Source organism: Streptomyces vulcanius (genome assembly GCF_042653945.1).
GTDB classification, from domain to species: Bacteria; Actinomycetota; Actinomycetes; order Streptomycetales; family Streptomycetaceae; genus Streptomyces; species Streptomyces mangrovi.
This window is the reverse complement of sequence record NZ_JBHSFK010000019.1, coordinates 1-114,360: the sequence shown is the minus strand read 5'-3', so window position 1 is coordinate 114,360 and position 114,360 is coordinate 1. Positions and strand designations below refer to the sequence as shown.

Genomic DNA, 114,360 nt, shown 5'->3' with positions numbered 1-114,360 from the left:
CACCCGTGAAGTTGTCGTTGTAGCCGCTCTTGGCAGTGGCCCGCCCGATCTGCAGCGGACCGTACGACTTCCAGACGGAGCGGCGGGCGGTGGACGCCTTCAGGTCCTTGTTGATGTAGAGCTGGAGCTGCGGGCCGCCGGTCTTCTGCGCGTCGTACACGCCGGTCAACAGCACCCACTGGTCCTTGACCACGGAGATTCCGGTGGAGACGGCCTTCCACTCGCCGAGCGAGTCCACGTCGTTGACCGGGACGGAGAACTTCCAGGTCTGCGCGGACGCGTCGTAGCCGAGGGTGAAGCCGGGCTCGCCGGTACCGTCCTGGCTGATCACCGTCATGTTCCTGTCGAGCGCGGTGGGGCGGACCCAGGCGCTGACGCTGAAGCTCTTGGCGGAGTCGAGCACGGTCTCGTTGGCGTCGAGGTAGGACTCGGCGGTGCCGTCGAAGTGGGCGGCCTTGTCGGCCTTCCCGCCGGGGCCGTCCACGCCGAAGGCAACGGCGCTGCCGGCGGTCGCCGAGTACTCGCCGCTCTCGTCGTGGGCTTCGCCGCCGGCCTCGTCGGCGAGGTTCCACTGGCCGACGACCGGCCGGCCCTCGGCCACCAGGAAGTCGTACGAGTTGCTGGCGGCGTGCGTCGCCTTGTCGATGGCGATCACCTCGAGCACATGCCGTCCGGCCCGGGTCGGTACCCACTGCGCGGAGACCGAGCCGCCTCCGGTGGTCGGGGTGAGGGTGGTCAGCGCGGCGCCGTCGAAGGAGTACTGGTACTTGACGACGTCGGTGTCCGGGATGGCGTCGTTCGGGTTGGGCGAGAAGGTGAAGGTGCCGTAGGTGCCCACGCCGTCGTGGTAGACGGTGTCGGACGGGTACTGCTTGGACAGCACGTTCGGCTTGCCCGGCCACGTCTTGTCGTAGATGAACTCGCAGCGCTGGGCTGGGTCCCCGTCCGAGCTCCACGGCCCGTTGCCATCACCGTCGTTGGCGCGTGCGCTCCAGTAGATGACGGTGTTCTGCGGGATGGACGACTTGACTGTGTGCTCGAACTTGGTGTTGGCGGTCGGGGAGAGCGCGTCCTTGGTCGTATAGGTGTACGAACCCGGGGTGGTCCCGCCCCACTCGATCTTGAACTCGACCTTCACCTTGTCGGTCTGGCCGTTGCCGTGGTCGGGGTCGCTCGCGACGGCCCGCAGCTTCGGCGGAGTATCGACGTAGGGACGACTCGTGCCCCACTTGCACACGCCACCGGGGTCGGTGGACATGTCGGACGTCTTGATCTGCCGGGGCAGGTTGTTGTACGAGACAGACAGATACGCGTTTCCGCAGATCCGCTTCCACTCGGCGAAGCGGGACTCGTCGGCCGCGCGCAGGCCCAGCGTCATCGAGTTCCAGCCGCCTGCGGCAGCCGTCTTGATCTCGCTGGTCAGCTCGCCGCTCGCACCGCTCTCGAAGTGCAGGTTGGCCTGGCTGGAGCAGGAGGTCGGGGAGATCGCCTTGTCGACGGTCTGGAGGTAGTCGGCCCAGTCGTCCTTGGTGTTGGACCAGTCACTGGACGAGGTGACGTTGTAGTTCTGGCCGCCGATCCGGTAGAGCTGGATGGGCTCAGCGGTCGGGGACGCGCTGTAGATGTGCTCGACCCGGGCGGAGAAGGTCGCGCCGAGGATCTGCTTCCCCTTGTAGAAGGAGAGCGGCATCGTGAACATCACGCGCCGGGTGCCGACGCCGTTGCAGGAGACCGGGTTGTAGTCGGTGGGGCACTTGCCGACGCCCGCGCTGCCCGAGTACTTCCAGTCCTGCTCGCTCGGCATGCCCGACATGACGCCGGTCCACGCGGTGCGCGAGGTGGTGCGCTGGATCGGGTCGATGACGACCGGGAAGACCGTGTCCGTGCCCTTGAGCAGCTTCTGGTCGGGGACCAGGCGCAGCTTGCCCTTGCGCAGTTCGACGCCCAGCGGGGCGACCTTGCCGCCGCCGCCCGGGCCTTCGAGGGCGGCCTTCGGGGTCTTGGGAGTGGCCGGCGCGGACTTCAGCGCCTTCGCGACCGCCTTGGGACCCTGCTGCCTGGTAGCGGTCTCCGCCACGGCCGCCGAGTCCCACATGGCGGGCTTGCCGGCCTCGAAGACGGTGCCGCCGACGACGGCGTCCTCCGCGAGGATCGCGCCGGAGGAGTCCTCCGTGACCTTCAGGCCGTCCGTGGCCATGCCGAGGTCGAGGGTGGCGAGCCTCGGGTCCGCCGCCGCCTCGGGCGTCTTGACGACGAGCAGGTGGCCGAAGCCGTCGGCCTCGGCGCGCACGGTCAGGTCGACGCCGGGCAGCGCGTCGGTGTAGGTGGCGGTGTCGCCCTCGACGCTGGGCGCGGGCAGCTTCCCGTACGGCCAGGTCAGGGCGAACTCACGGCCCGCCCGCTGCATCGTCACGAACGGCTCGCCCGCCTGCCCGGCGGAGAAGCTGAGGTCGACGGTGGCGGCCTTCGGGCCCCAGCTGCCGTCGGACCGCTTGACGAGGGTCGCGTCGACCGGGACCCACTTGCCGCCCTGGACCGTGCGCACCGGTTCGGTGTACTCGCGGGCGGTGAAGGTGCCGTCGGGTTCGGCGAAGATCTCCCGGCGCTCGGTGCGCGCCCCGACGACCTCGGTCTTCTTGCCGCTGTCCTTGGCCACCGCCAGGGCCTGCTGCTCGGTCACCGTCGGCTGGTCGGCGGCCACCGGGGCCGGGCCCGTCGGGGTGCCGCCGCCCGGCAGGACGGCCAGGGTGCCGGCCGTCACCGCGCCGGCGACGGCGGCCGCGACGGCGGCACGCACCAGCACGGCACGCGCAGTCGGTCTGTGTCTGTCTGCGGACACGCGTCCACTCTCCCGTTGCTTCATGTCAGTCTCGGGTCCGGTCATCGGACGGTCGCGCCGAAGGCGGCGCCGCCCGCGGGAATACCGCCCTCACCGGGCTTGAACGTCTGGGTCGGCGCACCGCCGGTGGTCACGTTCCAGGGGTAGCCGTGCACCGCCCGGCCCTCGGCGGGGCCGTAGGGGACGCCCACGTACAGCAGCGAGGGGCTGCCGCCCAGGCCGAGGCCCGCGTACGTCCGGGGTGCCGGTCCGGAGGGGATGCCGTTGCCCGGCTCGAGCCACGCGTCGGAGGCGCCGGGCGCTCCGATCAGCGGGAGGACCTGGACGCCGCCCGCCTCCGGGGCGTCCTCCGTCGACTCCTCGCCGGGCACGCCCACGGCTAGGCGCACCGTGGCCGCCGTACTCACCACGTTGGTGGTGGTGTTGACCGCCGTGAGCCGCTGGCCGAAGAAGTCACCGGCCTCGGCCTCGCCCTCGACCCCGTCGGTGTTCTGGTCGATCCAGTTGAGCAGGGTCACCGTGCCGTCGGCCTTGACGTGGTAGACGTGCACCGCGCCCGCGTCGACGGTCGTGCCGAGATCCTCGCCGGGTACACCCACGGCGAGCAGCGAGTCCGTGATGGTCGCCGCGCCCGACGGACGGTAGGGGGCCATCGCGAGGGCGGCGCCGTAGCGGTCGTCGGTCTGGGCGGCGGTGTCCGGTCCCGGAGTGTGGCCCTGGCCCATGCCGAAGAGGGGGTCGGGAATGCCGTCCGCGTTGAGAGACGGCCTGAGTACCTGGATGCCGCCGGCGAAGTCGACCGTGCCGAGGCTCTCGCCGGGTGCGCCGACCGCGATGTACCGGCCGGTCGCGACCACCGTGGACCCGAAGTGGTCGTACGCCTCCGCGTCCTCCCACACCCCGGGGCTGTTCTGGTGGAACGTGGCGACGGACGGGTTCACTCCGTAGGCGTACGCCGCGAAGCCCATGTCCGTGAGACCCGAACTGTCCTCGCCCGGAATCCCGATGACGAGGAAGGGCACGCCGGTCGTGGAGACGTCGGCGGCGACCGCGTAGCCGACCCAGTCGTCCTCCTCGGGGGTGTTGGACATGTTGGCGTCCGCACCCTGCCGGAATCCGAGACTGGGGGTGCCCTGACCGATGCCGGCCGGCGAACCGTAGATCAGGTGCACGAGACCGGCGTCCTGGACCGTGCCGACGTCCTCGTAGGGAATGCCGACGGCGATGTCACTGCAGCCGTCGAGGTTCGCGTCGTACACGGCGAGCGAGAAGCCGAACTGGTCGCCGGCCTCGGCGGAGTCGGAGACGTTCGGGGTGGCCTGCGACAGCGTGGTCACCCCCTTGCCGCCACCGAGCACGATCTGCACCGCGCCGGCCTTCTCCTTGCCCGACACCGTCGCCAGCGGGTCGGCGACGGCCGTGTCCCGGATTCCGTCCCCGTTGAAGTCGGACTGCGTACCGCCGGTGCAGACGACCGCCGCCGCGGCCGGTGTTCCTCCGGTCACCGTTCCCAGTGCCAGCAGCACCGCCGACAGGGTCCCGGTGGTACCGCGCCGCCAGGCCTTCCCCGTGGGCGGCACCTGTCTGCCGCCTGTTCCGGCGCAGGGCTGCGCCGCCGCATGTCCGTATGTGGACATGGGTTTCCTCCCCGTGTGTGTCTCTGGTGGTGTGTCGGCCCTGCCACCGGGCGTTCGAGACCCGGTGGCGGTCCGGCATCGTCAGCGGACGGCCGCTCCGAAGGCGACGTCCGTTGCGGGGAGCCCGTTCTCGCCGGGCTTGATCGTCTGGGTGGGCGCTCCGCCGGAGGTCACGTTCCAGGGGAAGCCGTAGACCGCGTGGCCGCCGGCCGGACCGTAGGGCATGCCCACATACAGGAGGGAGGGCGTGGCGGCCAGCGAGAGGCCCATGAGCATGCGCGGCGCGGGCGTGCCCGGGGTGCCGTAACCGGGGTCGATCCACTGGTCGGAGGCGCCGGGCGCGCCGACCATCGGGACGATCTGCACTCCGCCCTTCTCGGCGTGCTCCTCGGACGACTCCTCGCCGGGCACGCCGATCGCGAGCCGGGTCGTGGTGGCCGTCGAGGTGGCGTTCGGGGAGGTGTTGACGGCCGTGAGCTGCTTGCCGTAGAAGTCGCCGGGCTCGGCCTCCTGGTCCACGTCGGCCGTGTTCTGGTCGATCCAGGCGGTCTCGGTGAAGGTGCCGCTCGCCGTGAGCCGGAACACCTGTACGGCGCCGGCGTCGACGGTCGTCAGCAGGTCCTCGCCGGGGACACCGACCGCGAGCAGCGACTCGGTGGTCGTGGTGGCTCCGGACGCGCGGTACGGGACCATGGCGAGCGAGGCGCCGAACTGGTCGCCGGGCTCCTGGGCTCCGCTGATCACGTCCTGGTCCTGCCCGAGTGCGTTGACCGGCTTGGGGTAGCCGGAGGTGAGCGCGTGGCTGAACAGGCCCACGCCGCCGGCGAACGCGCCGTTGCCGAGGGACTCGCCGGGCGTGCCGACGGCGAAATGAGTGGGCGTCGCGGCGAGCGACGCGCCGAAGCGGTCGTCCTGCTCCGCCGCACCGAAGACGGCGCCGGCGGTCTCGGTGTCCTGGTGGGTGAAGGTGACCGTCTGGGCGGTGCCGCTGACGTAGTAGAAGCCGCCGGCGTCCTCGAGGGTGCCGATGGACTCGCCGGGCACGCCGATCAGCAGGAAGGGCTGGCCGGCGGAGGTCTTCCCGGCCGCGACGGAGTAACCGACCCAGTCCTCGGGCTCCGGTCCGCCGCCCAGCGGCTTGTCGCCGCCCTGGTAGAGCTCCTTGACGGCTTTGCCGGAGTTCAGTCCGGTCGTGGCGCCGTAGACGACGTGCACGAATCCGGCCTCGGGCACGGCGCCGAGGGACTCGTACGGCGTGCTGACCACCAGGTCGCTGCAGCCGTCGAGGTCCGCGTCGTAGACGGCCAGCGCGTGGCCGTACCGGTCGCCCGTCTCAGGGGCACCCGGAATGCTGTCCAGGGCCTGAGTGAGCGTCACGCTCCCCTTGCCGCCGCCGTACACCACATGGACGGCACCTGCCTTGGACACGCCGTCGACGGTCGCCTCGGGATCGGCCACCGCCGTGTCCCTGACCCCGTCCCCGTTGAAGTCCGACTCCACCCCCGAAGGGCAGGCCACGGCCGCTGCGGCGGGCGTGCCGCCGGCTCCGAGCCCGCAAGCCAGAAATGTCCCAGTTAACACAGCGGCAGCACCGCGCCGCCAAGTCTTTCCCACCCTTGGCTCACCCCGTGAATTAAAGAAACTCTAAAGCCCCTTGATGCTCTCTTTGCTTGAGGTGCGCATGCAATACCTGCCTCGTTCGCATTTCCCGCCCCAGGGCGTGACAAGAGTCACAGGATCCCCACGTGCAACCCATGAAAGCTTCATATGGTCCGCGCGCGGGGCCTGCGGAGGTCAGGCAGAGTGGGAGCTCTCGGCCGCCGCGCGCTTCCGGGACTCCTTCTCCAGGGCCTTGCGCAGCCAGTTCTGCGACGGCTTCTCCACGAGGCGGTGGACCAGCCACGACAGGACGAGCAGCGCGGCCGTGGTGGCGCCGAGCGTGGCCCATGCGCCCAGGTGCCCGTACAGCGTGCGGATCATCGCCCAGCCCAGCTCCTCGTGGAGGAGGTAGAGCGGGTAGACCAGCGCGCCCGCCGTGGACAGCCACTTCCAGTTCAGCCGGTCGAGCTTGTGCAGAGCGACGGCGAGAACCAGCAGGTAGAAGACGGTGACCAGGGCGAGGGCTACATACGGGTCGCGGTCCATGCCCTTGTCGTGGCGCAGATGGTCGGCGTGCTGGACGAGGTCGCTCTGCATCACCAGCCAGCTCGCCCCGAGCAGACCCCACAGCTTGAGATCCGGGCCGAACCGGTACATCAGGTACATGGCAATACCGGAGACGAAGAGTGCGGTGTTCAGCGGCTGGGCGAAGATCCCGAGGAGCGGGATGTCGTCCTTCTGCACCAGGATGCTCGCGAGCAGCCAGAGCCAGCAGAAGACGGAGACGCGCGCGTAGTCCAGCCCCTTCCAGAGCACGACCAGGAAGACCAGGTAGAAGGTGAGCTCCACCCACAGGGTCCAGTAGGCGCCGACGAGGTGCCGGGCGGAGAGCGGGACCTGGAACATCGTGAGGTTCGTCAGCGACTCACTGACACTCGGCGCCTTGCGCGTCCCGTCGGGCAGGCCGCGCCACACCAGGACGGCGACCACGACCGAGAACCAGTAGGCGGGGAAGAGACGCAGGAAACGCGCCTGCACGAACTGGCCCGGTGTGCGGTCCCAGGCGGACAGGCAGATCACGAAGCCGCTGATGATGAAGAACAGCTGCACTCCGTACGAGCCGTACGAGGTGACCGGGAAGAGCCAGGGGAACAGCTCCTTGGGGTTGGCCCCCCAGTTGGCCTTGGTCGCCGCGTCCACGCCGGTGAAGTGGAAGACCAGCACGGCGAGCGCGGCCAGCACCCGCAGCGCGTCCAGGGCGTAGAGCCGGGAGCCCCGGGCGGGCGCGGCCGGCGCCGGGCCGCCCGCGTCCGACTGGACCGGGACCGTGAGGTCGGTCTGGGACATGTGTCGTCGTCCTCGCTGTGTGTCCGTACGGATGGAGAACCGTCAGCTGCCCGGGTTCTCCGCCGTGGGCAGCTCCACCAGCTCGGTCGTGTCCCCCGTGGTGCGCTCCTCGTAGCGGGTCCCGGTCTGCGGGCACTCCCACCCGCCCGGCTCGCCCTCGCGCTCGACCAGCCGCACCCCGGCCCGGCCCACCCAGCCGATCCGGCGGGCCGGCACACCGGCCACCAGCGCGAAGTCGGGCACGTCCTTGGTGACGACGGCGCCCGCCGCCACCAGCGCCCAGCGGCCGACGCGCACCGGGGCGACACACACCGAACGGGCACCGAGCGAGGCGCCCTCGGCGACCTTGACGCCCACGGCCTCCCAGTCCCCGCCCCGCTTGAGCTTGCCCTCGGGGTCCACGGAGCGCGGGTACTGATCGTTGGTGAGGACGACGGCGGGGCCGACGAAGACACCGTCGCCGAGCTCGGCCGGCTCGTACACCAGGGCGTAGTTCTGCAGCTTGACGTTGTCGCCGATCCGCACGCCCGTCCCGACGTAGGCGCCCCGGCCGATGACGCAGCCCGTCCCGAGGCGGGCCTTCTCCCGGACCTGGGCGAGTTCCCACACGGTGGTCCCGTCCCCCAGCTCGGCGCTCTCGTCGACCTGGGCGGTGGGCTTGATGGTGTAACTCACGGTTGAACCTTCCTGTGGCCGCCGAGCAGCAGCCGGTCGAATCCGTCTCGTACGACGGTCCAGTCCCAGACGGAGAGTGCGTGTTCGGCGGCCGCCTGGCCCGCCTTCAGCCAGGCTTCCTCGCTCGCGGTGCACTCCAGCACCCGCCGCGCGGCCTCCTGCGGGGTACCGGTCACCCACTCCGCCGGGAAGAGGCTGCGGGCACTGTGCTCCCGGCCTGCGAAGAACGGCCAGTCGCGGGCGACCGGGACGGCACCGCTGGCGGCGCCCTCGACGAACCCGCAGTGGAAGCTCTCCCGGACCGAGGAACTGAGGATCACCCCGATCTCCTCCAGGACGCCGGGCACGTCGTCGGTCTGTCCGACCCGGCGCACCGCGCCCGAGGGCTCCAGCCGGGCGAGGTCGCGCTCGAGCCGGTCGTGGTAGGCCCGTACCGCGGGCCCCGCGTCGGGCTTGAGGCCCCCGCCGACGAGCAGCAGCCGGTACCGGTCGTCGTGCTCGCGCAGCAGCCGCAGCACCTCGATCGCCCAGCGGGGGTCCTTGGCGACCTGGCCCACGCCCACCAGGCCGAGCGTGAAGCGCGCGTCGGGCCGCTTGGGGCGGCGGTAGGCGGAGAGGTCCATCGCGTTGTGGATCACGTGCAGCCGCGGGGCGCCGTCGGCCGTCAGCCGCGGTACGGCCGCCGTGACCAGGTCGCGCAGATGGTCACCTACGAATATCAGGTCGTCGACCCGGGAGAAGTCCATGATCTGCGGCCAGTAGGTGAAGGCCTCGTAGCTGTGCAGACGGACGATCACCTGGGCGGTGCCCGGGTCGGCCAGGGTCATGAAGGCCGCGCCGACCGCGCACCAGTCGACGAAGACCGTGTCGGCCCAGTCGTAGTGGGGGCGCAGCGCCTCCTCGACCGCGCGGCCGTAGGCGGCCTGGCTTCCGGCGAAGCGTCCCACCATCCGCCGCAGTCCCTTGGCCAGCGGGGCCAGCTCCGGGTCGGTGGCCAGATCGAGGGTGCGGACCTCGACACCGGCATGCCCTTCGTAGCGCTCGGTGATGAGCGGCAGGAAGTTGGCGTTGGCCCGGTGGACGACGAGGAGCCTGAGAGGGCGCCCGTCCGGTGGCGGCGCGGCCGGCTCCTTGCGGCCTCGCGGCTTGGCCGCCGCGCGCATCACCCGGCTGCGGTGGAGCGGGGCGGTGAAGCCCTTGGGGTCGTCGGCGAGCGGTGAGGCCAGCCCGTCCAGGTGCGGGACCCGGTGGAAGGCGAGCAGCAGGGCCTTGGTCGCCGACCCGATCGCGGCGGCCTTCTGCCCCTCCTTGTGCAGCGCGTCGGCGCAGGCGAGTTCGGCCGCGTAGGCCGCCCTCAGACGACGCGGGGTGAGGCCGTGGGACAGCTCCAGTTCCGCGGCGTCCGTCAGCAGGTCGGCCTTGAGTCTGGCCTCCCCCGCGTACTTGGCCAGGACGTTCAGCAGACGGGCCGCCATGGACGGCGCCCCCGCCCCGGCCAGCCGGGAACTCACCCAACGGGCGGGGGTGACCAGCCGCTCAGCGGGAATCCGCGAAACCGGCACAGCGTAGCTCCAGCTCCCGCACCGGACGCGAGGTCCGGTGCCGATCGACGACGAGGGACAGCCCGGGCACGGCGGGCGTGACACACGGCCGGTCCGGGTTGGCCGGATCGTACGCCCGCCGGCTGTGTCAGCCGCCGATGACCACCCGGCGTACACCCTGCCAGGCCTCCGGGTCCGTCGTACGGCGTCCGTCGACGAGGACCGTGACGTCCGGCAGGTCCGCCGGGGTCAGCGCGCGGTACTCGGCGTGGTCGGCCTGGAGGATCGCCGCGGTGACCTTCTCCCCGGTGTGCGGGGGCAGGCCGTGCGCGGCCAGCTCCTCGGCCGTGTACAGCGGGTCGGAGACGAACGGCACCGCGCCGCGCGCCTTCAGCGCCTCGACGGTCGGGAAGACGCCGGAGAAGGCCGTCTCCTTCACCCCGCCGCGGTAGGCCGCGCCCAGCACCAGGACACCCACGCCGGTCAGGTCGCCGTAGGCGGCGGCGAGCAGGTCGACGGCGTACTCCGGCATCGCGGCGTTCGCCTCGCGCGCCGAGCGCACGACGGTCGCGGCCGGGTCGTTCCACAGGTACATCCGCGGGTAGATCGGGATGCAGTGGCCGCCGACGGCGATGCCCGGCTGGTGGATGTGGCTGTACGGCTGCGAGTTGCAGGCCTCGATGACCTTCTTGACGTCGATGCCGTTGCTGTCGGCGAACCGCGCGAACTGGTTCGCCAGACCGATGTTGACGTCCCGGTACGTCGTCTCGGCCAGCTTGGCCAGCTCGGAGGCCTCGGCGGTGCCCAGGTCCCAGACGCCGTTCGGCCGCGGCAGGTCGGCGCGCTCGTCGAAGTCGAGGACCTGCTCGTAGAACTCCACGCCCCGCGCGCTCGACGCCTCGTCGACGCCGCCGACCAGCTTGGGGTAGCGGCGCAGGTCGGCGAAGACCCGGCCGGTCAGCACGCGCTCCGGGGAGAACACCAGGTGGAAGTCCTCGCCCGCGGTCAGGCCGGAGCCCTCGGCGAGCATCGGCGCCCAGCGGGTGCGGGTGGTGCCGACCGGGAGCGTCGTCTCGTACGAGACCAGTGTGCCGGGCCTGAGGCCCTGCGCGATGGCCTTCGTCGCCGCGTCCATCCAGCCGAAGTCGGGGACGCCGTCGCCGTCGACGAACAGCGGGACGACCACGACGACGGCCTCGGACTCGGCGACCGCGGACGCCGTGTCCGTCGTCGCGCTCAGCAGCCCGGCGTCGACGGCCTGCTTCAGCTTGACGTCCAGGTCGTGCTCACCGGGGAACGGCTCGACGCCGGCGTTGACCAGCTCGACGACCTTCTCGTTGACGTCCGCGCCGATGACCCGGTGGCCCTTGGAGGCGAACTGCACGGCCAGCGGGAGCCCGATCTTGCCGAGCGCTACTACACAGATGTTCATGGAGGGTCGCTACTTCTTCCTTGTGGAACGTGACTTGGTACCGGGCTTGGTACGCGACTTCAGTTTCCGGACGAGGCCCCCCAGCGCCCGCCGGACCACAGTCGACTTCGGGGGAAACATCCGGGCCGTGTCGACCACCACGCGTCCCTTGGGGTTGACCAGTGCCGACGCCCGGTACGGGTCGTCGTCCCGGCCCCACCGGCGGGCGAGCGGCATCGGCAGCCCCTTGCCGCGCACGGGGATCTCGTACGTCGACCCGGCCACGTCCAGGTACACGCGCACGCCCCGCTTGGCGTCGGCGAGCTTCAGCGGAACCCGGGCGCGCAGCACGCTGGCGGCGCCGTCCTCGGCCGGCTCCACCGTCATCTCGCCCACGACGGGGGCGAGTGGGTGGTCGGCCTTCAACCGGCGCGCGCCGGCCTTGTCCGCCGACTTGGGCATCGCGCCCTTGACCAGCCGCAAGGCGGTGCCGTCGACATCTCCGAGGACGGGCACCCGTACGGTCGCCGTGTACGCGAGGTCCTCGCCCTGCTGCTCCCAGTCGGAGGCCAGCAGCTCGGTGCCCTTGGCGAGACGGCCGGGGACGGCCTCCCCGACCAGCTCGTAGGCCCGGTCGGGAACCCCGATGCGCGGGTCGCGGAAGCCGGGGTAGCGGGCGAAGGCGCGCTCGCCGTCGACGACGAACGGGGGCGCTCCGTGCTCCTTCTCCGACGAGATCGCCTCGGCCAGCTCGTCGATCGCGCCCGCGTGCGCCAGCGCGATCCGCACCCGGCGCTTGACGTCCATGGCGTCCCGGATGCCGTCGGTGAAGTAGGCGTCGGCGAGCCGGCCGATGCCCGCGCAGAGCTGCCGCTGCAACTCCCGGTCCAGGGACGGGAAGTCGTCCTGGACCAGCTTGGCCAGCTCCCAGGTGAAGTGCCGGCGCAGCAGGGCGTCCCGGCGCGGGCCCGCCTCGACGAGACCTGCCGTGAAGTCGACGATCTCCGCCGCCGCCCGCAGCCGCGCCAGATGGTCGGCGCGGTAGGTGATGTTGCTGGCGTCGCCGCGCTTGACCGCGTAGTAGCAGGTGTAGTCGGCCACCACCGAGATCTTCCGGGCGCGTACGCACGCCTCGATGGTGAACGGCTGGTCGCTGCCCACGGGCAGATGCTCGGGGAAGCGCAGCTTGTACTTCTCGACCATGTCCCGCCGGAACAGCTTGGTGTTGGCGAGGGTGAACGGCAGCGCCGAGTCGTACAGGCTGACGTCCGGGTCGTTCTTCTTGTACAGCGCCTGGTGCACATAGCGGCCGTTGGTGCCGACCATCTTGCCGACGACGACGTCCGAGTCGTTCTCGTCGGCGCACTTCACCATGCGCTCCAGGGCTTCCTCGCCGAGGTAGTCGTCGGAGCCGATGAAGTAGACGTAACGGCCGGTGGCCACGTCCAGGGCACGGTTGCTGGGCGCGGCCGGGCCGCCGGAGTTCGGCTGGTGGATCACCTTCACGGTGTCCGGGTGGAGGGCGGCGAAGCGGTCCAGTTCGGCGCCGCTGTCGTCGGTGGAGCCGTCGTCGACGGCGACGATCTCCAGCCGGTCACGGCCGATGCTCTGCCCCAGGATCGAGTTCAGGCACTCCGTGACGTACGGCATGGTGTTGTAGACGGCGGTGACGACGGTGACGTCGGGGGTTCTGGTCATGACGCCGCCTTCGGGCTTCTGGCGACCAGGCGGGTGTAGAGCTCGTCCAGGACCTCGGCCTGTGCCTCCCAGGTCCAGGTGTCGAGCAGACCCGGCTTGTCGTACGCGGCGCGGTACTTCTCGGGGTCGGCGAGCACGGTCTTGATCGCGCGCGCGAGGTCCTCGACGTCCTCGGCCCGGCAGATCTCGCCCTGGCCCGTGGCCCGGGTGGTCTCCGCCATGGTCTTCACATCGCTCACCACCAGCGGCAGCCGGGCGTGCGAGTACTCGAAGAACTTCGTGATCAGGGCGATCTCGTGGTTCGGCCAGTGGTGGATCGGGATGCAGCCGACGTTCGCCGCGGACAGGAAGCGCACCACCTGCCAGTGCTTGACGTACGGCACGGCGTGCAGCCGGTCGCCGACGCCGAGTTCCTGGGCGCGGGCGAGCAGACCCTGGATGTAGCCGGCGGCCGGGGAGGGCACCACGAACGCCATGTGGACGCCGTCCAGCTTCGGCAGGGCCTCCACCAGGTCGCCGAGGCCGCGCTGCGGGCCGGGCGAGCCGCTGTAGACGACCAGCGGGACGTCCGGTCCGATGCCGCACAGCTCGCGCAGGTCCGGCTCCGGCTCCGCGTCCTCGATCGCCGGGTCCCGCTCGACGGGCTTGTCGGGGGCGTTGAGGACCACGGTGGGCTGCTCGGTGAGGCCGTGGCGCTCACGCAGCAGGTCGGCCAGGCCCTCCGAGACGGTGACCACGGCGTCGGCGAACGGGGCGTACTCGCTCTCGTGCGCGGTGTTGCCGGGGATCCAGTGGGCGTTGTCCTCCCAGGGGCGGACGCCGGGCAGGAACTCGTGGGCGTCCCACACCAGTTTGACCTTGTGGCCCTTGGCACGGGCGCGGACGGCGGCGCGGGCGCCGACGCCGAGCATCCGGAAGTCGTTGGCGTGGATGAGATCGGGCTTGAGGGCATCGATCTCCTTGCCGTACGTCAACTCGTAGTCCCACAGCACCGGTTCGAGGCGGCGCCAGGCGCGCTTGCCCTTGGCCGCCTTCCAGAACGCGGTGAACGCGCGGTCGAGCGGTCCGCGCAGGGCGCGGCCGGCCTTCTGGGCCCGGCTGCTCTGGCCCGCGCGGAACTCGATCCACTTCTGCATGAACTTCGACACCGGGCCTGCCACCACCAGGCGGGCCTTCTCCGCGGTGCGGAACAGCGGCGAGCCGACCGCCGCGGGCGCCACCCTCAGCGCCGCCCGGCGGGTGGCCACATCCGCCCGCCAGGCCTTCGCCCACTGCCGGCGGTACGCGGCCAGCGGACCCGGCGGGTAGGCGAACGGGCGGCGCAGCGGCGAGCGGTGCCGCTCGGCGTGCCGCTTCGCCAGCGGGGTCTTCAGCGGCAGCAGCCGGACCTCGGCGTCACCGAGCTTCCAGGAGCGGCCGTTGCCGGAGCGGACGAGGCCGAGCAGCACCACGTCCCAGCCCGCGGCGGCGGCGGACTCGGCGGCCTTCTGCACCCGCGAGTCGCCGTCGACCTTGTTGTCGACCAGCATGACGACGCGGCCCTTGGTGGGGCGGGGCGCGTCGGCACTCTGCGCTTCCATGAACAGCCTTTCTGAACCGGTCACTTCAGGAAATCGCTCAGAACCTGCGCGGTCCAGGTTCCGTCGTGATAAATGCGGGCAAACTCGACGGACTGCCGACCGATCCGGGCCGTGCCCTCACGGTCGTCGACCAGGGACTCCACGACCTCGCGCAGGATGTCGGGGGTTGCGCCGACGATGGGCAGCGCGCCGTCCGTCGCCGCCTTCACGCCGTCGCTGATGTAGGCGACGACGGGCTTGCCCGCCGCCATCGCCTCGACGGCGAACGTACCGTAGCTGCCGGTGGTGAACTGGTCGAGTACCAGGTCGCAGCTCTGCACCAGTTCCCGCATCTCGGACCACGGGATGCCCTCGGCCAGCCGGAACTCGATGAGGCCCTTGTCGTGCAGCTCGGTCATCACCGGGACGATCCGGTCGGTGCCCTTGGTCCACCGCTTCGACGGCGCGTGCAGCACCAGCGGGCGCTTGCGCTCGAGGACCGGACGGTCGGTGGCCCACGCGGCCACGTCCACCACCAGCGGCGCCCACTTCGCGGACGGCAGGTCCTCCAGCAGGTCCGGGGTGGTGACGTACAGCGGCAGCCCGGCCTCCATCGCGATCCGCTTGTTCAGCTCGGCCTTGGCCTGCAGCTTCTCCTCGATGCCGTCGGGGGCGTCGTGGAACAGCGAGAACGGGTGGCGGGCCTTGTGGTTGCGGGGGTGGCGGATGTCGCTGCCGTGGGCGAGCAGCGCCACCTTGATCCGGGCCTGCTTCAGGGCGTCGAGGTCACCGGCGACGGACGAGCCGTTGAGGTTGCCGAAGACGGGCATGAAAGCGTCGACCAGCAGATGCGTATACCGTCCGACGATCCGCTCCACCTGCTGGAACTGGACGGGCAGCTCCCGCAGCCGGGTGGCGTCGACGTAGACGTCCGCCGGATAGTCGAAGGACTCCGGGCGCCGGTTCATCACGACCTCGGCGGACACGTCCGGGTTGATCCGCGTGATCGCCTGGGCGTACGCGGCGCCCTGGCCGGCGTAGTTGGCCGGGCCGAGGCCCAGCCGCACACGGGTCTCGCCGAGCTTCGTCCAGGTGGGCCTGCCCTCGCCGTCCGTGGCATCGGCGTCGGCCTCCACGGTCCGTACCGCGTCGGGGGTCTCCTGGACAGTCCAGGACACCTCGGGGCGCGGGCCGGGCGGCGTCTTCTTCGACAGCTCGCGGTACAGCGCCAGCAGCTTGCCGCTCTGCGCCTCCCACGACAGATCGGTGAGGACGTCCTCGGTGATGGCCTCGGCGAGCTTGCCGCGGTTCTCCATGGCGCGGGCGGCGGCGTCGGCGAACGTCCTCGGGTCGTCCCAGGTCCACACCTCGCCCAGGCCGTGCTCCTCGACGTACGCCTTGATCACCTTCACGTCGCTGGTGACCAGTGGCAGTCCGGCCTGGAGGTACTCGGCGACCTTCGTCGGCAGCGACACCTCGCAGTTGGGGACGCGCTTGAAGGGGGTGAGGCCGAGGTCGGCGGAGGAGAGGTAGTCGGCGACCTCGTGCTGCGCCACGTACGGCACGAGATGGACCCGGTCGCGCACCCCGAGGGTCTCGGCCTGGGCCAGGAGTTCCTCGAGGAGGGGCGTCATCCGGCCGTGGACCAGCGCGAGATGGAAGCCGGGCAGGTCCGGCAGGCCGTCGATGACGGCGTCCACGCCGCGCTCCCGGCCGATCCAGCCCGAGTAGACCATCAGCGGCACCTCGGGGCCGAGACCGCAGGCCTCCCGCACCGAAGAGGTGGACCTGCCGCCGCCGATCACCTCGCGGACCGGCGAGTTGCCCACCACCAGGGGCGCCTTCTTCAGCTTGTGGTCGTTCCTCAGCAGCTCCGCCATCTGCGGGGACACGGTGACGACCGCGTCGGCGCGACCGATGAACTCGGCCTCCACCGCGGGCAGCGCGTACCCCTGGCGGGCGTTGGGCCACTCCACGCCCTTGATGTACTCGTGCGCGTCGTACAGCCAGGCGCACTTGCGGCCCCGGGCGCGCAGCCGGGCGGCGCTCAGCGCGGCCGTGGCGATCATCGTCACGTCGTTGGCGTGGATGACGTCCGGCTCGATCTCCTCGATCACCGGTCCGAAGGCGAGGTCGAGATCGACCACCTGCGGCCAGTCGCGGCGCCAGTCCCCCACCGGGTCCGGGTCCTTGGGCCGCTGCCGCTGCTCCCACTTGAAGGCCTTGACGCGCAGCCGGTGCACGGACCGGCGGGCCCGCAGCGCCGCCTTGAGGGACATCCGGCGCGGGGTCCCCGCCCAGCTGCTCTCCGCGGACTTCTGCCGGACCCAGGCCCGGTAGGCCGCGGTGTAGCGGTTGAGGGCCGCCTGGTCCTGGAGGTGGAACTGGGTGGCGGTGGCGCGCAGCGGGCGGCTCGCACGGGTGTTCGCCCCGCGCAGGTAGTCCGTGCCCACCGGCACGCGGACGACCTCGATCGGCCCCATCCTCGAACGCTGGACGCGCTTGGTGTCGCTCCTGCCGATCAGGGTGACGTCCCAGCCGTCCCGCGCCGCCGCTACAGCGGTCTTCTGGACGCGAGAGTCGCCGGTGATGCCGTTGGCGACGATCACGGCGAGGCGCGGTCGGCGGGCAGGGGATTCCATGTGCGAGTTCCTCCGGGTGGAAGACAGGAGTTCGGCGTCCCCGGTTCCAGGGGTCGGCGTGGAACCGGGGACGGGCGGGGACGAGCGGGGACGGTGACCCTGGGGGCGGGTGTCAGACGGTCGCGCTGGGGATGTCGTCGAAGCGCAGGGTCCTGCCCTCGGCCGCCGATTCCAGCACGGCGGCCGCCACCACCACCGTACGCATGCCCTGCCGCAGCGTGCAGATGTCGGCTTCCTTGCCGAGGACGGCGTCCCGGAACAGTTCGTGCTCGACCAGGAGCGGCTCGCGCTTGGGGATGGCGTACCGGATCATGTCGCCCTCGGACACCCCGCGGAACGCCTGAAGCGCCTCCCACTCGGTGGTCACGGCGGCGTTGGAGTGGAACGTCAGGTCGGCGGTGAGGGTGTCGGCGATGAAGCAGCCGCGCTCACCGGTGACCGAGGTGAAACGCTCCTTGAGCGGGCTCAGCCAGTTCACCAGGTGGTTGACCATGGTGCCGTCGTCGAGGCGGCCGACCGCGGAGACCATGTCCTCGTGGACCCGGCCGCTCTTGGAGACGGTGTGCGCGGCGATGGACACGTACTCACGTCCGGTCACCCAGCCGGTGAGGTCGATGTCGTGGGTGGCGAGGTCCTTGACCACACCGACGTCCGCTATGCGGTGCGGGAAGGGGCCCTGACGGCGGGTGACGACCTGGTAGACGTCGCCGAGTTCGCCGGCCTCCAGGCGGGCGCGCAGCGAGCGCAGCGCCGGGTTGCAGCGCTCGATGTGGCCGACGCCGGCCATCAGACCGCGCGACTCGAACGCCTCGACCAGACGGCGGGCGCCGTCGACGGTCTCCGCGACCGGCTTCTCGATGAGCGCGCACACACCGGCCTCGGCGAGCTGCAGACCGACCTCCTCGTGGAGGTGGGTCGGGCAGGCCACGACCGCGTAGTCGATGCCGAGGGCGATGAGCTCCTCGACGGTGTCCAGGACCGGCTTGCCCTGGGCGGCGCCGAACTTGTCACCCATCGGGTCGACGACGCCGAGCAGGTCGACGCCCTCCAGGCCGGACAGGACCCGGGCGTGGTGGCGCCCCATGGAACCGAGGCCGACAAGTCCGGCCCGCAGCGGCTTCCCGGTGCTCACAGCTGCTCCCCCAGGGTGTTCACGGCGGCCACGATCCGCTCCAGATCCTGCGCCGACAGCGCCGGGTGGACCGGCAGCGACACGACCTCGGCCGCGGCGCGCTCCGTCTCGGGCAGGTCCCAGGTGCGGCCCGCCTTCTGGTCCGGCTCCCAGTACGGCTTCAGCCGGTGGATCGGGGTCGGGTAGTACACCGCGTTGCCGACGCCGGCCTCGGTGAGCCGGGCCATGGCGGCGTCGCGGTCGCCCAGGACCCGCACCGTGTACTGGTGGTAGATGTGCCGGGCGCCCTCGGCGACCTTCGGCGTGACCACGTTCGGCGCGGTGATGTGCTCGGTGAGGTACGCGGCGTTGGCGATGCGCTGCTCGGTCCAGCGGGGGAGCTTGCCGCGCTGCACACGGCCGATCGCGGCGGAGACGTCCGTCATCCGCACGTTGGCGCCGACGATCTCGTTGGCGTAGCGCTGCTCCATGCCCTGGTTGCGCAGCAGGCGCAGGGTGCGGGCGACCTCGGCGTCACCGGTGGAGATCATGCCGCCCTCGAGGCTGTGCATGTTCTTCGTCGGGTAGAAGCTGAACGTTCCCGCGGCACCGAAGGCGCCGACCGGGGTGCCGTTCAGGGCGGCTGCGTGGGCCTGGCAGGCGTCCTCGACGACGGCGAGGCCGTGCTTCCCGGCGATCGTCATGAGCTGGTCCATGGCGGCGGGGTGACCGTAGAGGTGGACCGGCATGATCGCGGCGGTGCGCGGCGAGATCGCCGCCTCGACCGCGGCCGGGTCCAGACAGAAGGTGTCGGCGTCGATGTCCGCGAACACGACGTCCGCGCCGACCAGCCGTACCGCGTTGGCGGAGGCGGCGAAGGAGAACGACGGTACGACGACCTCGTCGCCCGGCCCGATACCGAGGGCGAGCAGGGAGAGGTGCAGCGCGGAGGTGCCGGAGTTGACGGCGACACAGTGGCGCCCGTCGACCAGCTCCGCGAACTCCTCCTCGAAGGCGGCCACCTCGGGGCCCTGGACGACCCGGCCGCTGCGCAGAACGCGTACCGCGGCCTCGATCTCCTCCTCGTCGATGACGGGTCTCGCGGCCGGTATGAACTCCTGGGCGTCGGTCATCGACATCCCCTCCTCTACGGCGACCTTGTAGGCGCGCCACGTCATGCGGTCGAGAAGGGGCATACCGACGCTCGGCACGGCCGCTTCCCTGTTGTCCACCGACGCCTGTGGGCGGATGGACGGCTTGTACACAGGACCCGCCCCCCGAGGGTTCCTTGCGGGAAGTCAGCCGCGCCCGGTCCGGGGACCGGAGGTGCTCATCGGCTGTGGTCACGGCGTGCATGTCTCTGACGGCCGCGACCACACCTGCACGTTACCAGCAGGAGGCCAACGATTTTCCCCAGCGTTACCACAGAGAAACCCGGGGGTCGGGTGCGGTCGATCACAGGCAAGACACAGAGTATCCCCGCGGTGAACGCAACGCGACGCGGGGACGTGCGAGTACGCGGTTCCGGGCGCATACGACGGCGCGGGCACCCGGGGTTCCGGATGCCCGCGCCGTTGCTCCGCAGGGGGCCTGAGGGTGGGTCAGGCCGCAAGTCGGGCCGCGCCTCAGGCCGTGGGTCAGTCCTCCGTCGAAGCCGAGACCGCCGGCACGCTCTGCTGCGCGGCCGCCGTCTTCTTCGACGCGGTGGACTTCGCCGCCTTCTTGGCCGTCGTCTTCTTCGCGGCCGTCTTCTTCGCGGCCGTCGACTTGGTCGCCGCCGTCTTCTTGGTGGCGGCGGCCTTCTTCGCCGTGGCCTTCTTGGCCGTCTTACGAGCGGTCGCCTTCTTGGCCGGAGCGGCCTCCGCCGCCTCGGTGTCCGGCACCTCGGCCTCATCGGCGGCGGGCGCCTCGACGACTGGTGCCGCCTCGGCCGAAGGGACGACCACGACGGCCGTCTCCTCGGACGCGGTCGGCGCGGTGGCCTTGCGCACGGCACGGCGCCGCGGGCGGGCCGGACCCGCGCTCTCGGCGGCCTCGGCCACCGGCTCCGGCTCGGACTGCTCCGTCCGGGTGACGGGAGCCTCGTCGGCCGCCGGCTCGACGACGGTGACCGCGGCGGCCTCCGCCCCGGCGGGCGAACCGGCCGGCGCGGTGGCCTTGCGGGTGGCGCGACGACGGGTCCGGCCCTTGGGCGCGGCCTCGTCCACGGCAGCGTCCGGCGCCGGGGTCTCGTCCGCGGCGGCCGGGGCCTCGACGACCGGGTCCTCCACGGCGACCGGCTCGGCATGCGCGACAGCCGCCTCGACGACCGTCTCGACCGGCGCCTCCACCTCCGATGCTTCGGCGGGTGCCTCGACCGGCGCTTCGGCGGCCGGCTCCGAGCCGTTGCCCGAGCCCGACCTCCGCGAGCCCCTCGGCGCACCTGCCGGAGCGGACGCGCGACGCCCGGCCCTACGACGACCGCGCCCACGGGTGGCCGCGGCCTCCGCCTCGGCGACGCTGCTGTACAGCTCCTCGTCGAGCGCGAAGTCGGGGGCGGAGAGCGCGACCGGCTCGGCCACCTCGGCGGCGACCTCGGCCTCGGACTCCTCCTCGACGCCCACGAAGGACTCGGCCACCTCGGCGACCTCGACCTCGTGGTCATGGTCATGGTCGTGGCCTTGCCCGTCGCCGCCGCGCCCGCGCTTCTTGCGCTTGCTGCCGCCGCCTCCGGCGGACGTCGGCTGCTCCATGTGGACGATGACACCGCGCCCGTTGCAGTGGACGCAGGTCTCGGAGAACGACTCCAGCAGGCCCTGGCCCACCCGCTTGCGGGTCATCTGGACCAGCCCCAGCGAGGTCACTTCCGCGACCTGGTGCTTCGTACGGTCCCGGCCCAGGCACTCCAGCAGGCGCCGCAGCACCAGGTCCCGGTTGGACTCCAGCACCATGTCGATGAAGTCGATCACGATGATGCCGCCGAGGTCGCGCAGCCGCAGCTGGCGCACGATCTCCTCGGCCGCCTCCAGGTTGTTCCTGGTGACCGTCTCCTCCAGGTTGCCGCCCTGACCGGTGAACTTGCCGGTGTTGACGTCGACGACGACCATCGCCTCGGTCCGGTCGATCACCAGCGAGCCGCCGCTGGGCAGCCAGACCTTGCGGTCCAGCGCCTTGGCGAGCTGCTCGTCGATCCGGTAGGTGGCGAAGACGTCGACCTCGGAGGTCCACCTCGACAGCCGGTCGGCCAGGTCCGGGGCGACGTGCGCGACGTACCCGTGGATGGTCGACCAGGCCTCGTCACCGCTGACGACGACCTTGGTGAAGTCCTCGTTGAAGATGTCGCGGACGACCCGGACGGTCATGTCCGGCTCGCCGTACAGCAGCGTCGGGGCGTTGCCGCCCTTGGCCTTCTTCTGGATGTCGGCCCACTGCGCCTGGAGCCGCTCGACGTCACGGCGCAGCTCGTCCTCGCTGGCGCCCTCGGCGGCGGTGCGCACGATGACGCCCGCGTCCTCGGGGACGATCTTCTTCAGGATCGTCTTCAGCCGGGCCCGCTCGGTGTCGGGCAGCTTGCGGCTGATGCCGGTCATCGAGCCCTCGGGGACGTACACGAGGTAGCGGCCCGGGAGCGACACCTGGCTGGTCAGACGCGCGCCCTTGTGCCCGATCGGGTCCTTCGTCACCTGGACGAGCACCGACTGGCCGGACTTCAGCGCGCTCTCGATGCGCCGCGGCCCGTTGGCCATGCCGAGCGCCTCGAAGTTCACCTCACCGGCGTAGAGCACGGCGTTGCGGCCCTTGCCGATGTCGATGAAGGCGGCCTCCATCGAGGGCAGCACGTTCTGGACCTTGCCCAGGTACACGTTGCCGACGTACGAGGTCGACTGCTCCTTGTTGACGTAGTGCTCGACGAGCACGCCGTCCTCCAGGACGCCGATCTGTGTGCGCTCGCCGCTCTGCCGCACGACCATCACACGCTCGACGGCCTCGCGGCGGGCGAGGAACTCGGCCTCGGTGATGATCGGGACGCGCCGGCGCCCCTGCTCACGGCCTTCCCGACGCCGCTGCTTCTTCGCCTCCAGACGGGTCGAGCCCTTGATGGACTGCACCTCGTCGGACGGCTCGGAGGGCTTGCGGGGCTCACGGACCTTGACGACCGTGCGCTCCGGGTCGCCCTCGTCGGGCTCGGTGTCGACGGAGGTGTCACCGGCGCGACGCCGACGGCGCCGACGGCGGCGGCTGCCCGCGGTGGAGCCGGAGGCCGAGTCCTCGCCGTCCTCTTCGTCCGCGGCGTCGTCTTCGTACTGCTCGGCGGTGTTCTCGGCATCCTGCTCGGTCTGCTCGGTGGCGAACTCGTCGCCCTCGCCATCGGGGGCCTCGCCCCGGCGGCGGCGCCGGCCACCACGCCGACGGCGCCGGCGCGAACCGGTCTCCTCGGCCTCGTCGTCACCGTCGTCGGTGTCGACGGCGTCCTCGGCGGTCTCCTCCTCCGGCTCCGGCTCGTCCTCCACGACGGGCGCGACGGGCGCGCTCTCCTCGCCGGAAGGGGCGCCCCTGCGGCGACGGCGACGGCGCGAGCCGCCCGGCTCCTCCACCGGGACCTCCACGGCCTGCGCGACCTCGGTCTCGACCTCGGTCTCCTCGGCCTCGGCCGGCTCGTCGGCCTCGGCGGCGGCGGCCTCCGCGGCGGCGCGCTGCGGCGTCTGGAACTGCGGCTCGGCGAACACGGGCGCCTGGAACACGGCCACCGCGGGACGCGCGGGACGCTTCGGGGCGTCGTCCTCGTCGCCCTTCACCGGCTCCGGCGCGGAGAACCCACCGGCGGCCCGCCGTACGACGCGCCGACGCGGCCGTCGGCCACCGGACTCCTCGTCGACGGGGCCGGAGGCGGCGGGAACCCGGCCGACGGGGGCCTCGGGGGCCTCCTCGACGGAGACGGCCGCGGCGGGAAGGGCCTCGACCTCGGCACCGGCCGGCACACCGGCGGGCGCGGACACCCGACGGCTGGCCCGACGACGGCCACGCGGAGCGGCCTCGGGCTCGAGCTCAGGCTCAGGCTCAGTGGAAACGGTGACGGCGGCGGGCTCCTCGGCCTCGACGGCCACCGGAGTCTCGACAGCAGGCTCGACGGCCTCCGGCGCGGCGGCGACCTTGCGCGTGGCACGGCGACGCGTACGGGGCGCGGGCTCGGGCGCGGGCTCGGCGGGCGCCTCCTCGGCGACCGCGGGAGCCTCTTCGGCAGGGGCGGCCTCCGCCGCCACGGGCGCACCGGCAGGCGCCGACGCCCGACGAGTCGCCCTACGCCGGGCACGCGGAGCGGCCTCGGCCTCATCCTCGGCGACGACCGGCGCGCTCTCCGCTACGACGGCCGCGGCGGTCTCGGCGGTCTCTGCCGCAGGCACCACGGTCTCGGCGGCCTCCGCCGCCTCAGGCGCACCGGCAGGCGCCGACGCCCGGCGAGTCGCCCGACGCCGCGTACGCGGAGCAGCGGTCGGCTCGGCCTCGGCCTCTTCGGCGATGAGCTGTTCCACGGCATCGTCGACAGGCTTGGTGTCGTCGTCCTCGACGACCTCCGCCGCCAACGCCTCGGCACTCTCCACAGCCGGTATGGCCGGCGCGGTGATCTCCGCCGAGTTCTCGGCCGCGCCGGTCGGCGGGCCCGCCGGGCGGGAAGCGGCACGGCGCCGACGACGCGGCGGCAGGGTGTCGCTGGGACTGTTGTGTTCTTCGGAACCCTGGGTGGGTTCGGTCGGTTCGAGCATGCGGGTTGATCTCCCGTCAGGCTCCCGGGCGGCACGCTGGTCCGGCGCCGATCATGTGGGATCGGTCACCGTTGACGTCCGCGGCTCGCGCGTTGCGCGGTGCCGCCTCCGGGGCGCGGCCGCCGCACGGGAGCTCTCTGTGTCCTGTCTCGCCGGTTCCGTACACATGTTGCGTACGGCCTGGCGAAAGTCTTGTGGTCGGTGCGCTGCCCGACCCAGGTGGCTCCCGAGTACGAGGGCGACGCTACGACGTCCGTCCCTGTGCGGAACCTTCCTTACGCCGGCGCCTTCGCGGCGGCAGTCGGATCGGCCGTTGTCAGGGCCCCGGCTGCCTCGCGGTCGGGCGCGAGCGGGTCGGTCACCGCGCCGGTCTCTTCATCGAACAGCCCCTGCGCCAGCCTGGTCACCGCTGCGGGGACCGGCGGCGCCAGGTCGGCCACGGCGCGGAGACCGGACAGGACGTCGTCGGGTCGTACGGCAGGCGTCACGTGCCGAACAACCAGCCGCAGTATCGCACAGGGCTGGCCGGTCGGCCTATCAGCCGTTTCACTCTGTGTTTCAGGTCGCTGTGTTTCGGGTTGCCGTGCTTCCAGTTCCGCGACCGCCGGGCGGGCGTCGAAGGTGCGCAGGCCGTTCTTGGTCATGCGCTGGACCTCGACGGACTCGGCGGCCCGGAAGGCCCGGACGGCGCGTTCCGCTTCGGCCGGATCCACTCCGTCGAGCCGCAGCTCCCACTCGGAGGCCGTGAGCCGGTCGGCCAGACCCGAGGTACGGGCCTCGACCGCGTCGACGATGTCGAGCCCGGTGGGCAGCGACTCGTCGAGCAGAAGCCTCAGCTTCTCCGGGTCACACTCCGCCGTGAGCGCGATCTCCAGGTACTCCGCCTCGCTGCCCGTGCCGGTGGGTGCGGCATTGGCGTACGACACCTTCGGGTGCGGCGTGAACCCCGCCGAGTACGCCATCGGCACCTCGGCACGGCGCAACGCGCGCTCGAAGGCACGCTGGAAGTCACGGTGGCTGGTGAACCGGAGGCGGCCGCGCTTGGTGTAGCGCAGTCGGATGCGCTGCACCGCGGGTGCGGGCGGCGGGCCTTCGGGCTGTCGCTTGCCCAGTGTCGTCAGTCCTTCGTGATTTTCGTGAGAGCGGTGGTACTTCTCTCAAGAGTACGTGTGTCGAGCGGCATCGGTTCCCGTCCCGCCGCGCCGTCCCTCTCCCGTGGCACGCCGAGCACTCCGGCGAGCGTCCGCCGCACATCGGCACGTGCCTGCCGGACGGTCTCACGAGCCGCGGCGAGCGCCTGCCGGCTCACCCGCGCCACGGCCCGCGCGGCCTCGGCGACGGGCCGCAGCAGCACGTCCCGCACCACGTGCCCGACCGGTGTGAGCACCGTCCGGTACACCCAGCGCACCGGCTCCACGAACACCCACCGGAAGAGGCCGGCCAGGAACCGTCCGACCACGAGCGAGATCCGTCCGGCGATCCGCCAGGCGTGCCCGAGCGCCTCCCCCACCTCCCGCACGACGACGCCGAGCACCCGCCCGACCGGCACCAGCACCCAGCGCCACACGGCCAGCGCGGGCAGCACGAGCAGCACCCGCGCCACCCAGTACGCGACCACGCCCGCCCCGCTCAGAGCCCCCCGCACACACCAGGCGAAGGCCCTCCCCACCGGCGCGAGCACCCACTCGTACAGCCACCCGACGGGCACCACGACCGACCACCACACCAACCACCCCACCGCGCGCCCGACAGGCGTCAGCACGCGCGCGTACAGCCACGCCAGGCCATGCCCCGCCGGAGTGAGCACATACCGGTACAGCCACACCACGGGCACCACCAGCAACACCCGCCCGAGCCACCCGAGCAGCCGCGCGCCGGGCACGACGACGTACCGCCACAGCCCCACCAGCGGCCACCCGACCAGAACCTTCGCCAGCCACAGCAGTCCCCGCCCCACGGACCGCAGGACCACGTCGTTCAGAAACCGGCCGGAGACCACCACCGCGTCCCACACCATCCGCACCGGCACGACCACCACCAGCGCCACGATCCGCACGGGCAACCGGATCGCGACGACCAGGCACCCTTCCGACGTTGCGTGCGACTGATGCCGAGCCGGCGGCTTCTCAAGGTCCATGACCGTATAAACGCCTCAGTCGCCCGTCCGGATCCCGTTCCGCGCCGCTCCGCACCCGCCCGGGGGCCGGCCGGGGACAACACCCGGCCCGTGGCCTGGCGTTCGCATTGCGGGATGCGCCGACCGGGTGAACAGTGGATTCATGGGGGCCGGGTCGGCAAACGGATGATGCAGGGTCCACCGCACAGCGCACCTGGAACCATCATGGCCAAAACCACTCGGCAGTACGCCTTCCACAAGGTCAACGCATCTCTCCTGGCCACGGCGCTCGCGTTGCCGGCCGGTCTGACGAGTGCGGTGGCGGCGCCGCTGACACACAGCACGAGCAGACCCCACGCCGCCCCCTCCCCCGCCGGCCACGTCGACACCCATCGACCCTTCAACCACCGACACCACGTCGTCCACTGATCACCCGTCAAGTACCGCCACCCCGGGTGCTGAAAGATCTGACACCGTCGAGTTGGGACAACGCAGGGGTCAAGGACTTCTGGAAAGCCAGGGGTCCGTGGCCAGCGCGATGATCACCCCGAGCAGGACGACCGCCCCGGAGATCCCGAACTGCCGTCTCCCCCAGTAGTCGAACACCGTCACGGCGGCCACGCCCTGCACCAGACCGGACAGCACGAAGAGAACCCCGGTCATCCGCTGCGCGAACGTCAGCGCCCCGGAGGCGTCCGGCCAGCCGATCACCACGTTGAGCAGCGTGGAAGCCAGTAGCCCGGCCGCCATCAGCACGATGGTCGCGCGTCTTCGCCACCCGCGGTCGGGCCAGGTGCCGCTGTCTCCTCCGCGCCAGCAGACGAGTGCCGTGTCCTCCAGATCCATGTCCTCCGGACAACCGAGGCGGCTGAGCATCCTCCGCAGCTCACCCAGCGACCAGGCGCTGCCCACCACCTCGCCGCCCATGGCGACCCGGCGAAGGCCACGCCAGTCCGGTGGCTCGACAACGACCCAGGGGCGGATACCGCACCCGGGGCTACCCCGTTCGGCCTCCCCCCGGCCCGGCCCGGCGGAGAAGCCCCGCTTCACCCGGCCGGAGTCGGCTGCTTCACCGTCAACGGCAGAAGCTTCTTCCCCGTCGGCCCCACAGGTTGTGGTTCTGCGGTGTCCCGGGGCGAGGAGGAGTACTGGCCCGGCCAGGTGGGGAGCCACTGCTGTGGGGCCGACGCGTTCGGATCGCGCGGATCCGCCGCCGGCATGAGCGCGCTCTTGGCTGACGCGAGGCGTCCGACGCCATCAGAGATCGCTCTTGGCTGGTGTTGCCTATGTTCTCCGCGGTTTGCGTGGCCTGCCCCAGCTGCCGTACGGCCGGTTTCGTCCCTGGGCCAGCGTCGCGGCGTCGAACTGGGCCTTGCTGGTCATTGCTCGTGGTTCGGGTACGAGCGTGGTCGCAGTCGATCGCCACGGGACAGCCGAGGCCCAGCCAACCAGGGGCATGGTCTCGTCGTAGTGCGGAGCGAACCGCGCAACGGTGATGGTGGGCATCTGATAGTTCAGGCTGCGGACGTGTTCGATGAACGCGTCGGGCAGCGAGACATGGTGCGTTTCCACGTAGTGCGGGAAGTCCTGGCGCCACAGCCAGGAACCGTCGGTCACCAGGGAAGAGCATCCCGGAGAGTGCCGGTGGGCGCTCCCGGTGATGACGTCGCGTCCGCCCTCCGCGACGTCGATGAGGACGTGGCCGGCGTCCAGGTAGGCCACCAAATCCACCTCGTCCGGCTCGCCGACGGGCTGGACGGCATCGCGTATCGATCCGTTCGGCCGTCCGGAGCGGTCGTCCAGTTCGTCGTAGAAGCCCAGCAATCCCAGCACGACGTCTCCTTCGACGAGCCTTCCATCCCGCTGGCCAACGTAGACGCTACGAGGGCCTGATGGACCGCATCGGCCTGATCGTCACCACCGCCCTGCCGTCCATCCGCGAGGACATGCCTTCCTGGCCGTCATCCGCGCCGACGAGCATCGTTTCCGTCCCGGACCCGACGACCTGATACCGATGACCCGCAACGAATCCAGCGACTCTTCATAGCTCTCGTCACCCGACCCGTCCACGAGGCCGGCCACTGGCGTCGCTGGTCCCACCGGAGGCGTCGTCATCAAGCCCGCTCCCAGCTCAGCCACTACAAACGGCAAGTACTAGACGCATCCCTCACGCGCCGCTTCATCCTCCATGACCTCCGCCACAGCCTCAGCGCTCCGCCGCAGCGCCTCGCTCACCCCCGCTTCACCCGGCCGGAGTCGGCTGCTTCACCGTCAGCGGCAGAAGCTTCTTTCCCGTCGGCCCGACCTGAATTGTCGTGTCCATGGCCGGGCATACACCAACAGCCCCAAATCCAATACCGTACCGCGCATGGCAACTCGAACCAGGAAGCGCACCCCAGCCCACTTACAGCCGTTCGACGTCGAGACCGAGTGGACCAAGGCGGATCTCGCAGTCCTGAGGGACCTGAAGAAGGCCGAGGCACTGCTACCCGACAACGCCCCCAGGGCACTGCTCTCCATCCGCCTCTCGGTCCTCACCGACGAGACGACGTCCCCCGTCCGTCAGGAACTGGACCTCCGCAAGATGGCCCTGGAGCGAGGCCGGCGGGTGGTCGGAGTCGCCAGCGACCTGAACGTGTCGGCGACGAAGGTCCCACCGTGGAAGCGCAAGGAACTCGGGGACTGGCTCAACAACCGAGCACCGGAGTTCGACGAAATCCTGTTCTGGAAGCTGGACCGTTTCGTACGACGCCTCACAGACCTCAGCACCATGATCGATTGGTGCCTGAAGTACGGGAAGAACCTGGTCTCGAAGAACGACGCGATCGACCTGACCACGACGGCCGGGAAGATCATGGTCACGATCGTGGGCGGCATCGCCGAGATCGAGGCGGCCAACACGAGCACACGCGTCACGAGCCTGTGGGACTACGCCAGGACGCAGACGGATTGGGTCGTCGGCAAGCCGACGTACGGCTACGAGACGGTGGAGAACGAGGACGGCAGGGTCGTACTCGCGATCAATGAGGATGCGTACAGGGCGCTGCACTGGTGTCGCCGCGCCGCGCTGAGGCCGAAGCCCGCTTCCGCGAGTCGCATGGCCCGGGTACTCATCCGCTCCGGAATCTGCGGGTCGGGCCTGACGACGTCGACGATGCTCCGTCGGCTCAGGAACCCCGCGCTCATGGGGTATCGCGTACAGGAGGACAAGAACGGGGGCGTTCGCCGCTCGAAGGTCGTCCTGGGGAACGACGCGAAGCCCATCCGGGTGGCAGACCCCATCTTCACGGAAGAGGAGTTCGAGAGCCTTCAGGCCGCCCTGGATCGGCGGGGAAAGAACCAGCCCACCCGCACCCCCGGCGGAGCAACGAGGTTCCTCGGAGTCCTTCTCTGCTACGACTGCGGCACCAACATGACGGTCCAGAAGACCAACCACAAGGGCAGGGCGTACGAGTACCTGCGCTGCGGGCAATGCGGCAGCGGAGGACACGGCGCGCCGAACCCGAACCACATCTACAGCCAGTTCGTCGAAGACGTCCTGAAGGTTCTCGGCGACGACCCCGTCATGGTGCGCGAGTACCGCCAAGGCGCCGAAGCCCGTAAGGAGCAGACGCGCCTCGAAGAGTCCATCAGCTACTACATGACGGGCCTCGCACCCGAGGGACGCTTTACGAAGACCCGCTTCACGAAGGAGCAGGCCGAGAAGACCTTGGACGACCTGATCAAGCAGTTGGAGGCCATCGACCCCGAGTCGACCCAGGACCGTTGGGTTGCCGTGCACAACGGCAAGTCGTTCCGGGAGCGCTGGGAGGAGGGCGGCATGGAGGCCATGGGCGCCGATCTGCTCAGGGTGGGCGTAAAGTGCACGATCAAGCGGACCAAGGTGAAGGGTGTGCGCGCCCCGCACGTCCACATGAAGCTCATGATCCCCAAGGACGTGCGAGACCGCCTGATACTCAAGGAAGACGACTTCGCGGAAGCCTTCTGAGGGGCGACAGTCCGCGAACACGAACGGCCGCCTTCCCGGCAGGTACAGGGGAGGCGGCCACTTGTGTCACGAGAACCACGACGCGGGATCAAACGGTTCTTCCGTCCCATCGTCGTCCACGATCACGATCTCGCTTTCGATCATGGTGGCGGTACTGCTCGCGCCGTCCCCCGGCGAGGGCAAAGGACTGACGTGCTGCGAAGCGCGGTTGGGAAGAGCGGTCGTCAGCCCGATCCCTCCTCTCGCTGCGCCTCCGCACCAAGCCGCCGAGACTCCGCAAGGTCATCAGCGACTCCGGCCGCGATGAGCGCCGCGCCGGGGGTGTGCCCAGAGCCGACGTAGCGCCAGTAGCGTTCCGTGATCGCGTCGGGGGTGTCGTCGTGGCCCATGTGGTGGGCGCGTTCGGCACGGAGTGCTGCGTAGGTGGTGGAGTAGGCGCGGGATTTCGTGAGGATGTGGCCCCGGTAGCCGAGGGTGTGCGTCCAGGCCCGAAGGCGGAGCGGCTCGTACTCGGGGAGGCCGCCGAGGCGCCAGCACACGCGCATGAGGGTGCGGACGTGTGTGCTGACGGGTGCCACGGCGATGTCGGCCCAGGTGGTGAGCAAGTGGTCGAGGCCGGCGCCGGTCTCGCTTGCGCCTTTGGTGACGTACTTGGCGACGTACGCGGCTACGGCGTCGTCGTCCGGGCCGTCGCCGTCGGTGTGCAGCGTCCGGGCGTCGATCTGGTCGCCCCAACGCAGGACCAGCTCACCTACGGCAGGGCTGTGGGGTGTACGGACGTGGACCCGCCGGGCCGAGTCGCGGACCGCGTGGGAGAGGAGGTTGGTGGTGGCCCAGGCCGGGGGTTCGTCGTCGGATCCGTTCGGTCCGTCGAGGCGGACGACCGCATGGACGTGGACGGCAGCCCGTTTCTGGTACTCGGCGACGCGGGCGAAGGAGAGCCGGGCGTGCTGGGCGAAGCGGGACTGTACGAGGCCGGCGGAGGAGGCGAGGCGCCGCCGGACGTCGATGACGAACCGGTCCCACAACTTGGAGGCATGGGCGTGCCAGAGGACGTGAGCTGTGTAGTCGTAGCAGTCGGGGCACAGCGGTTGACCGACGACCAGGGCATCCGGGGCATGGGCCGTGGCGCAGCCGAGGGGACGCCCGTGTTCGCAAGTTCCGCCGTCGCGGCGGGGGCGGCATCGTTCCCCGGCACGGTGGACCGGTCCGAAGGACGGGGCGGTCAGGGTGACGAAGAGCCGAGGCCGGTTGCGAACGGTGGCCGGGACGTTCCTGCCGCCGAGGAGGCCCGCGCGGACCAGGTGGTAGGTGTCTCCGGCGTGGAGGCGGGAGCAGGCCGGGCAGATGGTTGCGCGGCGGTTGCGGCAGCGGACGAGGAGCCGTTCGCCGGGTTCGTTGCGGGTGTCGTAGTGGTGGAGGATCTCGCCGGTCGTGCCGTCCAGGGTGGTGGTGGAGCCGGAGAGGTGGACGGGGTGGGAGCATCCGCCGGTGGCGGTGATCTGCTCCAGCCAGCGGGCGAACTGTGGGTCTTGGGCGAGGCGGATGGCGTCGCGGTCGGTTTCGGGGAGGTGACGCAGGCGCGCCGCGCGGTCGAGGGCGGCGCGCCTGTCAGCCGGGGTGTACTGCGGGGTGATGGTGGTGACCTTCCGGGGTGAGCCGCCGAAGCGGCAGGGGTGAGGGCTGGTGGCGCAAGGTCGGTCATGGGGATCACTCCCTTGGCTGGTGGTCGGTGCGGGGGTTCAGCGGATGGTGCCGGTACCGCGGCAGACGCGGCAGCGCCGGATGCGTCCGGTCCAGGTCTTGCGGGCGCCGTCGCCCTTGCAGTGGGGGCACCTCACGCGAGGCATGGGCATGGTCGGGTGTCCTCTCTGCTCAGGTGTGGGAGAAGCCGCTGATGAACCAGGTCACGAGCCCGTGAATGGTGAAGACCACGGGGGTCTGGCCGAGGTAGACGCCGAAGAGGCCGACGCAGACCGCTTCCCAGGCGCGCACGTCGCGGGAGCGGACGAGGAGGACGGTGATGATCCCGAAGATCACCGCGAACGTGAACGCCGTACCTTCGCTGATCACTTGTTCTCTCCTTCCAGGGCCACGAGCGCGCGGGTGACGAGGGGCAGTTCCGGGGTCATCGCGGAGTACTTCCGGGCCGTGGCCACGGCCTCATCGGTGGGGGTGAGGTGGGAACGGGCACGGCTCCAGCCGCCGTCAGGCCCCGTGCACACCGCCACGCCCCGTTCCGCCGCAGTGATCGCCTGCGCTACGGCCACCGCGTCCTTGTTGAGGTCGCCAAGGGTCATCTCAGCCGTGCCGGGGTCGTTGACCCGGTGACAGATCCGGCCGCCGAGCTGGGCCCGCAGAGCGGTGACGCCGGGACCGAGGTCGGATCCGACGCGTTGGCCGGCGACGACCAGGTGAATGCCGAGGGCGGCACCGAGCTGGGCCAGCCGCAGCAGGAGCGTGGAGCACTGCTCGGCCTCCGCCTTGCTCTCCCGCGTGCCGTCGGACAGGTACAGCTCCGCGATCTCGTCGACCAGGACGACGACCGGGACCGGGCGGAGCTTGTCCGGGAGCTCCCAGATAGAGCGGACCCCGGCCGACCGGCACGCACTCATCCGGTCCTGCATGTCGACCACCAGCGCGGCAAGCACGGCCACCGCCTCACGCCGACACGTAGCGAGCGCGCTCAGTCGTGCGGTGAACAGGCCGAGTTCCATGCCGCCCTTGCAGTCGACGCCGACCAGGGCGACGCGCTGCGTGGCGAGTTGGGTGATGAGCCGGGCCAGCAGGGTGGACTTGCCCGAGCGAGTGGCCCCGACGATGAGCCAGTGCGGTACCAGGCGCAGGTTCATCACCCACGCCCCGCCCGTCTCCAGCGCCCCGATCAGCGCGGAGAGCAGCTCGGCCGGAGCCGTGGCTAAGCCCGGACGCTCCAGCGGGTCACTCGCCATCGCGGTCAGCAACACGAGCCCGCGCTCCGGCGAGGTCACCCGCACCGCGTGCACCTTCCACGCGTGCACGAACGCATCCGCCGCCTTCAGATACGTCGCCGGGGTCTGCCCCGCGTGCAGCCGCACCACCAGCGTCAGCCCCATCGGGGTGGCCCGCGGGAAGGAGCAGCGCGGAGCCACCGGCCGCACCGGATCCCCCTTGACCAGCAGATGCCCGACGAGGGTGCGCGCCGGGAGCCGGGACACCGCGAGGTCGTTGAGCACGGCGACGCGCCGCCAGGTGAACACCACCCGCCACGCGGCGACCGGGTAGCCGATGAGGTACCAGTGCCAGACCGGACGGTGCCGGCGCACCAGGTCCCCGACGACGAACATCCAGGCGAGCACGGCCAGGGCGAAGGCGAGCACGATCGGCCCCATCACGCGCCACCGCCCTTGACCTGCGCCGCCGGGGTGCCGTGCACGGGCGTGATGGCATCCGCGCGGAAGCTGACGCCGTGGCGGTCGCCCATCGACCACATGAACGCCACCAGCCCGGTGACCTTCACGATCTGGCCCTCGTCGATGCCCTTGGGCTCACCGCTGACGGCGATCTCGATGACGGAGATCCGCCGCCGGTCCTGCCGCACGGTCACCGCGACCGTGTAGACGGGGTTGCCGTCCCGGTCCTTCTTCACCTCCTGTGTCTCGGAGTTGCTGATCTTCACTTCCGGAGCGATGGCGCACCGCAGTACGCCCAGCCGCGCCGTGTCCACGGGAATGGACTGCATGATCTTCGGCCTCCCTGGCCAGTCAGAGCGTCAGTCTCATACTGACGTCACTTGTCCTTACGAGTGATGAGTGTGGGGTGCTGTACGGCGAGAGCGCAACTACTTATGCTGACGAGTGACGCCGCACGTGCGACGTACCTACAACCTCAACCCGTCGGAGATACCGAGATGTCGGAGATCCAGCGCCCCGGAGCCCTCTACCAGCAGGTGGCCGCCGCCATCCGCGAAGCGATCCTGTCCGGCGAGTACGAACCCGGCGCCCCGCTGCCCTCGGAGGCGCAGCTCATGGAGCGCTACAAGGTCTCGCGCCCGACCGTCCGCAACGCCGTCGCCGCCCTGCGCGCGGAAGGACTCATCGACGTCCACCACGGCAAGGGCAGTTTCGTACGCTCCGACAGCCGGCCCGTCGTCAGCATCCCCGGATACGTGGGCAAGACTTCCGGCGGGCATTTCGTGCTGCACGGCGTAGCCGCGTGGCAGCAGGCCGAGGAGCCGAGCACCTACCGCACGCACGCCACCGAAGCGACAGCACATGCGCTCGAACTCCGGTTGGAGGACGCGCTGTTCGGGTGTGACCGGCTGCTGGTCGATCCCGCCACGGGCACACGTGCAATGCACCGCATGCTGACTCCGTTCGCCACGGCCGAGGCCGTACCCGCTCTCGCCGAAACCCCGGACGCCGAACCCGCGGCCGTGTACGCGATGCTGACGAAGGCCGGACACAAACTGTGGTGGTCCGAGACCGTACGGGCCCGCATGCCGCTCCCCGACGAGCGCACCGCACTGCGACTGCCCGACGCGACCCCGGTCCTGCACCTGTCCCGCGTCACCTGCGGCACCGACGACGATGCCCTGATCCTCGAAGAACTCCGCATCCCAGCGGACCGCGCCGAACTCACCTACCGGCTCACCGCCGACAAAGAGCCCACCCGACGCCGCCCGGCATGATCGCCAACGGGCATCGGTCGAAACAGCCTTCACTTCCTCAAGGGCGCGCCTGCGGCGCGCCGGGACGCCCGGCCGCCCCGGCCGGGCATGCGGCGTGACCGCCGGTCCCGGCCGAGCGCCATGCGCCCCCACCCGCAGCACGCCCGAGGAGTCGAGGCGACGACCGGCCGCCGAGGGCCGAAACCCACGGGGCTGGGGGTCGCCAGCCTCCGAGATTTTAGGCAGCCACCATGGGGCGAGCCTCGAAGAACAGGGGGCCAATCGGACACAAACGCGAGCAGGTGCACCACCTGCCCGATTCGCCCGAGCAGCGTAAGGCCCCCTGTTCACTCGCCCCATGGCAGCTCCCGCCCAAAATCTCTCCGGCCGGCGACGTGCCCACGCGCGCCACTCACCAGCGGAAACACCCCTCACGGCGCACCACCGTCGCCATCACCGAGCGCCTCCAGAAGCCCGGCAAGCCGGTCCACCGCGCCCGGCCGGCCCGCCAGACGGACGACGCCGTGCCCGTTCTCGTCCGTCGAGGCGACCGCCCGCGCCTCCGAGAGTTCGAACCCCGCGCCGAGCAACGCCCGGTTCAGTCGGTCAGCGGATTCGCGCGCCACCCGCCAGCCCGACATGTAGTCGACGCCACGAACCCACAGACCGGACTCCACGCTTGTGATGTCGTCCAGCCCATCCCTGAGCCAGTCCTCACCGAAGCCAGACACCTTCGCTCACCTCAACCTAACTGGTCGTCAACTCCCTTGATTCCAGGGCCAGAAGCAGACGCAGCACTGCGACCCCGGTACCATTTGGCACCGGGGATCGCAGTGTCCCCAGCCGGGCCACCCTTCGCTTTCCAGGGCTGATGGGGTGGCCCGGTCTCGGTATGAGGTTGTGAAGCGCGGCCCCTCTACGGGAGGGGAGACAACGAGCCCTCGAAGGGCCGCGCTCCCCGGCCGAAGCGGTCAACTCCGGCCGGTGACCGGCGCATCGCCGACTCCCGATCGCGAGGGAGCACGAGGAGGCGACGCGCCGGCGTCAGTCAGGCCGAGTGCTCGGCCCACAGCTCTTCGAGGTCGAAACGGCACCAGACGGTCTTGCCTCCGTCGCGCTCCGGCGACCACCACACCGCTTCCGCCAGACGCTGAGCGATCAGCAGCCCACGCCCTCGGTCCGGCAGCAGCGCCTCAGCGAAGCCGCCCGCCAGCTCGGGCGATACGACCTCTCCGGCAGGAAGGTCGGGAGGAGTCGAGTCCTCATCCCGTACACCGAGTACGAGCAGCTCCGGCCAGGTCACCACCGACACGTCGATACGACGTCCGGCACCAGGGCGCGCAAGGACGTTGTCCGGGACCGCGTGATGCACGACGTTGCCGACCAGCTCCGACACGACGAGCCGCACCGCGTCGACCGCGTACGCCAACCCCCAGGTCTGGAGATACGAACCGAGCATGTCCCGCGCCGCTTTGGCACAGTCCGGCGATTCGGCGTACAGCGTCATGCTCCGGAAATGCCCCGCGCCGGGATCATGGACCGAACGACGAGGAAATCCCACGGCCAGGGTGTTCACTGCGCGTCTGCTCTGCTGTGCTTCCACCGCGTTCCCTCCCGGACACTGGCGAACTCCGCAGCCCGCCGATCTGTGCGACCAGTGAACGACGCAGGGGGTTCAGCCGGGAGTGTTCACCAGGGGGTTCACATGAACACCGGCAAATATGACGGGGGTTCGTTTTTGAACCCCCCGGGTTCAAACGGTGTGACACGATGGTGACTCATCGTCATTCTCGGGTTGGCAGGGGAGCATGAGCCGAGAGCCGAACGCACAGTTGATCTCCCTCATGGACGAGACCGGGTTCTCGAACAAGGGTCTCGCCAAGCGCATGCGAGATCTCGCGCAGCAGCGCGGCAGCACACTCGGAACGACCCACGTCGCCGTACAGCGCTGGCGGGACGGAGCGGGTATCCGGGCGCAGGCCGCCGCAATCATGGCGGACGTGTTCGGCTCCAAGTTGGGACGCCGCATCACTCCGGGAGATCTCGGCCTGTTCGGAGCCCCGGAACCGGCCATACCCCAGCCAGTTGCCTACGCCGCCGTTCTGCCCGACGCCCTGACCGCGCTGGAAGGTCTCTCCGAGGAGCGCCCCGAGCCGGAATCGGCCAGCCTTCTGATCATCCCCGACGGAGAGATAAACGCCGCAGTCCTGTCCTGGATGGTGGCCCGACCCGATGGAGTACAAGCCGACAGGCACAGTTCTCAGCGAGTCGGCATGCGCGACGTACGCGCGATCCAGACCGCTACCGAGATGTTCATGCGCCTGGACTTCCTGTACGGCGGAGGCCACGGCCACAAGGCATTAAGACACTACTTCCGGCACGAGGTATTACCCCTTCTCAATGCCAGCTACTCGGAAAAGGTCGGCCATGCCCTCTTCACGGTGGCAGCGGAGACAGCCGAAGTACTGGGATGGATGGCGTACGACATCGGGAATCACGGACTGGCGAACCGCTACCTCCTCCATGCCCTGCGGCTCACCCAGGTCACCGGAGACCGGATGTTCGGCGCATCCGTCCTGGCCAACCTCAGCCACCAGGCGAACTACCTGGGACAGACGTCACGCGCCTTGCAGTTGGCGCGATCCGCGGTCGAAGGCGCCAAGGGCAGCGCAACACCACGCGCCAAGGCCATGTACGCGATCCACGAGGCCCGCGCCCTGTCCAGCGCCGGAGACCTCACCGGAGCGTCCCGCGCGATGAACGAGGCAGAACGCCACTTCGAAGGAGCCACAGCCGACGGCCCCGAATGGCTTGCCTACTTCGACGAAGCAGAACTGATCGGCGAGTTCTCCCACTGCTTCCGCGACCTCAAGCGGCCGGCCGAGTCACTCCGATTCGCAGAAAAAGCCGTCGCCAAAACAGACCCGCAGTACGCGCGCACCCTGGGATTTTGCCGCATGGTACTCGCGGAGAGCCACATCCTGAACGGCGACCTGGACAGCGCGATCGTCGCAGCCACACAGGCAGTCGACGAAGGCGAATCCCTGCAATCGGCCCGATTCCTTCGCTACGTCACCGACTTTCAGCAAGGAATCAGCACCCACGCAGGAGTGCCGATCGTGACGCAATTCAACAACCGGGTCTCCGAAGCGCTGGCCAGCCTGGACGAGTAGACGCTACGACCCTCAGTACGGGAGCCACCGGCGCGGTGCACTCTCGTCTCGCAACGACGCCATCCGCCGAGCGAACTCCGCCGCAACCTCCTCCCCCTCAGCAACGTTCTGCATGAGCCAGGTAGTCATCTTGAACTCCTGGACAGCACACAGCGTCTCAAATCCGTGCCACTCCCTGAGGTCACGCCCGTAGGCGCCCACGAAGGCGGCATATTGCTCATCCGTCACCCAGTCCAGCCGGGCATACTCGTGCGCCGCTACCTCAAGATCCCATTCGGGGTGGTCGACGCAGAAGTTCTCGAAGTCGATCAGATACACGACGCCAGTCCGGTCCACCATCAGGTTGTCGGTGTGAGCATCCCCGTGCACCGGCCCCAACGACGACTCGAACCGCAACTCCTCCAACTTCTCCTTCAGTTCCTGCCCTCGCTTACGCAGGAAGTCGAGATCGTCATCCGCTACCCCGACACCCCGCTCAAGCCGCAAGTCCGAACGCCCGAAAGCGTCGTACCGAGGCAGCTCCAAGCCATCCGGCAGCGCCAGCGAGTGAAGATCCCGCAGGACCGCACCCAACTCCCCATAGGTAGCCGCTCGGCCGTCCTCAACGATCAGATGCCAGAAGGTCACCGGGTGCCCATCGACCACGACCGGCTGTTCAAGGTCGTCGACTACACGAGCCGCGGGAAACCCTTCACGCGCCAGCCACCGAGACACGGCAACCTCCCTACGCGCCGACGACAGGTACTCAATCGACCGGGCGATACGCACGATCACCGGCACCGAGGCCAGCCTGAAGAGAGCGTTCTCCCCTAACCTGATCAGCTCAGCGCCGGCGGCATCGAGCCCGACCACCCGGCAAGCGCCGCCCATCACACGCGTCGCCCCTGCCGACGTGAACGCTTCTTCCGATCCCCGAGCAGCGTCAACCGCCATGCCCGTACCAGCTCCCCTAGTCGCGCGCGATCAACCAGCGCACGCCCACGGGTGACCAACCCCGACGCACGCCAGACACGAGACTGACCGTACCGACTTGCCTGCGGACAGACGAGGGTGCCTCTCCTTGGAAGGTGAATGCTGCGGATGCAATGCGAGTGGAGCGGTGAGAAGCTGGTAGGTAAGCGCAAGCATTTGGCGCTCATGACGTATTCCGCTGAAGGGACCAATTCTCAGCGTTGAGACGCCCCTTAGAGAAACCCGACCTAGGCACTCCTTGACCCCACAACTATATTTTAGTTGACGCGCGAATTAAGGGCAGGGGTGCCGAGTCAGGGGAATCACTGGTGGCATGATCCAACATGCGGGGCCAGCATGGAACGTACATCAACGCATGTTTGGCGGTACAACCGGTGCATTCCGGTTGCGCTCCTAGCGGTCGCTGGAATGGTTATAGGAGGGCAAGTCGGTTGCGTCGGTAAGCCCGAGCAACCGGAGCAGAAGTTGGTTGTGATGGCAACAGGGACCGCGACAGAGCCAATGCCAACCCTCAGTGACGGCAGTCGGGAGACGCTTCGGGGGATCGCCGAGAGCGAATCTGGAGGAAAGGCAAATATACTTGAATCAGAATCATCGAATCGGACCGTTGTGGACCTAACTCCGCGCAGAGGAAATGGGCAGGTAGAGCACAACGAACTCAGAAAGAAAGAGTTGATTGAGGAGAATCTCGATGAAGCAACTGATGCCGTTAGTAGCCTGAAAGCAAGCGCCGCAGGAATGGATCTTCTAGAGGGCATCTCTTTGGCCGTTCACCCCTATGGTGATGCGACCAATACCCAGCGAACTCTAATGGTTATTAGCAGCGGACTGAGCACCCGAGGTGCATTGGATTTGCGTCAAGTTACCTGGCAGAAGGACGTGAAGGAACTGGTGAAGGAATTGAAGAGCCGCGACTTGCTGCCTCCATTGCCTGGGTGGCGCGTTATATTCAGCGGACTGGGTGAAACCGCAGGCGGACAGCCCACCTTGCCTCAGCCGATAAGGAACACACTGGAGCGCTACTGGCTGGGCATTTGCACTGCCTCGGGCGCGCAATCTTGCAGTGTTGATAACTCGTCGCGAGACGAGCAACCTCCCAGGGCAACGGTTTCACAGCCCATAATTCCGGTTGAGGAAGTGGTCTCTGTTCGGGGACCGCATGGAAAAAGAAAGCTGATTGTTTCTGATTCGCTGTTGGGTTTCGCTGGCGATTCTGCCGTTTTGCCGCCCAGCGCAAGTAGCACAGTCGAATCAGTAGCTGACAAGATGGTCACCCAATTTGGACAGGATCAACAGAAATCAGCTATTAAGGTCACCGGATATACAGCAGACCCTCCAGGCTCAACCATTGCCGGATGTAAACGTTTGTCCAAGCAGCGAGCCGACGCCGTAGCCGAAGCGCTTGACAAAGCGCTTCGCGAGCACGGGATCTCGGTAAGGATCACAGCCGATGGAGGCGGGATATTTAAGGAAACTTCCTCTATCCGCAACGGAAAGTTCGATGAGAATCAGGCCGCAAAAATGCGGCGCGTAGAGATTCTCTATTGATCATATTTTGAGAGTCGGGTAGTGCTATGACTGCTAGCGACACACCCTCCCCGCTTTCTTCACACGCAGCGGCTCACCTTGACCGGCTGGAAAGTGAAGCGGCACAGCACCAACGTCTTGCCGACGGAGTATTCGCCGTCGAGGTGCCGGGAGCCCGCGGCGGTGTAATGACTGTAGCGGAAGCCCAGCGTTGCAGTGAGGAAATCGCCAAGCAGATTGAGCGAGAAGAAGGCAATGGCAGTCGGCGTCACAGGCTGGTGGCACGGTGGGTCAAAGTACTCGTCTGGATTTTTACCGCAGTCATTGATTTTCCGATCATGCTCTGGTTCACAGTGTCGGTCTTCAATGTGGACCTGGCGAATCCCAGTGGGTTCACTTTTGCACTTGCTTTGGTCGTCGCATTGCTGCCCACTTATGGTTCGACTTTTGCATTGTACGAAATTGGTCACAATTTGCGCGACCATAAGACTCATGACCGCGACCTGAGGTGGACTGAGATTCCCACCGCTGCAAGGGTTGGTCTGATAGGGATCGGCCTACTGCTCATCTTCATATTCGTGTCCCTCTCCATCCGCATTTTTGTCGAAGGAACATATTCCGGTGACTATAGGCTGACACCGCTGCTGGCCGTCCTTGTGTCGCTTGTAATGCTAATTACAAATGCCCTAGTTTTCTGGACTGCATTCTGTGACGGTTCGCTTGAGCAGGACGATCTTCGATACTACACGAAGCTAGTTCTGAAGCATCTCAGGGGGAAGCGGGAGCATGAGCTCAAAGCGTTTCATTTGCGCTCCCAGATTGAGCGTGTACAAAAACAAGCTGTTCGAGATCATGCATATAGACTCCCACTCAAGTCGGAGGGGCCGGTGACGGTGGAATTCACAGCAAACTCTGCCGGTTTGCTCCCCAGCGCAAAGAAGGCGATCGACGAGACGGCGGGAGCTATTGCTAATGCCGTGAAAGATTCCTCGCTACAGAATTCTATTGCCCTCGTCGGATATACTGCCGATCCTCCAGACGTCACAATTACCAGGTGTCAGACCCTTGCGGAGCTGCGCGCCAAAGCCGTGGAGGAGCAGCTAAATGAGGCACTCCATGCGCGGGGGGTACACCCCTCTATGCACACCTATGGGGGAGGTATCGCCCCTGGCGGTTCTTCGATCATCGGTGGCGTTTTCGATGAGAGCCGGGCTGCACGCATGCGTCGAGTTGAAATTAAATATTAGCGAGACGAGTGAACTTGATGCCTTGATCAGGTGACGAGTTGCTTGGCCTACGAACCATCGCGCAGCAAGCAGTCACTGAGGTCGGCATGGCGCCCGCACCTCCTTGAAGTTCCCACGTTGCCGCCCACCCGAGCACTGAGCTCGCGGAGCACGGCGGCAGCCTCTTCTCACGCACGTCCGTTGTGGTTCTGCGGTGTACCGGGGCGCGGTGGAGTACTGGCCCGGCAGATGGAGCCACTGCTGTGGGGCCGACGCGTTCGGATCGCGTGGATCCGCCGCCGGCATGAGCGCGCTCTTGGCTGACAGGAGGCGTCCGACGCCATCAGACCCACTCCACCTCGCACAAGATCCCCGAGGAGCCCCCAGGCGGCGGCAGCGGCGTCCTGGGTGCATCCTGCACGCGCCGCTGCCGCACCCTCAGCGCCCCGACCGCACTCAGCGCCGAGGCCGCTTCCCATTCTGTGACCTCCGCCACAGCCTCAGCGATCCGTCGCAGCGCCTCACTCACCCCCGCTCCCCCGTTTCAGCTGGTCGGAGCGGTCTTCTTGACCTCTAGCGGGAGGAGTTTCTTGCCGCTGTTGCTCAGTTGTGGCCATGTGTCGTACTGGGGACAGACCCCGCAGTCGAAGCACGGTGTCCAGCGGCAGTCCTCGACCTCCGTCTCGTCGAGGGCGTCCTGCCAGTCCTCCCAGAGCCAGTCCTTGTCGAGGCCGGAGTCGAGGTGGTCCCAGGGCAGGACCTCCTCGTAGGTGCGCTCGCGGGTGGTGTACCAGTCGACGTCGACGCCGACGGCGGGCAGCGTCTTGTCGGCGCACCGCATCCAGCGGTCGTAGGAGAAGTGCTCGCGCCAGCCGTCGAACCGGCCGCCGTCCTCGTAGACCGCGCGGATCACGGCGCCGATGCGGCGGTCGCCGCGCGAGAGCAGGCCCTCGACGATGCCGGGCTTGCCGTCGTGGTAGCGGAAGCCGATCGAGCGGCCGTACTTCTTGTCGCCGCGGATCTTGTCACGGAGCTTCTCGAGGCGGGCGTCGGTCTCCTCGGCGGAGAGCTGCGGGGCCCACTGGAAGGGCGTGTGGGGCTTCGGGACGAAGCCGCCGATCGACACCGTGCAGCGGATGTCGTTGGAGCGGGAGACCTCGCGGCCCTTCTGGATGACGTTCATCGCCATGTCGGCGATCTGCATGACGTCCTCGTCGGTCTCCGTCGGCAGGCCGCACATGAAGTACAGCTTCACCTGGCGCCAGCCGTTGCCGTAGGCGGTGGCGACCGTGCGGATCAGGTCCTCCTCCGAGACCATCTTGTTGATGACCTTGCGCAGGCGCTCCGAGCCGCCCTCGGGGGCGAAGGTGAGGCCGGAGCGGCGGCCGTTGCGCGTCAGCTCGTTCGCCAGGTCGACGTTGAAGGCGTCCACGCGCGTGGAGGGCAGGGACAGGCCGACCTTGTCCTCCTCATAGCGGTCCGCCAGGCCCTTGGCGATGTCGCCGATCTCCGAGTGGTCCGCCGAGGACAGGGAGAGCAGGCCGACCTCCTCGAAGCCCGTTGCCTTCAGGCCCTTCTCCACCATCTCGCCGATGCCGGTGATGGAGCGCTCGCGCACAGGGCGGGTGATCATGCCGGCCTGGCAGAAGCGGCACCCGCGCGTGCAGCCGCGGAAGATCTCGACGGACATCCGCTCGTGGACCGTCTCCGCCAGCGGGACCAGGGGCTGCTTGGGGTACGGCCACTCGTCGAGGTCCATGACGGTGTGCTTGCTGACCCGCCACGGCACACCGCTCCGGTTGGGCACCACGCGCGCGATACGGCCGTCCGGGAGGTACTCGACGTCGTAGAACGCCGGGATGTAGACGTTGCCGGTCTTCGCGAGGCGCAGGAGGACCTCCTCGCGGCCACCGGGGCGGCCCTCCGCCTTCCACTCGCGGATGATCCTGGTCATGTCGAGGACGGCCTGCTCGCCGTCGCCGATGACGGCCGCGTCGATGAAGTCGGCGATCGGCTCGGGGTTGAAGGCCGCGTGGCCGCCCGCGAGGACGATCGGGTCGTCGACCGTGCGGTCCCTGGACTCCAGGGGGATCCCGGCCAGGTCCAGGGCGGTGAGCATGTTGGTGTAGCCCAACTCCGTGGAGAAGGACAGGCCGAACACGTCGAAGGCCTTCACCGGGCGGTGGCCGTCCACGGTGAACTGCGGGACGCCGTGCTCCCGCATCAGCGCCTCCAGGTCCGGCCAGACGCTGTAGGTGCGCTCGGCGAGGACGCCCTGCTGCTCGTTCAGCACCTCGTAGAGGATCATGACGCCCTGGTTGGGCAGCCCGACCTCGTACGCGTCCGGGTACATGAGCGCCCAGCGCACGTCGCAGGACTCCCAGGGTTTGACCGTGGAGTTGAGCTCGCCGCCGACGTACTGGATCGGCTTCTGCACGTGCGGGAGCAGAGCTTCGAGCTGTGGGAAGACCGACTCGACAGACATCGCGGCGTTACCTTCGTGAGCTGACAGGGTGGCCATCTAGCGTAACGCGCCGGAAAGCCCTCCCCGTCCGCGAAATTTCCCGCTCTAAACCCTCATCGAACCCTCGGTCGTCTCCCACTGGTCCGGCACCGCCAGCTCCACCAGCTCCGCGCGCCGCTCCTCGCGGCCGTACAGCAGCCCGTAGGTGAAGGCGCTCTCCCCCGCCGCGTGCGCCACCGCGGACAGCTCGCGCAGCGTCGTGCGGACCATGACGCTGTCCTGGTGGTCGCCGAGCAGGCTCTGCAACGACTTCATGGACTTGACCAGGGACCTGGCTTCGCTGCCGAGGGCGGGGGCGGACGCCTCGGCCGCGTAGCGGGTGCGCTTGGCCTTCTTGCGGGCCTCGTGCAGCGCGAGGTCGCGGTCGGCGCCGGGCGGCTGCGCGGCTGCCTCCTCGATCAGCTCGGACACCTTCGCGAAGTCCCTGCGTACGGCTTTGGCAAGCACCTTCTCCGGCTTCTTGGCGGCCGCCTTGCGCAGGGGCGGGTCGGCGACCAGGGAGTCCAGGGTGTCGAGGAGGGTGAGATAGCGCTGCGAGTCCAGTACGCCGAGCAGCCTGCTGCGGGCCCCGCCGTGTCCGGCGCCGGCCCAGGTGCGCAGCCGCTCGGCGATCGGTCCGGAGATCAGTGCGGTGGGCAGGGCGTCAAGGGCGGCGGTGAGGTGTTCGGCGAGCACCTCCTGGTCGCGGCCGACGCCGAGTTCCCCGGCGAGCCACTTCAGCTCGTCGGCGACCGGGTCGGTGGCCTCGCGGTCGAGGACCTTGCCGAAGGAGCGGAAGGTGCTGCGCAGCCGCCGGGTGGCGACCCGCATGTCGTGCACGGACTCCTCGGCGTCCTGGCGTACGGCGGGGTCGAGCTCGACCATCGCGTCCCGCTGGGCGCGGACGTAGGCCAGCACATGGTCGCCGGCGGTGACGGGCTCGACGGGTTCCCGGTCCTTCGGCCGTGGGTGTCCGCCCTTGGTCTCGGCCAGCGCCCGCGCCAGCTTCGAGGCGGCCTTCGCGGGCCGTACGCCTGCCTTGCGCAGCCGTTTCTCCACCTTGTCGAGGAGGGCCGGGTCCCCGTCGTCGGCCAGCTCCACCTCGATCTCGGTCCACTCGGCGTGGCCCTTGCCGCCGAACAGCCGCTCCGCCCGTACGGCGTCCACGCTGGCCTCGGCGAGCAGTTTGCCGTTGGCGTCGACCAGGTCGCGGACGTCCCGCGCGGTGCGCAGCCGGACGACCGGCACCAGCTGGCCCTCGCGGACCCGGGAGCGCACGAGGGCGGCGAGTTCGTCGGGGACCGTGTCGGAGAGCTCGGCCTGGATCTCGTCCCGGACACCCGGGCCGACGGGGAGTTTCAGGTGCCAGCCGGCGTCGGAGCCGCCGGTGCGGCGGCGCAGGGTGAGGGAGGCCGCGGCGAGGCGCAGGTCCGAGGTGTCGTAGTAGGTGGCGTCCAGTTCGGCGGTGCCCTTGTCCAGGATGTTCGCCACGCCCGCGACGCCGGTCAGGTCGGGCAGCCCACTGTCGTCGGATTCGTACTTGCGCTCGATCTCGCGTTTCGTCTCCGCCATGCAACGACACTAGTCGCACTCGGGCCCGGAGGGCAGTGCCCACCGGGCTCGAATGGCGGATTAATACCCAGGAAACTGAAGGTGTCCGTACATCTACGCCGACATCGGCCGCTGCACCCGAATGGACTGCAACAGCCCCACCGCCACCCACACCGCGAACATCGACGTGCCTCCGTACGACACGAAGGGCAGCGGCAGGCCCGTCACCGGCATGATGCCGAGGGTCATGCCGACGTTCTCGAAGGACTGGAAGGCGAACCACGCCACGATCCCGGCGGCCACGATCGTGCCGTACAGCTCGGTCGTCTCGCGGGCGATGCGGCAGGAGCGCCACAGGATCACGCCGAGAAGCAGGATGATCAGTCCCGCACCGAGGAAGCCCAGTTCCTCGCCCGCGACCGTGAAGACGAAGTCGGTCTGCTGCTCGGGGACGAACTGGCCGGTGGTCTGCGAGCCGTGGAACAGGCCCGCCCCGGTCAGTCCGCCGGAGCCGATCGCGATCCGCGCCTGGTTCGTGTTGTAGCCGACGCCGGCCGGGTCGAGGCTGGGGTTGGCGAAGGCGGCGAAGCGGGCGATCTGGTACTCGTCCAGGATGTGCAGCTGCCAGATGGTGATCGCGCCGGCCGCGCCCGCGCCGAGCAGCCCGAAGACCCAGCGGTTGGAGGCTCCGGAGGCCAGCAGCACACCCAGCACGATCATCACCATGACCATGACCGAGCCGAGGTCGGGCATCAGCATCACGATCAGCATGGGGACGGCGGCGAGGCCGAGGGCCTGGACGACCGTGCGGTGGTCCGGGTACGGCTTGTCGCCCGCGTCGACGCGCGCCGCCAGCAGCATCGCCATGCCCAGGATGATCGTGATCTTCACGAACTCGGAGGGCTGGATCGAGAAGCCGCCGCCGAGCACGATCCAGGAGTGCGCGCCGTTGACCGTCGAGCCCAGCGGGGTGAGCACCGCCAGGATGCCGAGCAGCGAGAGACCGTAGAGGACGGGCACGGCGTTGCGCAGGGTGCGGTGGCCCAGCCAGACCGTGCCCATCATCAGGGCGAGCCCGATGCCGGTGTTCATCAGGTGCCGGATGAGGAAGTAGTACGGGTCGCCCTGGTTGATCTCGGTGCGGTTGCGGGTGGCCGAGTAGACCAGCACCGAGCCGATCAGGGAGAGGGCGATCGCCGAGAGCAGTATCGGCCAGTCCATGCGGCGGGCCAGCGAGTCACGGGCGAAGACCCGGGTCCAGCCGGCCCGCGCGGGCCCGTATCCGGAGACGGAGAAGCCGTTCGCGCCGGTCATGCGAGCGACCTCCTGGCCCGCCTGCGCCGAGGCCGTCTGCGGGTGTTCTGGTTGGTGGTGTTCTGCTGGGTGGTTGCGGCCGGCTGCGACCCGTCGGGCTGGGGCGCGGACTTCTGGCTGGCGCGCTGGTCCTTGGCCGGGTCCTTGGCGACCTTCGGGGACTTGATGGTGCCGTCCGCCTGGACCTTCGGCAGGCCCTGCTGCGGGGTGGGCAGGAGGGCGTTCTTCTTGTCGATCGCGCCGGCCTCGGAGACGCCGTAGAGGGCGTTGTAGATGTGCCGCACGGCCTCACCGGAGGCGCCCGAACCGGTACCGGCCTGGGCGATGGTCATGATGACCGTGTAGTCCTTGCTGTAGGTGGCCAGCCAGGACGTGGTCTGCTTGCCGTAGACCTCCGCGGTGCCGGTCTTGGCGTGCAGCGGGATCTTGTCCTGCGGCCAGCCGCCGAACTTCCAGGCGGCGGTACCGCGGGTGACCACGCCCTCCAGGGCGGCGTCCATGCCCTTGATGGTCGCCTGGTTGATCGGCAGCTTGCCCTGCTTCCTGGGCTTGATCTCCTGGACGGTCCTGCCGTCGGCGCTGACGATCGCCTTGCCGATGGACGGCTCGTACATGGTGCCGCCGTTGGCGAGGGCACCGTAGATCACGGCCTCCTGGATCGGCGTGACGAGGGTGTCGCCCTGGCCGATGGAGTAGTTGATCGAGTCACCCTCGCGCATCTTGTTGCCCTCGAGGCAGTTCTCGTAGGCGATCTTCTCGACGTAGGTGCCGTCCTTCTTGCCGGACTTGCACCAGGCGGTCTTGTTGGCCTTCCAGTAGGACTGCTTCCACTGGCGGTCCGGGACGCGGCCGGTGACCTCGTTGGGGAGGTCGATGCCGGTCTCCTTGCCGAGGCCGAACTGGTGGGCGGCCTTGTAGAAGTAGTCCTTGGGCTCACCCTTCTTCGGGTTGATGCCGCCGTCCTTCTTCCACTCCCGGTCCGCGAGGCCGTAGAAGACGGTGTCGCAGGAGACCTCCAGGGCGCGGCCGAGGGAGATGGGGCCGAAGCTCTCGCCCTCGAAGTTCTTGAAGACCTGGCCGCCGACCGAGTAGGAGCTGGTGCACGGGTAGCCGCCGTCCCACTCGTAGCCGGCCTCGACCGCGGCGGCCGTCGAGACCACCTTGAAGGTCGAACCGGGCGCGGACTGACCCTGTATGGCCCTGTTGAGCAGCGGGTAGTCGGAGTTCTTGCCGGTGAGCTTCTTGTAGTCCTTGGCGGAGATGCCGCCGACCCACACGTTGGGGTCGTAGGTCGGGGCGGAGGCCATGGCGACGACCCTGCCGGTCTTGGCCTCCATCACCACGACCGCGCCCGAGTCGGCCTTGTAGTTCTCGCCGGTGATCTTGTCGAACTGCTGGCGGGCGACCTTCATCGCGTTGCTCAGCTCGTACTCGGCGACCCGCTGGACGCGGGAGTCGATGCTGGTGACGAGGTTGGAGCCGGGCTGGGCGGCGTCCGCCTCGGCCTGGCCGATGACCCGGCCCAGGTTGTCGACCTCGTAGCGGGTGACGCCCGCCTTGCCGCGCAGCACCTTGTCGTACTGGCGCTCCAGGCCGCTGCGGCCGACCTGGTCGGAGCGCAGATAGGGCGAGTCGGTGTCCTGGGCCTTGGTGATCTCGTCGTCGGTGACCGGGGAGAGGTAGCCGAGGACCTGCGCGGTGTTGGCGTTGCCCGGGGCGGCGTAGCGGCGCACGGCCTCGGGCTCGGCGGTGATGCCGGGGAAGTCCTCGGCGCGCTCACGGATCTGCAGGGCCTGCTTGGCGGTGGCCTCGTCGGTGATCGGGATCGGCTGGTACGGCGAGCCGTTCCAGCAGGGCTGGGGGGTCTTGGCGTCGCACAGCCGGACCTTCTGCATGACCTCGTCGGGGGCCATTCCGAGGACGCCCGCGAGCTTGGCCAGCACGGCCTTGCCGTCGTCGGGCTGCTTCAGCAGGTCGGTGCGTGAGGCGGAGACCACCAGGCGGGTCTCGTTGTCGGCGAGGGGCACTCCGCGCGCGTCCAGGATCGAGCCGCGTACGGCGGGCTGGACGACCTGCTGGACGTGGTTGCCGGAGGCCTCCTTCGCGTAGGCGGCGCCCTCCCGGATCTGGAGGTACCACAGGCGCCCGCCGAGGGTGCCGAGGAGGGAGAGCACCAGGATCTGGATCACGACGAGCCGGATCTGGACCCGTGGGGTCCGACCGGTCTCGGGAATATTGGTCACTGCGGCTGCCTCCCCCTCTCAGTGGTGTGCAAGTGTCATATCGGACGAACCTGTGAAGCCCGGTGACAGGTCCAACGGCAGTGCCCTCACAGCCGCTTGACCCCCTTGATGCGGCCCGCCCTGGTCGCCCTCGACTTCGCCGCCCTCAGCTTGAGGCCGCCGCGCTGGCCGCCGATCCTGAGGCCCGTCCCGGCGGACAGCCAGCCGGAGGAGATGTCCGAGGACTTGGACCCGGAACCGGTCTCCCCGAGCGGGTCGTTCTCGGCGCGCCGGGCCAGGAACATCACCCCGGGGACGACGAACGGCGCGAGCAGCAGGTCGTACAGGGCGGCCGAGAACAGCAGCCCGGTCAGGCCGACATGGCGGGCGGCGGTGTCGCCGACGAGGGCGCCCACGCCCGCGTACAGCAGGGTGGAGCCGATCGCGGCGCCGACCACGACGGTCATCGGCCCGGTGGCCGACTTGATCTGCCCGGTCTCGGGTTTGACCAGCCCGGCGAGGTAGCCGATCACGCACAGCACGAGGGCGTAGCGGCCGGCCGCGTGGTCGGCGGGCGGGGCGAGGTCGGCGAGCAGACCGGCGCCGAAGCCGATGAGGGCGCCGCCGACATGGCCGTAGACCATGGCGAGGCCCAGGACGGTGAGCAGGAGCAGGTCGGGGACGGCGCCCGGGAGATGGAGGCGGGCGAGGACGCTCACCTGGATCACCAGGGCGACCACGACCAGCGGGACGGAGAGCAGGATCCGGTTGACGCGCATGGGGGTTGTCAGCTCCTACTGCTGCTCTTGCTGCTGGCCGTCGGCGTTCGGGGTCACCGTGACGGTGACCGTCGGGGTCGGGACCGGCTTGGGCTTGGCCGGGAGCACGGTGTCGCGCGGGTCCTTCTTCGGGGCCTCGACGACCACCCCGACGATGTCGAGCTTGGTGAAGCTGACATACGGCGTGACGTAGAGGGTGCGGGTGAGGTCGCCGCCGGAGGGGTCGACGCGGGAGACCACACCGACCGGGACGCCCGGCACGAACGGCTTGTCGGCCTGCGAGCCGAAGGTGATCAGCCGGTCGCCCTTCTTCACGTCCGCCTTGCCGTTGAGGAGTTCGACGCGCAGCGGCTGGTCGCCCTGCCCGGAGGCGAAGCCGAGTTCGTCGTTGCCCTCCATCCGGGTGCCGACGGTGAAGTCGGGGTCGTTGGCGAGCAGCACGGTCGCGGTGTTCGGGCCGACCGTGGTCACCCGCCCGACCAGCCCGTCCCCGTTGAGGACGGTCATGTCGCGCTTCACGCCGTCGTTCGCGCCGACGTCGATCGTGATGGTCCAGGAGAAGCCCTGGGCCGCTCCTATCGCGATGACCTCCGCGCCCTTGATGCCGTACTGGCCCTCGCCGGCGATCCTCAGCATCTTGTCGAGCTGGGCGAGCCGGCTGCGGTTGCGGTCGTCACTGCCGAGCTTCGCCTTGAGGGCCGCGTTCTGCTTCTCCAGCGCGGCGAGCCGGTCGTGGCGCTCACCCGAGTCGCGTACGGCGGAGACGGCGTCGCCGACGGGATCCACCGCCGACGACAGCCCGTCCTCGATCGGACCGAAGACCGCGGCCGCGGCCTGCCGGGCACCGTCGACCGGGGAGTCCTCGCCGCCGCGGATGTCCACCGTGATCAGCGCGAACGCGACGGCGATCAGCAGCACCAGGAGCAGCCGGCTCTCTCGTGTGTCCCTCACGTGCGGCGGCCGTGCCCTTCCCTGAGAAAAAGAAATGGGGTAGCCCCGGGCCAGGAAGGCCAAGGGCGCTTTGTCGGAGCTTATGCCTGAATATCAACGATCCGCCGCACGAGAAGGGATCATCCCGTACGGCGGAATCGAAGCGTTACGTCATCTGCGGGGCGCGGCGTCCAGGACCTGCTGGAGCGCCTCGAACTCCTCGACACACTTGCCGGAGCCGAGCGCCACGCTGTCCAGCGGGTCCTCGGCGATGTGGATGGGCATACCGGTCTCCCGGCGCAGCCTCTCGTCCAGACCGCGCAGCAGCGCGCCGCCGCCGGTCAGAACGATTCCGCGGTCCATGATGTCGCCGGACAGCTCCGGCGGACACTTGTCGAGGGTGGTCTTCACGGCGTCGACGATCGCGTTGACCGGCTCCTCGATCGCCTTGCGAACCTCGGCGGCCGAGATGACAACGGTCTTGGGCAGCCCGGAGACGAGGTCCCGGCCACGGATTTCGGTGTGCTGGTCGTCGTCGAGGTCATACGCGGAACCGATCGTGATCTTGATCTGCTCGGCCGTCCGCTCACCCAGGAGGAGGCTGTACTCCTTCTTGATGTGCTGGATGATCGCGTTGTCCAGTTCGTCGCCCGCGACGCGGATGGACTGGGCGGTGACGATGCCGCCGAGCGAGATGACCGCGACCTCCGTCGTGCCGCCGCCGATGTCCACCACCATGTTGCCCGTGGCCTCGTGGACCGGCAGGCCGGAGCCGATGGCCGCGGCCATGGGCTCCTCGATGATGTGCACCTGACGGGCGCCGGCCTGGGTCGACGCCTCGATGACGGCGCGGCGCTCGACGCCCGTGATGCCCGAGGGCACACAGACGACGACCCGCGGACGAGCCAGATACCGCCGCTTGTGGATCTTCAGGATGAAGTAGCGGAGCATCCGCTCGGTGATCTCGAAGTCGGCGATCACGCCGTCCTTCAGCGGCCGGACGGCAACGATGTTGCCGGGGGTCCGCCCGATCATCTTCTTCGCTTCGGCGCCGACCGCGAGGATGCCACCGGTGTTGGTGTTGATCGCGACGACGGACGGCTCGTTGAGTACGATCCCGCGACCCCTGACGTACACCAGCGTGTTGGCGGTCCCGAGGTCGACAGCCATGTCACGGCCGATGAACGACATTGAGTTCCCCATCAGGATTCGACTGGCCTTCCCTTTGAGCTTATGACGGCTTCTCAGGTCGGCGCGGTGGGTGCTGTGACGTGAAGGCTTCCATCGTAGACGCGCCTTCTCGGACACTGCGGAAGGGTCCTGGCCATTGTCAGCAGATGCTGTGAGGGTTCGCTTCTGGAGACGGGCGTTCGGGGAATCACGTTCCCTCGAACGCCCGGTTGAGACAACTCGGGCCCATGGCCCGGGTGACTACGCGTGACCGGGGAAGAAGATCTTGATCTCGCGCTCGGCGGACTCCTCGGAGTCGGAGGCGTGGATCAGGTTCTCGCGGACGATCACACCGTAGTCGCCCCGGACGGAGCCGGGCGCGGCGGCGATCGGGTCGGTCGGGCCGGCCAGCGCGCGCACACCCTCGATCACCCGCTCGCCCTCGACGATCAGCGCGACCGCCGGGCCGGAGGCCATGAACTCCACCAACGGCTCGTAGAACGGCTTCCCCTTGTGCTCGCCGTAGTGCTGCTCCAGCGTGTCCTGGTCCAGGGTGCGCAGCTCCAGCGCGGTGATCCGCCAGCCCGCCTTGCGCTCGATACGGCTGATGATCTCGCCGGTCAGGCCGCGACGGACCGCGTCGGGCTTGAGCAGAACGAGGGTGCGCTGGCTCACGAAGGACTCCTATGGATCAGGGGTTGTGCGGGGAGTGTGCCGATAGTGCCCGAGATTACAGGGCGTGTCGCGGTCCCTGTTACGCAGCGTCAGGTGTAGAGGAGCCGGACTCCACGGCCTGCGCGGCGAATCTCGCCTTCGCCTCGTCGATCTTCTTTCCGTAGTGCACCGAGGCCCACCACAGGGCGGCGAAGAGCAGGCCCAGGAAGAACATCGACGGCACGACGAACCCGGAGGCGACCAGGGCGGCCTGGAGGGCCCAGCCCAGGGCGACTCCGCCCGGCCGGGTCACCACACCGCACAGCGCGAGACACAGGAACATCGCGATGCCGCTGACCGTCCACACCGTGGACATGGACAGATCGGGGTCCTTCATGGCGACCAGCCCGGCGAAGCCGATCACGAAGAACTCGCCGATCAGGGTCGAAGCACAGAGCGTACGCACGGGTGTCAGCGCCTCCCCAGAAGCAGTCGGGCCTCGCCGACGGTGATGACGGAACCGGTGACCAGCACACCGCCGCCCGCGAACTCGCCGTCCTCCTCGGCCAGCGTGATGGCCGCTTCCAGGGCGTCGGGAAGGCGCGGCTCGACCTGGACGCGGTCCTCACCGAACACCTCGACGGCGATCGCGGCCAGTTCGTCGGCGTCCATGGCGCGGTGGCTGGAATTCTGGGTGACGACGACCTCCATGAAGATCGGCTCGAAGGCCTCGAGCAGCCCGCGCACGTTCTTGTCGCCGCTCGCCCCGACCACCCCGATGAGCCGGCTGAAGTCGAACGCCTCGCCGACGGCCTCCGCGATCACCCGCGCGCCGGCCGGGTTGTGGGCGGCGTCGAGCACGACGGTCGGCGAGCGCCGTACGACCTCCAGGCGGCCCGGCGAGGACACGGCAGCGAACGCCTTGCGGACCGTGTCCATCGAGAGCGGCTGGGCCCGCTGCGCGCCGACGCCGAAGAACGCCTCGACGGCGGCGAGCGCGACGGCCGCGTTGTGCGCCTGGTGGGCGCCGTGCAGCGGGAGGTACACCTCGTCGTACTCGCCGCCGAGGCCGCGCAGGGTCACCTGCTGTCCGCCGACGGCCACCTGACGGGCGACGACCCCGAACTCCAGGCCCTCGCGGGCCACGGTGGCGTCCACCTCGACGGCCTTCTTCAGCAGCACCTGCGCCGCGTCGACCGGCTGCTGGGCGAGGATCACCGTCGCGTCCTGCTTGATGATCCCGCTCTTCTCCCCCGCGATCGCGCCCGGTGTCTCCCCCAGCCGGTCGGTGTGGTCGAGGTCGATGGGCGTGACGACGGCGACGTCACCGTCGATGACGTTGGTGGCGTCCCAGGTGCCGCCCATCCCCACTTCCACGACGGCGACGTCGACGGGCGCGTCCGCGAAGGCCGCGTACGCCATCCCCGTGAGCACCTCGAAGAAGGACAGCCGGAACTCCTGCTGTCCGTCGATCATCTCGACGTACGGCTTGATGTCCTGGTACGTCTCGATGAACCGCTCGGCGGAGATCGGTGCGCCGTCCAGGCTGATCCGCTCGGTGACCGACTGCACGTGGGGGGACGTGTAGCGGCCGGTGCGCAGGTCGAAGGCGCTGAGCAGGGCCTCGATCATGCGGGCCGTGGAGGTCTTGCCGTTCGTGCCCGTGATGTGGATCGAGGGGTACGTCCGCTGCGGCTCGCCCAGCACGTCCATCAGCGCGGCGATACGGCTGACGGACGGCTCCAGTTTGGTCTCGCCCCACCGGGTGGCCAGTTCCGCCTCGACCTCGCGCAGGGCCTTGTCGACCTCGGGGTCCTCGGGCCGGGCCGGCACGTCCGTGCTCGGCGCACCGCCCTGGGTGCGGAGGGTGCGGCTGCCTGCCTCGATCACGGCGAGATCGGGGTCGCGGTCGGTCTCGTTGGCGACGATCTCGTCGAAGGGGTCGATTTCGCTCACGGGGCCAGTCTACGGAGCGGGACCGACAGACGTAGGCGAAGGCCCCCGGTACTCGGAAGCACCGGGGGCCCTAGCCCGCGTTCGGACCCTTACGCCTCGGGCAGGCGGTCCAGCTGGGCCTGGATGCGGGCGGTGTCCTCGTCCGCCTTCGCCAGCCGCGCGCGGATCTTGTCGACCACCTGGTCCGGGGCCTTGGCCAGGAACGCCTCGTTGCCGAGCTTGGCCTCCGCCTGCTGGCGCTCCTTCTGCGCCGCCGCCAGGTCCTTCGCGAGGCGCTTGCGCTCCGCCGCCACGTCGATCGTGCCGGAGAGGTCGAGGGCGACCGTGGCGCCGGCGACCGGGAGGGTCGCCGTCGCGGAGAAGTCGTCGCCCTCCGGCTGGAGGCGCAGGAGCTGGCGGATGGCGGCCTCGTGGGGCGCCAGCGCCGTGCCGTCGAGGGTCAGCCGGGCCGGGACGCGCTGGCCGGGCTGGAGTCCCTGGTCGGCGCGGAAGCGGCGGACCTCGGTGATGACCGACTGGAGGGTTCCGATCTCACGCTCGGCGGCGGCGTCGTGGAAGCCCCCCGGGGCGTCAGCCCCAGGAACGGACACAGCCTTCGGCCAGTCGGCGACGACGACCGACTCGCCGCCGGTCAGCGTGGTCCAGAGGGTCTCGGTGACGAACGGGACCACCGGGTGCAGCAGCTTGAGGGTGACGTCGAGGACCTCGCCCAGGACGCGGCCGGAGACCTTCGCCGGTCCGCCGCCCGCCTGGAAGGTGGTCTTGGACAGTTCGACGTACCAGTCGAAGACCTCGTCCCACGCGAAGTGGTAGAGGGCGTCGGCGAGCTTGGCGAACTGGAAGTCGTCGTAGAAGGCGTCGACTTCGGCGACCGTCTCGTTGAGGCGGGAGAGGATCCAGCGGTCCGTCGCCGACATCTCGGACGGGTCCGGGAGCGGGCCCTCGACCGTCGCGCCGTTCATCAGCGCGAAGCGGGTGGCGTTCCAGATCTTGTTGGCGAAGTTCCGGGAGGCCTGGACCCAGTCCTCGCCGATCGGCACGTCCGTACCGGGGTTGGCGCCCTTGGCGAGGGTGAAGCGGACGGCGTCGGAGCCGTACCTGTCCATCCAGTCGAGCGGGTCGACGACGTTGCCGAAGGACTTCGACATCTTCTTGCCGCGCTCGTCGCGGACGAGACCGGTCAGCGTGATGGTCCGGAACGGGACCTCGCCGTCCATCGCGTAGAGGCCGAACATCATCATCCTGGCGACCCAGAAGAAGATGATGTCGTGGCCGGTCAGCAGGACGTCGGTCGGGTAGAACTTCCGCAGGTCCGCGGTCTGTTCGGGCCAGCCGAGGGTGGAGAACGGCCAGAGGCCGGAGGAGAACCAGGTGTCGAGGACGTCGGTGTCCTGACGCCATCCCTCGCCGGTGGGCGGCTCCTCGTCGGGGCCGACGCAGACGATCTCGCCGTCGGGGCCGTACCAGACGGGGATGCGGTGGCCCCACCACAACTGCCGTGAGATGCACCAGTCGTTGAGGTTGTCGACCCAGTCGAAGTACCGCTTCGACATGTCCTCGGGGTGGATCCTGACGCGCCCGTCGCGGACCGCGTCACCGGCGGCCTTGGCGAGCGGGCCGACCTTGACCCACCACTGCATGGACAGGCGCGGCTCGACCGTGGTGCTGCAGCGCGAGCAGTGGCCGACGGAGTGGGTGTACGGCCGCTTCTCGGCGACGATCCGGCCCTGCGAGCGCAGCGCCGCGACGATCGCGGAACGCGCCTCGAACCGGTCGAGTCCCTGGAAGGGGCCGTGGACCGTGATGACCGCCCGCTCGTCCATGACGGTGATCGACTCCAGGCCGTGGCGCTGGCCGATAGCGAAGTCGTTGGGGTCGTGGGCCGGGGTGACCTTGACGGCGCCGGTCCCGAACTCCGGGTCGACGTGGGTGTCCGCGACGACGGGGATGGTGCGGTCGGTCAGCGGCAGCTTGATCCGCTTGCCGACGAGGTGCCGGTAGCGCTCGTCGTCGGGGTGGACGGCGACGGCGGTGTCACCGAGCATCGTCTCGGCGCGGGTGGTGGCGACGACCAGCGTCTCCTCCCCCTCGCCGTACGTGATGGAGACGAGCTCGCCGTCGTCCTCCTGGTACTCGACCTCGATGTCCGAGATCGCCGTGAGGCAGCGCGGACACCAGTTGATGATGCGTTCGGCGCGGTAGATCAGCTCGTCGTCGTAGAGCCGCTTGAAGATGGTCTGGACGGCCTGGGAGAGGCCCTCGTCCATGGTGAACCGCTCGCGGCTCCAGTCGACGCCGTCGCCGAGGCGGCGCATCTGGCCGAGGATCCTGCCGCCGTACTCCTCCTTCCACTGCCAGACGCGCTGGACGAACTCCTCGCGGCCCAGGTCGTGGCGGGACTTGCCCTCCTCGGCGAGCTGCTGCTCGACCTTGTTCTGGGTGGCGATGCCGGCGTGGTCCATGCCGGGCAGCCACAGCGACTCGTAGCCCTGCATGCGCTTACGGCGGGTCAGCGCGTCCATGAGGGTGTGCTGGAAGGCGTGGCCCAGGTGCAGGGAGCCGGTGACGTTCGGCGGCGGGATGACGATGGTGTACGCGGGCTTGTCGCTCTTCGCGTCGGCGGCGAAGTAACCCCGTTCTACCCAGCGCTCGTACAGCGTCCCCTCTACCTCGGCCGGCGCGTACTGGGTCGGCAGTTCGGTGTGGGGCGCTGTGGGCTGCTGCTGAGCGTTCTCGGTCACGGGGCCAGTTTAGGGGTGTCACGGGGGCGTCCCGAAACGTGTTTCCTCTTTGACGTCTCCCCAGCCTAAAGGCCAGGGATTCCTGCCACGGCCCTCTGGCCGTCTCGGTGTGTTCCTGCTTCAACGCGCTGTGCCGGGACTTTCGTCCTGGTCTTACCGGCGCTCCACGAGGCGTTTAGCGTCTCCACCCGTCCGGCGGCGACGACACGTCGTCCTTCGAAGAGAACGTTACGGGCTGCGTTGTGGTCGCGGTCGTGCACGGTGCCGCACGCGCCGCACGTCCACTCCCGGACATGCAGGGGCTTGGGGCCGTCCCGGAATCCGCAGGCCGAGCAGATCTGGGAGGACGGGAAAGCACGGTCCACCTTGGCGAAGGTGCGGCCGTGCTTGACCGCCTTGTACTCCAGCATCGCGACGAACGCGGACCATCCCGCGTCGTGCACGGATTTGGCGAGCCGGGTGCGGCCCAGGCCGGACACCGCGAGGTCTTCCACGTACACCGCTTGGTTGTCGCGAATGATCTGTGTGGATGCCTTGTGGTGGAAGTCCCGGCGCCGGTCCGCCACCTTGGCGTGATGGCGTGCGACCTTGACGCGGGCCTTGGCCCGGTTCTTCGATCCCTTGGCCTTGCGGGACAGCTCCCGCTGAAGGCGCTTGAGTTTTTTCTCCGCCCGGCGCAGAAAGCGGGGGCTGTCGATCTTCCGGCCGTCGGACATGATCGCGAAGGCCGACAAGCCGAGGTCGATCCCGGACTCCGCCTCCACCTCCGGAAGGATGTCCGGCCTGGTGTCCACGACGAAGCTGAGGAAGTACCGGCCGGAGGAATCCTTGGTGACGGTGAGGGACGTGGGCGCGGCCGGAAGCCGGCGGGACCACTTCACCTTGAGGTTGCCGACCTTGGCCACGTACACCGTGCCATTCTCCTGGAGGGAGAACGCGTTGGTGTTGAAGCGGACCGACTGCCGGGTGTCTTTCTTCGACTTGTACCGGGGCGGCCCGACCTTCCGGCCCTGCCGCTTGCCCCTCGTCGAGTCGAAGAAATTCTTGTAGGCGGTGTCAAGGTCCCGGAGCGACTGTTGCAGGACGACTGCCGATACGTCGGCGAGCCAGGCGCGTTCTTCGGTGCACTTGGCCTGGGTGATGCGAAGCCGGGACAACTCCGCCGACTTCACATACGGCAGTCCCGCTGCGTGCGCTTCTCTACGGTCGCGCAGGCAGTCGTTCCACACCACGCGAGCGCACCCGAATGCCCGGGCCAGCGCCCGGCGCTGGGTGGCATCCGGGTATGCCCGGTAGTTGTAGCGGAGCTGCACAACCAAGATGCTACTACGATTGGTCTCATGGATGGACAGAACGACCATAGGCGAGGCAGACATGTTGTTTCCTCCATGCATGTGCACTTGGTCTTCGTGACCAAGCACCGGCGTGGAGTCTTCAACGACGAGATGCTGGCACGCTGCGAAGAGATCATGCGCAAGGTGTGCGAGGACTTCGAGGCAGAGCTGAAGGACTTCAACGGCGAACGCGATCACGTCCACCTACTGATCCACTACCCGCCCAAGGTCGCCGTCTCCAAACTGGTCAACAGCCTCAAAGGCGTCTCCGCCCGCCGGATACGCCAGGAATTCGCCGGCCACACCAACCATGCCATCCCGCAAAGGCCACTGTGGTCGCCCTCGTACTTCTCGGCATCCTGCGGCGGACCACCGTTGGCGATCGTCCGCCAGTACATCGAACAACAGAAAACGCCCGCTCTGAGCCTGTACGACAGCCGTTAGACGCTTCCGTCTCTGACGGCAACGCCGGGGCTTTCTGCAGGATCCCCGGTAACGGCCGGGTCTCCTCGGCTCGGGAATGCACTGCCCATCTACACGATCAACTCAATGGGCGTACAGGGCGAAATCGACAACGCCAAGGGGTTGTCAACGAGTAGAAGAGGCCAACAAACGCGCGATCATCGGAGACCCGAAGGCCTACATGTCGAGCGGTCTCGACGGTGCGGTGCTCAAGCGCCAGGAGATCAAGGCCAAGGAGAGCGACTCGTCCAGCATGTCGACCGGCCCCAGCGAGATTCACATGCTGGTGTGCAGCCGGGCCCCGCAGCATGCTGGGCGGCGTCGTCATCATGCACATCGGATGACCAACACGAACCATTGGCAAGAACGCGAAATCTCGGGCGTTGGCGAACTGACCACGCGGTTCCGCAAGGAAGTCCAAGTCCAGGCTTAGCACCTCCTGCAATCGGACTGAGGCCCAGCCGATCGGCGACCGGCACTTCACTGTTGCGGACCGGGGCAACTGCACTGGCAGGCAGGCACCGTGTCCGACACCAGCATCAATCCTCTCACCGAAGGCGCCCCCCTTGGCCCATGATATCGTCGACATGACCACGACAATCGAACATGTGGGGGATAAATATGCGTAAGCACGTGGCCGCATTCGTGGCGACCGCAGTCGCTGCGGCTGGCATGGTCAGCTTGACGGCATCACCGGCGGAGGCATCGGGGTGCGTACAAGGCAGGATTCTTGAGACCGTGAACGTACGAGTGGCACCGGACAGTGCGGCGCCGTCAGTCGGAACCCGTACGCAGGGCAGCATCGTCTGCATCTACGGCGGCACAGGGAGTGGAACCTCTTATACAGCTTGTGGCATCCGCTCTACCAACTGGATACGCATCTCGACCACATTGACGGTGCCCCCGAAGTGGGTGGTTGGGACGTGCGTTCGCTACCTGTGATTCAGTAGCTGACGATGTCATAGGCGAGCGACAGTCGAAGGGGGCACCCGGACTCACCGGGTGCCCCCTTCTTCATCCTCTCTGACCGCCTGCGCCTACGCCGTCTTCTGCTCACCCGGGCCGCGACCGCCCCGCGCCTCGCGGGGGATGAGGGTCGGGTTGACGTTGGAGTGGACGACGTCCGCGGTGATGACGACGCGGGCCACGTCCTTGCGGGACGGGACCTCGTACATCACCGACATCAGGACCTCCTCCATGATGGCGCGCAGGCCGCGCGCGCCGGTCTGGCGGAGGATGGCCTGGTCGGCGATGGCCTCCAGGGCCTCGCGCTCGAAGTCCAGCTCCACGCCGTCGAGTTCGAAGAGGCGCTGGTACTGCTTCACGAGCGCGTTGCGCGGCTCGACCAGGATCTGGAGGAGCGCTTCACGGTCCAGGTTGTGGACGCTCGTGATGACCGGGAGGCGGCCGATGAACTCCGGGATCATGCCGAACTTGACCAGGTCCTCGGGCATGACGTCCTCGAACTGGTCCTTGGTCTCCAGGTCCCGCTTGGAGCGGATCGTCGCGCCGAAGCCGATGCCCTTGGCGCCGGCCCGGGACTCGATCAGCTTCTCCAGACCCGCGAAGGCACCGCCCACGATGAACAGGACGTTCGTCGTGTCGATCTGGATGAACTCCTGGTGCGGGTGTTTGCGACCGCCCTGCGGCGGGACGGAGGCCGTGGTGCCTTCGAGGATCTTCAGCAGGGCCTGCTGGACACCCTCGCCCGACACGTCGCGCGTGATGGAGGGGTTTTCACTCTTCCTCGCGACCTTGTCGATCTCGTCGATGTAGATGATCCCGGTCTCGGCCTTCTTGACGTCGTAGTCGGCGGCCTGGATCAGCTTGAGGAGGATGTTCTCCACGTCCTCGCCCACATAGCCCGCCTCGGTGAGCGCCGTGGCGTCGGCGATGGCGAACGGGACGTTCAGCATGCGCGCGAGGGTCTGGGCGAGGAGCGTCTTGCCCGAGCCCGTGGGGCCGAGCAGGAGGATGTTGGACTTCGCCAACTCGATGGCGTCCTCGCGGCTTTGGCCGCCGCCGTTCTCACCCGCCTGGACGCGCTTGTAGTGGTTGTACACCGCGACGGAGAGCGCCTTCTTCGCGGCCTCCTGGCCGACGACGTACCCCTCCAGGAACTCGTAGATCTCGCGGGGCTTGGGCAGTTCCTCCCAGCGCACCTCGCTCGTCTCGGCGAGTTCCTCCTCGATGATCTCGTTGCAGAGGTCGATGCACTCGTCGCAGATGTACACACCGGGCCCTGCGATGAGCTTCTTGACCTGCTTCTGGCTCTTGCCGCAGAACGAGCACTTGAGCAGATCGCCGCCGTCACCGATGCGTGCCACGGTGTGCTTCCCCTTCGCCTGGGAGACGCCTGGACGCTTTCGAATCCAGCGGCTCCTGGTGCTGCCTTATGTCCGACGGTACCTTGCCGGGCCCCTCGTTCGGGCCCCCCTTGGCACGGTTCACTTCCACGTGGACCGTGCCACACCGTGCCAAGGGGTACGGACGAGAGTGCCCTGCGCGTCAACGCAGGGAGTTGTTGTTCAACTTCCGGGTGGAAATGATCTGGTCGATCAGGCCGTACGCCAGCGCGTCCTCGGCCGTGAGGATCTTGTCGCGCTCGATGTCCTCGCGGATCTTCTCGATCGGCGTGGTGGAGTGCTTGGCCAGCATGTCCTCCAGCTGCCCACGCATCCGGAGGATCTCGTTGGCCGCGATCTCCAGGTCGGAGACCTGGCCCCGGCCGGTCTCACTGTACGGCTGGTGGATCAGCACACGCGCGTTGGGCAGCGCCATGCGCTTGCCCGGCGTGCCGGCCGCCAGCAGGATCGCGGCGGCGGAGGCCGCCTGGCCCATGCAGACCGTCTGGACGTCGGGATTGACGAACTGCATGGTGTCGTAGATCGCCGTCAGCGCGGTGAAGCTGCCGCCGGGGCTGTTGATGTAGACCGAGATGTCCCGGTCGGGGTCCATCGACTCCAGGCACAGCAGCTGCGCCATGACGTCGTTGGCGGAGGCGTCGTCGATCTGCACGCCGAGGAAGATCACGCGCTCCTCGAAGAGCTTCGCGTACGGGTCGTACTCGCGGACGCCCTGGGAGGTGCGCTCGACGAAGCGGGGGATGACGTAGCGGGACTCGGCGCGGGGGCCGGTGTACTCGGCCTCCGTGCGGGCGTAGAGGCCGCTGCCGGGGAAGTCGTTCACGGTGTCTCCTGGAAAGAGGGAGGTGGGGCGGTGGGCTGGAAGGGCGGGCGGACTCTGACGACGACGGACAGCGGGGCCTTGCCGAGCCCTGCGGGGCTTCGGTCACCTCGCGGGGCCGTGGGGCCCTGCGCGGTTCTCCGAGTCCCTGCGGGGCCCGTACGGCTCTGCGGGGACTCCCGGATCCCTTGGCCCCTGTGAGGGCCCCGGTCGCCCCGTGAGGCTCCCGGTGGCCCTGACGGCCCGCGGGGGCCTGTGGGGCCTCCTAGACCCTGCAAGGGCCGGTGGAGGCCCTTACGGGGCCTACGGGGACCGGCAGGGCCGGGACCTCGCGGGGCCGCGGGGCTCTCGGGTGACCGTGGGACTCCCGGAGGCCGGTGGACCCAGGGACTCCCGGTGGCCCGGGGGCCGTGGGACTCCCGGAGGCCCGTGGACCCAGAGACTCCCGGTGGCCCGGGGGCCGTGGGACTCCCGGAGGCCCGTGGACCCAGAGACTCCCGGTGGCCCGGGGGCCGTGAGGCTCCCCGTGGCTCCTGGGAGTCCGCCGACAGGCCCGGGGCTTGTCGGGGGTCCTGAGGCTCCGCCGGCAGGTCCGGGACTCGCCGGTGGGCCCTGAGGGGCTCCGCCGGTGGATCCAGGACTCGCCGGTGGCTCCGGGACGGGCCCGTGGGTCCCTGGACTCCATGGGATCTCGGAAGCCCTTGGGATCACAGACCCTCGCCGCTCCCGGGACCCCGGGGCACCGCACGGTCCGGCCGGTGGTCCGTCGTCCGTGGCCTTACGCCGCCCCGGTCCCGCCGCCGCCCGGCATACCGGCGGCCGTCGGGATGACGTCGTCGATGAGGCCGTACTCCTTGGCCTCGAAGGCGTCGAACCAGCGGTCGCGGTCCGAGTCACGGGTGACCTGCTCGACCGTCTGGCCGGTGTGCTGCGAGGTGAGCTCCGCCATGCGCTTCTTGGTGTGCAGCAGCCGCTCGGCGTGGATCTTGATGTCCGAGGCCGAGCCGGCCAGGCCGGCCGAGGGCTGGTGGATCAGGATCTCGGCGTTCGGCAGCGCGAAGCGCTTGCCGGGGGTGCCCGCGCTGAGCAGGAACTGGCCCATCGAGGCCGCGAGGCCCATGGCGATGGTCACCACGTCGTTCTTGATGAACTGCATGGTGTCGTAGATCGCCATACCGGCCGTGATCGAGCCGCCGGGGCTGTTGATGTAGAGGTAGATGTCCTTGTCGGGGTCGGCGGCAAGGAGCAGCAACTGTGCGGTGATCTTGTTCGCGATGTCGTCGTCGACCGCCTGGCCGAGGAAGATGATCCGCTCGCCGAGCAGCCGGTTGTAGACCTGGTCGCCGAGGCCACCGATGGAAGGCTCGCCGGCGGCGGAGGGCATCAGATTCGTCACGTATCCACCTGCTCGTCTTACGACGGCGCCGGGCCGTCTCACGTGTACTGCCGGGGGCTCGGGGACTCCTCTGCCCCTCGTATTCATGGACCCTAACGCGCCGGTCCCGCCGGGGAATCCCGGAGAGTGGGGTGTTCGCCGGGGGCGTAGCGGCGTGTAGCCGTACGAATGAGGAGCGGATAGGCCGACGGGCCCCGGAACGCATGGTTCCGGGGCCCGTCGGATTCGAACTCGGATGTGACGCGAGGCTCAGGCCTCGGTCTTCCCCTCGGCCTCGGCCTCGGACGCGGCCTCGGCGGTCTCCGCCTCGGTCTCGTCCTCGTCCTCGTCCAGATCGACGACCTCGCCGTTGGTGTCCTTGACCGTGGCGGACTCGACGACCGTGGCCAGGGCCTTGCCGCGGGCGACCTCGCCGACCAGGAGCGGAACCTGGCCGCCCTCGACGACCGCCTGGGCGAACTGGTCGGGGGACATGCCGGAGGAGGCGGCGCGGCGCATGAGGTGCTCGGTGAGCTCCTCCTGGTTCACGTTCAGCTTCTCGCGCTTGACCAGCTCGTCGAGGACGAACTGGGTCTTGATGCCCTTGACCGCGGCCTCACGGGTCTCGGTGTCGAACTCCTCGGCGGTCTTGCCCTGGATCTCCAGGTACTTGTCGAGGTCGAGACCCATCTGGCCGAGCTGGTGGTGCTCCAGGTTGTGCTTGCGGGTGTTGATCTCGTCCTCGAGCAGCTTCTCGGGGACGGGCACCTCGACGAGCTCCAGCAGCTTCTCCAGGACGCGCTCCTGGGCCTGCGTGGCCTGGTCGTACTGCTTCATGTTCTCGAGGCGCTTGCGGCTGTCCGCCCGCAGCTCCTCCAGCGTGTCGAACTCGGAGGCGAGCTGCGCGAACTCGTCGTCCAGCTCGGGCAGTTCGCGGGCGGCGACCTGGCTGACCTTGACGGTGACCTCGGCCTCCTTACCGGCCGCCGAGCCGCCCTTGAGCTCGGAGGTGAAGGTGGCCTCGCCACCGGCCTCCAGGCCCTTCACGGCGTCGTCGATGCCCTCGAGGAGCTCGCCGGAGCCGATGGTGTAGGAGACGCCGCTGGCGACGCCGTCCTCCAGGATCTCGCCGTCGACCTTGGCCTCGAGGTCGACGGTCACGACGTCGCCGTCCTCGGCGGCACGCTCGACCGGGGAGGTGGAGGCGAAGCGCTCACGGAGCTGCTCGACGGACTTCTCGATGTCGTCCTCGGTCACCTCGACCGCGTCGACCTCGACCTCGATGGAGGAGAAGTCCTCGGGGAGCTCCAGGGCGGGGCGGACGTCGACCTCGGCGGTGAAGTTCAGCGTCTCGCCGTCCTTCAGCTCCGTGATGTCGACCTCCGGCTGACCGAGGACATCGATCTCGGCGGTGTTGACCGCCTCGGTGTAGAACTTCGGAAGCGCGTCGTTGACCGCCTCCTCCAGGACCGCACCGCGGCCGAACCGCTGGTCGATGACCCGGGCGGGGATCTTGCCCTTGCGGAAGCCCTTCACCGTGACCTGCTGGTTGATCTTCTTGTACGCCGCGTCGAGGCTGTCCTTGAGCTCCTCGAAGGGCACCTCGACAGTGAGCCGAACCCGGGTCGGGTTCAGGGTCTCCACGGCGCTCTTCACGGTTCGGTCTCCTTGTGGCTGACTTCTTCGGGTTCGCCGGGGCCTGACAGATCCGGCGATTCAGCGCCCGGGAGGATTCGTAGGCCAGGTGGGCCAGGACACACGGGCGCGCAGCTTGCATAGTAGCCGTAGCCGCTGAGCCACCCAAAAGACGATCGCCGGCCAGGTGCCCGCCGCGATCGAGGGGGCGACCGGGCAGGTGAACCGGGCAAGTGGTCGGGGTGGCGGGATTTGAACCCACGGCCTTCCGCTCCCAAAGCGGACGCGCTACCAAGCTGCGCCACACCCCGTCTGGTGCGACACGTAGGGTACATGCCCGCAGCGGCTCTGACCGCCGCTTTTGCCGAGCGGAGGGGCGCGCGGCGGCGCACTCGGGGAAGAGGTGTGCGGGCGGGGCCACGGACCCGCTACGATGCCTGAAGTGCCGCAGTCGCCTGACCTGCGGCGCGTGCTGTGCGGGCGTAGCTCAATGGTAGAGCACTAGTCTTCCAAACTAGCTACGCGGGTTCGATTCCCGTCGCCCGCTCTTCACGAATCAGGGCCAGGTCAGAGGATCTTTCCTCCGCCTGGCCCTGATTGTTTCCGGGGACTCCGATCAGCCCGGCGTGTCCCCCTCGTGCCCCTTGGGCTTTCGATCTTGCTTTTTCTTGGCCTTCCGAGCTTTCTTCCGCCCCTTGTTGACGAGTCCGCTCACGGCATCGGCGATCAGCCGATCACGGTCGGCACTGGCGTGTTGATAGATCAGCGCGGCGCGGGCGGAGCTGTGACCCATGCGCGCCATCAGCTCGCGTGTGCTGGCCCCGGTCGACGCGGCGAGGGTATTGCCCGTGTGGCGGAGATCATGAAAGTGCAGACCCTTGATCCCTGCGTCCGAACACGCCTTGCGCCACAGCCGGTTGAAGTGGTTGCGGCGCGGGGTGGCCCCTTTGGCTCCGACGAACACCCGACCATCGGCACCACGTTCGGCGTACAGGTCTAGGTGCACGCGAACATCCGGGATGATCGCGGCCGGAATGGCCACGGTTCGCTTGCCGGCCGCGCTCTTGGGTGCCTTGATCTCCCTCTGCCCGTTGTTCAGTTCGGCGACGGCTCGCCGAACACGGACGGCCCCATGGTCGAGGTCGACGTCACGGCGGTGCAGCCCGACCAGTTCGCCCCAGCGCAGCCCGAGGAAGCCGGCCATGAGCACGAGCGCCCGGTAGCGCGGCTGGATCGCGTCAGCCAGGTCGTACACCTCTTGGACGGTCGCGGTCGGCCGTTCCGGGGTGTGCACGGTGCTGGCCCCTTTGATCGTGCACGGGTTGCGCCGGATCAGCAGGTCGCTGACGGCCGTACCCATGACCCCGCGCAGCAGGGCGTACGCCTTCGCGACGGTGGTCGGGCCCGTACCGCCAGCGAGCTTGTCAGCGCGCCAACGACGGACGAGCGGGGGCGAGATCTCGGCGAGGGTGGCCGCTCCGAAGGTGGGTTCAAGGTGGTGCCGAAGGAGCGACCCGTAGAGCTGCCGTGTGGTGGTGGTCAGCTCACGCTCCCGGATCCACGCGGCGGCATACTCGCCGAACGGCACCTTTCCGGCGTCCGGGTCGTGCCAGTCGCCGCGCCGCATCTCGGTCTGCTTGTCGGCCAACCAGTCGTCGGCGTCCCTCTTGGTGGCGAAGGTGTCCGGGGCGGGCCGGAGGAGTCCGTCAGGGCCGACGTAGCGGGCCTGGTAGCGGCCGGACGGGAGCTTGCGGACACGGCCGAACTGTCGACGCTTGCCAGCCATCAGGCAGCCACCCCCCGGAGGCCGGAGCCACGGCGGCGGGGCTGCACGGTGTTGGCCGCGATGTACGCCTCTATGACGCTCTCCCGGATGCGGACGTATCGACCGACCTTGACGTAGGCGATCCGGCGCTCTTCCACCAGGCGACGCGGGAAACGCTCCCCGCTCTCCTCCCAGGTACCGAGCCGTTCGGCGACTTCCGCCACCGACAGCAAGCGATCAGTCATCGTCGTGCCCTCCCCAGTCGTCGTTGAGCAGTTCTTCGCGTGCGGTTTCGCGGTTGAGTTCGATATCGCGGCGGATGTTGGCGGCGAGCCAGGATTCGCCGGGGGTGTGGCCGTGGCCGGCGTAGGTCCAGTGGGCGAGGGTGAGCGTGGTTGCCTCCGGGACGTCGGGGTCGGGCAGGCCGAGGGCTTCGCGTTGCTGCTGCGCGCGGTAGTCGGCTCGGGTCTGGCGGAGGGCGCCGAGGGTGGTGGAGTAGCGGCGGGATTTGGTGGAGAAGTGGCCGCGGAAGCCGAGCATGTGAGCCCAGTCGCGGAGCTTGCGGTCCGGGTAGAGGGCGTGCAGGTCGAGGCAAGCGGAGATGAGCCGGCTGGGGTGCTCGGGGACGTCGAGCAGGACCAGGGCTTCCTTGTTGCCAATGCGGCGGTCAACGGTGCCGGTTGTCTCGGCGGCCTTGGTGGCGTACTTGGCGACGTAGGAGGCCACGGCCTGTTCGGTGATCTCTTCGCCGTGGCCGAAGGCGCCGATGGCCTGTACGTCGAGCTGGGTGCCCCAGCGCAGGGTTCGGGCGGGCTGGTCACCAACCGGACCGACGTCGACCGCAACGCGGGCAGCGGCGGCTTGGATCGCCTCGGTGAGGAGTTCGAGGGTCGCCCAGGCCGGGGGCGTGGAATCCGGTCCGTCCGGTCCGTCGAAGCGGATCACGGCGTGGAAGTGGACGGCCCCGCGCTTCTGGTATTCGGCGACCTTGCCGAAGGCGACGCGGGACTGTGCGTGTGCTTCCTTCTGCGTGAGGCCGACGCGGCGGGCGATCTCACGGCGCAGGTAGATCGTGAAGTACCGCCACAGGTCGGAAGCGTGGTTGTTCCACAGCACCGCGCCCGCATAGTCGTACATGTCCGGGTCGAGCGGGGTACCGAGTTCAGGCGCATCCTCGTCGTGGCGGGTGGCGCAGCGGCAGGGCCGATTGCCGGGCCGGTTGTGGACCGGGCCGAACGATGGGGCCGTCAGCGTCGCGAAGACCCGGGGGTGATCCCGGACCGTGTGCGGGGTGCCCTTGGCGGGATCGCCCACGAGGCCGGCGCGGATGAGGTGGTAGGTGTCGCCGGCGTAGGTCCAGGCGCAGGACGGGCAGCGCGAGGCACGGCGGTTGCCGCACGCGATGCGCAGCCTGCCGCCCGGCTCGTTGTCGGTGTCGTACGCGTGCAGGACGTGTCCGGTCGCCCGGTCACGGGTGACGGTGGCGCCCTGGAGGTGGACCGGGTCGGAGCAGCCGCCGGTACGGCGGATCTGGTCTTGGATGCGGTCGAAGCCGGTGGACCCGGCCAGCCTCAGCACGTCGGTGAGGGTGGCCGGGTCCAGGCCCGCCATGGTGGCGGTGTCGGTCACGCAGCAACCTCCAGCAGGGAGGCGTACACGCGGGTGCCGATCCACTGGGCGTAGGCGGGCGGGATGCACTCGCGGATGCCGTCGCGGTTCATCCACGCCACGCCCATGTCGTCGCGGGCTTCCTGGACGCCAGAGAAGTTGCCGACGTAGTGCGCGAAGGTCCCGGCGGTGCGGGGGCGGCCCATCTTGGTCAGGGGCGCGAGGTGGGGCAGGTGGCGGGGCGGGGTGAAGGTGAAGCCTCCGCCGGTCTCGAACAGCCGGTGGCGGTAGGTGCGCATCCCGAACACGGCCGCACACAGGGTCACCGGGTCGCGCAACTCGGGGGCTGCGTCATCCACGTTTTCGATCACCCAGGGGCGCCCGGTGTCTTCGAGGGCCGCGCGGGTCGGGGCGATCAGGGCGGGGTGCTCGCGGCCCTGGATGCGCTGGCACTGCGTGTAGTACTGGCAGGGCGGGGAGGCGTGGATGAAGTCGAACTCCGCACCGTGCTCGCGGATGAAGCCGACCGCGTCCGCCTGGATGAAGCGGAACGGATACCGGGGCTGCGGAGCCACGTCGACACCGGTCACGTCGAACCCGGCGCGGTGGTAGCCCATCGCGGCGCCGCCCTGGCAGCAGAACAGGTCCAGGACCCGGGGCTTGGCCGTCACCGGTTGCCCCCGTTGCGGTGAGCGGGGCCGTGGTTGTCGGTGTAGTCGTCGACCAGGGCCTTCACGGCGTTGTCACCGTTGGCGTGGTCTTCCGCGCCGCAGCCACCGCAGACGTAGTCACCCTGAGAGCTGGTGTACTGGGTGCCGCCACGCACCCGCAGGCCGGGAGAACTCTCGGTCGGGTAGAGGTAGGCGGGGAGTTTGGGGGCCATGCCGCTCACCGCCCCGTGTGCGCCATGGCGGGCGCGGGGGTCGTGTGGCCGGTTCCCTTGCAGGTCGGGCAGGTGACGCGGAGGGTGGCGCGGGTGCCGTCGAGGTGGCGGGCACCGCTGGTGACCATGGCCGAGGCGAAGCCGGCGCAGTCGCGGCAGACGGGCGTGATCCGGGCGTGCTGAGGCATGATGAGGCTTCCCTTTCGGGTCCGTTGGATCAGGAAGGTGAGCCGTCCGGGGCGGCGGATACTTGGCGGTTGAGGCCGCCCCGGACGGGCGTTACTTGCGGCGATTGCGGTTGCGCGGGATGGGCGGGATGGAGTCGTAGGACTCCTGACCGGCGCGGAAGTCGTTCAGGTCGGTCACGTCCTTGTCTGTGCCGATCTCCCGCATGATCCGGTTCATGGCCCGGGTGTCGCGGTGCCGGCGGGCGATCGCGTAGTCCCGGCCCAGTTCGGCCATGCGCTCGTCACGAGCGGGCTCCGGGGTGCTGCTCTTACGGCTGAACAGGCCCATGTCAGCGGTTCCTTTCCTGGCTGAGGAGCGAGCGCAGGACGACCGCGCACACGGCCACGGACATGGCGGTGATGGCGACGGCCAGGAGCATGGAGACCAGGACCGCGCCGACGACGAGGACCACGGCGCCACCGCCGGCGGCCAGGGCGAGCGCGCTGCCCGGGGTGAGCTGCACGGTGGGCCGGTTGGAGACCGGGACGGCCGGGACCGGCGCCGGGGCCGACGCCTGGACCGGTACCGGGGTGTAGACCGTCGGGGCGGGGATCGCGGCCGGAGGTGCGGTGTCGCGGGGCGGGTACTTCGGGGTGAACACGAGGCGGTTCCCTTCTACTTGAGGACGGTGGCGAGGGCGGGGGCGAGGACGCTGCCGGCGACGAGGTAGCCGCCCAGCAGGAGCAGGGCCACCAGCCACCACGGCGGGCGGGCGAGCTTGATGCCGAGGTAGCCGACGACGACCACGGCGAGCCAGAGCGGGACGTCCATGACGAGTGGTCTCCTATGCCTTGCAGCGGTGGGCGCGGGCGGCGAGTTCGGCGGCGGCCCGGTCGCGGTAGTCGGCCGAGAAGCCGCAGCCGGGGGCGGTGCAGGCAGCGGTGTGCATGTCCCGCCCGCGCCCGTCGTAGTAGGTGGCGACCTCGACGGGGCCGATACGGATGCGGTCACGGAAGCGGCGGTGAACGGCCATCGGGGTCAGTCCTCCCGGCCGACGAAGTCGTCGGTGTGGTCGGTCAGCCACTGGCGGATCTCGGGGCCTTCGTCGTCGTAGGCCCGGTTGATCGCGGCTTCGGCCACGGCGACGGCTTCCACGAGCCGGTTGTTCCGGGTCAGTTCCGCCGACCGCTTCAGCGCGGATTCGATGGACGGACGCATAGTGAACTTCCTTTCCTTTCAGGTGAGTTGGAGTTGTGCCGCGATCGCGGCGGTTGTCGGGGCGGGCAGGCCGAGCCGTGCGGCCAGGACGTCAGCAGGCATCGGGGTGCCGGTAGCGGCCTGGTGGGCGTCGGCGAGCTTGCGGGCGTGGTCGAGGAGCGCGGCCGGAACCGTCGCGGCACTGGCGGCGGGCAGCGGCGGGGCGGGCGCGAGTTCCGGCACGCTCGCGGGCGGGGCGGGGGTGGGTTCGTCGTCGGTGCGGTGCATCTCGACTTCCGGCGCCGCCGGTCCGTCATCCACAGGCTGTGCGGGGACGGGCGGGGCGTCGGGGGTATGGACCAGCAGGGTTCCGCCGAGGAAGGCCAGGGCGGGCCAGCCGGCGACGAGGATCCGCAGCCAGTCGGGCACCTGGTCGAGGTCGAGGAGTCCGGCGGTCGCGATGTTCGCCCCGAGCGAGGCAGTCAGCGCGATCACGAACCAGGTCCAGGCAGACCGGTCCCGGCGGGCCGTACGCAGCCGACGCCACGCGGCGACCAACAGCAGGTCCACCGAGATCGGATAGGCCCAGGCTTTCCAGCCGGACTGTCCAGCGGCTTCGGCCAGGTCGTGCAGGTGAGCGAAGGACAGCGCGCCGGCGATCACGGCTTGGATCAGGACCGCGTCCGGGCGGATCGAACGGGACATGAGCGGCACCTCCCTTCGAAGGGGAGTCGGGCCGGGCGGGCGGAACCGAGAAGGGCGCCGCCCGGGTCCGGCGGGATCAGGTCGAGGGGGCTTCGCCACTGCCGAGGCAGTTCAGGCACAGGCCGGTCTGTTCACCGGCGACACGGCCCTTACGGCCGACGTGCACGGTCCGGGAGACCTCCCCGGAGCCCTTGCACACCGGGCACTTGGCGGGCTCCGTCACGGCGGGCTTTCGTCGCGTGGCCACGGCGATCACTCCGTGACCGGACGGGGCTTGACCAGCACCGGACCGTCCGCCGACGCCTCGACGGGCACGGTCGGGCGGAACGGGTCCAGGAACGGCAAATCCGGGACCAGGTGCGCGAACTCCCGGCAGGCCACGACAACTTCCGCCTTCGAGATCTCCGGGGTGCGGATCTTCGACCAGCCGCCCGAAGCGTCCGCCGCAACGGCCGTACCGGGGCGTTCCATCGGGATCAGGCTCGCAACGTGGACCGCTTCCGGAGCCACGTCGGCCAAGCCCATTTCGGCGGTCTGTTTGTCGTTGACGCGGTGCACCACACGGCCGGTGAGCTGGGCACGGAGCATGGTGGCGCCCTTGCCCAGGTCGGAGCCGAAGCGCTGCCCGCAGATCTCCAGATAGATGCCGACCGCGCGGGCCATCTGTGCCAGCCGGATCAGCGAGGTGACCAGCCGTTCGCGCCGTTCCTCATCCTTGCGCGAGGAGATCAGGAAGAGTTCGGAGACCTCATCCACCAGGACGATCAGCGGCGCCGGCCGGACGTCTTCCGGGAGTTCCCACAGGTCGGAGACTCCGTGGAGGTTCAGCAGGTCGAAGCGCTCTTCCATCTCGACGACCAGGACGCCGAACAGCGAGGCGGCTTGGTCCGGGGTGGTGGCTAGGGCGGAGAGGCGGGGCGCGAACGCGGACTGTTCCACACCGCGCTTGCAGTCGACCCCGACCAGCCCGACCGGCAGCTCAGCGAGCCCCTTGATCAGGCTGCGCAGGTACATCGACTTACCGGACTGGTTGGCGCCCAGGGTCAGGGCCATGGGGGCTTTGCGGTAATCCCGCTCGAACGCGGTCCCGTCCTCCCGCAGCGCGACCGGAACGGCCATGCCATGGGGGCGGGCCTTACGCGGCATCCGCACCCGGCGCAGCACGTCGTAACCGGTCATCCGCAGTTCGACGAAACCGGGCTTCGTCTCCACCACGGTCACCGAGTGGACGCCCCAGGCGTGGCGCAGCCGCTCCGAGGACGCGGCCAGGTCGGCGGGCTCCAGGCCGGCCGGGAGCCGCAGGGTCACCCGCAGCCCGGTCGACGTGGGCCGCACCCTGCGCACCTTCGGCGGTACCGGCTGCACCTCACGGCGGGCGACGTTGCGCGTCATGAACGCCCGCAGTCCCGACGGGTGAACCGTCAGCCCGCACACGTCCATCGTTGAGCGGTACGACAGGGAGAACCGGCCCCAGGTCACCGGCAGACCGACCAGCGGCCAGTACACACGCGGCGCACGGTACTTCGCGTAGCCGAGACCTCCGGCCCCCGCTAAGGCTCCCGTGGCTTCGAGCCACACCGACAGGTCCGTCATGTCAGGCCGCCGAGGTGATCGCGACCGCGCGGAACGAGATCCCGTGACGCTTCTCACCGTTGAAGGTGTTCTCCCAGTCACGGGCCTTGAGCCCGATCACCCGGACCGGCATGCCCGGGGCGAGACCCTCGGGGTAGCCCGTCTCGGGGATGGTGACCTGGTAGAGGTTCCCCTCCCCCTCGTCCGAGACCAGCAGGCCCACGGTCGACAGGCCGGCGCCGGTCTCCCGGTCCACGGCCCGCTCACCGGTCTTCTTGTTGGCCATCTTCGGCTCGGGCGCGGTCGCCACGAACACGACAGCGGTCGAAACGTCGATTTTGAAGGACGGCATTATGGAGTCTCCCCTTGTGGGATGAGCCCCGGGCTGCGTTGTGATCTTGGCGGATGCACGTAGCTCGGGGCGCCTTGTTGTTCGACACCACCGAAGCTACTCGCAGAAAAACTGCGAGTCAACAGAAAACCTGCGACTAGCAGTAGAAGTCTGACTCTGCGAGACTGAATGCGACAAGAAGGAGGAGAAATGGCCAACTTTGGGCTTTTTGTACGCTTCACTCTTCGCGAGGGTGCAGGCGAGGCATTTGACGCACTGATGCGGGAGACGACAGCAGGGATTCGGGCGCACGAGCCCGGCACGCTGGTCTATGCATGCCACGAGGTCGAGGGCGCACCGAATCAGCGGATCTTCTTCGAGCTGTACGCCGATCACGACGCGTTCGAGGAGCACGAGCGCCAGCCGCACACGCGCCACTTCCTCACGGAGCGCGCCAAGTACGTCGAGAAGACTGAGGTCGACCGCCTTCAGCCCTACGCCGGCAAGTACCCCACCGGAGCAGAGGCGTGACAGGCTCCGATACCAAGACGCTCGGCCAGCGAGTCAAGGAGCTGCGCCGCGCGGCAGGCATGTCACAGAGTGACCTTGCCATCGCAATGGCGCGCTCCGAGAGCTGGGTTTCGCAGGTCGAAAGAGGTGTGCAGCCCGTTGAGCGGCTGTCGATCCTTCAGGCTCTTGCCGACGCCCTGAACGTGTCCGTGCGCGAGGTACGGCCCGACGCGGCGCCGGCCGAGGAAGCCGAACCGGACGAGACCCACAGGAGCAACGACCTTGAAGGGCTGCGCGTAGCCCTCACTGGGCACCCGGCCCTGGGCAGTCTCTTTGAGCAGTCGCCGGCTGAACCTGTCCCCTCCCTTGCCGACTTCCGTCAGCGCGTAGACGAGGCGTGGACGCTCGCGCACGCGTCGAGCTACGGGGCATTGAGCGATCACCTCGTGAGGTTGCTTCCCAGCATCGAGGCGGCGGTACGCCACGCACCCGCGGGCGACCGTCTGGAACTTCACGCTCTGCGTGCCAAGGCGTACCAGGTGGCAGCAGCGAGCTTCACCCGGCAGGACCAGGCCGACGCGGCATGGGTCGCGGCCGACCGGGCGCTACAGGCGGCCGAGCTTGCGGGCCAGCCGTTGGAGGTTGTGGCGAGTCTGTTTCGCATGGCGCACGCGTTCATGCGGCAGCAGCACATGGAGCAGGCCGAGCAGGCTGCGAAGTCTGCCGTAGCCGTCATGGCGCCCAGAGCGGAGGCGCCGGCGTGCCCCCCGGAAGAGCTTTCGCTGTTGGGTGCCATGAACCTGGTTCTCGCTGTGATCAACGCGAGGGAGGGGAACCGGGGGCGGACCCACGAGCACATTGACCGAGCGCGCGGAATCGCAGCGAGGTTGGGGGAGGACCGCAACGATTTCGACACGGAGTTTGGGCCGACGAATGTCGAGATCCACGCGGTGAGTACGGCGGTCGAGTTGGGCGACGCGGGGCTTGCCCTGGAGGTGGCCCAGGAGGTCGACGCGTCGAGCCTTTCGCCTGAGCGGCAGTCGCGTTTCCTCCTTGACGTGGCGCGAGCGCACGCGCAGCGGCGACACGTTGGCGAGGCCACAGCCGCGCTCTTGGAATCCGAGGCTCTGGCACCTGAGCAGATCCACGATCACCACTTGGCCCGTGAGGTCATCCGCGACCTGATCCAACTCTCGGAACCTCGTGTTCCTGAATCCCTACGCGGCTTGGCCGAGCGGAGCGCGGTCGGCTAGCCGATCTTGTTACAGGTTTCTCTACCTCATCAAGGCACCCGGCTGCGCTCCGCTCCGCCGGGCACGCTCCCGGCTCCGTTGCGGGCGCCGCTCCTGCCTTCGGCCCGCTCCGCCCGCACTGCGCCTACGCGCGCCCACAGCGGGTGGGCCGTGGCCATGGGGTGATCACCGCAGAGCGGCAGCCGGGTCACAGCAGTGCCTCCGGCGGGGGCGCTCAGGCTCCGAGATGGCGGGGGCGCCGTTCGCGAGTGCCGGCGGAGTAGTGGCGTGCGCGGGGTGCTCCCATCCCGCCTGCCGTCGCCCCAGGCAGAGCCGAGCAGACGCGGCCCCTGGCGTCCAGGTCGTTCGTACAGTGGCGCGCTCCACCTGGACGCCAGGAACCACGCCCGCTCCACGGTGTGTGGGTCGACGGCAGACGGGATGGGAGCTGGGGTGGGTGGTGGGTGAAGATGGTGGAGCGAGTGCGGGAGGAGGATTCCCGAGACCTCGCGCCACACGAAGCACCCGGACAGCCATCAACCTTCGATTCGAAGGATGCAGGCGCTTTAAAGACTGGCCAATCTTTAAATCAGAGGTGAAACGGCGCCCTGACCATGGAAGTTGCCGTTACCGGGCCACGTGCGGCAAACTGGCCTCTGCGGGTCCCGACGATGTTGAGCGGCTACTCGCGCCGCCCCCTGCTGACCTGGGCAGATCGTCAACCCGTAACGCCTCAGAGTCAGTTGAGGAACCGGGGTGCTACTGTACCGCCCCATCAACTGAAAAGTGGCATGCCAAAAGAGCGTCTGCGCAACCTTCCACAGCTCGCTGACGCCCGATGGCTCTACGAGGAGGTCTACTTGCAGAAGAAGCGAACCAACCTCACCCGTATCCCATTGCATAGCAATGGAGTACAGGTTTGCGACTGTAGCGCCGAAGCGTCACAGCACGCAACTATGCAGTACAGGTGGACACAGGTGCTTCGCGACGTGACGGCGCTGCTGGGGGTGATCTCTCCCATCGTCGCCGCAGTGATCACGAAGTTGTAGTCAGGTGCGGCAGCTTGGCTAGGTTCGACGCCAGGCTGCCGCACGCGGCCCAGGAAGCGCGCAGAGCACCCGAGGGGCATCCGAACCGCACACGGGCGCGAGAGGGGCATCCGTGCCCCCTGCGTGCCCGATCGTGCGGCACGTGACGGGGACCAACGGGGAGTAAGAGTGAAGCGTGCGACGCCACGCAGGTCAGCGACTTGCCAGCTCAGCCCGGATCCGCATACGCGATCTTCCAAACTAGCTACGCGGGTTCGATTCCCGTCGCCCGCTCTGTGCAGGACGAAGTACGGCGAAGGCCCGGGTGAGAGAGGGTGCGATTCCTCTCCCCGGGCCTTCGGCATGTCCGCGCCGCGCTCAGAAACTGGCCGTGCTCAGAAACTGATCGAGTTGATCGTGTCCGCGAGGGAGTCGAGGAAACGGTTGATCGATGGCGCCATGCCTGTGGAGGCCAGGAAGAAGCCGAAGAGGATGGCGACTATGGCGGGGCCCGCCTTGATGCTGCCGCCTCTGATCAGCACTACCAGGATGATCGCCAACAGCAGCACCACTGACAGTGAAATGGCCACAACTGATCACACCCTCGGTCGGTTCCGCTCTACCGGCCCGGGAACGCACAGCGCGCACCCCCGCCAGAACCATGGTGCCACCAACTGGGCCTCATCATGCCGCCGGTGACACATGATGGACAGGTGACTCCGGCCGCCGGCCCGCCGCACGGCAATTCAAGGCGTACCGGCGAAGGGAATTGAGGCCGCCGGTTTCAGGACCCGCACAACATATGCGCAGGTAATTCGAATTGAGGCCGCAACCTCACCAACAACACACCCACAACCGGCGTTATGTACCTTTTCGTCGGGATGAATCGCGACATCGCGGACGACAGTGTGAGTCACAAGACACCTTCTGGCGTGTCGACTTCGGCGATTTCCGGGGTAGCCGCTGTGCATTACACGGGAATGACCTGGCCCGTTTTACTGACACACACAAGCAACGCTAGGGTGCCTCGAATGTTCCAAGCCGCCTCGTCTCATGTTCCGAGCCCGCGCTCGGCCCAGCCGCCCGGCCGGCGCGACGCGTTCTTCGACAACGCCAAGTACATGGCGATCGTGCTCGTGGCCGTGGCGCACTCCTGGGAGCCGCTCAAGGGCGACAGCCGGGTGCTGCAGGCCGCCTACATGGTCGTCTACGCGTTCCACATGCCGGCCTTCATCGTGATCTCCGGGTACTTCTCCCGGAGCTTCGACGCCAGCCCCGGCAGGATGAGACGGCTGGTCACCGGGATCGTCGTACCGTACGTCGTCTTCGAGACCGCCTACTCCCTCTTCAAGCGGTACGTCGACCACACGCCGGGGCAGGAGATCAGCCTCCTCGACCCCTACTACCTCACCTGGTTCCTGGTGGCGCTGTTCATCTGGCGGGTGACCACTCCCCTCTGGAAGACCGTCCGCCATCCGCTGCCGCTCGCACTGGCCGTCGCCATGCTGGCCTCCCTCAGCCCGGACATCGGCGAGGACCTCAACCTCCAGCGGGTCCTGCAGTTCCTGCCGTACTTCGTGCTCGGCGTGCTTCTGCGCCCGGAGCACTTCCGGCTCGTGCGCCGGCGCTCGGTGCGGATCGCGGCCGTACCGGTGTTCGCCTTCGCGCTCACGTTCGCCTGGTGGGCGGTGCCGCGGATGAAGGCGAGCTGGTTCTACCACAGCTCCTCCGCTCAGACGCTGGACGCCCCCTGGTGGACCGGGCCGGTGATGCAGCTCGCGCTGTTCGGCTGCTCGCTGCTGCTGACCGCCTGCTTCTTCTCCTGGGTGCCGGGCCGCACGATGTGGTTCACGGCGCTCGGCGCGGGCACCCTGTACGGCTATCTGCTGCACGGCTTCCTCATCAAGGGCGCCGACTACCGCGGCTGGTTCGACCACGCCTGGCTGCACGGCCCGGCCGGCGAGATCGCCGTCAGCGTCGCCGTGGCCACCGCCGTCACGCTGCTGTGCACCGCGCCCGTCCGGCGGGTGTTCCGGTTCGTGATGGAGCCGAGGATGGACTGGGCCTTCCGCCGCGACCCGGCCGAACTGGCCCGGAAGCGCGAGGACGAACAGAAGGAACAGAGCGAACAGAAGGAACAGAGGCAACAGGGGCGCGAGAAGGTTTCCGTCTAGCGGTCCTGGGGGGCCGTCAGGCCGAGGAGCGCGTGCATCCGCGCGTACTTCTCGGTCAGGCGGGTCCGGGTCGGTGCGTCCAGGGCCGCGAGACGGGCCGGGTTCGCGTTGTGGGCCAGGTCGGACTGCTTGACCAGCAGCGCGCCGGGGGTGGCGAGGATACGGCTCGCGTACGTCTCCGGGGGCTCGCCGGGGCGCTTGGTGAGGGCCAGGACGATCGCCCTGGTGCGGTCGGTGAGCGCGGCCCCGCGCAGCCAGTCCTCGCTGAGGGCGTCGTCCTCGACGGCGTCGTGCAGCCAGGCCGCCGCGATCTGTTCGGCGTCGCCGCCCCGGGACCGTACGCCCTCGGCGACCGCCCGCAGGTGTTCGGTGTAGGGGCGGCCCGCCTTGTCGGTCTGGCCCTCGTGGGCGGCACGGGCGAGGGCCTCGACCTCGGCCAGGGTGAGCATGGGTCTCCTCGACCTAGATGACGGGCAGAGCGTCAGACCAGGGGCGCCGACTGGGCCGTGGGGCCCTCGCGGCAGACCAGCAGCAGGGCCCGGTCGTCGTTGACGTCCTTGGCGACCGCCTCGATGAGATGCCAGGCGGCGCCCTGGAAGCCGCCGGCGACATAGCGGTCGGCCTCGCCGGTGAGCCGGTCGATGCCTTCGACGATGTCGCGGTCGGAGGTCTCCACCAGGCCGTCGGTGAACAGCATCAGCACGTCGCCGGGGCGCAGGGATCCCTTCACCGGATCGAACTGGGCGCCCTCGTAGACGCCGAGCAGCGGGCCCTCGGCGGCCTTCTCCTCCCAGCGGCCACTGCCGGCGCTGAGCTGGAGGCCCGGCGGGTGGCCGGCGGAGTAGAGCTCGTAGTCGCCGGAGTCGAGGTCCAGGACCAGGTGGATGGAGGTCGCGAAACCCTCGTCCCAGTCCTGGCGGAGGAGATAGCCGTTCGCCGCCGGGAGGAAGGCGTGCGGGGGCAGCGAGCCGAGCAGGCCGCCGAACGCGCCGGACAGCAGCAGCGCGCGCGAGCCCGCGTCCATGCCCTTGCCGGAGACGTCGGTGAGGACGACCTCCATGGTGCGACCGCCGTTGGTGCGGGCCGCGACGACGAAGTCCCCGGAGAAGGACTGGCCGCCGGCGGGCCGCAGCGCCATCTCGCGGTGCCAGCCGTGCGGCAGCTTCGGCAGCTTGCTCTGCACCCGGATGCGTTCGCGCAGGTCGAACAGCATGGTGCCGCCGCGCCGCCAGGGCACGCCGACCCGGCTGCGGAACTGGGCGATGAGCAGCCCGAAGAACCCGCATGCGGCGACGACGAGCACCACACCCGGGGTGACTCTGGACGGCCCGTCCGTGTAGGGGCCGAGCTGTACGGACTCCACGATCAGCGCGGTGGCCGCCGCCGCGTACAGGCCGAGCAGGCTGGACGGGCGCAGCAGCAGACCGCCGGCGACGATCGGCAGGACCAGGGCGGCAGGGGAGCACCAGACCGAGTTGGCGAGGGTGGTGACGGCGATCAGCGGGACCGTGAGCAGCAGGAAGGCCAGCGCGATCCAGTCGGATCCGTCGCCGCGGAAGTAGTCGACCGCGCTTCGGCGCACGCCGGTGCGAGCCCGGTGCATCCAGTGCCTCAACCGGGCCGCCAACGTCTCGGCTTCCGCGCGCCGCGTTCGTCCTGCTGCCATTAGTTCGGGACCCTATCCATCCAACCCGCCGCTTGGCACGGGAGGTCCCACTTGTCCCCCGTCCGAGGTTCAACTTCACAGTGAACTTCACGGAAAGCGCTCCCGTCGCCCGGAAGGAGAAATTCCCTGGCTCGCCCTGCGATGTGCTGCTAGGCATGGACGCATGACGACTGGGGCGACGGACAGTGGGACCACGGGGCGCACGACCCTTTCTACAACCGAGCTGCGGGTGCTGGATCAGGACGACTGGGACATCTGGTACGACACCCTGCTGCTGTCCTTCGGCGGGGTGGCGGAGTCCGCCGAGGAGCGGGAGCTCTGGCGGGGGCTGATCCCGTGCGAACGGGCCCTCGGCGCCTGGGACGGGACGGAACTGGTGGGCACGGCGGGAGCGTACGGCTTCCGGCTGACCGTGCCGGGCGGGGCCTCCGTGCCGACGGCGGGCGTGACCACGGTCGGCGTGCGCTCCACGCACCGGCGGCGCGGGGTGCTGACCTCGCTGATGCGGCGGCAGCTGGACGACCTGCGGGAGCTGGGCGAGCCGCTCGCCGCCCTCACCGCCTCGGAACCGGATATCTACGGACGTTTCGGGTACGGGGTGGCGACCTTCGGGCTGCACGCCGAGATCGACACCGCCCGGATCCGGCTGTCCGTTCCGGCCGACGCGGATGAGGTACGGCTGCGGTACGACGATCCGCTCGCCGGGCTCGAGGTGTGCGAGGCGGTGTACGCGCGGACGGTGCCCGGGCGGCCCGGGCTGCTGGCCCGGCAGACCGGCTGGGAGCGGCTCGGGGTGCTGGAGGCGGCGGCCGAGCGGGACGGCGCGTCGCGGCTGCAGTGCGTGCTCGCCGAGCGGGACGGCGAGGTCACCGGGTACGCCCGCTTCCGGGTCAGGCCCGAGTGGACGGACTCCGGGCACAACGGCCAGGTGCAGCTCCAGGATCTGACGGCGCTGGATCCGGCGTCGGAGGCGGCGCTGTGGCGGTTTCTGTTCGGGATCGACCTGACGAGCACCCTGAAGGTGCGGGGGCGTCCGCTGGACGACGCGTGGCAGCACCTGGTGTCGGACATCCGGCGCTGCCAACTGCGGGTGCGGGACTCGCTGTACGTCCGTCCGGTGGACGTGGGCGGGGCGCTGGAGGCGCGCACCTACCAGGCGCCGGTGGACGTGGTGCTGGACGTCGAGGACGCCTTCTGCCCCTGGAACTCGGGGCGTTGGCGACTGTCCGGCGACGCGAAGGGCGCGGTCTGCGCGCGTACGACGGACCCGGCCGATCTCGCTCTGTCGGTACGGGAGTTGGGGGCGGCGTACCTGGGCGGGGTGAGCCTGGCCTCGCTCGGCGCGGCGGGGCGGGTGCGGGAGCTGCGGGAAGGGGCGCTGTCGGAGGCGGCGGTGGGGTTCGGGTCACCGGTGGCGCCCTGGCTGCCCCACGGGTTCTGACCGGCCGTCAAGTCCAGGCTGTCGTCAGGCCTTTTGGCAGGTCGGGCACCAGAAGAGGTTGCGGGCGGCGAGGTCGGCTGTGCGGATCCCGTCGCCGCAGAGGTGGCAGGGCTGGTGGGTGCGCCGGTAGACGTAGACCTCGCCGCCGTGGTCGTCGACGCGGGGCGGGCGGCCCATGGCCTCGGGGGTGTGTTCCGGGCGGACGGTGTCGATGCGGTTGTTGCGGACTCCCTCGCGCATGAGGGCGACGAGGTCGGTCCAGATCGCGTCCCACTCGGCGGCGGTGATGTCCTTGCCCGCGCGGTAGGGGTCGATGCCGTGCCGGAAGAGGACCTCGGCGCGGTAGACGTTGCCGACGCCGGCGATGACCTTCTGGTCCAGGAGCAGGGCGGCGATCGTCGTACGGCTGCGGGAGACGCGGGCGTAGGCGGCCACGGGGTCGGCGTCGGGGCGCAGGGGGTCGGGGCCGAGGCGGGCGTGTACGGCCTGTTTCTCGGCGTCCGTGATGAGGGCGCAGGTGGTGGGGCCGCGGAGGTCGACATAGGCGGCGTCGTTGGCCAGGCGCAGGCGGACGGTGTCGGTGGGCGGGGGTGCGGGGGCGTCGCCGAAGCCGACCTTGCCGAAGAGGCCCAGGTGGATGTGGATCCACTCACTGTCCCGGAAGCCCAGGAAGAGGTGTTTTCCGTGGGCCTCCGTGCGGGTGAGCTCCGCTCCGGTGAGCAGGTCGGCCGCGTCGGAGAACTTGCCCTGGGGGCTGCTCACCCGCGGTGCCGTTCCTTCGAAACGGTCGGCGTAGTCCAGCGCGAGCCGGTGGATGGTGTGCCCTTCTGGCACGGTGCCGTGTCCTTCCCTTTTTTCCCACCCTCCCACCCGCCTCGGTCGGGAGAAAGGTGACCGTCGAACCGCCCCGGTCGGCTCAGTCCTGTTGGGGGTGGTGGGCCGGGATGTCGGGGAGGGTGCCGGTCGTCTCGTAGGCCGACAGCATGTCGATGCGCCGGATGTGGCGTTCGTCGCCGGAGAACGGGGTGCCCAGGAAGGTCTCGACGAACTTCGTGGCCTCCTCCGCGGAGTGCATGCGGGCGCCGACGGCGACGACGTTGGCGTTGTTGTGCTGGCGGCCGAGGGACGCGGTCTCCTCGCTCCAGGCCAGGGCCGCACGGACGCCCTTCACCTTGTTCGCCGCGATCTGCTCGCCGTTGCCGGAGCCGCCGATCACGATGCCGAGGGACTCGGGGTCCGCCGCCGTCCGCTCCGACGCGCGGAGGCAGAAGGGGGGGTAGTCGTCCTGGGCGTCGTAGATGTGGGGCCCGCAGTCGACCGGGTCGTGGCCCGCGGCCTTGAGCCATTCGACGAGGTGGTTCTTGAGTTCGAAGCCGGCATGGTCCGAGCCGAGATACACGCGCATGGGATGAGTGTGACACGGGTGTTGCCGGGTAGCAGCACGGGGTGGTCACGCCGAAAAACTCCCGCAACACCATGGAACCTCAGGAAAACCTCAAGTAACGATCCGGAATCACAGGTTCACGAATCAGCTTGCCTCCGATTCACTGGCTTGTCATGACTTCGCAGCCCACCCTCACCAAAGCTGGACCCGGCCCCGGAGAACCCGGTTCCGGTCTCCAGGCAGGTCTCAAGAACCGGCATCTCTCGATGATCGCCATCGGCGGTGTGATCGGTGCCGGACTGTTCGTCGGGTCGAGTTCCGGGATCGCCACCGCGGGGCCCGGCATCCTCCTCTCCTACGCTCTCGTCGGCACGCTCGTGGTGCTGGTGATGCGGATGCTCGGGGAGATGTCCGCGGCGAACCCGACCTCGGGTTCGTTCTCCGCGCACGCCGACCGGGCGCTCGGGCGCTGGGCCGGGTTCTCCATCGGCTGGCTGTACTGGTTCTTCTGGGTCGTGGTGCTGGCCGTGGAGGCCACCGCCGGGGCCAAGATCCTCGAGGGGTGGATCCCGGCCGTGCCCCAGTGGGGCTGGGCGCTGATCGTGATGGTCGTGCTCACCGCCACCAACCTCGTCTCGGTCGGCTCCTACGGCGAGTTCGAGTTCTGGTTCGCCGGGATCAAGGTCGTGGCGATCGGCGCGTTCATCGTCGTCGGCGGACTCGCGGTGTTCGGCGTTCTGCCGGGCGCCGACAGCGACAAGGCGGGCCTCGGGAACCTCACCGACCACGGCGGCTTCCTGCCCAACGGGCCCGGCGCGATCCTCACCGGCGTGCTGCTCGTCGTCTTCTCCTTCATGGGCAGCGAGATCGCGACGCTGGCGGCCGGTGAGTCGGAGGACCCGCAGCGGGCGGTCACCAAGTCCACCAACAGCATCATCTGGCGGATCGGCGTCTTCTACCTCGGCTCGATCTTCGTCGTCGTCACGCTGCTGCCGTGGAACGACCCCGCGATCGAGAAGGAGGGCTCCTACGTCGCCGCCCTCGACTCCCTCGGCATCGCGCACGCCGGCCAGATCATGAACTTCATCGTGCTGACCTCCGTGCTGTCCTGCCTCAACTCCGGGCTCTACACCGCCTCCCGGATGGCGTTCTCGCTCGGCGAGCGGGGCGACGCGCCGCGGGCCTTCGCCCGGACCACGTCCCGTGGTGTGCCGCTGGCGGCGATCGTCTCCTCGGTCGTGTTCGGCTTCGTCGCGGTGTTCTTCAACTACCGGTTCCCCGACTCGGTCTTCCTCTTCCTGGTCAACTCCAGTGGCGCGGTGGCCCTGTTCGTGTGGCTGGTCATCTGCTTCTCGCAGCTGCGGCTGCGCCGGATCATCCAGCGGGAGGCCCCGGAGAAGCTGGTCGTGCGGATGTGGCTGTACCCGTATCTGACCTGGGCCACGGCCGCGCTGATCGTCTTCGTGCTCGGTTACATGCTGACGGACACGGAGGGCGAGAGCAGCGGGCGTACGACCGTACTGCTGTCGCTGCTCGTCGCCGCGGCCGTCGTGGCGGTCGCCTTCGTGAAGGAGAAGGTGCGGGCAGGGAAGGAAAACGAGCTCACAGCGCCGTGAAGCTCTTCCTGACCTGGTCGTAGGTCTTCAGGGCATCCTCCTCCACGGCCGGCTGGTACCAGGTGTTGATCTGGTACGACTTCCCGTCCTCGTCGAAACCGAGCAGCCGGGCGTGCCAGGGGGTGCCCTGAAGCGTGAAGGTGTACTCCCAGACGACCGCCGGGCGCCCCCGGAACGTGGTCCGCTCCAGCCGGATCTTGCGGTAGTCCTGCCCCTGGTGGGCGTTCTGCTCGGAGGTCCGCCAGGTGTCCATCAGATCGCCGCGCGCCAGGGCGGACTTGGCGGCGAGTTCCTGGGTGCCGTCGGGGGACGTGTAGTGCACCTCCGCCCCCGTCTGCACGTCCCGCCGCCATCCCCTGGGTGTCGCCCACGCGAACCCGCCGGCCTCCTGGTGCGTCCCCGGCGGCAGGCTCTGCGGCCGGAACGTCCCCTCGACAGTGGGAGAAACGGTGGGAGAGAGGGTGGAAGACACGGTGGGAGAAGGGGACGCCGAGGAGCCGCCCGCCTGGCTCCCTCCGCTCTTCGCGCCAGGAGCCGGCGCCACCACGACCGCGACGACCACACCGGCGACGGCCAGGGCGGCGGCCCCGGCGAGGACGTGACCGCGCCGCAGACCCGCCCGGAGTCGACGGGTCGCGGGAACGGTCCCCTGATCCCGGTCCCGACCCGGACCCGGACCCGGGTCGGGATCGGGATCGGGATCGGGATCGGGATCGGGATCGGGATCGGGATCAGGGTCAGGGTCCGGACCGCGTTCGGTCACGGCCACGGTCACCGTCTCGGCCCGGTCGACGGGGACACTCCGGAGCCCGGTCGTGACCACCGTCGGGGTCGGGGCGGGGAAGGCCACCGGGTTCAGTGCCGTCTCCAGGTCCGGGAGGGAGGGGCGCAGGGCCGGGTCCTTGTGCAGGAGGGCGGCGAGGGGGTCGCCCAACGGGCCTGCGACGGCGGGGAGTTCGGGTTCCTCGTAGAGGACGGCGTGCAGTGTGGCCAGGGTGGTGTCGCGGGAGAACGGGGAGTGGCCGGCCAGGGCGGCGCAGAGGGTCGCGCCCAGGGACCAGAGGTCGGACGGCGGTCCCTGCGGGCTGCCGGAGATGCGCTCGGGGGCCATGTAGTCGGGGGAACCGACCAGCATGCCCACCATGGTCAGCGCCTTCGCGTCCTGGATCGCCGCGATGCCGAAGTCGGTGAGGACGACCCGGCCGCCGCTTTCCACGAGCACGTTCCCCGGCTTGATGTCCCGGTGCAGGACACCGCCCGCGTGCACCTGCCGCAGCGCCGCGATCAGCCCCAGCCCGATCCTCGCCGTCTCGCGCGGGCCCAGCGGCCCCTCCTCGGCCATGATCCGCTCCAGCGAGCGCCCGGCGACCAGCTCCATGACGATCCACAGGCGCTCCCCCTCGTCGACGACGTCGTAGACGCGTACGACGTTCGGATGGTCGATGCGGGCGGTGGCCCTGGCCTCTCGCAGGGTGCGTTCACGGCGGGTGCGGCCGTCCTCCGGGTCGAGGTCGTCGATCCGCATCTCCTTCACCGCCACCGGCCGGTCGAGCATCTCGTCGACGGCCCGCCACACCCGTCCCATTCCCCCCTGGCCGATACATTCGACCAATCGATAGCGCCCCGACACCAGCAGACCCGGAAAACCACCGCTCCCCGAATTCCCCGGCAATTCGCTGCACCCCCTCCATTGCCCCGCCCCACCAATTCACGCCGTACCAGCATAGTGCGGAGAAATATTGTGGTACCTCTTCAAGTACTGCGAATTCAGGCGCAGCCAAGGGGGGCGAACATGAGTTCTCGTCGTTGGACGACCGTCACCGGATCACTGGCCGCCGCATCCTTCTCGGCGGTACTGGCCCTCTCCGCCCCGGCCGGTGCGGACGGTCAGGGGCCCGGCAGCGACAAGGGGGGAAAGGCCGTCGACGAGGCACCGGCGGGCGTGAAGCCGACCACGCTGCTGCCCGAGAGGATCTCGGTCGACAACAGCTCGCAGAAAACGGCCATCACCGCCACGGTGAAGAATGAGGGGACCAAGGACAGCGGAAAGATCAGGCTGTGGGTCGTCGGATTCGACGGACTCACGGTGAAAAGCGTCCAGGGGTGCACCGCCATCGCCGAGAAGGATCTCCCGGAGGGCTCCAACAGCGGTTTCACCTGCCCCATCGACAATCTCGCGGCGGGGGCGTCGAAATCGTACGACGTCGACGCGACATTCGATCTGAGCGGGACCGGGAAGATCTGTCTGCCCGTCCAGAGCAGCGACGGGAAGAAGACGTTCTGGCAGCAGGGCCCGGTGCCGTTCGGTACGACGAACCCGTCGCCGAACGCCCCCGCCACCCCGCTGCTCCTCGATACCGACAACACCCCGGCGGCCCCGGCCGGCGACCAGGCCGGCGACCAGGGTGGCGACCAGGGTGGCAACCAGGGTGGCGAACTGCCGAAGACCGGCGCCGGACGGGATCTCCTGCCGCTGGGCGCGGCCGGGGTGTCGCTCCTGGCGGTGGGCGCGGCGGGACTGTGGTGGTCGTCCCGGCGACGGCCGCAGAGCTGAGCGCATGAAAAAGGGCCCGCCGGGAGCAGCCGGCGGGCCCTGTCTCAGCAGCGTCTCAGCGCTTCACGAGCTTCCACGCCGTCGGCAGCAGCCCCATCGCCAGCGCCGCCTTGACCGCGTCGCCGATCAGGAACGGGGTGAGGCCGGCCGCGACGGCGGCGGAGGCGGAGAGACCGGCGGCGTAGGCGAGGTACGGGACGCCGACGGCGTAGATGATCGCCGAGCCGAGGACCATCGTGCCCGCCGTGCGCCACACGCTCCGGTCGGCGCCCCGCCTGGCCAGCGCGCCCACGGCGGCGGTGGCGAGGACCATGCCGAGGATGTAGCCGAACGAGACGCCGACCCCGGAGGTGCCGTCGGCGAAGCACGGCACCCCGGCGAGACCGGCGAGCGCGTACACGACGAGCGAGGCGATTCCGCGGCGGGCGCCGAGGGAGGTGCCGACCAGCAGGGCGGCGAAGGTCTGGCCGGTGACCGGGACCGGGGAGCCGGGGATCGGCACCGAGATCTGGGCCGCGAGTCCGGTGAGCGCGGCGCCGCCGAGCACGAGCGTGACATCCCGGACCCGGGAGGCGGGGAGCAGGTCGGCGAGGACCTGTCCGGTGCTGGCGGGGGTGGCGACGGCGGTGCTCATGGGGACTCCGCGGAGACGGGGACGGTTCGGGACACCGTGACGCTATCCCGGCGACGCCGGGCCGCTCGCCGTCGGTGATCGACAAAGCGTGCGGCGGGGGCTTGGTGGGCTCCACACAAAGGGTGCCCGTTACACCGGGTTCGACGTGACGCCGATCACTGAGGTGGAGATGTTTCACTCACGCAACAGCACCACGAAGAGATTGTGGACTCCGGCCAAAGGGTTCACACCAGGGGCTCCCGAGGGAATCCTAGTGTTCTGGTCGGATTCAGACCCGTTCCAGAGGACGGTCAACCATGCCCCGCACAGCCATGCCCCGCACCACCACGCCTCGCCCCACCATGCCCCGTGTCGCCGACAGCGACCGGCGGCGCACCAGCGCCAGCGTGATCCTGCGGTCCGTGCTGGAGCACGGGCCGGTGGCGCGCTCCACCATCGCCCGGCTGACCGGGCTGTCCCCGGCCGCCGTCACCGACCACTGCGCCCGGCTCACCGCGATCGGACTGATCCGGGAGTCGGCCGCCCCGCGCCGGTCGAACGGCGTCGGCCGCCCGCATGTCCCCGTCGACCTGGACGACTCGCGGTTCGTGGTCGGCGGGATGCATGTGGCGGTGCCCCACACCACGGTCGCGCTGCTCGACCTGCGCGGCCGGGTGCTGGCGCAGCGCGAGTTGAAGCACCGCGGCGCCGAGCCGTACGACGTGCTGGCGCGGGCGTCCGAGGGGCTGGCGGCGCTGCTCGCCGAGGCGCGGGACAGCCGTCCGCTGGGGGTCGGGTTCGCCGCGGGCGGCTGGGTGGACCGGGCCCTGGGAACCGTCGTCGAGCATCCGCTGCTCGGCTGGCGCGATGTGCCGGTGCGGGAGCTGGTCGGCGCGCACACCGGGCTGCCCGTCCAAGTGGACGGCCACGCACGGGCGTTGGTGAACGCGGAACGGCTGTTCGGGCAGGCGCGCGGCAGCCGCAGTGTGCTGCATCTGTTCGTCGGCAACGTGGTCGACGCGGCGTTCGCCACCCATGACGAGGTGCACCACGGACCGCGTTCGCAGGCGGGCGCCATCGCGCATCTGCCGTTGGCCGGCGGCACCGAGCCCTGCGACTGCGGGCGCACCGGCTGCCTCCAGGTGGAGCTCAGCGAACGGACGTTGTGCCGGCGGGCCCGGGAGGCCGGGATCGTCGACGGGATGAACCCGATGCGGGTGCTCGCCGCGGCGGACGCCGGGGATCCGGTGGCCGTCCGGCTGCTGCGGGAGCGGGCGCGGATGACGGGACGGGCGGTGGCGCTGCTCCTTGACGTCCTCAACCCCGAACGGGTCGTCGTCACCGAGGTGGGGGTGCTGTACCGGGAGGACTGCCTCGCCGCGCTGCGGGCGGAGGTCGGTCCTGGGCGGGCGGCGTGTGTCGTGCCGTCGGGCTTCCCGGACGCGGTGCTGGCCGTGGCGGGGGGTGCGGTGGCCCTGGACGTGCTGTACCGGGATCCGCTCACGCTGTCGTCCCGGGCGACTTAATTCAGAAACTCCGAATGTTGACAGGCCTTGCACCAGGACAGGACCATCGTTCCATGAGCTGTCGCACCTTCTGTTGCTGACGCCCCGGTGCGCCGGGAGCGCGCCCTTCTCTCTGCCTCTGTGTCTTTTCACGCGTGAATTCCCTTGCCAGGTCTGAATTCCGCCTGCCTTTTTTCGCCGCTTTCCTCTGGGGGTCCTCCCATGCCTTCTTCCACCTATGACCGTCGGGCGTTTCTCGCCTCCGTGTTCGGCGTTGCCGCCGGTGTCGCCGGTCTCAGCGGCTGCGCCGAGAGCAGCGCCGCCACGAGTGCCGAGGGCGCCTCCGTCGCCCCGCTCGCCGACAAGGTGCCCGCCGGTACCAGTCTGAAGATCGCCTCCTACCAGAACACCCAGCAGTTGCAGTTCAAGCTGGCGAAACTGCCGAAGTTGCCTTTCACGGTGTCGAGTTGGGTGAACCTCGGGGCCGGTCCCGACATCATCAACGCCTTCCGGGCCAAATCCCTGGACCTCGCGAACAACGCCGGTATCCCGCCGATCCAGGCGCACTACCAGGGATTCGACGCGAAGATCGTCGCGATCAACGTCACCCGTAAGCCCAATTACCTCTTCGCCACCAAGCCCGGCAGCGACATCCACACCGTGGCCGGCTTCAGGGGGAAGAAGCTCGCCTTCTCGCAGGGCCAGGCGCAGGGTGTCGTCCTGCTGCGGGCGCTGAAGCAGGCGGGCATCGCGTACGGCGATGTCGAGCTGGTGCCGCTGACCAGCAACCAGTTCCTCACCGCCCTGCAGTCCGGCCAGGTCGACATCGCGCCGCTCGCCAACAGTCAGTCGCCCGCCTACCTCCAGCAGTACGCGGCCAAGGGCGCCCGCACCATCACCACCGACGTCGTCGACCTGCTGAACCTGCTGTGGGCGCCGGTGTCGGTGCTGAACGACAAGGCGAAGGCCGCCGCCGTCGCCGCGTACATCCCGCAGTGGGCGCGGGGCCAGGTGTGGACGTACGAGAACCCCGGCATCTGGAACGAGGAGTTCTACGTCAAGACGCAGAACCTGACCCTCGCCCAAGCCGAGGCGATCTCCGATCTCGCCAACAAGCCGCTGTTCCCGCCGAGTTGGGACGAGGCCGTCAAGTGGGAGCAGGAGACCGCGGATCTGCTCGCGGAGGGCGGCTTCGTGAAGAAGTTCGACGTGTCCTCGCTCTTCGACCACCGCTTCGAGTCCATCGCCGCCAAGTCCGTCGCCGCCGAGTACCGGAGTTGACCGCCATGACCACGACCACTCTGGGCACGGCTGCTGTCGCCGTCGCCGAAGAGCCTGTGCGCAGGCGCCGCCGGCGCGGCCTCGCCCCCGGCAGGCGGCTGCCCGCCACCCGGCTGGCCGGGCCCCTCGTCCTGCTCGCCCTGTGGGCCGCCGCCTCCGCCGCCGGCCGGCTGGACACCGGTGCGATTCCGGCGCCCTGGACGGTCCTGGACACCGGGGTCCGCCTGTGGACCGACGGGACCCTGCCCACCGACGTCCTCACCTCGCTCGAACGCGCCGCGTACGGCTTCGCGATCGGCCTCACCGCCGGAGTGGCCCTCGCGCTCGCCTCCGGGCTCAGCCGGACCGGGGAGGCGCTGATCGACGGGACCGTGCAGCTCAACCGGGCGATCCCCACCCTCGGTCTCATCCCGCTGTTCATCCTCTGGCTGGGCATCGGCGAGACCTTCAAGATCGCGATCATCGCGATCGTCGTCTACATCCCGATCTACCTGAACACACATGCCGCGCTGTCCGGCATCGACCACCGCTTCGTCGAACTCGCCGAGGTGCAGGGTCTGTCGAGGATCCAGTTCGTCCGGCAGATCGTGATCCCCGGAGCGCTGCCCGGATTCTTCGTGGGACTCCGGCTCGGGGTCACCGGGTCCTGGCTGGGCCTGGTGGTCCTCGAGCAGATCAACGCCACCAGCGGTCTCGGCTACATGATGTTCCAGGCCCAGAACTACGGCCAGTCGGACGTCATCCTCGTCGGCCTGCTCATCTACGGCGTCTTCGGTCTGATCTCCGACAGCGCGGTCCGTCTCGTCGAACGGAGGGTGCTGTCGTGGCGCCGCACACTGAGCAGCTGACCCGCTCCACCGCCGTCCGACTGCGCGGCCTGACACGGTCGTTCGACGGACGTACGGTCCTCGACGGCATCGACCTCGACATCCCCTCCGGACAGTTCGTGGCCCTTCTCGGGCACAGTGGCTCCGGCAAGTCCACCCTGCTGCGGGCTGTCGCGGGCCTCGACCACGAGGTCACCGGGAGCGGCCGGCTCACCGCCCCCGAACGCGTGTCGGTCGTCTTCCAGGACTCGCGGCTGCTGCCCTGGCGCCGGGTGCTGGACAACGTACTGCTGGGCACCGACGGCGAGGACAAGGGCCGCGCGGCCCTCGCCGAGGTGGGTCTGGCCGGCCGTGAGCGGGCCTGGCCCAACGAGCTGTCCGGCGGCGAGGCCCAGCGCGCCGCACTCGCCCGCTCCCTCGTCCGTGAGCCCGAACTCCTCCTCGCCGACGAGCCGTTCGGTGCGCTGGACGCGCTGACCCGGATCAAGATGCACGCCCTGCTGCGGGAGTTGTGGGAGCGCCACCGGCCCTCCGTACTGCTCGTCACCCACGACGTGGACGAGGCGATCGTCCTCGCGGACCGCATCCTCGTCCTCGAACAGGGCCGGATCGGTCTCGATCTGACCGTCGACCGCCCCCACCCTCGCTCGTACCGCGACCCACTGCTCAGCGAATACCGAGAGCGCCTCCTCGCGGCGCTCGGTGTCACGGAGGACCACAAGTGACCCGTCAACTCCACCTCAACGCCTTCCTGATGACCACCGGCCACCACGAAGCGTCCTGGCGGCTTCCGGAGAGCGATCCGTACGCGCATGTGCGCCTCGAGCACTATGTGCGGCTCGCCCGGGCCGCCGAGCGCGGTACCTTCGACTCCCTCTTCCTGGCCGACGGACCGCAGTTGTGGAACAGCGTCGCCCAGCGCCCGGCCGGCGCGCTGGAACCGCTCACGCTGCTCACCGCGCTCGCCACGGCGACCGAGCACATCGGTCTGATCGCCACCGCGTCCACGTCCTACAACTCCCCCTACAACCTGGCCCGCAAGTTCGCCTCGCTGGACATCATCAGCGGCGGCCGGGCCGGCTGGAACATCGTCACCACGGCAGGGGCGGAGGCCGCCCGCAACTTCGGCCTCGACGCGGAGCCCGCGCACGCCGAGCGGTACGCCCGGGCCGCCGAGTTCCTCGACGTGGCGCTGAAGCTCTGGGACAGCTGGGAGGACGACACCATCCTCGCCGACAAGGCGGCGGGTGTCTGGGGCGACGACGCGAAGATCCACCCGCCCGGGCACAGAGGCACGTACTTCAGTGTCGAGGGTGCCCTGAACGTCCCGCGTACACCGCAGGGTTACCCGCTCCTCGTGCAGGCGGGCTCGTCCGAGGACGGCAAGGCGTTCGCCGCCCGGTACGCGGAGGCGGTGTTCACCGCGCAGCAGACGCTCGCCGACGCGCAGGCCTTCTACGCCGACCTCAAGTCCCGTACCGCACAGGCCGGTCGGGACCCCGAGCACATCAAGGTGCTGCCCGGCATCGTCCCGGTGCTCGGCTCCACGGAGGCAGAGGCGCGGGCGAACGAGCAGGTGCTGGAGGACCACATCGTGCACGAGCACGGGGTCGCCCACCTGGAGCGCCTGCTGCAACTGCCCACCGGCACACTGGAGTTGGACGCACAGGTGCCGGCCGACCTGCCCTCCGAGGACGCCGTGGAAGGCGCGAAGAGCCGCTACACCCTCGTGGTGGGGCTGGCCCGGCGCGAGCGGCTCACCGTACGGCAGCTGATCGGGCGGCTCGGCGGCGGGCGCGGGCACCTCACCTTCGCGGGCACGCCCGAGCAGGTCGCCGACGCGATCGAGACCTGGTTCACGCAGGGTGCCGCCGACGGCTTCAACATCATGCCGCCCGTGCTGCCCTCCGGCCTCGACGCCTTCGTCGACCACGTCGTCCCGCTGTTGCGCGCCCGCGGCCTGCTCCGCACCGAGTACGGCCCCCGCCAGACCCTCCGGGAGCGCTACGGCCTCCCCCGCCCCGCCAACCAGTACGTCCGCACCCCCGCTCCCGCTCCCGCCCTCGTCTGAAAGGACCCGGAACCATGACGCTCGACATCCGCAAGGCCACCGCCCACATCGGCGCGCACGTCTCCGGCGTGGACATCTCCCAGCCGCTGGACGAGGGCACGGCCGCCGCCCTGCGCGAGGCCCTCAACGTGCACAAGGCGCTGGTCTTCGACGACGTCCGCCTCGACGACGCGGGCCAGCAGGCCTTCGCCCGCCACTTCGGCGACCTCACCACCGCCCACCCGACGGTCCCCGCGGTCGACGGCGCGCCGAACGTGCTGCCCGTCGACAGCGAGCAGGGCAGCGCCAACCACTGGCACACCGACGTCACCTTCGTCCTCAACCCGCCCCAGGCCAGCACCCTGCGCAGCATCACGCTCCCGCCGTACGGCGGCGAGACCCTGATCGCCAGTTCGGCCGCCGCCTACCGGCAACTCCCGCAGCCGCTGCGCCAGTTGGCCGACACGTTGTGGGCGGAGCACACCAACGACTACGACTACGCGGTCCCGGAGGAGGACGTCGACGAGGAACGGGCCGCCCAGCGGGCCCGGTTCACGTCCATCAAGTACCGCACCGCGCACCCGGTGGTCCGCGTCCACCCGCTGACCGGTGAGCGCGGCCTGTTCATCGGCGGGTTCGCGCAGCGGATCGTCGGTCTGTCGACCGGCGAGTCCCGCAAGCTGCTCGACCTGCTCCAGTCGTACGTCGTCCGGCCCGAGAACATCCTGCGGCACCGCTGGTCCGAGAACCAGCTGGTCCTCTTCGACAACCGGATCACCCAGCACTACGCCGTCGACAACTACGACCGCCAACCCCGCCGGCTGCACCGGGTGACGGTCGCCGGTGACGTGCCGGTCGGCATCGAGGGCAAGGAGAGCTACTCGATCGAGGGAGACGCCGCGCACTACACGGCCGTAGCGGCCTAGGCACAGTCCGTACCGGGTAAGTGGTCCGAGTGCCTGTGGATCGCGCCTGGCCGCGGCCTGATCAGCTCTGGGCCTCGGCCTGCCATTCAGTGAGATATTCGCGGTTCGCCGTGATGAACGGGTGCTCCACGCCGAGCACCCGTTCACGGCGCTCGATGACCTCCCTGATCACCGCGACGGCCTCGTCGAACCGTTCCAGGCCATGGGCGATCCGAGCCTTGAGACACAGGGCGGAGAGGCTCAGGGGGTGATCAGCGCCCTGGAGGCGGACGTAGTCGGCCAACGTCCGGCGCGCCAAGGGCTCGGCTTCCTCGTAGCGCCCCAGGACCCGCAGGCCCTCGGCATAGTTGTGTCGGGCGACCACTGTCGTCAGATGGTCCGGTGGAAGGGCCCGTTCACAGACGCTCAGGAGTTCGGCAGCCTCGGGTTCGAACTCCTCCTCCATTCCGACATATGGCAGCAGTTCGATGATGTTCGTCCAGGTGTACAGCGTTTCCGGGGCCTCATCCCCCAGCACACGTCGCTGGCCGTCGAGCGCGCGGCGGGCCCAGTGTTCGGCCTCCTCGCCCCGCCCGGTCAGGAACAGCGGCCACGTCAGGCCGTAGCAACTGCGCAATGTGTCGGGATCGTCCGGGCCCAGGACGGCTTCGCGGCGTTCGAGGACCGAACGGTGTAGTGCCTCGGACTCGGCGTAGTGGCCCATCCTGTTGAGAGCCATGGCTTCCGTGTGCCGGGCTTCCAGGGTGGTCCGGCTCAGTGGACCCAGCACTGTCTCGCATCGATCCGCGATGCCGGGAGCGAGTTCCAGAGCAGCGGCGAACTCGCCTGCATCGAACACCTGACGCACCGTCCGCACCGCCAGCGCGGCCGACCGTTCACTCGGGGCCCTCTCCAGCAGGCTTCTGGCGTGCGGTGCGAGCAGGGCGAGACGGCCGACGGTATCAGGCGTCTCCGCCCCTTCCTCGGGGAGAGCCGCTTCCAGAAGCTCCGCGGTCGCCGCTGTGAGGACCGAGCGTTGTCCCTCCGGCACCCGTGCCGCCACGCTGTCCAGCAAAACCCCGTGCGCTCGAACGCATCGCGTCCCGTCCGCGTCGACCAGCTCGACGAGCGAGTGGTCCAGCAGCGCGCGCAGTGCGGGCTCCAACTTTGCTGCCGTCCAGGCGGGTTGCAGCCCTTCTGCCACGATGTCGCCCCGCGCCACGGGAGCCAACAGGCTCAGCGGCACCGGATCCGCAGCCAGCAGGGACAGCAGCCGCAGCAGCGCCGTCGCCTCCGGCAGCCCCTGTCCCGCCAGCGCGTCCAGGGACAACTGCCAGGTCTGGCCCACCAGATGACGAGACTGACTACCGCCGTACCCGGCCGCACCCCCGTCCACGATCGCCGTCGACTCCTCACCGAGCTTGCGGTCGTACTCGTCCATGGACCACGACTCCAGGAGTTGGTGAGCCAGATGGGATCCAGCGAGGGTGAGCGCCAGCGGAAGTCGGCCCAGACGTTCAGCCACCCTCCGCGCCGATTCCAGATCTCCCGCGTCCGGAGCCAGGTCGCACAGAACCTGTGCCGCGTCATCCAACGGCAGGAGGCCAAGGGCGTGCCGACGCACACCGGGCACCCGCCACAGCGTGGACGTGGCGTGTCGGGTGGTGACCAGTACCGTTCCCCGCGTGCTGACCCGCAGCCATGCCCCGTCCTCCAGGACCGTCGGGTCGTCGGCGTTGTCGAGGACGAGTAGCCAGGGCTCGGACGAGCGGTCGAGGTAGTGCCAGACCAGGTCCGCCGCCGCCCGCTGGCCCGCCGCCGCGGCCGCCAGTTCGCCTGCCGCCGCGCCCTGGTCGCCCGCTACGGCCAACAGACCGGCACGCAGGGACATCCGTTCGGACGCGTTGACCCAGAAACCGACGCGGCTCCGGTCCCGCACCGCCTCGGTGAACAGCCAGTACGCCAGCGCGGTCTTGCCGCAGCCGCCCATTCCGTGCACGACGTGGACTTCACCGCCGGGCCCGGCGACGGCTGCGCCGAGCACCTCACGTAGTTCCTCGCGGTTGCGCAGGACGCCCGGCACTCGGCCGACCAGCGGCATCCGTACGGAGTCCGGTGCGTCGGGTCCGGCCGTCGTCGACGACACGAGCCGACGCCCGAAGAGCGGTCCGCCCGCACCGGCGTCGTAGTGATGGTGGTGTTCCTCGATGTACTGGTCGCCGGAGGTCTGGAAGATCCGTCCCTGCCCTGACGCCCGGGCTCCCAGATCGCTCATCGCTCGGTGATGTGCTGATCGCGTCCGGCCTGGTAGGCCCGGCCGCTTCCGGAGACCTCGGCGCGCAGTCGCACATCGACCGACGCCCGCTGGTCCGGCAGCTGCGGAGTCAGCTCCGCAAGGATGCGGCGCAGTTCGTCGGCGACCTCGGGGCGAGCGACCAGGAGTCGGCGGATCCTCGCCTGCCATTCGCCGGCCAGTTCGGCCTCGGTGTCGGTGTCCCCCGACCGCTGGGCCAGCAGCAGGTCGTCGCGGGCGGCATCGAGTTCACCGACGACGGCCTCGGCGCGGTCCGGCTGGAAGCGCTGCCAGAGCGAGACCAGGCCCTCCCGGGCGGATTCCCAGGCCTGACCGGCCATCAGAGTCACCATCGTCGTGCCCGCCGTCCTGGCGAGTTCAGCGATCTCGGGTCCCAAGGTCGCCCCCCTTTCCACCAGTTCCGATAGTAGGTCGCCCTCCCCCGGTCTGGCACGAGCGTTGCGCGCGTCCGGACCCCACTTCCACAGTCTTGCTGATAACTTGCTGTTGCAAGTATGTTGCAATAAGAGGCCGGAGGGGACCCCACCATGCCCGTCTACACGCTCCCGGAACTGCCGTACGACTACGCCGCGCTCGCCCCCGTGATCAGCCCGGAGATCATCGAGCTGCACCACGACAAGCACCACGCGGCCTACGTCAAGGGCGCCAACGACACCCTGGAGCAGCTCGCCGAGGCACGGGACAAGGAGCAGTGGGGGTCGCTCAACGCCCTGGAGAAGAACCTGGCCTTTCATCTGTCCGGGCACATCCTGCACAGCGTGTACTGGCACAACATGACGGGCGACGGCGGCGGCGAACCGCTGGAGAAGGACGGCGTGGGAGAGCTGGCGGACGCCGTCGCCGAGTCGTTCGGCTCGTTCGCGAACTTCAGGGCGCAGCTGACCAAGGCGTCGGCCACCACCCAGGGCTCCGGCTGGGGCGTGCTCGCCTTCGAGCCGCTCTCCGGCCGTCTCATCGTCGAGCAGGTCTACGACCACCAGGGCAACGTCGGCCAGGGCGCCACCCCGGTCCTGGTCTTCGACGCCTGGGAGCACGCCTTCTACCTCCAGTACCGCAACCAGAAGGTGGACTTCATCGAGGCCATGTGGGCGGTCGTGAACTGGCAGGACGTGGCGAAGCGCTACGAGGCCGCGAAGTCCCGTACCGATGTGCTGCTGCTCGCCCCCTGAGCGGGCCGTGAAGCGTCCTGCCTCGTGATCGTCTTCTCACCCTTCACGAAGGCGGGCGGAAAGACGGAGAGCCCCCGCGAGGACGTGACTCGCGGGGGCTCTGCCGTGTCCGCGCTCAGGGCTTGCGGCCGACCGCGCCGTGCTGCCCGACCGGTGTGAGCGACGCGCCCTGCTCCGGGCGCCACAGCGGTACCGACACCACACCCGGCTCGACCAGCTCCAGGCCCTCGAAGTAGCCCTCGATCTGCTCCACCGGACGCAGGAAGTAGGGCACCGCGCCCGTCTCGTTGTAGGCGTCCTGCGCCTGCTCATAGGCCGGGTCGGTGCCGCGCGAGCCCTCGTTGAGGGAGAGGTAGCTGCCGGAGGGCAGGCCCGCCAGCAGTCCGCGCACCAGGGCGCGGGCCTCGTCGTACTCGGTGACATGGCCGAGGATGCCGCTGAGGATCAGGGCCGTCGGCCGGGTGAGGTCCAGCGTCCGCGCCGCCGCCTCGAGGACGCGGTCGGGGTCGTAGAGGCTGAGGTCCTCGTAGGCGGTCACGCCCTCGGGGGTGGAGGTGAGCAGGGCGCGGGCGTGCGCCAGGACCAGCGGGTCGTTGTCGACGTACACGATCTTCGATGCGGGGGCGAGGCCCTGAGCGACCTCGTGGGTGTTGTCGACGGTGGGCAGCCCGGTGCCGACGTCGAGGAACTGGCGGACGCCCGCCTCCTGGACCAGGTACCGGATGCTGCGGCCGAGGAAGGCCCGGCTGCTGCGGGCGATGGTGACGATGCCGGGGAAGACGGCGGTGTAGGCGTCACCGGCCGCCTCGTCCACGGGGTAGTTGTCCTTGCCGCCCAGCCAGTAGTTCCAGATGCGGGCCGAGTGGGGTACCGAGGTGTCGATCTCCGTCATGGGAAACATGGTGCCCCCGCGAGGGCCGCTCGCGGGGGCCATCCTGCGCAGGAGTTGTTACAGATTGCTGAAGTCAGGGCCCTTGGTTCGGGTGCGCTTGATCTCGTAGAAGCCGGGGACGGAGGCGACCGCGACCGTGCCGTCCCAGAGGCGGGCCGCCTCCTCGCCCTTGGGGGCGGGGGTGACCACGGGCCCGAAGAAGGCGATCTGCTCGCCGTCGGGGCCGGGCACGGCGATGACCGGGGTGCCGACGTCCTGGCCGACCTTCTCGATGCCCTCCTTGTGGGAGGCGCGCAGCTGGGCGTCGAACTCGAAGTCCGACTGCTCGGCGTAGTCGATCAGGGAGGCGGGCAGGCCGACGTCCTCCAGGGCGCCCGCGATGGCCTCCAGGGTCGGGCCCTCGCCGTTGTTGTGGATACGGGTGCCGAGCGCGGTGTAAAGGGGGCCGAGGATGTCGGCGCCGTGCAGCTGCCAGGCGGCGGTGACCACACGCACCGGCTGCCAGGCCTTGACCGCGAGCATCTCGCGGTACTCCTCCGGCAGCTCGTCGAGCTTGTCCTCGTTGAGGACGGCGAGGCTCATGATGTGCCAGCTGACCTCGATGTCACGGACCTTCTCGACTTCCAGGACCCAGCGGGAGGTCATCCAGGCCCAGGGGCACAGCGGGTCGAACCAGAAGTCGACGGGGGTCTTCTCGGACATGTCTCTCCTCGGGAGAAGTCGGGTTCAGCGTGACAACGCCGACGCCCCATCCGCAATTCCCGACTGCCCGGTGTCAGGTGCACATGGCAGGATCGGCCCTGTCCACGACCATGTGCGCTGTACCGAGGGAGTACCCCGTGCCCGGTGAGAACCTGTCCCGCGACGAGGCCCGGGAGCGGGCCGCCCTGCTGTCCGTCGACGGGTACGACGTGTCCCTCGACGTGCGGTCGGCGATCACCGACGAAGAAGAGGGACCGCGCACCTTCCGCTCGGTGACCACGATCCGCTTCCGCTGCAACGAGCCGGGCGCGTCGAGCTTCGCGGACCTGATCGCGCCGAGCGTGACCGCGGTCTCCCTCAACGGCCGGGACCTGGACCCCGGCGAGGTCTTCGACGGCACCCGGATCCTCCTTGAGGACCTGGCCGCCGAGAACGAGCTGGTGGTGGACGCCCTGTGCGCCTACTCCCGCACCGGCGAGGGCCTGCACCGCTTCGTCGACCCGGAGGACGGCGAGGTCTACCTCTACACGCAGTACGAGCCGGCCGACTCCCGCCGGGTCTTCGCCAACTTCGAGCAGCCGGACCTCAAGGCGCCCTTCCGCTTCGAGGTGCGGGCGCCGGAGGAGTGGACGGTGTGGAGCAACGGGGCCGGCGCGCGGGCCGACGGGGTGTGGCGGTTCGCGGAGACGAAGCCGATCTCGACGTACATCACCTGTGTGGTGGCCGGTCCCTACCACTACGTGACGGACTCCTACACCCGTGACCTCGGCGACGGCACCACGCTGGAGATCCCGCTCGGCGCGATGTGCCGCAAGGGCCTGGCGCCCTACTTCGAGGCCGAGGACGTCTTCCTGATCACCAGGCAGGGGCTGGACTTCTTCCACGACCACTTCGACTACCCGTACCCGTTCGGGAAGTACGACCAGGCGTTCGTGCCCGAGTACAACCTCGGCGCGATGGAGAACCCGGGTCTGGTGACCTTCCGCGAGGAGTTCATCTTCCGGGGCAGGGTGACCCGGGCGGCGTACGAGGGACGGGCGAACGTCATCCTGCACGAGATGGCGCACATGTGGTTCGGCGACCTGGTCACCATGGAGTGGTGGGACGACCTGTGGCTGAAGGAGTCCTTCGCGGACTTCATGGGCGCCTTCGCCCTCGTGAGCGCGACCCGCTTCACCGACGGCTGGATCACCTTCGCCAACCGCCGCAAGGCCTGGGCGTACCGCGCCGACCAGCTGCCCTCCACCCACCCGGTCACCGCCGACATCCGCGACCTCCAGGACGCCAAGCTCAACTTCGACGGCATCACCTACGCCAAGGGCGCGTCCGTCCTCAAGCAGCTGGTGGCGTACGTCGGCCAGGACGCGTTCCTGGAGGGTGCGCGCCGCTACTTCAAGCGGCACGCGTACGGCAACACGCGCCTCGGCGATCTGCTGGCGGTCCTGGAGGAGACCAGCGGCCGGGACATGGGCACCTGGGCCCGCTCCTGGCTCCAGACGGCCGGCGTGAACTCCCTGACCCCGCAGGTGCTGCTGAACGCGGAAGGCCGTATCGACGAGCTGGCCGTCCTCCAGGAGGCGGCTGTGATCGCCCCGGCGGAGCACCCGGAGCTGCGCCCGCACCGCGTCGCCGTCGGCCTCTACCGCCTCGAAGAGGGCAGGCTCGTGCGGTACGCCCGCGCCGAGGCGGACGTCGACGGTCCGCGTACGCTCGTGACGGAGCTGGCCGGCCAGCCGGCCCCGGAGCTGGTGCTGGTCAACGACGACGACCTGACGTACTGCAAGATCCGGTTCGACGACACCTCGCTGGCCACGCTCAAAGAGCACCTGGGCGCGATGACCGACCCGCTGGCCCGCGCCCTGTGCTGGTCGGCGCTGTGGAACATGACGCGGGACGCGCTGTGGCTCGCCCCCGACTTCATCGACCTGGTGCTGACGTTCGGGCGCCGCGAGAGCGACATCGGCGTGCTGCAGATGCTGCACGCGTGGTCGGTCTCGGCGCTGGTGAACTACTCGCCGCAGTGGTGGCGGCCGAACGGCGAGGCGATGCTGGCCGAGATCGCGCGGCGGGATCTGCGGGGGGCCGCGCCGGGCAGCGAGCACCAGCTGGCCTGGGCCCGGTTCCTCGCGTCGGTGGCCTCCTCGCCGGAGGATCTCGCGCTGCTGCGCGCCCTGCTGGACGGCACCGAGAAGATCGACGGCCTGGAGGTCGACCAGGAGCTGCGCTGGGCGTTCCTGGAGCCGCTCGCGGCGCACGGCGCGGCCGACGAGCGGGTGCTGGCCGCCGAGCTGGCCCGCGACGACACCGCGTCCGGCAGGCGCCACCAGGTCCGCTGTCTGGCCGCCCGTCCCACGGCGGCGGTGAAGGCGCAGGCGTGGGCGCAGGTGGTGGAGTCGGACGCGCTGTCCAACGCCCTGGTGGAGGCCACGATCGCGGGCTTCGTCCAGCCGTCGCAGCGGACGCTGGTCGCGCCGTACACCGCGAAGTACTTCGAGGCGATCGAGCGGGTGTGGCGGGAGCGGTCGATCCAGATCGGCATGGACGTGGTGCGGGGCCTGTTCCCGGCGTATCCGCTGGACCAGGACGCGCAGGCGACGCTGGAGGTGACGGACGAGTGGCTGGCCGCGCACGAGTCGGCCGCTCCGGCCCTGCGCAGGCTGGTCATCGAGGCGCGGGACGACCTCGCGCGGGCGCTGCGGGCCCAGGCAGCTTTGGCCAAAGACTGAGCCGCCGGTGACCGTTACGGAATTCGTTCAGTAACACCCGTAACCCCTGGACCGCCCCGTGCGGACCAGGGGTTACGGCGCCCTATCGGCACCCGAACACCCGTCCTTTAGTGCCACCTTGTCCAGATTTGTCGACGAGCGTGTAACAGCGGTTAAAGGACGGATCGGACGCGGAATCCCCGTTGCATGAACCACAACACCCCGCTCCCCCCGGCCTCCCCCCAGCCGCTGCGCCACCTCTCCTCCGACGTCCAGCGCCGGGTCCTGACGGCGGCTCAGCTCCGCTCGCACGGCGTCTCACCCGCCGGGGCCAGCGAGCAGTGCCGCCCCGGCGGCCCCTGGCAGCAGCTCCTGCCGGGCGTGTACGTCCTCCACGCGGGGCCGCCGACCAGCGAGGAGCGGCTGCACGCGGTGCTGCTGTACGCCGCCCGCGATACGCCGGTGGCCGCCGGGGTGCCGGCCCAGCCCGACGCCGAGGGTTCACACGGGGCGATGATCACCGGCCTGGCCGCGCTCACCCTGCACGGGTTCACCTCCGCTCCCGCGCTGCTCTCCCTCGAGCAGATCGACGTCCTCGTCCCCCGGCCGCGCCGGCTGCGCTCGGCGGGCTTCGCCCACGTCATCCGTACGGCATGCCTCCCGACCCCGCAGCAGGCGACGGGACTGCCGGTCGCTCCCGTGCCGCGGGCCCTGGCGGACGCGGTGTCCCGGCTGACGGACGCGGCGACGGTACGCCGGCTGCTGTCGGAGGCGGTGCGCGGCGGGCACTGCGAACCGACCGCCGTCGTACGGGAGTTGCACGAGGCGAAGCTGCTGAGCCGGCCGCACGTGGTGGACGCCGTGGACTCCCTCCTGGCGGAGGGCCGCGCGATCGCCGAGAGCCGCCTCTACCGGATGGTGCGGGAGTACGGCCTCCCCGACCCGGTCTGGAACGTCGACCTGCGCCTGCCCGGCGGCCCGCACCTGGGCGGCCTGGACGCCTACTGGCCCGAGCAGGCGGTCGCGGTGGAACTCGACACGCGCGCACATCGTCAGGAGGACGACGCGCTGTGGTCGGAGTACGCCCGCAAGCGCGAGCACCTGGAGCGGCTGGGCATCACGGTCGTGTACCTCACCCCGAAGAAGCTGCGGGACGGGATGGAACAGCAGGCGACGGTGATCCGCACGGCCCTGATGGCGGCCGGGGACCGCGATCCCGCCGCGTATGTCGTGGTGCTGCCTCGTTAGGTTGAACTCATGAGACTCCGGGGTGTGTTACTCGCGCTGTTCCTGCTGCCGCTGCTGTGGGGAGTGATCTCCCTGCTGCGGGGCGGGGCGTCGTACGGCATCCCGGACTGCGACGGCCTCCTGCGCAGCGACCGTGAGGAACCCCACGACATGCGGCCGGGCGACACCTGCGAGCTCTCCTACTCCGACGAGCGCAACGGCTCGGCGGGCACGGCGACGTACCAGCAGCTGAAGTACGCGCAGGAGCTCGAGCGCGGGAGTCTCTACCGCCAGGGGACGCTGTTCACGCTGTACGGGGCGGCGGGCATCGGTGTCGTGACCGCCGCCACCTGGAAGCGCAAGCCCGCTGCCTAGCCGTCCTCCGACAGCCGGACGCGGTCGACGCTCCCCGCGTACACCTGGTCGATCAGGGCCGCGTACGACGCGATCATGCGGGTTCTGCTGAAACGTTCCCGGCTCGCGGCGAGCGCCGGGGCGAACTCGTCCCGCCGCATCACCGCCTCCGTCCAGGCCGTCGCGATCGCCGTCGGGTCCGGCGGGGTCAGGAGGCCGTGGCCCGCCACGATCGCGGCGGTGTCGCCGACCTCCGTGGCCACCGGGACCGCGCCGCACATCATGCCCTCGATCAGGCACAGCGGGGCCGCCTCACCCCAGGCGGAGGTCAGCGAGACCACGTCGGAGGCGGCGTACACCGTCTCCATGTCGTGGCGCACGCCGAGGAGGTGCAGGCGGGACGGCAGTCCCGGCGCCCCCGTGAAGGCGTCCGCGATGTCGCCCGCGAGGCCGGGATTCGCCGTCGTCATGCCCGCCCCGCACATCAGGACGTGCCCGTCGGGGACGGCGGCCAGCCACGCCCGGGCCGCCGCGAGGAACAGGGGGACGTTCTTCATGCCGTCGTAACGGGCCGCGAAGACGACCACCGGGGCGGCGAGGGGGATGTCCAGGGCCGTGCGGACCGCCAGGCGGCGCGGCGCGTCCGGGCGGTAGCGGATCAGGTCCACGCCGTTGGGGATCACGTGCAGCAGATCCGCCGGGACGCCCGCGGCCCGGTACGCCGACCGGGTCGACTCCGCGCAGCACACCGCCGCCGCGACCGTGCCGTCGGTGATCGCGGCCTTGAGGTCGTCGAGGGCGCGGCCCTGGTTCTCCGGGTCGGAGCGGTGCAGGCAGACCACGACCGGCCGGCGCGGCAGGCCCCCCTGGCGCAGCAGGGCCAGGGGCTGTTCCTTGAGGGAGAGGATGACGTCCGCGTCGGCCGTCGCCCGGGCGGTATCGGCCAGCTCAGGGCCGCTGAAGGCGGCCGGATCCGTACCGCCGAGGCCGAACGTACGGCCGAGCGAGGCGACGCCCACGTCGGCCGCGGTCAGCGCCCGGTAGCAGGCGTCGTCCTCCATCCGCTGGCGGGTGGCCTCGCGGTGCACCTCGCCGTGGATACTCAGTACCCGGTGGTGCTGGCCGCCTTCCCGCAGCCCCAGCACCACGTCACTGTGCACGATCCGGGCCCCTCCGGAGAAGAAGCCCTCGTAGACCGACAGCACACGCAGTTCGCGTCCCGTACGCACACGATCACCCGCCTTGCACCGTTAACAAGCCATCCCCGTGGAGTGCGGGTTAGCCGATATAAGGCGGTACAGACGTTTCACCGGCGTGAACGTGATGTCACATGTCCTCGTACGGTGGATGACCCACCGAAGCGTCAGCCGCCGGCCACCGGATGATCAGTTTTTCTTCAGCACCAGCTCCGTGTTGCGGTCCTTCGGCTCCCCGCTCAGCCGGGATCCGTCGGGGAGGGAACGGGCGTTCGCCGAGAGCTCCCGGTAGAGGGCGGCCAGGCCGGTCTGGGAGAGGTCGGTGAAGTCGGTGCGGTGCGGGGCCGCGGACTCGATCAGGGTGGTGTGGATCGAGAGGGTGCCGTCCTTGTTGTCGACCAGCTCGATCACCCGGGCCAGTTGCGGGAACTCCACGTGGGACGCCGTGGAGATCTCCCAGAAGGTGCCCGCGGAGCCCTGGTGGGGCGTGATGTCGTTGCGGTGGATGTGGCCGTTCACCCAGGCGACGACATTGCGGTGGCTGCCGAGCAGGGCGGTCAGCTCGGCGCCGTTGTGCCGCCGCTCCCCCGGACGGGCCGGGTCGGGCCGGGTGTTGGACATGCTCTCGCTGGTGTGGTGGCTGAAGACGACGGCGTACGTGTCCTGGTGGGCGCGCAGCGTCGCGTCCAGCCACTTCAGCTGGGCGGTGCCGATCGAGCCGTTGTAGTGGCCGCCGGGGTCGGTGGTGTCCAGGCTGATCCCGATGACGTTCTCGCCCATCGGGAACGTGTAGTACTGGGTGCCGGCGGCGAGGTTGGCGGCCGTGTAGCCGTGACCGACCGGACCCACACCCTTGTATGCCGGGTCCAGGTGCGCCTGGACGTGCTGGACCGGGGTGTAGGGGGCGCGGCGCTCGTCGGGGGTGACCGAGCGCATGGCGCGGGTCTTGGACTTCAGCAGGTCGCGCAGGACCGTGCCCCTGGGGTCCCGGTCCTGGCTGATGCTCTGCTGGACCCTGGTGGCCTCGGCGGGGGCGAGTTCCATCAGTTTGCGGCCGCCCACGGCGAACTCGGCGAGGTAGCTGTCACCGTGCGCGTAGCAGCCGAGCGGCATCGCGTCGTGGTTGCCGACCGTGGAGTACCAGGGCAGGGCGAGCCCGGGGCTGCGCACCTCGCGCATCGCGGCGGCGAGGAAGCCGTCCAGCTGCGGGAAGCCGCGCTGCTTGTAGAGGTCGCGGGTGGTGGAGTCGGGCTGCCAGTACAGGTTGATCCCGCTGTTCTGGACGCCCTCGTAGTGCCGCGGGTCCCCGGAGTTGGGGGTGATACGGCCGCCGCTCATCACCGTCAGGTACCAGTCCAGCTCGGTGTGCGCGTTGTTGTCGGTGTTGTCGCCCGTGGTGATGACGCAGTCCAGCGGGGAACCGGTGACGGGCGCGGCCCGCAGCGAGTTGACCCGCTCGATCAGCGACACCGCGCCCTGCACTGTGAGCGCCTCGTGCGGACGCCAGGCGATCTCGCTTGCGGCCCGGAAGTACTCCAGGCGCAGCGGGTGCTGACTGTCGATCAGATGCAGGTCGGTGAGCTGTACGAAGGACGTGAGCGTCGTACGGCGGCCCGCCCGGCCGGACTTGGCGGCGGCCAGGTCGCCCCGGACGACCCGGCTCCAGCCGGCGGCGCTGCCGAGGCGGCGGTAGGAGCCCGCCCCGGGGGCGGCGACGGAGGCGACGGTGGTGCCCTTGGTGTAGGGGGCGAGCGGCGCGGCGGCGGCCGGCACGGCCGGGGCCGGGGAACCGGAAGGGGACTGGGCCGGGATCTCCGCGGGCGCCGCCTCGCTGTCGGTGGGCCGCAGGGCGTAGCCGACGCCCACGGAGACGGAGACGGCCGCGGTGGCGGCGAGGACGGTACGACGGTCGACCCCCAGCGCGGAGGACGTGACAGAGCGTGTGCGCGACATGGCGCCTTCTCCCCGAGTACGAACGCGTCGGCAGTGGACGCGGGACGGTCGCAGCCGCGAACGTCCCGCTCTCATCGGATGCTCGACACCGGGAATGGCCTGCGCGTGAACGCGTTCGCAACGCGGAGCGCCGATCGCCTACGTGGATCACGGCCGCCGCCGGGGGCCTCCTGGGCGCCCTCGGCTGCTCCTCGACCGGCCCGGAGGCCGTCACTCCGTGTTCATCTACCGGGGTAACCGGAGGGGCACGGGAGGGGGCGCTACGCCTCGTCCGGCACGGACACCCGTCCGCTCACCGGGCGTTCCCGCCACAGCGTCAGGGCGATGTCGATCAGCCCGACCCGGGGAAGCCCCGTCACCGCGTCCAGGTCGTGCCAGGCGGCCATGTCGGTGGATCCGCCGACCTCGTTGCGCAGTTCGCCGCCGACGATCCGGCCCTCGTAGACGATCCGGACGCCGTGGTGGTCCACGGGGCCCGTCAGCCCGTCGCGGGCGAAGACGTGGTGGCGCGAGTCGATGCCGAGCAGGCCGGTCGCCTCGACGCGGTAGCCGGTCTCCTCGGCCAGTTCGCGTACGACGGTGTCGAGGGGATCCTCGCCGTGCTCCATGCCGCCGCCGGGCAGCACCCACTCGAAGCCGCCGCCGTCCGCGGGAGAGCGGGCGAGCAGGACCTGGCCGTCACGGACGCAGACGGCATAGGCCGCCACCCTCAAGTTCTTGCGCACGCGGGCACGTTAGCCCGCCGGGACCTCCACAGACAGCGAATAACCCGCACACAGGGTTCTCGTAGAGGGTTTTCCCCACGGATCCATATCGTTTCGGTCAACGCTCCCCAAACAACCTCCCCTTGCGCAAAGATCTGCGGTCATCGAGGACCACTTCCAGACGTTTGCGATCAGGCATGACCAGCCCGGTCGCCCGTGGTCCGCCACCGACAAGGGATGCCGATGACCTTCACCCCCCAGCGCGCACCGATATCGAGTGGGAGACGCGCGGCGCGCATAGCCGTGGCCGCCGGTCTGGTGGCCGCGCTGTCCGCCGCCGGGCCGATCCCCATGGCGTTCTCCGCCGACGCCGGGCAGTCCCCGGCCGCCGCCGACCCGGGCGCCAAGTCCGCCCACGCCAAGCTCGGCTCCGACGACGCGAACCTGCTCGCCGAGGCCAAGGCCGACGGCGACAAGACCGTCACGATGATGGTCGCGACCGCGCCGGGGCAGACCGAGCAGGTCGCCGAGCAGCTGGACGCGGTGAAGGGCGGCATCCTCGGCCGCACCTTCGACAAGGTCGGCTACGTCCGCGCCACCGTCCCCACCGGGAAGGCCGACGCGGCCATCGCCGCCGCCGCGAAGCTGTCCTCGGTGCACGGCATCGACCTCGAGCAGGACATCCCGCTGGACGACCCGACGCCGAGCGCCGACACCGCCAAGGGTGCCAAGACCTCGGCCACGGCGACGACGACGTACAAGGCGCCGAACAAGCGGACCCCCGCCAAGAACCCGTACAACCCGTCCTTCGAGACGGGCGCCGTCGACTTCGTGAAGAAGAACCCGAAGGCGGACGGCCGCGGTGTCACCATCGGCATCCTCGACTCCGGCGTGGACCTCGCGCACCCCGCGCTGCAGAAGACCAGCACCGGCCAGCGCAAGATCGTCGACTGGGTGACCTCCACCGACCCGGTCTCCGACGGCGACGCCTCCTGGCGCCGGATGCTCACCTCGGTGAGCGGCCCGCAGTTCTCCGCGACCCGCGGCGACACCGGTGCCGCCGAGACCTTCAAGGCCCCGGCCGGCACCTACAAGTTCAACTACTTCTACGAGTCCGTGACCGCCGGCGGCGACGAGCAGGGCGACGTCAACCGCGACGGCGACACCACCGACGCCTGGGGCGTGCTCTACGACGCCGCGGCCGGCACCGTGCGCGTCGACAACGACGGCGACCACGACTTCACGAACAACAAGCCGATGAAGCCGTACAAGAACGGCTACCAGGTCGGCTACTTCGGGACCGACAACCCGGCGACCGACGTCGCCGAGCGCATCCCGTTCGTCGTCGAGACCCGCAAGGACGTCGTCTACAACGCGGCCGGCGACAAGGCCGACTACGTCAACATCGGCATCATCTCCAGCGAGCACGGCACCCACGTCGCCGGCATCACCGCCGCGAACGGCCTGTTCGGCGGCAAGATGAACGGCGCCGCCCCCGGCGCGAAGATCGTCTCCTCGCGCGCCTGCGTCTTCGGCCCCGGCTGCTCCAACGTCGCGCTCACCGAGGGCATGATCGACCTCGTCGCCAACCGCGGCGTCGACATCGTCAACATGTCGATCGGCGGTCTGCCCGGCCTGAACGACGGCAACAACGCGCGCGCCGAGCTGTACACCCGCCTCATCGACACCTACGGCGTCCAGCTGGTCCTCGCGGCCGGCAACGAGGGCCCCGGCGCCAACACCATCGGCGACCCCGGCCTCGCCGACAAGGTGATCTCGGTCGGCGCGTCGATCGCCAAGGAGACCTGGGCCGCCAACTACGGCTCGCAGGTGACGAAGAAGTACCAGCTGCTGCCCTTCTCCTCGCGCGGCCCGCGTGAGGACGGCGGCTTCACCCCGACGCTGGTCGCACCGGGCGCCGCCATCAACACCACCCAGACCTGGCTGCCGGGCTCCCCGGTCGCGGAAGCCGGCTACAAGCTCCCGGCCGGCTACTCCATGCTCCAGGGCACCTCGATGGCCTCCCCGCAGGCCGCCGGTGCCGCCGCGCTGCTGATCTCGGCCGCCAAGCAGAAGCACATCGCCCTCACCCCGGCGAAGCTGCGCACGGCGCTCACCTCCACCGCCCACCACATCACCGGTGTGCAGGCGTACGAGGAGGGCGCGGGCCTGATCGACATCGTCGACGCCTGGGCCTCCATCAAGAAGGGCGCCAAGGCCTACGACTACACGGTCAAGGCCCCCGTCGACACCGCGCTCGACTTCGCGCTCAAGACGCCCGGCTTCGGCACCGGCGTCTACGACCGCGAGGGCGGCCTGAAGACCGGCCAGAAGAAGACCTACAAGGTCACCGTCACCCGCACCACCGGCGCAAGCGGCAAGATCACCCACAAGCTGCGCCTGGTGAACAACGCGGGCAGCACCTTCAAGATCCTCGGCTCGACCACGCTGAAGCTGGCGAAGAACAAGCCGGTCACCGTGAAGATCCAGGCCACCCCGAAGTCCGCGGGCATCAAGAGCGCGATCCTGACGGTCGACGACCCCAAGACGGTCGGCGTCGACAAGCAGATCCTCAACACGGTCGTCGTCTCGACCCCGGTGAAGTACACCTTCTCCAAGAAGGCCACCGTCCAGCGCAACAGCTCGCAGTCCTACTTCCTGACCGTGCCCGAGGGCGCCAAGGCGCTGGAGGTCGCGATCGGCGGGCTGAAGGGCAAGAGCCAGACCCGGTTCATCTCGATCCACCCGTACGGCGTCGCGGTCGAGGACAGCGGCACCCCGTACTGCTACAGCAACTACCCCAACACCAACGGCTGCGCGCCCGACGCCCGCTCCTACGCCGACCCGCAGCCGGGCGTCTGGGAGATCGAGGTCGAGTCGCGCCGCACCTCACCGCTGCTCGACAACCCGTACAAGCTGGACGCCACCGTCTACGGCGCCACCTTCGACCCGGCGACCGTGACCATCCCCGAGGCCAAGGCCGGCCAGCCGGCTCCCGCCTCCTGGAAGGTGAGGAACGACTTCGCCGCCGTCGACGGCAAGCTGGTGGGCGGCCCGCTGGGCTCCGCGAAGACGGCCCGCCCGACCATCGCCAACGGCGAGGACCAGACCACCACGGTCGAGGTCCCCGCGGGCGCCAAGTCCCTCGACGTCTCCATCGGCAACGTCTCGGACACGGCCGCCGACCTTGACCTGGTCGTGTACGACGCGGCCGGCGACCAGGTCGGGATCTCCGCCGACGGCGACTCGGAGGAGGCGGTCTCCATCCCGTCCCCCGCCGCCGGCACGTACACCATCGTCGTCTCGGGCTACTCGGTCCCGGCCGGGACCACGGCGTACGACTACGAGGACGTGTTCTTCTCGTCCACGCTCGGCACCGTCGACGTCGACGGCACGACGCCGGTGAAGCTGGCCCACGGCGCCTCGACGTCCGTCAGCGCGACGGTCACCGCCGCGGCGGCCCCGGCGGCGGGCCGGTCGTTCTTCGGCCAGGTCCAGCTGGTGAACGCGCGCGGCACGGTCGCGGGCGCGGGCACGGTGGCGATCGGCACGGTCGTCCCGTAACACCCGGAAGGCAGTGAAGTGAGAGGGGCGGGCGTCCGTACGGGACGCCCGCCCCTCGCCGTTCCTACTCGCAGCCCAGGTTCTCCGCCCGGGGCAGGGCCCGGGCGAGCGCCGTCCGCTCGGGCGCGATGTCGACCTCGCCGACCGTCAGCAGATCGGGTCCGCCGGAGCCCTCCGGGAGGGCGACCAGGACGTGGTCGCCCTTGGAGAGGAGCGGGTCGAGGTCCTCCCCCATCACGAAGTCGACCGTCGCCGGCCCCTTCGCCGGTTTGTACGACCGTGTCACGCGCAGGGTGACCCGCTCCCGACCGTTACCGGCGACCGGCGCGACGGAGGTCACGTCACCCTCGACGACCAGCCGGAGGCAGGCGAGGTAGCCGGGGTCGCCGAGCGGACTGCCGGAGACCTGGGACGCGCCGCTCTCCGCCTTGTCGGCGGCGGAGCTGGAGGCGCCCGTGTCGTCCGCGCCCCCGCCCGCCTGGACCACCAGCCACCCCATGCCGACGACCATCGCACCGGCGGCGGCGACGCCCACCGTCTTCAGGGCGAGCGGGAGGAGGGGGCGCCGGGGCCGTCGCAGAGGTACGACGGTCTCCTCGGCCGTCTCCGTCAGGACGTCCGCGAGCACGCCGAGCTGTTCGCGCAGCAGGGCGATGTCGGCCGTCGCCGCGCGGTGCTCGGCCAGGAACGCGGCATCCTCGCGGGCCTCCTCGGGCAGGGGTTCGTCGGTGAGGGCGGCCATCAGCGCGTCCAGGCCGCCGCGGCCGTCGTGTTCGTTCTTCTGACCGGGCACCTCACACCACCTCGTCCTCGTGCAGGCGGGCGCGCAGGGCCCGGACCGCCGTGTGCAGGCGGCTCTTGACCGTGCCCTCCGGGACGCCGAGCTCCTCGGCGATCGAGCGGACCGGCAGATCGGCGAAGAAGCGCAGGACCACGACCTGGCGCTGGGCGTCGGGCAGGTCGTCCAGGCCCTGGGCGACGGCGAGGGAGAGCACGCTGGTGTCCTCCCCGGAGGGGTGCTCGTGCTGGCGCAGCGACGCCAGCCGCTCGCCGAGACGCTCCTGGCGGCGCTTGGCGCGATGCCAGTCCATGGCCAGGTTGGAGGCGACGACCGCCACCCAGGCGGAGACGTCCCGCGGCGCCTCGTACCCCTTCGCCGCCCGCTCCAGCAGCCGCAGGCGGATCTGCTGTACCCCGTCCAGCAGATCCGCCTGCGGCACCCCGCCCAGCGCGAGCACCGCCCGCACCCGGCGTTCCAGGGCCGCGTCCAGAGGATCGGCGTGATCGTCCCCGTGGGCACGGCGGGTCTTTCTGCGCAGCACAAGCCACCCCCCATCACCGCGTTTCTTCTACGACGCCGCAGCGGGCGGAAACGTTCGTCGGAATCCCGGCGGATTCCTGCGGATTCCTGGGGAGGTGTACGTCACACGGTCCCGTGTCCCACTCCTCGAACATGGTGGGCAAAGAATTGGACAGGTTGACCGGGGTCGGCCGCATGATGGAAAAGCCGCAGACACGCAGAGAACACGTAGAGGGAGTCGCCGTGAGGGTCGGAATCGTCGGAGCCACCGGGCAGGTCGGCACGGTCATGCGCGGGATCCTCAAGGAGCGCGACTTCCCGGTCACCGAGCTGCGCCTGTTCGCCTCGGCCCGTTCGGCGGGGACGGTCCTGGACGGCGTGACGGTGGAGGACGCGGCGACGGCCGACTACGCGGGCCTGGACATCGTGCTGTTCTCGGCGGGCGGCTCGACGTCGAAGGCCCTCGCGGAGAAGGTGGCCGGGCAGGGCGCGGTCGTCATCGACAACTCGTCCGCCTGGCGCAGGGACCCCGAGGTCCCCCTGGTCGTCTCCGAGGTGAACCCGCACGCGATCGCGGACCGCCCCAAGGGCATCATCGCCAACCCGAACTGCACGACGATGGCCGCGATGCCGGTGCTGAAGCCGCTGCACGCCGAGGCCGGCCTGGAGGCGCTCGTCGTCGCCACCTACCAGGCGGTGTCCGGCTCGGGCCTCGCGGGCGTGGCGGAGCTGCACGGCCAGGCGCAGAAGGTCGTCGCCGACGCGGACAAGCTCACCCACGACGGCGAGGCGGTGGACTTCCCCGAGCCGCAGGTCTACAAGCGCCCCATCGCCTTCAACGTGGTCCCCCTCGCGGGCTCGGTCGTCGAGGACGGCCTGAACGAGACCGACGAGGAGCAGAAGCTCCGCAACGAGTCCCGCAAGATCCTGGAGATCCCCGGGCTCAAGGTCTCCGGCACCTGTGTGCGCGTCCCGGTCTTCTCCGGCCACTCCCTCCAGGTCAACGCCCGCTTCGCCCGCCCCCTGTCGCCGGAGCGCGCGACGGAGCTGCTGGCCGGGGCGGAGGGCGTCGTCCTCACCGACATCCCGACCCCCCTCCAGGCGGCCGGCAAGGACCCCTCCTACGTGGGCCGCATCCGCGCCGACGAGACGGTCGACCACGGCCTCGCCCTCTTCGTCTCCAGCGACAACCTGCGCAAGGGCGCGGCGCTGAACGCGGTACAGATCGCGGAACTGGTGGCGCAGGAGCTGAGGGGCTGAGCGCGGGCGCGCAGAGTCCCGCTTTACCAGCGCCTGACCTCGTACAGGAAACACCCGTACTCGACGGCCCTGACGTGCACGAACGCCACGTCGGGGTCGTCGAACGCGTCCCGGAAGGCCCGCTCGAAGTCTCCGGCGCCGACCAGTTCCCCGCCGAGGATGTGTCCCTGGGCGGAGTAACGCCGGACGGTCCGATGCTCGCCGTGGAAGGGATATCCGTCGTCGGCCGGCCCCGCACACGCCTCGGCGTGGATGAACACGGGCCCCTGCTCGTCGTACGCCCCCGGCTCGGCGCCCGTCTCCGCCGCCCATCGCCGCAGCGGCGCGTACGACACCAGCATGATCCGCTCCCCCTCCTCACTGCGGCGCAGACAGCACCGCAACGGCGCGCCGCCCTCGTCGTCCCTGACGGCTTCCGTCCGCCGCCCGGCGTCATCACGCATCCGGAGCGCGTCGAGCACGTGCGGCGGGATGGCCTGTACGCAGCCCACACCCTGTGTCTGATTCCGTGTCGCAGTCATGGGCCCAGCCTTGCCTCCGGCCGCATCGAACACTGGCGGATTCCGGACACGAAGTCCCATGCCGGGTGGACTGGGGGCCGCGTGGCCCGGGTGGCCCGGGTGGCCCACCCACCCAACCAACCGAGTCGGGTGGGTGGGTGGGTGGGCAAAGGGGGGTCCGGGGGCGGGGCCCCCGGGGGGGCGCCTTCTGGAGTACCGAGACGGGTGGGTGGGTGGGGGGAG

Annotated in this window: 98 protein-coding genes, 2 tRNA genes and 1 pseudogene (1 of these 101 only partly in view); 28 read left to right on the top strand and 73 right to left on the bottom strand. The window is 69.6% G+C overall.

The features are described from left to right. The 15 genes from ACFPIH_RS27755 to ACFPIH_RS27685 all read right to left on the bottom strand — a co-directional run. Positions 1-2,839, bottom strand: the 5' portion of a protein-coding gene (locus ACFPIH_RS27755) for a LamG domain-containing protein (protein ID WP_381172982.1). Its footprint begins 761 nt before the window's first position; 2,839 of the gene's 3,600 nt are visible here — the first part of the coding sequence; the start codon lies at positions 2,837-2,839; the stop codon falls past the left edge of the window. Positions 2,840-2,880: 41 nt separating this feature from the next. After that, entirely contained in the window at positions 2,881-4,476 is a 1,596-nt protein-coding gene (locus ACFPIH_RS27750) for a VCBS repeat-containing protein (protein WP_381172985.1), read from the bottom strand. An 81-nt stretch (positions 4,477-4,557) separates the two neighbouring features. Beyond that, the gene (locus tag ACFPIH_RS27745; RefSeq protein ID WP_381172988.1) at positions 4,558-5,976 is read right to left on the bottom strand and encodes an FG-GAP repeat domain-containing protein; all 1,419 of its coding nucleotides are present in this window, start codon (positions 5,974-5,976) and stop codon (positions 4,558-4,560) included. Between the two features lie 294 nt (positions 5,977-6,270). Beyond that, positions 6,271-7,422: an acyltransferase family protein gene (locus ACFPIH_RS27740; RefSeq protein WP_381172991.1), complete on the bottom strand. Its 1,152-nt coding sequence runs from the start codon at positions 7,420-7,422 to the stop codon at positions 6,271-6,273. A gap of 42 nt (positions 7,423-7,464) precedes the next feature. Next, positions 7,465-8,097, bottom strand: a complete 633-nt coding sequence (locus ACFPIH_RS27735) for an acyltransferase (RefSeq protein ID WP_381172994.1) — start codon at positions 8,095-8,097, stop codon at positions 7,465-7,467. Continuing rightward, positions 8,094-9,659, bottom strand: coding sequence for a glycosyltransferase (locus ACFPIH_RS27730; protein ID WP_381172997.1), 1,566 nt, complete (start codon positions 9,657-9,659; stop codon positions 8,094-8,096). Before ACFPIH_RS27730 ends, ACFPIH_RS27735 begins: the two co-directional genes overlap by 4 nt. A gap of 127 nt (positions 9,660-9,786) precedes the next feature. Then, complete coding sequence (locus ACFPIH_RS27725; RefSeq protein ID WP_381173000.1) at positions 9,787-11,070, bottom strand: nucleotide sugar dehydrogenase; 1,284 nt, start codon at positions 11,068-11,070, stop codon at positions 9,787-9,789. Positions 11,071-11,079: 9 nt separating this feature from the next. Next, positions 11,080-12,747 (bottom strand): glycosyltransferase family 2 protein, encoded by a 1,668-nt coding sequence (locus ACFPIH_RS27720; protein ID WP_381173003.1) that lies wholly within the window; start codon positions 12,745-12,747, stop codon positions 11,080-11,082. After that, a complete protein-coding gene (locus ACFPIH_RS27715) occupies positions 12,744-14,327 on the bottom strand; it encodes a glycosyltransferase family 4 protein (protein ID WP_381173006.1) in 1,584 nt (527 codons plus the stop codon). The genes ACFPIH_RS27720 and ACFPIH_RS27715 overlap by 4 nt, the downstream gene beginning before the upstream one ends. Positions 14,328-14,347: 20 nt before the next feature. Then, on the bottom strand, positions 14,348-16,948 hold the full coding sequence (locus ACFPIH_RS27710; protein WP_381173009.1) for a glycosyltransferase family 4 protein: 2,601 nt from the start codon (positions 16,946-16,948) through the stop codon (positions 14,348-14,350). Positions 16,949-17,060: 112 nt separating this feature from the next. Next, positions 17,061-18,032, bottom strand: coding sequence for a Gfo/Idh/MocA family protein (locus tag ACFPIH_RS27705; protein ID WP_381173355.1), 972 nt, complete (start codon positions 18,030-18,032; stop codon positions 17,061-17,063). A gap of 44 nt (positions 18,033-18,076) precedes the next feature. Next, positions 18,077-19,192: a DegT/DnrJ/EryC1/StrS family aminotransferase gene (locus ACFPIH_RS27700; protein WP_381173357.1), complete on the bottom strand. Its 1,116-nt coding sequence runs from the start codon at positions 19,190-19,192 to the stop codon at positions 18,077-18,079. A gap of 504 nt (positions 19,193-19,696) precedes the next feature. Beyond that, positions 19,697-23,800, bottom strand: a complete 4,104-nt coding sequence (locus tag ACFPIH_RS27695; RefSeq protein WP_381173012.1) for an Rne/Rng family ribonuclease — start codon at positions 23,798-23,800, stop codon at positions 19,697-19,699. 275 nt (positions 23,801-24,075) lie between these two features. Beyond that, the gene (locus ACFPIH_RS27690) at positions 24,076-24,870 is read right to left on the bottom strand and encodes a TIGR03936 family radical SAM-associated protein (protein ID WP_381173015.1); all 795 of its coding nucleotides are present in this window, start codon (positions 24,868-24,870) and stop codon (positions 24,076-24,078) included. A 47-nt stretch (positions 24,871-24,917) separates the two neighbouring features. Then, a complete protein-coding gene (locus tag ACFPIH_RS27685) occupies positions 24,918-25,937 on the bottom strand; it encodes a hypothetical protein (RefSeq protein ID WP_381173018.1) in 1,020 nt (339 codons plus the stop codon). Between the two features lie 204 nt (positions 25,938-26,141). Between ACFPIH_RS27685 and ACFPIH_RS27680 the strand changes: the two genes are divergently transcribed. Next, positions 26,142-26,345 carry a hypothetical protein gene (locus ACFPIH_RS27680; RefSeq protein WP_381173021.1) on the top strand — a complete coding sequence of 68 codons (204 nt, stop codon included), beginning with the start codon at positions 26,142-26,144 and terminating at the stop codon, positions 26,343-26,345. Positions 26,346-26,414: 69 nt separating this feature from the next. Here the strand turns inward: ACFPIH_RS27680 and ACFPIH_RS27675 are convergent, their stop codons facing one another. Both ACFPIH_RS27675 and ACFPIH_RS27670 read right to left on the bottom strand, forming a co-directional pair. After that, complete coding sequence (locus ACFPIH_RS27675; RefSeq protein ID WP_381173024.1) at positions 26,415-26,843, bottom strand: hypothetical protein; 429 nt, start codon at positions 26,841-26,843, stop codon at positions 26,415-26,417. A gap of 357 nt (positions 26,844-27,200) precedes the next feature. Continuing rightward, a complete protein-coding gene (locus ACFPIH_RS27670; protein ID WP_381173026.1) occupies positions 27,201-27,749 on the bottom strand; it encodes a hypothetical protein in 549 nt (182 codons plus the stop codon). Between the two features lie 112 nt (positions 27,750-27,861). Between ACFPIH_RS27670 and ACFPIH_RS27665 the strand changes: the two are divergent. Next, positions 27,862-28,079 (top strand): annotated as a pseudogene (locus ACFPIH_RS27665) (IS701 family transposase); the annotation flags it as partial. A gap of 205 nt (positions 28,080-28,284) precedes the next feature. Continuing rightward, the gene (locus ACFPIH_RS27660; RefSeq protein ID WP_381173028.1) at positions 28,285-29,904 is read left to right on the top strand and encodes a recombinase family protein; all 1,620 of its coding nucleotides are present in this window, start codon (positions 28,285-28,287) and stop codon (positions 29,902-29,904) included. A 224-nt stretch (positions 29,905-30,128) separates the two neighbouring features. Here the strand turns inward: ACFPIH_RS27660 and ACFPIH_RS27655 are convergent, their stop codons facing one another. From ACFPIH_RS27655 to ACFPIH_RS27640, 4 genes are all read right to left on the bottom strand, one after another. Then, positions 30,129-31,484, bottom strand: a complete 1,356-nt coding sequence (locus ACFPIH_RS27655) for a replication initiator (RefSeq protein ID WP_381173359.1) — start codon at positions 31,482-31,484, stop codon at positions 30,129-30,131. Positions 31,485-31,779: 295 nt separating this feature from the next. Then, on the bottom strand, positions 31,780-31,977 hold the full coding sequence (locus ACFPIH_RS27650; RefSeq protein ID WP_020130201.1) for a hypothetical protein: 198 nt from the start codon (positions 31,975-31,977) through the stop codon (positions 31,780-31,782). After that, positions 31,974-33,275 (bottom strand): FtsK/SpoIIIE domain-containing protein, encoded by a 1,302-nt coding sequence (locus tag ACFPIH_RS27645; RefSeq protein ID WP_381173031.1) that lies wholly within the window; start codon positions 33,273-33,275, stop codon positions 31,974-31,976. The genes ACFPIH_RS27650 and ACFPIH_RS27645 overlap by 4 nt, the downstream gene beginning before the upstream one ends. Then, positions 33,275-33,625 carry an SCO3933 family regulatory protein gene (locus ACFPIH_RS27640; RefSeq protein WP_381173033.1) on the bottom strand — a complete coding sequence of 117 codons (351 nt, stop codon included), beginning with the start codon at positions 33,623-33,625 and terminating at the stop codon, positions 33,275-33,277. Before ACFPIH_RS27640 ends, ACFPIH_RS27645 begins: the two co-directional genes overlap by 1 nt. Before the next feature lie 168 nt (positions 33,626-33,793). On the opposite strand from ACFPIH_RS27640, the gene ACFPIH_RS27635 reads away from it, so the two are divergent. Further along, complete coding sequence (locus tag ACFPIH_RS27635) at positions 33,794-34,573, top strand: GntR family transcriptional regulator (protein WP_381173036.1); 780 nt, start codon at positions 33,794-33,796, stop codon at positions 34,571-34,573. A 410-nt stretch (positions 34,574-34,983) separates the two neighbouring features. On the opposite strand, the gene ACFPIH_RS27630 is transcribed toward ACFPIH_RS27635, so the two are convergent. Together ACFPIH_RS27630 and ACFPIH_RS27625 are read right to left on the bottom strand one after the other, a co-directional pair. Next, the gene (locus ACFPIH_RS27630) at positions 34,984-35,283 is read right to left on the bottom strand and encodes a hypothetical protein (RefSeq protein ID WP_381173038.1); all 300 of its coding nucleotides are present in this window, start codon (positions 35,281-35,283) and stop codon (positions 34,984-34,986) included. Positions 35,284-35,600: 317 nt separating this feature from the next. Beyond that, positions 35,601-36,059: an ATP-binding protein gene (locus tag ACFPIH_RS27625; RefSeq protein ID WP_381173040.1), complete on the bottom strand. Its 459-nt coding sequence runs from the start codon at positions 36,057-36,059 to the stop codon at positions 35,601-35,603. A 337-nt stretch (positions 36,060-36,396) separates the two neighbouring features. On the opposite strand from ACFPIH_RS27625, the gene ACFPIH_RS27620 reads away from it, so the two are divergent. Further along, on the top strand, positions 36,397-37,725 hold the full coding sequence (locus ACFPIH_RS27620; RefSeq protein ID WP_381173042.1) for a tetratricopeptide repeat protein: 1,329 nt from the start codon (positions 36,397-36,399) through the stop codon (positions 37,723-37,725). 12 nt (positions 37,726-37,737) lie between these two features. On the opposite strand, the gene ACFPIH_RS27615 is transcribed toward ACFPIH_RS27620, so the two are convergent. Further along, on the bottom strand, positions 37,738-38,658 hold the full coding sequence (locus ACFPIH_RS27615; protein WP_381173044.1) for a phosphotransferase enzyme family protein: 921 nt from the start codon (positions 38,656-38,658) through the stop codon (positions 37,738-37,740). Between the two features lie 513 nt (positions 38,659-39,171). Between ACFPIH_RS27615 and ACFPIH_RS27610 the strand changes: the two genes are divergently transcribed. Further along, a complete protein-coding gene (locus ACFPIH_RS27610; protein WP_381173046.1) occupies positions 39,172-40,245 on the top strand; it encodes an OmpA family protein in 1,074 nt (357 codons plus the stop codon). Positions 40,246-40,271: 26 nt separating this feature from the next. Next, complete coding sequence (locus ACFPIH_RS27605) at positions 40,272-41,471, top strand: OmpA family protein (RefSeq protein ID WP_381173048.1); 1,200 nt, start codon at positions 40,272-40,274, stop codon at positions 41,469-41,471. Between the two features lie 523 nt (positions 41,472-41,994). Here ACFPIH_RS27605 and ACFPIH_RS27600 read toward each other — a convergent pair. The 12 genes from ACFPIH_RS27600 to ACFPIH_RS27545 form a co-directional block, all read right to left on the bottom strand. Next, positions 41,995-43,935: a TIGR03960 family B12-binding radical SAM protein gene (locus ACFPIH_RS27600; protein WP_381173050.1), complete on the bottom strand. Its 1,941-nt coding sequence runs from the start codon at positions 43,933-43,935 to the stop codon at positions 41,995-41,997. Positions 43,936-44,019: 84 nt separating this feature from the next. Further along, positions 44,020-45,525: a CYTH and CHAD domain-containing protein gene (locus ACFPIH_RS27595; protein ID WP_381173052.1), complete on the bottom strand. Its 1,506-nt coding sequence runs from the start codon at positions 45,523-45,525 to the stop codon at positions 44,020-44,022. A 93-nt stretch (positions 45,526-45,618) separates the two neighbouring features. Continuing rightward, positions 45,619-46,818 carry a rod shape-determining protein RodA gene (rodA, locus tag ACFPIH_RS27590; RefSeq protein WP_381173054.1) on the bottom strand — a complete coding sequence of 400 codons (1,200 nt, stop codon included), beginning with the start codon at positions 46,816-46,818 and terminating at the stop codon, positions 45,619-45,621. Next, complete coding sequence (gene mrdA, locus ACFPIH_RS27585) at positions 46,815-49,061, bottom strand: penicillin-binding protein 2 (RefSeq protein WP_381173056.1); 2,247 nt, start codon at positions 49,059-49,061, stop codon at positions 46,815-46,817. The genes rodA and mrdA overlap by 4 nt, the downstream gene beginning before the upstream one ends. 86 nt (positions 49,062-49,147) lie before the next feature. Further along, positions 49,148-49,819 carry a rod shape-determining protein MreD gene (gene mreD, locus ACFPIH_RS27580; protein ID WP_381173059.1) on the bottom strand — a complete coding sequence of 224 codons (672 nt, stop codon included), beginning with the start codon at positions 49,817-49,819 and terminating at the stop codon, positions 49,148-49,150. Between the two features lie 15 nt (positions 49,820-49,834). Next, positions 49,835-50,770 (bottom strand): rod shape-determining protein MreC, encoded by a 936-nt coding sequence (mreC, locus tag ACFPIH_RS27575; RefSeq protein ID WP_381173061.1) that lies wholly within the window; start codon positions 50,768-50,770, stop codon positions 49,835-49,837. Between the two features lie 150 nt (positions 50,771-50,920). Further along, entirely contained in the window at positions 50,921-51,940 is a 1,020-nt protein-coding gene (locus tag ACFPIH_RS27570) for a rod shape-determining protein (RefSeq protein WP_020127820.1), read from the bottom strand. Positions 51,941-52,180: 240 nt separating this feature from the next. Then, on the bottom strand, positions 52,181-52,594 hold the full coding sequence (ndk, locus tag ACFPIH_RS27565) for a nucleoside-diphosphate kinase (RefSeq protein WP_381173063.1): 414 nt from the start codon (positions 52,592-52,594) through the stop codon (positions 52,181-52,183). 79 nt (positions 52,595-52,673) lie between these two features. Further along, entirely contained in the window at positions 52,674-53,039 is a 366-nt protein-coding gene (locus tag ACFPIH_RS27560) for a DUF4233 domain-containing protein (protein WP_381173065.1), read from the bottom strand. Between the two features lie 5 nt (positions 53,040-53,044). Continuing rightward, complete coding sequence (gene folC, locus ACFPIH_RS27555) at positions 53,045-54,529, bottom strand: bifunctional tetrahydrofolate synthase/dihydrofolate synthase (protein WP_381173068.1); 1,485 nt, start codon at positions 54,527-54,529, stop codon at positions 53,045-53,047. A gap of 89 nt (positions 54,530-54,618) precedes the next feature. Then, positions 54,619-57,270 carry a valine--tRNA ligase gene (locus tag ACFPIH_RS27550; protein WP_381173071.1) on the bottom strand — a complete coding sequence of 884 codons (2,652 nt, stop codon included), beginning with the start codon at positions 57,268-57,270 and terminating at the stop codon, positions 54,619-54,621. A gap of 65 nt (positions 57,271-57,335) precedes the next feature. Then, positions 57,336-58,583 (bottom strand): RNA-guided endonuclease InsQ/TnpB family protein, encoded by a 1,248-nt coding sequence (locus ACFPIH_RS27545; protein WP_381173074.1) that lies wholly within the window; start codon positions 58,581-58,583, stop codon positions 57,336-57,338. Between the two features lie 27 nt (positions 58,584-58,610). Between ACFPIH_RS27545 and tnpA the strand changes: the two genes are divergently transcribed. Next, positions 58,611-59,048 carry an IS200/IS605 family transposase gene (gene tnpA / locus ACFPIH_RS27540; protein ID WP_381173077.1) on the top strand — a complete coding sequence of 146 codons (438 nt, stop codon included), beginning with the start codon at positions 58,611-58,613 and terminating at the stop codon, positions 59,046-59,048. Positions 59,049-59,247: 199 nt separating this feature from the next. Continuing rightward, positions 59,248-59,499, top strand: coding sequence for a hypothetical protein (locus tag ACFPIH_RS27535; RefSeq protein ID WP_381173080.1), 252 nt, complete (start codon positions 59,248-59,250; stop codon positions 59,497-59,499). Between the two features lie 604 nt (positions 59,500-60,103). On the opposite strand, the gene clpX is transcribed toward ACFPIH_RS27535, so the two are convergent. The 5 genes from clpX to ACFPIH_RS27510 all read right to left on the bottom strand — a co-directional run bounded on the left by clpX (position 60,104) and on the right by ACFPIH_RS27510 (position 65,573). Further along, complete coding sequence (gene clpX, locus ACFPIH_RS27530; protein WP_381173083.1) at positions 60,104-61,393, bottom strand: ATP-dependent Clp protease ATP-binding subunit ClpX; 1,290 nt, start codon at positions 61,391-61,393, stop codon at positions 60,104-60,106. Positions 61,394-61,574: 181 nt separating this feature from the next. Then, on the bottom strand, positions 61,575-62,255 hold the full coding sequence (locus tag ACFPIH_RS27525) for an ATP-dependent Clp protease proteolytic subunit (RefSeq protein ID WP_381173086.1): 681 nt from the start codon (positions 62,253-62,255) through the stop codon (positions 61,575-61,577). A gap of 775 nt (positions 62,256-63,030) precedes the next feature. Then, positions 63,031-63,636 (bottom strand): ATP-dependent Clp protease proteolytic subunit, encoded by a 606-nt coding sequence (locus tag ACFPIH_RS27520; RefSeq protein WP_381173361.1) that lies wholly within the window; start codon positions 63,634-63,636, stop codon positions 63,031-63,033. A 261-nt stretch (positions 63,637-63,897) separates the two neighbouring features. Further along, entirely contained in the window at positions 63,898-65,283 is a 1,386-nt protein-coding gene (gene tig, locus ACFPIH_RS27515; RefSeq protein ID WP_381173089.1) for a trigger factor, read from the bottom strand. Between the two features lie 213 nt (positions 65,284-65,496). After that, a tRNA-Pro gene (locus ACFPIH_RS27510) sits at positions 65,497-65,573 on the bottom strand. A 165-nt stretch (positions 65,574-65,738) separates the two neighbouring features. On the opposite strand from ACFPIH_RS27510, the gene ACFPIH_RS27505 reads away from it, so the two are divergent. Further along, positions 65,739-65,809 (top strand) — tRNA-Gly (locus tag ACFPIH_RS27505). Positions 65,810-65,878: 69 nt separating this feature from the next. Here the strand turns inward: ACFPIH_RS27505 and ACFPIH_RS27500 are convergent. The 15 genes from ACFPIH_RS27500 to ACFPIH_RS27430 form a co-directional block, all read right to left on the bottom strand. Next, a complete protein-coding gene (locus ACFPIH_RS27500) occupies positions 65,879-67,048 on the bottom strand; it encodes a tyrosine-type recombinase/integrase (RefSeq protein ID WP_465270381.1) in 1,170 nt (389 codons plus the stop codon). Further along, entirely contained in the window at positions 67,048-67,272 is a 225-nt protein-coding gene (locus ACFPIH_RS27495) for an excisionase family DNA-binding protein (protein WP_381173095.1), read from the bottom strand. The genes ACFPIH_RS27500 and ACFPIH_RS27495 overlap by 1 nt, the downstream gene beginning before the upstream one ends. Beyond that, complete coding sequence (repSA, locus tag ACFPIH_RS27490) at positions 67,265-68,656, bottom strand: replication initiator protein RepSA (RefSeq protein WP_381173098.1); 1,392 nt, start codon at positions 68,654-68,656, stop codon at positions 67,265-67,267. The genes ACFPIH_RS27495 and repSA overlap by 8 nt, the downstream gene beginning before the upstream one ends. Then, positions 68,653-69,252: an SAM-dependent methyltransferase gene (locus ACFPIH_RS27485; RefSeq protein WP_381173363.1), complete on the bottom strand. Its 600-nt coding sequence runs from the start codon at positions 69,250-69,252 to the stop codon at positions 68,653-68,655. Before ACFPIH_RS27485 ends, repSA begins: the two co-directional genes overlap by 4 nt. 50 nt (positions 69,253-69,302) lie before the next feature. Next, entirely contained in the window at positions 69,303-69,518 is a 216-nt protein-coding gene (locus ACFPIH_RS27480) for a hypothetical protein (protein ID WP_381173101.1), read from the bottom strand. 5 nt (positions 69,519-69,523) lie between these two features. Further along, positions 69,524-69,706, bottom strand: a complete 183-nt coding sequence (locus ACFPIH_RS27475; protein WP_381173104.1) for a hypothetical protein — start codon at positions 69,704-69,706, stop codon at positions 69,524-69,526. A gap of 91 nt (positions 69,707-69,797) precedes the next feature. Continuing rightward, a complete protein-coding gene (locus tag ACFPIH_RS27470) occupies positions 69,798-70,034 on the bottom strand; it encodes a hypothetical protein (protein WP_381173107.1) in 237 nt (78 codons plus the stop codon). 1 nt (position 70,035) lies between these two features. Beyond that, complete coding sequence (locus ACFPIH_RS27465) at positions 70,036-70,347, bottom strand: SpdD protein (protein WP_381173110.1); 312 nt, start codon at positions 70,345-70,347, stop codon at positions 70,036-70,038. A gap of 14 nt (positions 70,348-70,361) precedes the next feature. After that, positions 70,362-70,517, bottom strand: coding sequence for a hypothetical protein (locus ACFPIH_RS27460; RefSeq protein WP_381173113.1), 156 nt, complete (start codon positions 70,515-70,517; stop codon positions 70,362-70,364). A 13-nt stretch (positions 70,518-70,530) separates the two neighbouring features. Continuing rightward, the gene (locus ACFPIH_RS27455) at positions 70,531-70,719 is read right to left on the bottom strand and encodes a mobile element transfer protein (protein WP_381173116.1); all 189 of its coding nucleotides are present in this window, start codon (positions 70,717-70,719) and stop codon (positions 70,531-70,533) included. Positions 70,720-70,724: 5 nt separating this feature from the next. Next, positions 70,725-70,904, bottom strand: a complete 180-nt coding sequence (locus ACFPIH_RS27450) for a hypothetical protein (protein WP_381173119.1) — start codon at positions 70,902-70,904, stop codon at positions 70,725-70,727. Between the two features lie 18 nt (positions 70,905-70,922). Further along, positions 70,923-71,588, bottom strand: a complete 666-nt coding sequence (locus ACFPIH_RS27445; RefSeq protein ID WP_381173122.1) for a DUF2637 domain-containing protein — start codon at positions 71,586-71,588, stop codon at positions 70,923-70,925. Positions 71,589-71,664: 76 nt separating this feature from the next. Then, a complete protein-coding gene (locus ACFPIH_RS27440) occupies positions 71,665-71,835 on the bottom strand; it encodes a hypothetical protein (RefSeq protein WP_381173125.1) in 171 nt (56 codons plus the stop codon). Positions 71,836-71,840: 5 nt separating this feature from the next. Next, positions 71,841-73,181, bottom strand: coding sequence for an FtsK/SpoIIIE domain-containing protein (locus ACFPIH_RS27435; protein ID WP_381173128.1), 1,341 nt, complete (start codon positions 73,179-73,181; stop codon positions 71,841-71,843). Position 73,182: 1 nt separating this feature from the next. Next, entirely contained in the window at positions 73,183-73,512 is a 330-nt protein-coding gene (locus ACFPIH_RS27430) for an SCO3933 family regulatory protein (protein ID WP_381173131.1), read from the bottom strand. 189 nt (positions 73,513-73,701) lie between these two features. Here ACFPIH_RS27430 and ACFPIH_RS27425 point away from each other — a divergent pair, with 189 nt between their 5' ends. Both ACFPIH_RS27425 and ACFPIH_RS27420 read left to right on the top strand, forming a co-directional pair. Continuing rightward, complete coding sequence (locus ACFPIH_RS27425) at positions 73,702-74,022, top strand: putative quinol monooxygenase (protein WP_381173134.1); 321 nt, start codon at positions 73,702-73,704, stop codon at positions 74,020-74,022. Further along, positions 74,019-75,254 (top strand): helix-turn-helix domain-containing protein, encoded by a 1,236-nt coding sequence (locus tag ACFPIH_RS27420; RefSeq protein WP_381173137.1) that lies wholly within the window; start codon positions 74,019-74,021, stop codon positions 75,252-75,254. Before ACFPIH_RS27425 ends, ACFPIH_RS27420 begins: the two co-directional genes overlap by 4 nt. A 1,402-nt stretch (positions 75,255-76,656) precedes the next feature. Here the strand turns inward: ACFPIH_RS27420 and ACFPIH_RS27415 are convergent. After that, complete coding sequence (locus ACFPIH_RS27415) at positions 76,657-76,851, bottom strand: hypothetical protein (protein ID WP_030779494.1); 195 nt, start codon at positions 76,849-76,851, stop codon at positions 76,657-76,659. Between the two features lie 441 nt (positions 76,852-77,292). Between ACFPIH_RS27415 and ACFPIH_RS27410 the strand changes: the two genes are divergently transcribed. Next, complete coding sequence (locus ACFPIH_RS27410) at positions 77,293-78,435, top strand: acyltransferase family protein (RefSeq protein WP_381173141.1); 1,143 nt, start codon at positions 77,293-77,295, stop codon at positions 78,433-78,435. Here the strand turns inward: ACFPIH_RS27410 and ACFPIH_RS27405 are convergent. Both ACFPIH_RS27405 and ACFPIH_RS27400 read right to left on the bottom strand, forming a co-directional pair. Then, on the bottom strand, positions 78,432-78,884 hold the full coding sequence (locus tag ACFPIH_RS27405; RefSeq protein WP_381173143.1) for an HD domain-containing protein: 453 nt from the start codon (positions 78,882-78,884) through the stop codon (positions 78,432-78,434). The genes ACFPIH_RS27410 and ACFPIH_RS27405 overlap by 4 nt on opposite strands. Positions 78,885-78,916: 32 nt before the next feature. Then, a complete protein-coding gene (locus ACFPIH_RS27400; RefSeq protein WP_381173146.1) occupies positions 78,917-80,101 on the bottom strand; it encodes a PP2C family protein-serine/threonine phosphatase in 1,185 nt (394 codons plus the stop codon). Positions 80,102-80,264: 163 nt separating this feature from the next. Here ACFPIH_RS27400 and ACFPIH_RS27395 point away from each other — a divergent pair, with 163 nt between their 5' ends. Next, on the top strand, positions 80,265-81,542 hold the full coding sequence (locus tag ACFPIH_RS27395) for a GNAT family N-acetyltransferase (RefSeq protein ID WP_381173148.1): 1,278 nt from the start codon (positions 80,265-80,267) through the stop codon (positions 81,540-81,542). 24 nt (positions 81,543-81,566) lie between these two features. On the opposite strand, the gene ACFPIH_RS27390 is transcribed toward ACFPIH_RS27395, so the two are convergent. Together ACFPIH_RS27390 and ACFPIH_RS27385 are read right to left on the bottom strand one after the other, a co-directional pair. Beyond that, complete coding sequence (locus ACFPIH_RS27390) at positions 81,567-82,376, bottom strand: Fpg/Nei family DNA glycosylase (RefSeq protein WP_381173150.1); 810 nt, start codon at positions 82,374-82,376, stop codon at positions 81,567-81,569. Between the two features lie 82 nt (positions 82,377-82,458). Beyond that, complete coding sequence (locus tag ACFPIH_RS27385) at positions 82,459-82,947, bottom strand: ribose-5-phosphate isomerase (RefSeq protein WP_381173152.1); 489 nt, start codon at positions 82,945-82,947, stop codon at positions 82,459-82,461. 152 nt (positions 82,948-83,099) lie between these two features. On the opposite strand from ACFPIH_RS27385, the gene ACFPIH_RS27380 reads away from it, so the two are divergent. Further along, complete coding sequence (locus ACFPIH_RS27380) at positions 83,100-84,542, top strand: amino acid permease (protein WP_381173154.1); 1,443 nt, start codon at positions 83,100-83,102, stop codon at positions 84,540-84,542. On the opposite strand, the gene ACFPIH_RS27375 is transcribed toward ACFPIH_RS27380, so the two are convergent. Beyond that, positions 84,529-86,127, bottom strand: coding sequence for a serine/threonine-protein kinase (locus ACFPIH_RS27375; RefSeq protein WP_381173156.1), 1,599 nt, complete (start codon positions 86,125-86,127; stop codon positions 84,529-84,531). The genes ACFPIH_RS27380 and ACFPIH_RS27375 overlap by 14 nt on opposite strands. Positions 86,128-86,334: 207 nt before the next feature. Between ACFPIH_RS27375 and ACFPIH_RS27370 the strand changes: the two genes are divergently transcribed. Next, entirely contained in the window at positions 86,335-87,096 is a 762-nt protein-coding gene (locus tag ACFPIH_RS27370; protein ID WP_381173158.1) for an LPXTG cell wall anchor domain-containing protein, read from the top strand. A 55-nt stretch (positions 87,097-87,151) separates the two neighbouring features. Here the strand turns inward: ACFPIH_RS27370 and ACFPIH_RS27365 are convergent, their stop codons facing one another. Continuing rightward, entirely contained in the window at positions 87,152-87,730 is a 579-nt protein-coding gene (locus ACFPIH_RS27365; protein ID WP_381173160.1) for a biotin transporter BioY, read from the bottom strand. 296 nt (positions 87,731-88,026) lie between these two features. On the opposite strand from ACFPIH_RS27365, the gene ACFPIH_RS27360 reads away from it, so the two are divergent. The 6 genes from ACFPIH_RS27360 to ACFPIH_RS27335 all read left to right on the top strand — a co-directional run bounded on the left by ACFPIH_RS27360 (position 88,027) and on the right by ACFPIH_RS27335 (position 94,298). After that, positions 88,027-89,235, top strand: a complete 1,209-nt coding sequence (locus ACFPIH_RS27360) for an ROK family protein (RefSeq protein WP_381173162.1) — start codon at positions 88,027-88,029, stop codon at positions 89,233-89,235. 201 nt (positions 89,236-89,436) lie between these two features. Further along, positions 89,437-90,495 carry an ABC transporter substrate-binding protein gene (locus ACFPIH_RS27355; RefSeq protein ID WP_381173164.1) on the top strand — a complete coding sequence of 353 codons (1,059 nt, stop codon included), beginning with the start codon at positions 89,437-89,439 and terminating at the stop codon, positions 90,493-90,495. A 5-nt stretch (positions 90,496-90,500) separates the two neighbouring features. Continuing rightward, positions 90,501-91,343 (top strand): ABC transporter permease, encoded by an 843-nt coding sequence (locus ACFPIH_RS27350; protein ID WP_381173166.1) that lies wholly within the window; start codon positions 90,501-90,503, stop codon positions 91,341-91,343. Continuing rightward, on the top strand, positions 91,319-92,047 hold the full coding sequence (locus tag ACFPIH_RS27345) for an ABC transporter ATP-binding protein (RefSeq protein ID WP_381173168.1): 729 nt from the start codon (positions 91,319-91,321) through the stop codon (positions 92,045-92,047). Before ACFPIH_RS27350 ends, ACFPIH_RS27345 begins: the two co-directional genes overlap by 25 nt. Beyond that, positions 92,044-93,393, top strand: a complete 1,350-nt coding sequence (locus ACFPIH_RS27340; RefSeq protein WP_381173170.1) for an LLM class flavin-dependent oxidoreductase — start codon at positions 92,044-92,046, stop codon at positions 93,391-93,393. Before ACFPIH_RS27345 ends, ACFPIH_RS27340 begins: the two co-directional genes overlap by 4 nt. A 14-nt stretch (positions 93,394-93,407) precedes the next feature. Next, on the top strand, positions 93,408-94,298 hold the full coding sequence (locus tag ACFPIH_RS27335; RefSeq protein ID WP_381173172.1) for a TauD/TfdA dioxygenase family protein: 891 nt from the start codon (positions 93,408-93,410) through the stop codon (positions 94,296-94,298). Positions 94,299-94,359: 61 nt separating this feature from the next. On the opposite strand, the gene ACFPIH_RS27330 is transcribed toward ACFPIH_RS27335, so the two are convergent. Next, entirely contained in the window at positions 94,360-96,552 is a 2,193-nt protein-coding gene (locus ACFPIH_RS27330; protein ID WP_381173174.1) for a tetratricopeptide repeat protein, read from the bottom strand. Next, complete coding sequence (locus ACFPIH_RS27325) at positions 96,549-96,968, bottom strand: hypothetical protein (protein WP_381173176.1); 420 nt, start codon at positions 96,966-96,968, stop codon at positions 96,549-96,551. The genes ACFPIH_RS27330 and ACFPIH_RS27325 overlap by 4 nt, the downstream gene beginning before the upstream one ends. A gap of 150 nt (positions 96,969-97,118) precedes the next feature. Here ACFPIH_RS27325 and ACFPIH_RS27320 point away from each other — a divergent pair, with 150 nt between their 5' ends. Continuing rightward, positions 97,119-97,760 carry a superoxide dismutase gene (locus tag ACFPIH_RS27320; RefSeq protein WP_381173178.1) on the top strand — a complete coding sequence of 214 codons (642 nt, stop codon included), beginning with the start codon at positions 97,119-97,121 and terminating at the stop codon, positions 97,758-97,760. Positions 97,761-97,875: 115 nt separating this feature from the next. Here the strand turns inward: ACFPIH_RS27320 and ACFPIH_RS27315 are convergent, their stop codons facing one another. Together ACFPIH_RS27315 and ACFPIH_RS27310 are read right to left on the bottom strand one after the other, a co-directional pair. Then, positions 97,876-98,652, bottom strand: coding sequence for an SAM-dependent methyltransferase (locus tag ACFPIH_RS27315; RefSeq protein WP_381173180.1), 777 nt, complete (start codon positions 98,650-98,652; stop codon positions 97,876-97,878). 57 nt (positions 98,653-98,709) lie between these two features. Further along, entirely contained in the window at positions 98,710-99,354 is a 645-nt protein-coding gene (locus ACFPIH_RS27310) for a mycothiol-dependent nitroreductase Rv2466c family protein (protein WP_381173182.1), read from the bottom strand. A gap of 137 nt (positions 99,355-99,491) precedes the next feature. On the opposite strand from ACFPIH_RS27310, the gene pepN reads away from it, so the two are divergent. The 3 genes from pepN (at position 99,492) to ACFPIH_RS27295 (ending at position 103,661) form a co-directional block, all read left to right on the top strand. Beyond that, positions 99,492-102,080 carry an aminopeptidase N gene (pepN, locus tag ACFPIH_RS27305; RefSeq protein ID WP_381173184.1) on the top strand — a complete coding sequence of 863 codons (2,589 nt, stop codon included), beginning with the start codon at positions 99,492-99,494 and terminating at the stop codon, positions 102,078-102,080. A gap of 186 nt (positions 102,081-102,266) precedes the next feature. After that, complete coding sequence (locus tag ACFPIH_RS27300; protein WP_381173186.1) at positions 102,267-103,307, top strand: hypothetical protein; 1,041 nt, start codon at positions 102,267-102,269, stop codon at positions 103,305-103,307. 9 nt (positions 103,308-103,316) lie between these two features. Further along, complete coding sequence (locus tag ACFPIH_RS27295; RefSeq protein WP_381173187.1) at positions 103,317-103,661, top strand: hypothetical protein; 345 nt, start codon at positions 103,317-103,319, stop codon at positions 103,659-103,661. Here the strand turns inward: ACFPIH_RS27295 and ACFPIH_RS27290 are convergent. From ACFPIH_RS27290 to ACFPIH_RS27280, 3 genes are all read right to left on the bottom strand, one after another. After that, on the bottom strand, positions 103,658-104,845 hold the full coding sequence (locus tag ACFPIH_RS27290) for a glycosyltransferase (protein WP_381173365.1): 1,188 nt from the start codon (positions 104,843-104,845) through the stop codon (positions 103,658-103,660). The two genes, ACFPIH_RS27295 and ACFPIH_RS27290, sit on opposite strands and share 4 nt — an antisense overlap. Positions 104,846-105,025: 180 nt before the next feature. Further along, positions 105,026-106,789 (bottom strand): TIGR03767 family metallophosphoesterase, encoded by a 1,764-nt coding sequence (locus ACFPIH_RS27285; RefSeq protein WP_381173188.1) that lies wholly within the window; start codon positions 106,787-106,789, stop codon positions 105,026-105,028. 260 nt (positions 106,790-107,049) lie between these two features. After that, positions 107,050-107,514, bottom strand: coding sequence for an NUDIX hydrolase (locus ACFPIH_RS27280; protein WP_381173190.1), 465 nt, complete (start codon positions 107,512-107,514; stop codon positions 107,050-107,052). Positions 107,515-107,736: 222 nt separating this feature from the next. Here ACFPIH_RS27280 and ACFPIH_RS27275 point away from each other — a divergent pair, with 222 nt between their 5' ends. Next, complete coding sequence (locus ACFPIH_RS27275; RefSeq protein WP_381173192.1) at positions 107,737-111,057, top strand: S8 family serine peptidase; 3,321 nt, start codon at positions 107,737-107,739, stop codon at positions 111,055-111,057. A 64-nt stretch (positions 111,058-111,121) separates the two neighbouring features. Here ACFPIH_RS27275 and ACFPIH_RS27270 read toward each other — a convergent pair whose 3' ends face one another. Together ACFPIH_RS27270 and ACFPIH_RS27265 are read right to left on the bottom strand one after the other, a co-directional pair. Then, a complete protein-coding gene (locus ACFPIH_RS27270; RefSeq protein ID WP_381173194.1) occupies positions 111,122-111,850 on the bottom strand; it encodes a hypothetical protein in 729 nt (242 codons plus the stop codon). 1 nt (position 111,851) lies between these two features. Beyond that, on the bottom strand, positions 111,852-112,379 hold the full coding sequence (locus tag ACFPIH_RS27265; RefSeq protein ID WP_381173196.1) for an RNA polymerase sigma factor: 528 nt from the start codon (positions 112,377-112,379) through the stop codon (positions 111,852-111,854). Between the two features lie 221 nt (positions 112,380-112,600). Between ACFPIH_RS27265 and ACFPIH_RS27260 the strand changes: the two genes are divergently transcribed. Beyond that, positions 112,601-113,617, top strand: a complete 1,017-nt coding sequence (locus ACFPIH_RS27260) for an aspartate-semialdehyde dehydrogenase (RefSeq protein WP_381173198.1) — start codon at positions 112,601-112,603, stop codon at positions 113,615-113,617. Between the two features lie 23 nt (positions 113,618-113,640). On the opposite strand, the gene ACFPIH_RS27255 is transcribed toward ACFPIH_RS27260, so the two are convergent. Further along, positions 113,641-114,060: a DUF1203 domain-containing protein gene (locus tag ACFPIH_RS27255; protein ID WP_385877691.1), complete on the bottom strand. Its 420-nt coding sequence runs from the start codon at positions 114,058-114,060 to the stop codon at positions 113,641-113,643. Between the last annotated feature and the right edge of the window lie 300 nt (positions 114,061-114,360).

What these genes read in the sequence shown, in the direction of transcription:
- ACFPIH_RS27640 (WP_381173033.1), bottom strand. Translation starts at nt 33,625, where the DNA reads ATGCAGTCCATTCCCGTGGACACGGCGCGGCTGGGCGTACTGCGGTGC.
- tnpA (WP_381173077.1), top strand. Translation starts at nt 58,611, where the DNA reads ATGGATGGACAGAACGACCATAGGCGAGGCAGACATGTTGTTTCCTCC.
- ACFPIH_RS27295 (WP_381173187.1), top strand. Translation starts at nt 103,317, where the DNA reads ATGAGACTCCGGGGTGTGTTACTCGCGCTGTTCCTGCTGCCGCTGCTG.
- ACFPIH_RS27710 (WP_381173009.1), bottom strand. Translation starts at nt 16,948, where the DNA reads ATGGAATCCCCTGCCCGCCGACCGCGCCTCGCCGTGATCGTCGCCAAC.
- ACFPIH_RS27625 (WP_381173040.1), bottom strand. Translation starts at nt 36,059, where the DNA reads ATGACGCTGTACGCCGAATCGCCGGACTGTGCCAAAGCGGCGCGGGAC.
- ACFPIH_RS27255 (WP_385877691.1), bottom strand. Translation starts at nt 114,060, where the DNA reads ATGCGTGATGACGCCGGGCGGCGGACGGAAGCCGTCAGGGACGACGAG.
- ACFPIH_RS27405 (WP_381173143.1), bottom strand. Translation starts at nt 78,884, where the DNA reads ATGCTCACCCTGGCCGAGGTCGAGGCCCTCGCCCGTGCCGCCCACGAG.
- ACFPIH_RS27310 (WP_381173182.1), bottom strand. Translation starts at nt 99,354, where the DNA reads ATGTCCGAGAAGACCCCCGTCGACTTCTGGTTCGACCCGCTGTGCCCC.
- ACFPIH_RS27645 (WP_381173031.1), bottom strand. Translation starts at nt 33,275, where the DNA reads ATGGGGCCGATCGTGCTCGCCTTCGCCCTGGCCGTGCTCGCCTGGATG.
- ACFPIH_RS27315 (WP_381173180.1), bottom strand. Translation starts at nt 98,652, where the DNA reads ATGACGGAGATCGACACCTCGGTACCCCACTCGGCCCGCATCTGGAAC.
- ACFPIH_RS27725 (WP_381173000.1), bottom strand. Translation starts at nt 11,070, where the DNA reads ATGAACATCTGTGTAGTAGCGCTCGGCAAGATCGGGCTCCCGCTGGCC.
- ACFPIH_RS27675 (WP_381173024.1), bottom strand. Translation starts at nt 26,843, where the DNA reads ATGGGCGGCGAGGTGGTGGGCAGCGCCTGGTCGCTGGGTGAGCTGCGG.
- ACFPIH_RS27435 (WP_381173128.1), bottom strand. Translation starts at nt 73,181, where the DNA reads ATGACGGACCTGTCGGTGTGGCTCGAAGCCACGGGAGCCTTAGCGGGG.
- ACFPIH_RS27680 (WP_381173021.1), top strand. Translation starts at nt 26,142, where the DNA reads ATGGCCAAAACCACTCGGCAGTACGCCTTCCACAAGGTCAACGCATCT.
- ACFPIH_RS27320 (WP_381173178.1), top strand. Translation starts at nt 97,119, where the DNA reads ATGCCCGTCTACACGCTCCCGGAACTGCCGTACGACTACGCCGCGCTC.
- ACFPIH_RS27450 (WP_381173119.1), bottom strand. Translation starts at nt 70,904, where the DNA reads ATGCGTCCGTCCATCGAATCCGCGCTGAAGCGGTCGGCGGAACTGACC.
- mreD (WP_381173059.1), bottom strand. Translation starts at nt 49,819, where the DNA reads ATGCGCGTCAACCGGATCCTGCTCTCCGTCCCGCTGGTCGTGGTCGCC.
- ACFPIH_RS27480 (WP_381173101.1), bottom strand. Translation starts at nt 69,518, where the DNA reads ATGGCCCCCAAACTCCCCGCCTACCTCTACCCGACCGAGAGTTCTCCC.
- ACFPIH_RS27635 (WP_381173036.1), top strand. Translation starts at nt 33,794, where the DNA reads ATGTCGGAGATCCAGCGCCCCGGAGCCCTCTACCAGCAGGTGGCCGCC.
- ACFPIH_RS27570 (WP_020127820.1), bottom strand. Translation starts at nt 51,940, where the DNA reads ATGTCGTTCATCGGCCGTGACATGGCTGTCGACCTCGGGACCGCCAAC.
- ACFPIH_RS27410 (WP_381173141.1), top strand. Translation starts at nt 77,293, where the DNA reads ATGTTCCAAGCCGCCTCGTCTCATGTTCCGAGCCCGCGCTCGGCCCAG.
- ACFPIH_RS27615 (WP_381173044.1), bottom strand. Translation starts at nt 38,658, where the DNA reads ATGGCGGTTGACGCTGCTCGGGGATCGGAAGAAGCGTTCACGTCGGCA.
- ACFPIH_RS27740 (WP_381172991.1), bottom strand. Translation starts at nt 7,422, where the DNA reads ATGTCCCAGACCGACCTCACGGTCCCGGTCCAGTCGGACGCGGGCGGC.
- ACFPIH_RS27500 (WP_465270381.1), bottom strand. Translation starts at nt 67,048, where the DNA reads ATGGCTGGCAAGCGTCGACAGTTCGGCCGTGTCCGCAAGCTCCCGTCC.
- ACFPIH_RS27660 (WP_381173028.1), top strand. Translation starts at nt 28,285, where the DNA reads ATGGCAACTCGAACCAGGAAGCGCACCCCAGCCCACTTACAGCCGTTC.
- ACFPIH_RS27485 (WP_381173363.1), bottom strand. Translation starts at nt 69,252, where the DNA reads ATGGGCTACCACCGCGCCGGGTTCGACGTGACCGGTGTCGACGTGGCT.
- ACFPIH_RS27700 (WP_381173357.1), bottom strand. Translation starts at nt 19,192, where the DNA reads ATGACCGACGCCCAGGAGTTCATACCGGCCGCGAGACCCGTCATCGAC.
- ACFPIH_RS27600 (WP_381173050.1), bottom strand. Translation starts at nt 43,935, where the DNA reads ATGTCTGTCGAGTCGGTCTTCCCACAGCTCGAAGCTCTGCTCCCGCAC.
- ACFPIH_RS27595 (WP_381173052.1), bottom strand. Translation starts at nt 45,525, where the DNA reads ATGGCGGAGACGAAACGCGAGATCGAGCGCAAGTACGAATCCGACGAC.
- ACFPIH_RS27720 (WP_381173003.1), bottom strand. Translation starts at nt 12,747, where the DNA reads ATGACCAGAACCCCCGACGTCACCGTCGTCACCGCCGTCTACAACACC.
- ACFPIH_RS27610 (WP_381173046.1), top strand. Translation starts at nt 39,172, where the DNA reads ATGGCAACAGGGACCGCGACAGAGCCAATGCCAACCCTCAGTGACGGC.
- ACFPIH_RS27430 (WP_381173131.1), bottom strand. Translation starts at nt 73,512, where the DNA reads ATGCCGTCCTTCAAAATCGACGTTTCGACCGCTGTCGTGTTCGTGGCG.
- ACFPIH_RS27715 (WP_381173006.1), bottom strand. Translation starts at nt 14,327, where the DNA reads ATGGAAGCGCAGAGTGCCGACGCGCCCCGCCCCACCAAGGGCCGCGTC.
- ACFPIH_RS27605 (WP_381173048.1), top strand. Translation starts at nt 40,272, where the DNA reads ATGACTGCTAGCGACACACCCTCCCCGCTTTCTTCACACGCAGCGGCT.
- ACFPIH_RS27455 (WP_381173116.1), bottom strand. Translation starts at nt 70,719, where the DNA reads ATGGCCGTTCACCGCCGCTTCCGTGACCGCATCCGTATCGGCCCCGTC.
- ACFPIH_RS27380 (WP_381173154.1), top strand. Translation starts at nt 83,100, where the DNA reads ATGACTTCGCAGCCCACCCTCACCAAAGCTGGACCCGGCCCCGGAGAA.
- ACFPIH_RS27460 (WP_381173113.1), bottom strand. Translation starts at nt 70,517, where the DNA reads ATGGACGTCCCGCTCTGGCTCGCCGTGGTCGTCGTCGGCTACCTCGGC.
- rodA (WP_381173054.1), bottom strand. Translation starts at nt 46,818, where the DNA reads ATGACCGGCGCGAACGGCTTCTCCGTCTCCGGATACGGGCCCGCGCGG.
- ACFPIH_RS27620 (WP_381173042.1), top strand. Translation starts at nt 36,397, where the DNA reads ATGGACGAGACCGGGTTCTCGAACAAGGGTCTCGCCAAGCGCATGCGA.
- ACFPIH_RS27445 (WP_381173122.1), bottom strand. Translation starts at nt 71,588, where the DNA reads ATGTCCCGTTCGATCCGCCCGGACGCGGTCCTGATCCAAGCCGTGATC.
- ACFPIH_RS27495 (WP_381173095.1), bottom strand. Translation starts at nt 67,272, where the DNA reads ATGACTGATCGCTTGCTGTCGGTGGCGGAAGTCGCCGAACGGCTCGGT.
- ACFPIH_RS27535 (WP_381173080.1), top strand. Translation starts at nt 59,248, where the DNA reads ATGTCGAGCGGTCTCGACGGTGCGGTGCTCAAGCGCCAGGAGATCAAG.
- ACFPIH_RS27425 (WP_381173134.1), top strand. Translation starts at nt 73,702, where the DNA reads ATGGCCAACTTTGGGCTTTTTGTACGCTTCACTCTTCGCGAGGGTGCA.
- ACFPIH_RS27360 (WP_381173162.1), top strand. Translation starts at nt 88,027, where the DNA reads ATGCCCCGCACAGCCATGCCCCGCACCACCACGCCTCGCCCCACCATG.
- ACFPIH_RS27695 (WP_381173012.1), bottom strand. Translation starts at nt 23,800, where the DNA reads ATGCTCGAACCGACCGAACCCACCCAGGGTTCCGAAGAACACAACAGT.
- ACFPIH_RS27395 (WP_381173148.1), top strand. Translation starts at nt 80,265, where the DNA reads ATGACGACTGGGGCGACGGACAGTGGGACCACGGGGCGCACGACCCTT.
- ACFPIH_RS27365 (WP_381173160.1), bottom strand. Translation starts at nt 87,730, where the DNA reads ATGAGCACCGCCGTCGCCACCCCCGCCAGCACCGGACAGGTCCTCGCC.
- ACFPIH_RS27475 (WP_381173104.1), bottom strand. Translation starts at nt 69,706, where the DNA reads ATGCCTCAGCACGCCCGGATCACGCCCGTCTGCCGCGACTGCGCCGGC.
- ACFPIH_RS27470 (WP_381173107.1), bottom strand. Translation starts at nt 70,034, where the DNA reads ATGGGCCTGTTCAGCCGTAAGAGCAGCACCCCGGAGCCCGCTCGTGAC.
- ACFPIH_RS27370 (WP_381173158.1), top strand. Translation starts at nt 86,335, where the DNA reads ATGAGTTCTCGTCGTTGGACGACCGTCACCGGATCACTGGCCGCCGCA.
- ACFPIH_RS27350 (WP_381173166.1), top strand. Translation starts at nt 90,501, where the DNA reads ATGACCACGACCACTCTGGGCACGGCTGCTGTCGCCGTCGCCGAAGAG.
- ACFPIH_RS27285 (WP_381173188.1), bottom strand. Translation starts at nt 106,789, where the DNA reads ATGTCGCGCACACGCTCTGTCACGTCCTCCGCGCTGGGGGTCGACCGT.
- ACFPIH_RS27330 (WP_381173174.1), bottom strand. Translation starts at nt 96,552, where the DNA reads ATGAGCGATCTGGGAGCCCGGGCGTCAGGGCAGGGACGGATCTTCCAG.
- ACFPIH_RS27355 (WP_381173164.1), top strand. Translation starts at nt 89,437, where the DNA reads ATGCCTTCTTCCACCTATGACCGTCGGGCGTTTCTCGCCTCCGTGTTC.
- ACFPIH_RS27685 (WP_381173018.1), bottom strand. Translation starts at nt 25,937, where the DNA reads ATGGACCTTGAGAAGCCGCCGGCTCGGCATCAGTCGCACGCAACGTCG.
- ACFPIH_RS27385 (WP_381173152.1), bottom strand. Translation starts at nt 82,947, where the DNA reads ATGCGCGTGTATCTCGGCTCGGACCATGCCGGCTTCGAACTCAAGAAC.
- ACFPIH_RS27400 (WP_381173146.1), bottom strand. Translation starts at nt 80,101, where the DNA reads ATGGCAGCAGGACGAACGCGGCGCGCGGAAGCCGAGACGTTGGCGGCC.
- ACFPIH_RS27520 (WP_381173361.1), bottom strand. Translation starts at nt 63,636, where the DNA reads ATGCCCTCCGCCGCCGGCGAGCCTTCCATCGGTGGCCTCGGCGACCAG.
- ACFPIH_RS27335 (WP_381173172.1), top strand. Translation starts at nt 93,408, where the DNA reads ATGACGCTCGACATCCGCAAGGCCACCGCCCACATCGGCGCGCACGTC.
- ACFPIH_RS27300 (WP_381173186.1), top strand. Translation starts at nt 102,267, where the DNA reads ATGAACCACAACACCCCGCTCCCCCCGGCCTCCCCCCAGCCGCTGCGC.
- ACFPIH_RS27375 (WP_381173156.1), bottom strand. Translation starts at nt 86,127, where the DNA reads ATGGGACGGGTGTGGCGGGCCGTCGACGAGATGCTCGACCGGCCGGTG.
- ACFPIH_RS27705 (WP_381173355.1), bottom strand. Translation starts at nt 18,032, where the DNA reads ATGGGGCGCCACCACGCCCGGGTCCTGTCCGGCCTGGAGGGCGTCGAC.
- ACFPIH_RS27750 (WP_381172985.1), bottom strand. Translation starts at nt 4,476, where the DNA reads ATGTCCACATACGGACATGCGGCGGCGCAGCCCTGCGCCGGAACAGGC.
- ACFPIH_RS27275 (WP_381173192.1), top strand. Translation starts at nt 107,737, where the DNA reads ATGACCTTCACCCCCCAGCGCGCACCGATATCGAGTGGGAGACGCGCG.